The sequence below is a fragment of the Shouchella oshimensis genome (genome assembly GCF_002019765.1).
GTDB classification, from domain to species: Bacteria; Bacillota; Bacilli; order Bacillales; family Bacillaceae_D; genus Shouchella; species Shouchella oshimensis.
This window is the reverse complement of sequence record NZ_KV917380.1, coordinates 3,818,850-3,934,192: the sequence shown is the minus strand read 5'-3', so window position 1 is coordinate 3,934,192 and position 115,343 is coordinate 3,818,850. Positions and strand designations below refer to the sequence as shown.

Sequence of the window (115,343 nt, the reverse complement as noted above, 5' to 3'; positions counted from 1 at the left end):
TCCCTAAGAATAATATTGGCCAAAATTATTTGGAGCCGGGCTCCCAGATTACCGTAGTCGATACGCTACCAAATGGTCTATCCTATCAATCTACCATTACAGGTCCTGAGCCTGAACAAAATGGTAATACTTTAGTATGGACATTTGAAGCGCCAAGTGTTGAAGAGCAAGAAGCGGCAGAAGGTACACTATTTAACACGGAGTTAGAGGTTGTCTTAACGGTAGGTGGGAATACAGTTGATCAAACATTAACGAATAATGTTGATGTAAGCGCTACATTTATTGGAGAAGATAATGAAAACTCGGTAAATGCCAACCACAGTGTCACAATTGCTGATTCTGATAAGGCGACGGGTGAGATAAGAGGAAGTGTGTTTATTCCTGGACATATCGGCCCTATCGATGATAGAGGAAATATTGGTTCAAATACGAATAGAGATCCGAATCCTCTTGTTTATGACGATGCGCTCTTAGCTTTTTATCATAATATATCTCCTTTACATGAAAGTAATGAAGGGGATTTTAGAGCATATACAACGGTCATGAACATTGATGAACATTTAGTTTTCAAAGAAATGAGAACTGGGGGAACGGCGGCTAGATTTATATATAGACCTACAAACCAATTCCCAGATGGTGTTCCGTTTGTAGATCCTCCTCGCTTTAATATTGAGGCGGACGTGAATGGAGAACGACTAGTTTTAATTGAAAATGCTGATATTGGGAGAATTTACAGTAGAAGTGACTTAGGAATTGATACAGATGCAAGAGTCAGTGCAATATATTTGAATTTCACGCATGCTCCTAGTGGCATGGGTGGGGCTCATCCAACATACTATTTTGAGGTTGAACCAGGCTATGTTGGAAGTGTAACAAACGAATTTGATGTATTTGGTATCGGGGGAGAAGGCACTCGTTTTGGCAAAGGTACTGGTGGTAGGCATTACGGTTCAAATACAATTGCCACTCCACGTTCTGCTCAAATCGCTCCACGACCAACAGATCAACCGCCAATTGCTACAGTGGATGTAGAATTAACAAATCATCAAGGATCCTATGTAGATTTTGGTGATAACCGTATGCGTGTAAATTTAAATACGGAAAATAGTTCGACATTAGCGATGAGTGAGCCATTAGAGGCAATGGTGCTGTTACCACCTGGTATCACCATATCTGATGATCCAGACGCTGAATTTATTGATGCGGATGGAAGAGCTTCAGGTGGATCTCATGACATTGTAACTGATAATTACAATGATACAGGGCGACAACTTGTTAAGTTTAATTGGACAGATCGTCTACTTAGACCAGGTAATAATGTAACCTCTGAGATTAATGTTCAGATCAATGAAGGGGCAGCGAATGTCCTTACCTTTGATGTTTATGGTTTCTCAGGAGATGAGACATTAACGGTCCCATCTGTTGATAATCCAGGACATACAGATACCGTTTTACAGACGGATTCAGAGGATTTAAATGAGAATGGAAACACAGACCAACCCCGATTGAAATCAGGCAACGAATATTATATAAGTGGTCAGTATAATATCCAGACAGAGAAGCTTGTCAGAGGAGAATTAGATGACGAATTTACGACGTTTGGAAGAACGGTTCCTGGTGGGGTCATTGATTATCAATTAACCCTAACGAACACAACGGGAAGTACAATTTCTACGATGACATTGATGGATGTATTACCATCCATTGGTGATTTAGGAATAACGGATAATATTGACCGTGGTAGTCAATTCACACCGCAGCTGACAGAAGCGATTCAGCTTCCGTCACAATGGACAGATCGAGTGGATGTGTATTATAGTACAGCACTTACTCCAGAACGAGATGACTTAATTAGACATACCAACTACCCTGACACAACAGAGCAACTATCTAATCCTGAAGGGGCACAGGCACCGAATTGGGTCTTAGGATCTGAGGTCGATGATTGGTCTTCCATTCATTCCTTTAAGATTGAGCTTAGTGAGGGAGTAGAATGGATTGATGGAGAAGATATCGCTATTGCTTTCTCGATGATGGCTCCAGAAGCAGCAGACGTTGACTCGAGTGTATTGGATAAAACGGTTAACCCTACGCAAAGAGCCGCATGGAACTCTTTTGCCATCGCGACAGATCAAGGACAACCTGTTGAACCAGCAAGGGTTGGCGTGTACATGGATCTAGATAACTCTGTTCAACTAACTAAACAGAGTGAGGATGGAGAGCTCCTTGAGGGAGCCGTGTTTACGCTATTTAATGAGGCTGGTGAAGAGGTAGCTACCGGCTTAACAACCGATGAAAATGGTATTCTTTTCATTGAGGATCTTTTGCCTGGAAACTACGAATTAGTTGAAACACAGGCGCCAGTGGGTTATGTGTTAGATGCTACACCGATTCCTTTTACCATTGATTTGGCGGTTCAAGAATTAATTGAACTGACAAAGGAGAATCGTCCAGTGCCAGGTTCTGTAGAACTTAGTAAAGTCGGAGAGGATGGCGAAACGCTTGAAGGAGCGGTTTTCAGCCTATTCAATTCCGATGACAATGAACTCCAGACAGGTCTAACCACAAATGAAGAAGGTTTACTAGTCGTGGAAGACTTAGTGCCAGGCAGCTACTATTTTGTAGAGACGGAAGCACCATTTGGTTATGTGTTAGACGATACACCATTACCATTTGATATCGTCTTTAATCAAGAAGCACAGGTAGAAGTAACGAAAGAAAACACGTTAATACCAGGTGCGGTTGAACTGACGAAGGAAGATGAGGATGGAACGATTCTTGAAGGCGTAGAGTTTGAACTTCAGGATCGTGATGGCAATACAATACGAGAAGGTTTGCTTACGGATGAAGAAGGTAAACTTTTCATTGACGATTTAACACCGGGAAGCTATCAATTGGTGGAAACAGCAACACTTCCAGGCTATGAGTTGGATCCAACACCAATTCAATTTGAGATTGGCTTAGGTCAAACAACCGTAACGGAAGTAAGCTTTGTGAATGAGTTTACACCAGGGTCTGTCGGTTTAACGAAAGTCGGAGAAAGTGGAGATACACTTGAAGGAGCTGTTTTCAGCCTTTTCGACTCCGAAGATAACGAATTGCAAACAGGTCTAACGACTAATGAAGAAGGTCGATTGGTTGTAGAAGAGCTAGCACCAGGTAGCTACTACTTTGTAGAGACGGAAGCACCATTTGGTTATGTGCTAGACGATACGCCATTAGCATTTGAAATTGACTTTAATCAAGAGGCGCAACTGGAATTAACAAGAGAAAATCTCTTGATTCCTGGAGCAGTTGAATTAACGAAGGTCGATGAAGAAGGAGTCCTTCTTGAAGGTGTAGAGTTTGAGCTTCAAGATAGTGATGGAACTGTGCTACGCGAAGGCTTACTTACAGATGAAGAAGGTATACTCTTTATTGATGATCTAACACCAGGCAGCTATCAGCTGGTCGAAACAGCAACGCTCCCAGGATATGAACTGAATCCAACACCGATTCCTTTCGAAATTGGTTTAGGAGAGACGACAGTAGGAGAACTTAGCTTCATTAATGAGTTTACGCCAGGGTCTGTTAGCTTAACAAAAGTTGGGCAAGACGAGGTATTGCTTGAAGGAGCGGTCTTCAGCTTGTTTGATGCAGAAGACAATGAATTACAAACAGGTTTAACAACAAACGAAGACGGACAATTAGTTGTAGAAGATTTGGTGCCGGGTACCTACTATTTTGTAGAAACAGAAGCGCCATTCGGATATGAGTTAGATGACACTCCGTTAGAGTTTGAGATCATCTTTAATCAAGAATCGCAGCTGGAACTAACCAAAGAAAACACGGTGATTCCAGGCGCTGTTGAATTGACGAAAGAAGATGAGGATGGAACCGTCCTAGAAGGTGTAGAGTTTGCCCTCCAGGATAGTGAAGGAAATGTATTACAAGAAGGCTTGCTAACGGATGAAGAAGGTACGTTGTTTATTGATGGTCTAGTACCAGGCAACTATCAGCTAGTCGAAACAGCAACAATACCGGGATATGTATTGGATCCAACACCAATCCCATTTGAGATTACACTTGGTCAAACAGAAACCGTAGAACTAAGCTTTGTAAATGAGTTTAGCCCAGGATCTGTTGGACTAACCAAGGTTGGGGAGAGTGGAGAAACACTTGAAGGAGCTGTTTTCAGCCTATTTGATGCAGAAGACAACGAACTTCAAACGGGACTCACTACGGATGAAGATGGAAGAATTGTGGTTGAAAACCTTGAGCCAGGTAGTTACTACTTTGTAGAGACGGAAGCACCGTTTGGCTATGAGTTGGATGACACGCCGTTAGAGTTCGAAATCGTCTTTAATCAAGAAGCGCAATTGGAACTAACGAAGGAAAACACCCTGATTCCAGGAGCTATTGAACTGACGAAAGAGGACGAAGATGGCACCGTTCTTGAAGGGGTAGAATTTGAACTTCAAGACAGCGAAGGAAACACATTGCGTGAAGGATTGCTTACAAACGAAGAAGGAAAGCTGTTGATTGATGATTTAGCACCAGGAAATTATCAACTCATTGAAACAGCAACGCTTCCTGGATATGAGCTAGATCCAACACCGATAGTGTTTGAAATTGGCTTAGGAGAAACAACGGTAGGAGAACTTCGTTTTGTTAATGAATTCACGCCAGGTTCTGTAGGACTGACTAAGGTCGATCAAGAAGGAGAAACGCTTCAAGGAGCGGTCTTCAGCTTATTCGATGCAGAAGACAATGAACTGGAAACAGGACTAACAGTAGATGAAGAAGGTCGCTTAGTCGTAGAGGGCTTAGCACTAGGAAGCTACTACTTTGTAGAAACGGAAGCACCGTTTGGATACGAGCTGGACTCTACGCCGTTACAGTTTGAGATTGTATTCAATCAAGAAGCACAGCTAGAAGTAACAAAAGAAAATGTATTGATCTTAGGTTCCGTAGCGTTAACAAAAGTGAACGAAAATGGAACAGGTCTTGAAGGGGTAGAATTTGAACTTCAGGACACTGAAGGAAATACACTGCGTGAAGGGCTGCTCACAGACGAGAATGGTATGCTGTTGTTAGATGATTTAGCACCAGGCGGCTATCAATTCGTTGAGACAGCAACGATTCCGGGATATGTGTTAGATCCAACACCGATCTCCTTTGAGGTTGAATTAGGTCCAACGGATATCATTGAATTGAACTTTGCCAATGAATTTACACTAGGCTCTGTCGGACTGACTAAGGTCGATGAAGAGGGAGAAACGCTTGAAGGAGCGGTCTTCAGTTTATTCGATGCAGAAGACAATGAACTGCAAACGGGTCTGACAACAGATGAAGAAGGTCGATTAATAGTAGAAGATTTAGCACCAGGAATTTACTACTTTGTCGAAACAGAAGCACCGTTTGGGTACGAGCTAGACTCTACACCACTCGAGTTTGAGATTGTCTTTAATCAAGAAGCGCAACTGGAACTAACGAAGGAAAATACCTTGATTCCAGGAGCGATTGAACTGACGAAAGAGGACGAAGATGGGACCGTTCTTGAAGGGGTAGAATTTGAACTTCAAGACAGCGAAGGAAACACACTGCGTGAAGGATTGCTTACAAACGAAGAAGGAAAGCTGTTGATTGATGATTTAGAACCAGGCAGCTATCAACTAGTGGAAACAGCGACGCTCCCTGGCTATCAGCTAGATCCAACACCGATTTCATTTGAAATTGGTTTAGGTCAGACATCGATTACTGAAGTAAGCTTTATCAATGAGTTTACGTTCGGGTCTGTCGCACTAACAAAAGTGGACGAAGAAGGAGATACCCTTGAAGGAGCGGTCTTCACGTTATATGATGCAGAAGACAATGAACTTCAAACGAGTCTAACGACAGATGGAGAGGGTCGATTAGTAGTTGAAGAATTAGCATTAGGTAGCTATTACTTTGTCGAAACAGAAGCACCGGAAGGGTATGAACTTGATAACACGCCGCTCGAATTCGAGATTGTCTTTAATCAGGAAGCTCAGCTGGAGGTTATGAAGGAAAACTCTGCAAGCCCGGGCGCCGTTGAACTGACAAAAGTGGATGAAGAGGGAGAGACGCTTGAAGGAGCGGTCTTCACTCTATACGACTCTGAAGATAACGAACTCCAAACCGGTCTAACGACAAACGAAGAAGGCAAACTGGTGGTCAATGATTTATCCCCAGGTAGCTACTACTTTGTCGAAACGGAAGCACCGTTTGGATACCAGATTGATGAGACTCCACGATTATTTAAAATAGAGTTTAATCAGCAGGAAGTTGTCAAGATTGAGGTAGTCAATAAATTGATTCTAGGTCATGTCACCATCATTAAAGTGGATTCGGAAACCGATGTTACCTTACAGGGTGCGGAATTTGAGATTCGAGATGGAAATGATCAAGTAGTTGAGACGGTGACGACAAATGATCTTGGCTTAGTAAATGTACAGGATTTGGCGCCAGGTGACTATCAATTAATTGAAACGAAAGCGCCTGAAGGGTATCAACAGTTAGTTGAAGCAATTGAGTTTACGGTACAGGTAGGAATGGAAGAAATTCTAGAGCTAATCGTTCAAAACACGAAGCTGCCACCTGAAGAATCGACTCCTCCACCACCAACTGAAACACCAGATCCACCGACAACACCAGCGCCACCAGAACTATCCGATGCACCTCCAACGAGTGGATCATCAGAGGATGTTCCTAAAACATTGCCTCAGACAGGGGAAGAATGGTTTAGATATCTACTGATTGCAGGCTCATTTTTGATCATCGTTGGAAGCTTACTCATCGTATTTAATCGAAGAAAAGTGACCATGGCTTAAACAAGAGGAGGTGAGTTCAATGAGAAAGGCAAAAATAATAGCAGGAATGGTCTCCATACTCATTGGACTCATTCTTGTCTCTATTCCGTTTTATCATGAGTGGCAGACAGGAAAAGAGATTGACCAATTAACGCAGGCTGTAAATCTTATCTCGAATGAAGCAAGTGCTGCGGAGGTAGATGAGGAATTTGAGTATGCGAAGGATGTAATCTGGTTAGAAATTCCTGATATCGACCTTAACCAAATGATCTTGCCAGAAACCACGGAAGATACCTTGAATCTAGGGTTGACCCAGATTAAACCTAATCAAGTCCCCGGAGAAGGAAATTTTACCGTTGCAGGTCATAGAGGTTACAGGGGAGATCGTTTTTTTCGCAATCTACCAGACGTACCGATTGGGGCTACAGTGAATCTAATCGTAGAAAACAAAACATATACCTATGAAATTACCTCATCAGAGATTATTGAGCCTACGCAAACAGATATTTTGCTAGATGAAGAAGGAAAAAATGAAATTACGTTAATTACATGCACCGTTGATGGGAAACAACGTATTGCTCTTAAAGGGCTCCTGTTAACTTGACAGGAGAAAACTGTTAAGTTAACAGCATTAATAAAAAAAGCAGAACTTGATCCAATAAAAAGAGGCCATAAAGGCCTTTTTTTATTTGGCGCAAGGAATCATTATATGCGTATATGCTTGATGATGTGCCATCTAACCATTTCCAGTAATCAGACCAACTGCTTTTTTTCAGAAATGACGAAAATGTCACATGAATCTTTAGTTTGTCATCTGAATCGCACGACCTAGAATCAAAAAAGGCTTACAGTATAAATACCAACATGCTTAGAATGTACGAAATTATACTTCTGAAATCAAATGAACTATAGCTAGAGAAGGGGGTTCAACAGTCACAGAAAGAAGACCATCGTAGAACTTGGCGCCATGCGTTACATCGTTATCGAGGTCATGTTACCGGGGTTTATCAGTAGTACAAAAGCACTCGTGGAGGTGCTTTAATAGAGAGGATGAAAAATGATGAAAAAAATAATTAGTGTGTTTCTCGTATTACTTATTGCCATTGGAAGTCTATACTTCTTTTCCCGTGAGACCTTTGATCGCTTTAATCCACTTCTAACGGATGAGTATGTTTTTGTAGAGGTTCAAGGGGAGCCTAGTGATGATAACGGACGGTACAAATATGATTTGGAAGGAATAAATGAAAGTAAAGAGACGAAACGAGTTGTGTTCAGCGCTAGTATGAGGCTCGAACCAGGCACATTTGTCAGAGTGCTCGCTAAAGGGACGTATTCAAAGCAATATGAGATGATCAATGAAAGTGAAATGCCTTAGGAGCACGGTCGGTGGATTTGTGATGCTAGAAGAAGCGTGTATTATACATTACGCTTCTTTTTTAATTTGATAAAATAGAACTGTACAGTTCCAAGAACAAGAGAATGTCGAACAGATTAGGGTGGGAATCTAAATGAGTGATCAAGCAAAGAAACAGATTAAATTCAATGAAAAAGATGCACATCGCTTTAGTCATCATCATAGAGAAGCGTTGGAAAGAGATAAAGTGTGTGGGTGCTTCTTTTGCATCAAGGTATTTAATCCAAAAGAGATTCGTGAGTGGACGGATGACAATCAAACAGCGATTTGCCCTTATTGTGGTGTGGATTCTCTTATAGGTGAGAGTTCTGGATTTCCTATGACAGTATCATTTCTAAAAAAAATGAAAGAAGACTGGTTTTAATAGTGGGTATTTTGAAGCTAAGAGTATGATGGGCTTCTCATGAAACGAATAAAAGATAAATGTAAATGGTCACAAAAGACAAATACATGATTGGAACAGAAACGACAATACGTTTGGTCACGAGACCGATAAGTAGCCCAAGGAACCATGTAACAAGAATAATAAAAGTTTGAGGGAAGACAAACGCATGGTCTGTATCATTTTCAGCAATGGTACCCGATGCCAGAAACATAGAGACAGCAAAAGCAATAATGAAACTAGGAATAGCATTGATCAGAATGATTTTATGCTCTCGTGATTTCATAGATAGATTCCCCCATTTATTTTCAATCAACTACAATATCGCCAAACGTTTTTTAATAGATGAATCTTGAATGGTTTCGTATCGTTAAAAGGACTTCATTTAAGTCAGATGGGTGAATGGTAGTTGTATCGTACACAAAGCGTTGGTCGATTTTTTTCCTTGTAAACATTTTAGCTAATTCTAAACACCTTGCACCCATTTGATGATCTTTTTCTCTTGAAGCGTCTCTTCTAATTAGCTCCTCAGGCTTGACCCGTAAGACTACATATTTTATCTCAACATGTTTAACTTGGGAATACATTTTTTGGGAAAACGTTTCTACTTCTTCTGGAAAGGCGACGTAATCAATAATGACATGTTTACGTGCTTGAACGAAATTAATACTTAAATCAGCGATATTTTCCCATGTTAGTGTTAATGATGCCTCGCTTTCCCACGGTGGGAGATAGCCGCCAACAACCATATGATGAAGGAGATCTCCTTCAATATAAGCACTTTGTTTAAACTGTTTTGCGAGTTGGATGGAAATGGTTGATTTGCCTACGCCTGCTGGCCCAGAAATAATATAGATGTTAGTCATTCGTTGTCACCTTCTCCTTAGTTTGTCATTAAATGTGAGACTAAGTCCGTGTCCATTTTTAGTATCCATTTCTCCTTTAATATGTATTTCTTTTATTTTCCATGTGTGATGATTGTAAGTGTGATGTGTAATGGTAAAAACCACTTAATAAAGAGGTGCGAAGGATGAAACATTTTTATGAAACTCTTTCTTTTATGAATGAAACAATCTATAAGCCCATTGGCTTATTAATTGGAAATATACAGGCGGAAGAGCAGAATGCTAAATATGGAGCGGGTACATTTCAATTATCGCATAAAACGATCCGATTTAGAGTTGCGAATAACACGCCAAACAAAATTGGTCAGTTCGTTGCTGTTTGGAAAAAAGATGATGAAAATAAAAATAGACCGTATACGTACGATGAAGCACTCGATTTATTGATTGTTACAGTGTTTAAAAATCGTAATGAATATGGTCAGTTTATTTTTCCAAAAGACATTCTTGTGAAGAACAATCTTTTAAAAACAGATTCAACAGAAGGAAAGATGGGATTTCGAGTATATCCTGAATGGGACAGACCTGAAAGTAGCCAAGGGTTGAAAACACAAAAATGGCAGCTGCCCTATTTTATAGATATGAAGGAAAAGAAAAGAACCGAATTACTAAAATGGTTTGGCCAATAAGCAATGTGTGGCATCCTCATTGTTTAAGGTGACTCCTATCAAAGCTTGGTAAGAGGAAATAAAGCTACTCTCCAAGCATTCATGTTTAAAATGGTTCGTAATGGTTGCTATTACAGAACGTGCTTGGTACAGTTATCATTATCTAGTACCGACACTATAAAGAAAAGGAGTGATCATACCATGAAAAAGAAAATACTATGCTTTTTATCGATGGGTTATGGTTACTCGACTGCTGTTTTTTATTAAGTTGATGGATTTTGGTGAAGTCTGTCTAATGGACATAAAAAATACGCAGAAAATTTATAGTGAATGAGGTCATGTTATGAAGAAAATTAGTCGAAATAATCCTGAATCTATGCCTAAACCGGTAGGGAATTATAGTCATATTACGAGGGTACCAAAAGGTGCTGGATTGATTGTAACATCGGGGCAAGTGGGCACGGATATGAATGGAGAAGTACCTGAACAGTTAAACGACCAAGTAGCAAATACATTTGCCAATATGAAAAAGCTTCTCGAATCTGAGGGGTTGTCACACGATAGCGTTATAAAAGTCAATATTTGGGCGACAGAAGAGATTGATTGGGACTACTTTTACACGAAATGGGATGAATGGTTTCAAGGTGAATATCCTTCTATGACCATTGCCTATATCTCCGCATTAGGGTTGCCTGAATTAAAGATCGAAATCGAGTTATGGTGTGCAGAGATTGAATAGTATGTAAAGAAAAGGAGCAGCCTCTGGCTGTTCCTTTTATGGCTTACGCTTTTTTTCCTTTTCGATTTTGTAAGAGGGATTGAATAATCCAAATAGTGGTAGGTACGATAATAGCACCAGCGACCATAGAGAACAAAATGCCCATTGGATTGTTTAAGTTAGTAGAATAAAAGATAAAGAGGAGGCATCCTACTAAAAACAAAGGGACGATAGCACTTGTCATAGTGACAAGTCGGTATTTCTCTTCAACCACCCATTTATTCTTGAATATGGTTAAGACCGTCCAAAGTATTGGAATGGTTATCGCACTTAAAGAAATTGCCGCAATGGCAAATGAAATCATTGGTACTCCTGAGCTTAAAGAGAATCCAGTCCAAGTAATCGCTGTTAAAACAAGTAGTGATAGAGCTATCCATTTAAGTGGGTTTCCTAAGTGTTGATGTTTTTCAACAACGGTTTCACGATCGCTATAGATCGGTTTAGTCCCAGGAAGTGCTCTAAACAGGTGAATATCGCTATTAGAAGAAACAAGCGTCCAACCTGAAGATGCAAGTAAATCAACATATTCCTCACGCTCTTCTTCTTTAAGGGTGCGGTAGTCCACGCTATAAATATAGTCATTGCTTTGACCTTTTTCTATCAAGTAGCCCATGAATGCAAACGACTTAACATGCCACCCTTTTAATGAATAGCGTCGTAATTTTTCCATGTCCCGCTCCTCAGCAAATGCTAAACCACCTGATGTAATGTACTTAGTATGACTCATTCTTTGACCTCCTTTAATCCCGTTTCGGCTAATTGAACCATCAATTTTCTGAGCTTGATTTCTTCCTTTAAAACTTCTTTTCCATTCTCAGTAAGCAAGTAGGTTTTGCGCCTCGAATCTGTACCATCATGTAAATAAATCCACTCTAGTTTTAATAGCTTTTTAATGATGGTGTACATTGAAGCAGGACCTATTGTAATCATCCCCTTAGTGGTTTCTTCTATTAAATTCATAATGGCATACCCATGACGTGGTCTCGTTAATGAGGCCATAATGTAGAACATCGAATCGGTTAGTTGCTCGTTTGTTTTCATTTATTCACCTACTTATTTTATATCGTAATGTGATATATCTATATACAATATATCGCAATGTGATATATGCGTCAATTAAAATATAAGAAGAGGTGCTACAGCTGTAACTGCAGTACCTCTTCTACGTCTGCTACCAGAAGAATGAAGGAGTCGATGTCTTCTAAAAGCACGCCATATTCGTCTAATCGTTTTTTAACATTGCTTAGCGAAATCCCAAATGAGTGTGGTATTGAGGTGAGAAGTAAATCGTTCATGGTAATGGTGACGTTCATAGCATTGGGATCAAATGCTTCTCGTTCTTGTTTGTTAAAGGGAGCATGAATTGAAATGGTGACAGTATCTTGTTCGTAGTCAAGTAAGTTCAGGCTTTTTACAGGAATGACAAACCAAATTGGTACTTCTTTGCCATCATAATAATCATAGTAGACAGTATAGGTCATCACTCAGCATCCTTTATCACTTTATTTACATCTTATTTTACTCTTTTTCCGATTGACAGTCCTGTGTTTCATTAGCGTTTTAAACGGGAAAGGAAAATCGAGGTGACGAGATGGGTGAATTGGTAATCATCAAATACTGTGGTTTTTGCGATGCACCGCTACGAAAAAATGGGCGTTGCAAAAGTTGTGGGCGAGATCGTGGTCAGTTTTTACATAGAAAAACGTAGAGCGTCGTATTAGCGGCAGCTCTTTTTTTATGGACAGAACATAAAAAAGAATGAAGTGGCAAAAACTAAAGCATCTTTCTAAAAAGGAGTCTTTCTTATGATGAAGAAGCGAATGGCTGCCGTCGTGTTCCTATTAACATTGTTCGGCATTGGTTTAACGAATAGTGAACAGGCTTATGCTCAAATTGTTCCAATTCCCACCTTGCAAGATGAGTTTCCTGGCTCTGTATTCGCGCATGGAGATCGCGAAAGTAAGAGAATTGCGTTAACGTTCGATGATGGTCCTGACCCTCGTTTTTCTGGACAGGTATTAGACAAGCTTGAGCAGTATGATGTTCCTGCAACATTCTTTGTGTTGGGCATGCGAGCGAATGAAGACCCTGATTTACTTAGTCGAATTCAAGCTGGAGGGCATGAAATTGCCAACCATACTTACTCGCACCCAAATTTAACAGATAAAAGTGTGGATGAGCTTGAGCAGGAACTCAATCAAACAAACGATGCGATTGAGAGTATAACAGGGAGTACACCGAAATTATTTCGCCCTCCCTATGGATTTATTACAAGGGAACAAGCGGAGCGTTTGGTCACTTTAGGCTATTCTATTATTGGGTGGGATGTAGATACACTTGATTGGTCCGGGATTCCTGCAAGCGAAGTGACGGATACGGTGCTACAGGATACGCAAGCTGGTAGTATTATTTTAATGCATGATGGTGGAGATGTTGATACAGCGAATCCGGAAATTTACTCAGCTGATGCTCTTGATGCCATCATCCCAGCATTGCAAGAGCAAGGATATACATTTGTAACCGTTTCTGAATTAATAGGGCAGTAAGAAAAACCACGTTGTACGAGCGCAACGTGGTTAGTTTATTGGTAAGAAGATGAAAGATAACAAAGATAGGGGAATCAAAAACAACCGGCTCTTTGAAGAACCGGTTGTTTTGGCAAACGTATCAACGCTTGCGTGGGGTGCACGAGTTATTTTACGTAAGCCGCTCCAATGATAATTAAAAGAATGAATAAAACAACGATTAGCGCGAATCCGCCACCGTAACTGCCGCCACCGCCACAAGCACCGCCTACTGGTCCGTAGCCGTAACCTTCGTAGCCGCCGTAACCTCCGCCGTAGTAACCCATGTGTGTACACCACCTTTGTGTTAGGATACTATACCCTATGCGAAAATTGTTTTTTGGCGACAAAACTGGGCGGCGATTTTACGATTGTATAAGGATAAAGAAAGTAGCCTATACTAGCAAAGGAATTGATTAAAAAAAATATAAAAAAACAGTTGCACAGAGAGAATCCATTTGTTATTATATAACTTGTCAGTAAGCGGCCCGTTGGTCAAGCGGTTAAGACACCGCCCTTTCACGGCGGTAACACGGGTTCGAATCCCGTACGGGTCATTGTGAATTTTTTAGTTTACAAACGACTTACTGAGGGTATAATCTATAGGTCTGGTGGCAATAGCAAAGAGGTCACACCCGTTCCCATGCCGAACACGGTCGTTAAGCTCTTTTGCGCCGATGGTAGTTGGGGGCTTCCCCCTGTGAGAGTAGGACGTTGCCAGGCTTACATAGTTTTATAAATTGGCGAATAGAAGCAGATAGGTTGCTTACTTGCAGTCAAATTCGGAGGATTAGCTCAGCTGGGAGAGCACCTGCCTTACAAGCAGGGGGTCGGCGGTTCGATCCCGTCATCCTCCACCATACTTTCCATATGTGGAGGGGTAGCGAAGTGGCTAAACGCGGCGGACTGTAAATCCGCTCCCTCCGGGTTCGGCGGTTCGAATCCGTCCCCCTCCACCATTTTCTATGATTGGGCTATAGCCAAGCGGTAAGGCAACGGATTTTGATTCCGTCATTCCCTGGTTCGATCCCAGGTAGCCCAGCCATCGAGCCATTAGCTCAGTTGGTAGAGCATCTGACTTTTAATCAGAGGGTCGAAGGTTCGAATCCTTCATGGCTCATCCTAAAACGACTTGTATAAGTCGTTTTTTGTTAAGGGGCCTTAGCTCAGCTGGGAGAGCGCCTGCTTTGCACGCAGGAGGTCAGCGGTTCGATCCCGCTAGGCTCCATTTTCATAAAGAAAAGCGACCAGCATACTGGTCGCTTTTTTGTTTATAATAGGTTCAATCATTTAATCACAAGGCGTATTGGAAAGGTTTTCGTATTGATTGAGTAGGCTATCAAGTTTCCGACTCAATTGTAGCATATGTGGTGAATTTAGTGAGTACGTTGATGCGGAATCATTTAGTTCCATTCGTACGTCTTCTATTGAACGCGATAATGGATCAACAAGGTGCACATTTGACATAGCCATACCTCCCTTTCTTATATTAAGAAACAATTCGGTACTAAAATAGAAAAATCCTTCCAAATTTAAGAAAAAAGTTAATTTTTCTGTTATTATAAAAAACGAAACTTTATTCTAGAGTGTTCCGTAAGTTAAATGTAGGTAGGGGATGTCATGGATTCGTTAACAAAGCGCTTAATTTCGGAAATAAAACAGGGTGATGACCAAGCATTCGCAGAATTAGTTGACCTTTACAAGGACAAAGTCTATCAAGTGGCCTATCGAATGGTCGGTCATCCTCAAGAAGCGCAGGACGTTGCACAAGAAGCATTTTTAAGAGTATATACAAATTTAGAGAAGTATGATGTGAATCGAAAGTTTTCTACTTGGCTTTTCAGGATTGCTACGAATGTAGCGATCGATCGATTAAGAAAGCGAAAACCAGACTTTTATTTACAGGACAAGGTTAAAGGAACAGAAGACATTACGTATGAATCTCAGCTGGCAGCAACCGATGATTTACCAGAGGATCAAGTTGTCCAATTCGAATTACAAGATTGGATTCAAGCAGAAATTAATCATTTACCACCTAAATATCGTACAGCTATTATATTAAAGTACTTAGAAGATTTATCTTTAAAGGAAATTAGCGACATTATGGATTTACCAGTCGCAACTGTAAAAACAAGAATTCATCGAGGGCGTGAAGCGTTACGTAAACGCATGCGCCATGTTTAAATAAGGAGGAGTGGCACATATTATGGATTGTCATTCTTACAATGAACTGATACACATTTATCTAGACGGCGATGCAACACCTGAACAAAAAGCGGAGTTGTATGCCCATATGGATGTGTGTCCAGAATGTAAAGCACATGTAAACGAGCTGAAAAAAGCCATTGCCTTTATTCAAAGCTCGTCTCACATAGAAGCGCCTGCTGATTTCACGACAAGTGTCATGAATCAATTACCTAAAAAGAAAAAGCGCGTTCCTAAAGTGAAACGGTTATTTAAAAAGCACCCGATTCTTGTTGCTGCTGCCGTGTTTTTCTTAATGATGTCAACGGCTGTGTTCTCGACTTGGACTCAAAACGACAGTATTGTTGTTTCTGGAAATGGGCCGTTTGTTATTGATAAAGTAAATGGTGTCGTCACTGTTCCAGAAGGTGCTGTAATTGATGGGGATCTGATGGTCAGAAACGGTACGCTACAGTTAGATGGTGAAGTGCGTGGAGACATACTGTTATTAAACAGTTCTTTTGATAAAGATTCGCTTTATGCATCGCCTAACCAAGTGACAGGGGATATTGAAGAAGTTGATCAGTTCCTACACTGGATTTGGTTCAATACAAAGGATTTCTTTACCGATGTTTTTTCTTTCTTCAACGATAATGGTTCAAAAGAGTCATTGTAGGGAAAAATAAAAGAACATGGAGTTTCTGTGTAAAACGGGAACTCCATTAGTTTTTTATAAAACTAATGGTATAATGATAACGTTTGACACTATGCCGTTTAGTTTCGTAAAGATTTGTCAAAGGTGTAAAGAAGAGTTTGTTTATGTGGAGGGGCGGATATGTTTTCTGCTAATCTTGAAAATTTTCCCTGGCTCGTATATATCGGACAAATTGTCGATATTTTACTTGTTACATACGTTGTCTATAAATTAATTATGATTATACGTGGCACCCGCGCCGTTCAATTGGTTAAAGGGATTGTTGCCATTTTTATTGTGTGGTTCATTAGTAATTTTTTAGGTTTGAGTACATTAGAGTTTATTACGAGGCAGACAGCAACGTTTGGTTTGTTAGCGATTATTATTATTTTTCAACCAGAACTTCGTAGAGGTCTTGAGCAACTTGGTCGGAGTCGACTGTTTAATAGTCGGTCGGCCCAAAAGGATGATGCGCTTAAACCCACTATTGAAGCGCTTGTGAAAGCAACGGTCTATATGGGGAAGCGTAGAATTGGTGCACTCATTTCCATTGAGCGTGAGACTGGGTTAAATGATTATGCTGAAACCGGTATACCGCTAAACGCCCATGTATCATCGGAGCTATTAATTAACTTGTTTATTCCCAATACGCCTCTGCATGATGGAGCCATTGTATTAAAAAATGACAAGATTCTTGCTGCAGGTTGTTATTTGCCGTTATCTGAGGATAGCTCGATTTCGAAAGAATTAGGTACGAGGCACAGAGCAGCGCTTGGTGTGAGCGAAGTAACCGATGCTTTAACGATTATCGTATCAGAGGAGACAGGTGCCATTTCAATATCGAAGCGAGGTACGCTTTATCGAGATTTAACAAAGGAACAATTGCAAGATTTGTTAGAGCAAAATTTATTAAAGCCTTCAACAGCTACCGACAATCGTTGGCAGTGGGGAGGTAAAAAAGATGGATAAAATGCTAAATAGTATTTGGTTTGTGAGAATATTAGCGTTTTTTATTGCCTTGATGCTGTTTTTTATGGTGAATCAAAATACAATTGGGTCGCCATCCTTATTACCGGATGCCCCAAATGCCCCTTATGTATTAGAAGATGAACCGCTAGTAGTCATATACGATGAAGAGCGTTTTGAGCTCGTTGAGGAACCTGGAACTGTGGATGTAGAACTTCGGGGTTCTCAAGTTTCATTATCGCTTTTCCAAATTACAAGTAATCGATCAACTGAAGTTTTTGTGGATGCATCTGAAATAGAAGAAGAGGGACGGCATCAACTTGCCGTAAGTCATCGAAATTTCCCAAGTGATTTGTCTGTTACGGTTGAACCGCAAGTCGTTTCCATTTCATTAAGGGAGCGGCAAACGGCTTCGTTTCCAGTCGAAGTCCAGTTAGAAAATGAAGATGATATTGGTGAAGACCGCTCTCTAGGAACGCCAATTGTTAGTCCTCTGAATGTGAATGTCACCGCCAATCGAGAAACCATTCAGGCAATAGAAGATGTGCTCGTATATGTGGATTTAACCGATGCAACTGAATCGATAGAAGACGAATACCCTGTTCATTTTTATAATGAAAATGGTCACCAGCTAGATGTCCAATCAGAACCGCAGTTCGTTACGGTAACCGTTCCTTTAACGAGCCCTAATAAGCTCGTCCCCATCAAAATTATTCGAGAAGGAGAGCTGCCTGATGGGTTGAGTTTTGAGGATGTGACCGTATATCCAAATGAAGTAACAGTCTATGGCTCATCTGATGACATTGAGGCAGTTGATTTTGTTGAGAGTGAGCCAATTGATTTAAATGAACTGAATGAAAGCGGCGAATTAACGATTGGTTTAGAGGTACCTGACGATGTAGAGAGAATTGACCCTGAAGAAGTGACGGTAGCGTTTACGTTAGCGGAAGAAGAAGAGATGGCATTTGAGTCTCTTCCAATCGTTATCACAGGAAATGATTCGAATGTTACCTTCGACACAGAAGCAGAGACGACTGTTAATGTGACAGCCTTTGGTTCTCAATCTAGACTTGAGGAGTTAATGGAGAATGATATCCGAGTAAGTGTGGATGCGTCAGGTTCTTATGAAGGGGAACAAACCCTTCCTTTAAGTGTTACAGGTCCATCCTATATCCGCTTTGAGCTAGATAACGATGAAACCGTGTTGCGCTTTAATGAATAGTGTGTAACAGTGTGTAGAAGAAGGAGCGATACAATGGGTAAATATTTTGGAACAGACGGCGTACGAGGTGTAGCGAATACAGAATTAACACCTGAGCTAGCATTTAAGCTTGGCCGCGCTGGAGGATATGTCTTAACAAAAAAAGCAACGCAACCAAAAGTATTAATTGGTAGAGATACACGGATTTCTGGAGAAATGCTGGAAGCTGCCTTAGTATCGGGTTTAGTTTCCATCGGTGTGGAAGTGATGCGTATTGGTGTGATATCAACACCAGGAGTAGCGTTTCTAACAAAGCAACTGAGTGCAACAGCGGGTGTGATGATTTCTGCTTCTCACAATCCAGTTGAAGACAATGGAATTAAATTCTTTGGATCAGATGGATTCAAGCTTTTAGATGCACAGGAAGAAGAAATTGAGGCACTTATCGATAGTGAAGATACAATGCCAAGACCAATTGGAGCGGCATTGGGACAGATTAATGATTACTTTGAAGGTGCCCAGAAATATATGCAATTTTTAAAACAAACCGTCCAGGGGGATTTTGAAGGCATTCATGTAGCGATTGACTGTGCAAATGGATCGGCTTCATCTTTGGCGACGCACGTCCTAGCTGATTTAGAAGCTGATATTTCTTCAATGGGGGCATCTCCTGATGGAACAAATATTAACAACTGCTGTGGCTCAACCCATCCAGAAGAATTGGCAAAGCTCGTTGTGGAAAAGCAAGCGGATATTGGGCTCGCTTTTGATGGTGACGCGGATCGATTAATTGCAGTTGATGAAAAGGGAACGATCGTTGATGGCGATCAAATTATGTTCATCGTTGCGAAGCACTTTAGTGAGCAAGGAAAATTAAACAACAATACGGTTGTTGCAACTGTTATGAGTAATCTCGGTTTTCATAAAGGGTTAGAAGCGAGAGGCATTCAAACCAAGCAAACCGCTGTAGGCGATCGTTACGTTATGGAAGAGATGCGTAAAGGGAACTATAACTTAGGCGGCGAACAGTCCGGCCACATTATCTTTCTTGAGCACAACACAACAGGAGATGGCTTGTTATCAGGTGTCCAGCTCATTCAAATTATGAAGCAAACAGGCAAACCGTTATCCGAGCTTGCTGGAGAGATGGAAACGTTTCCTCAATGTCTCATTAACGTGCGCGTAACAGATCGTGATGCGGTAAAAGAAAATGAGCGGGTAAAAGAAATCATAGCTGAAGTAGAAGCTGAAATGGACGGAGAAGGGCGTGTACTCGTTCGTCCGTCTGGTACAGAGCCTCTTGTACGGGTTATGGTGGAAGCGAAAACCGATGAATTGTGCGAGAACTATGTGAATCGCATTGTCGATGTAGTAAAAGAAGAACTTGGTGAGTAAAGAAAAGATAAAGAGCATTCTCTGAAATACAGAGGATGCTCTTTTTTAAATAAAAACGGCTTAATCGTATATCAGGCTAGTCACAGTGGTTTCTGTACCTGCCATTAGCTCCGGTAATAGGTGTTCTTATGCGACACAGTCGTTAGGCATCGTCCCATCGTGAAGCAGAAAGCGTGAAAGGGCATCAATTCATGTCATCAGCGCTTTTACCGTTATGATTATAGCAATCCTAAAGCACCTTTTGAAGACACACGCATAAAGTAAAATTGTGAAGAACCATTGAACATAATTGACGACGGTTCTTTCATCCTTTATGATGAATCTTGTATGGTTGGATAAGACTCATACAAAAAGCGCCAGGACTGACATGAGGTCAGTTGACGAGGAGAGGGCTAATCGATAATCGGCGGGTTCCCTCCGGCTGCGTGTGACAGCCGTAAGCTTTTGTAAAAAACAGTAAGGTGACTTAGTGTACAAAAACAAAAGCCGCACACACATACAAAAACAAAGAGTGGGGGTAAGTCTGCCCCTGCGGTGATTTACTCCCACGTCGGGAGGATATTTACTATGTGTGGAATTGTTGGTTACATCGGAAATGAAGATGCAAAAGAGATCTTGTTGAACGGACTCGAAAAGCTGGAGTATCGTGGTTATGACTCGGCTGGTATTGCAGTTCGTACAGAAGACGGCATGCATGTCTTTAAAGAAAAAGGACGGATTGCGACATTGCGTGACGCTGTTGATATGGATGTTGAGACGACTGTTGGGATTGGTCACACACGTTGGGCGACCCATGGTGTACCAAGTCAGTTAAATGCCCATCCTCATCAAAGCTCTACTGAACGCTTTACCCTGGTTCACAATGGTGTCATTGAGAACTATCAACAAATGAAGCGTGAGTATCTTCAAGATGTACAGTTACAAAGTGACACGGACACGGAAGTAATTGTTCAGTTCATTGAACAGCTTTCTAAAGATGGCTTAACAACAGAAGCTGCAGTAAGTAAAGCACTCTCTATGATGAAGGGTTCTTATGCGATTGCGCTTCTTGATAAAGAAGAGCCAGAGACTATTTTTGTAGGCAAAAATAAAAGCCCTCTGCTTATTGGTGTTGGAGACGGTGTAAACGTTATTGCATCTGATGCTATGGCGATGCTAAATGTGACCGATCAGTTTGTTGAAATTATGGATGAAGAGCTTGTGCTTGTTAAGCGTGATAGCATTGAAATTAAGACTCTTTCTGGAGAAGTTCAAAGCCGTAAACCTTATACAGCAGAGCTAGATGCAAGCGACATCGAAAAAGGCACGTACGATCATTTTATGTTAAAAGAAATTGACGAGCAGCCTATTGTGATTCGTAACATTATCCAAAAATATCAACATGAAGATGGTTCTACACGTTTAGATGCAGATATCCGGGCGGCGATGCAACAGGCAGATCGTATCTACGTCATTGCGGCAGGAACAAGCTACCACGCTGGTCTAGTCGGAAAGCAATTGCTTGAGCAAGTGGCGAATAAGCCTACAGAAGTGCATATTGCAAGTGAATTTTTGTACAATATGCCGTTATTATCTCAAAATCCACTCTTTGTGTTTATTTCTCAAAGTGGTGAAACAGCAGACTCTCGCGGTGTGCTTGTAGATGTGAAGAAAAAAGGGCACCGTACGTTAACGATTACGAACGTGCCAGGCTCAACGCTATCGCGAGAAGCCGACTTCACGCTTCACACATTTGCAGGACCAGAAATTGCTGTCGCATCAACAAAAGCTTATACAGCGCAAATGGCTGTTCTGACACTTCTTGCTGTAGACACTGCGTATGCAGCAGGTCGTACGCTTGATTTTGATCCTATTCAAGAACTTGGAATAGCGGCAAATGCGATGGAAGCTCTTTGTAACCAAAAAGACGAGTTCGAAAAAATTGCCCGTGATTATTTATCTGTGACGCGTAATGCTTTCTTTATCGGACGTGCGTCTGATTATTACGTAGCACTAGAAGGTGCTTTAAAACTTAAGGAAATCTCCTATATCCAAGCAGAAGGCTTTGCTGGTGGAGAGCTAAAGCATGGTACGATTGCGTTAATTGAAGAAGGAACACCGGTTATTGCACTTGCCACAAATGAGCATGTGAATTTAAGCATCCGTGGAAATGTACAGGAAGTTGTCAGTCGAGGCGCTGCTGCTGTGATCATTTCAATGGAAGGACTTGACCAAGAAGGTGATGCAGTCGTGTTACCACGTGTGCACGAAAGTATTGCACCTCTTGTATCCGTTATACCAACACAATTAATTGCGTATTATGCAGCGTTACACAGAGGGTGTGACGTTGATAAGCCAAGAAACTTAGCAAAAAGTGTAACAGTAGAATAGGATTGCATGTGCGAACCCCTTTAGATACGATGGTCTAAAGGGGTTTTTCTTTATCATGGATTAAGTGAACATTCAAATATACGTAAAGTGGGGTTTAAACAATAATGAATGAAAGCGGTTATTTAAGCGTTGAAGAATTGGTTTCAATGCCCACGCTATTCTCAGGAAGCATTAGTGAAGATGGGAAAAAGGTAGCTTTTGTAAAAAGAACAGCTAACTGGAAAGCCGATCGATATGATCATACCATTTGGATTTATGAAAAGGAGAAAAATCGAACAGGTCCATTCATGACAGGTAGGGCTGATTGCACACAACCACTGTGGTCTCCAAATGGAGAGCAGATTGCGTATCTTAGTTTTGTTGAAAAAGAAAATCAAAAAAAACAACAGATCATTGTTCAAACACTTGATTCCAACTGTTCCGTATTTGTAATAAATGTAAAGGAAGCAATCCATTCTTTTAAATGGGCGCCGGATGGGAACGGTATTTTCTATCGCGCATCTGTAAACAGCCATGAATGGAGGAAAGAGCGCTACAAGTCAGAGACAGATATGCAGTATGTGGGAAAGGATTATCAAAATGATGGTCTTTACTACGTGAAACTAGGGGGAGACTGTTCGACTCTTCTAACCAATCCAGACAAGTCTCATGTTCTTCAATTTGATGTTTCACATGATGGAAATAAAATTGCTTATATGGCTACACCTACTTCAGATAATGAGGAATCCATAAATGGAGAGCTCTTTATCGTTGACGTTAAAACAAGAGAGACGAGAAGGCTGGAAACGAATAAACTGCTAGGAGGAATGGTGTGTTTTTCTCCTGGTGATAAAAAGATTTGTTATACAGCTAGTGTAAAGAACAAAGATTCTTACCACAATCAAATACAAGATCAAACTATTGAAATCTATGAGCTAGATAGTGGTAAAAGAATACAACCTTTAATCAATGTGGATAGTACGATAACGCCAATACGATGGACCGAAAAAGGTCTTTTTATTCAATGGCAGCGTAAAACCCATTATCTAATAGGGATGATATCTAAGGATGATGGTTCGGTAGAGATAATAAGTAAAGATAGTGATAGAGTGGTGATGGAGGCAGCTATAACGAAAAGTGGAGAGCACATCTCTTATATAAGTGCAAACCATCACGAAACGTTTGATGTTTATTTAAATGGTTTGAAAGTAACAAATGAGAATGACGTTTTTCATAATAGAGATAAGAGTAGTAGAGAAATCATCTTTTGGCAGAATCATGATGGTGACGAATTAGAAGGGGTATTATCGACTCCAGTAAATTTTGACAAGAATAAACAGTACCCTTTACTAATGGTTGCTCATGGTGGGCCTGCTTGGGCGTCTTTCCCGATTTTTTCTGGTTGTTTTAACGAAAAATACCCAATTGAATGGTTTGTTGAGAAAGGATTTATTGTTTTAGAGCCTAATTACAGAGGGAGTTCAGGATACGGAAATGAGTTCTTAAAGGCGAATTACAGGAAGTTAGGTTTTGCTTATTACGAGGATGTTGTTTCAGGTATTGATTTTCTTGTGGAAAAAGGAATGGTCGATGAGGATCGAGTTGGGATAATGGGATGGAGTAACGGTGGCTACGTATCGGCTTTTTGTGCTACATTCAGCCATCGATTTAAAGCAGCTTCAGTTGGTGGCGGGATTACAAATTGGTATACCCATTATGTGCATACTGATATCCCGTCTATTATTCGGTCTTACTTTGGTGCTGATCCGTGGAAAGAACCAGAAATCTATCGTAAGACTTCGCCAACTACATACATTTCGACAGCTTCCACTCCTATACTTATCCAGCACGGTGAAAAAGATCTTAGAGTGCCGTTAGCAAATAGCTATGAGCTCTACAAAGGTTTGAAAAATCAAGGGGTTGCTACGGATTTTATTGTGTATCATGGCATGGCCTATCAGTCTGAGAAGCCAAGTATGAGCGTTGCAATTATGAATCAGAACCTTGCCTGGTTTTCGCACTATCTTTTAGATGAAGAAATGGATGGTTTCTGAGGCGGAAGATGATGATCCACTATTAAATCCTTACACAGTAGCTGCCTCATTAAAGTGTGGACTCTTTCATTATAAGGTTAAACGTGGGATGAGGTTAAATTTTCGTAATTCGATTAAGACTATAGTAAACTTTATGTAAGCTAGAATAGAGGAAGGGGGACGTTGCGTTGCAGGAAGTGAATACTCATTACCAATCCCACGATTCGCTCATTGATGTATCGAATAAGTTGTTTAAATGTTTGACAGAGCAGCTAAATGTCAATACGGCGTATATTGCCAAGAAAGAGCCGGGCTACATGGATGTTGTGAACGCCTATAATAAAGATAGGGAAATCGTTACAAATGATATGTCGGTTGAATACAAAGAGTCGAATTGTAAGTATGTGTTAGAAAATGAAGCGGGAATTCAATACTTTACTAATCTAATGTCGAATGTAAAAACAGCGGAAAGACCGATAACAGAAAAATTACAGGTAAAAGCGTTTTTAGGTGTTTCGATATACGGATCGTCAGGTAAACCGTTTGGTACGCTATGCGTAATGGATGAAGAAGAACGTCATTTTTCGAGCGAAGACATTACGTATATACGCACCATTGCTGATGTCCTGTCATTTATTATTGAACTTGATGAAACGCACGAAGATATTGATTTATTAAGCGTTCCAATTATTCCCATCTCAGCAGACATTGCCATCCTTGCGTTGCAAGGGAAAGTTAGTCCCTCTAGAGCTGTGAAAATTATGGAAGATACGATGGGCTATGCAGTCGCTGAGCAAATAAAAACTATTATTATCGATATTTCGGAAATTGTTGTGAAAGGCGATGAATTTATTGAGCACTTAAATCGTCTTGTAGCAGCTTTAAATCTGATGGGGGTATCTGTCATGCTATCAGGTGTACCCATTCATTTAGCAGCGAACGAAGCGATTTCCAACGCATTGTCTACGCTAGATCTTCAATATGTGAAGAGCATTGAAGATGCACTAGGGTTGCTAGGTTATGCGCTATCAGAACAGTAAGATTGAAGAAAAGCAAGTTTTTAGGAAAGGCTTGCTTTTCTACTTTTACTAGAGAGTGAATGAATTCTTAATACCATTTATAGAATAGTTACTGAATGTAACCTATGCTCTTAACACTAAATAATAAAATGCCGTAATACTCATTAGAGGGTTTGTTAAGGAAGATAAAGAAGTTGACGACTACTCCTTTCGATTTTGGAAACAGTTCCCTTTTTGTTAATTATGAGAAAAAAGAAAGTGATCGTTCAATCTTGCATAAAATGTTGTAAGAACTGCGAAACGTATTTAGTGTCCCAAATGTCGTGTGATAAGATTATGAATCTAGATTGAAAATTACTGTCTAGCGTTAGGGGACTTGAAAATTAATGGATTCTCGTCAAAAGAAAAGAAAAGTAAATCGTAAAAGAAGAGTACTAAAAATAACATTACTCATATCTACAGTATTGCTACTAGCATTAGGTGCTGGTTTTTGGTTTATCTATAGTCAAGTAAGCAACACGGCTTCTAACTCTTATGAACAATTAGAACGAGGCGATAAGTCGAATTTAAGAGTCGAGCCTGTTGATGTAGGAAAAGACAATTTTTCAATGTTGTTGCTCGGTAGTGACTATCGCGAAGGGGACGACTTTGAGCGGACAGACACATTAATGGTGGCAACGTTTAATAAATCAGATCGTTCGATTATTCTAACGAGTATCCCGCGTGATACGTATACAGAAATTATTGGTTATCATGGTGGTGGGATTTACGATAAGATTAACCATGCCCACGCCTTTGGTGGAATGAGCATGGCGGTTGATACAGTTGAGAACTTATTAGATATTCCAATCGATCATTATGCGTTAATTCGTTTTGATGGGTTTGTTGACGTGATAGATGCCCTTGGTGGTGTGGAAGTAGACGTTACCTATGAGTTTGATTTTAAAGAAGCGTCGACAAACGCAGATTATTCCTTTACAAAAGGGCCAACACAAATGGATGGTTCAAAGGCATTAGCTTATGCGAGAGAGCGTAAATCCGTTGAAGGTGGCGGTGACAAAGGAAGAGGAATTCGTCAACAACAAATCATTGAATCTGTTATTAATGAATCAACATCTCTATCCAATATAACGAATTTCGATGATGTGCTTGAAGCAGTAGGTCATAACCTTAGAATGGATTTAACGATGGGAAACATTGTCTCGTTAAGCGGTTATGCAGGATCAATTAATGATATTGAAAGCATGCAGCTGCAAACGGAAGGATTTCGTCAAGCCAATGCGCAAGGACAAAGCATTTGGTATGAACGAATTGATCCGACGAGTTTACAAGAAATTCAAACAACATTAAAGGATCATCTTGAAATTGACGACACGCTTCAAGCTGATTCAACGACGCAATAAAGAAGCAGGTGTAATCTGCTTCTTTTTTCATGATTATCGAAAATGGAGGGCTAGGATGAGGAAGTTAGAGTTCAAACCATATTGTAAGGATTGGAAACAACAATATGAAAGTGAAAAGAAAAAAATCGAGAATGTATTAGGCGATCGTATCTTGGCCATCCATCATATTGGCAGTACGTCTATACCTGAGATGTTCGCTAAACCGACGATTGATTTACTAGTAGAGGTAAAGTCTATTCAATCGATCGGTGAAGAGTTGTGTATTCTCGGCTATAAATCACTGGGGGAAAACGGTATAAAGGGAAGGAGATTCTTTCTTAAAAGCGAAGAAGGTAAAAGGACTCATCATGTACATATCTTTGAAAACGCTTCAGATGAAGTCCAAGGACACTTATCATTTAGAGATTATCTTATTGCTCATAAGGAAGAGGCGGTTCGCTATGCGGCGGTAAAGAAAGAGTCAGTGGCATTGGGGTTAAGTGTTGAGGAATATCAAAGAAAGAAAGCACCTCTTGTAGAAGAATGGACAAAACAAGCATTGAGATGGGTAGAATCTCGTGAAAATTGAAACAAAAGTAGACGATTGCACGTAAATAGCGTAATGACAGTCACAACGTGTTGGAGGCATACATAATGAAGAAAAAGTGGACGATGGTAACAGTAGCTGCTTTAAGTTTTCTGGCGGCTTGTAATGGAGTCGATGATGAGAATGAGGCAACCCAAACAGATGAAAATGACGAGACGGTTGAAACAGCAGGCGTAACAGACGGAAACGGCGGCTTTTTATGGAAAATCGAACATGAAGATACAGATGTTTATTTACAAGGAACGATACATGTAGGTCGTGAAAATTTTTATCCCCTTAATGAGCAAACAGAAGCGGCTTATGAAGAAGCGGATGTGGTCTTACCAGAAGTGGACTTAGTTGATGTGGACCAGAATGAAGTTGAGACAATGATGACGGGTCTATCCTTATTGGAAGAAGGTCAAACCTTGGATGAACTGATCTCAGATGAAGCATTTGAGAAGCTTGAGGCCATTTTTGCTGAATATGGTATGCCAGTTGAGCTCGTTCAGGGGTTTGAGCCATGGTTCGTTGAGAATATGTTGCTGACCTTTTCGATTGCTGATAGTGATGTGGATGAAGGGGCTGGTGTAGACGACTATTTTCTAAGACGAGCTGTTGATGATGGAAAAGAAATTAGAGAACTTGAGAGCATCGAATCGCAATTTAATGTCCTGTCAGGGTTTTCGATGGAGACCCAAGTGCAATTATTAGAACATAGACTTCAGAACATGGATGAAGCAGGTGAAGAGCTTGAAACTATGGCTGATAATTGGGTTGAAGGAGACATTGAAGGATTAATAGAGACTTGGGAAGATCTAGAGGATTCTAACATAGATGACGAGTATGCTTATGAGTTAAATGAAGTCCGCAATTACGATATGGCCAACACGATTTCTGATATTCTCCAAGAAAACAGTGGCCAAACGTATTTTGTCATTGTAGGTTCTTTGCATTTAGTAGCCGAGCCGAGTATCGTATCCATTCTGGAAGATGAAGGGTACAAAGTTGAGTTTGTTTATTAGCTAAAACCCTTTCAAAAGGAATGTCAGGTGCTGGCACCTCATATGAATAAGCAAAACCAACATTATGCTTCCCTTGAGTAGAGATTCTCTAGCCGTTTTGCCGATAAAAGAAGGGGATTGAGTAAGCGAAAGCGAATGGTTAAACAAATCTTGTAGGGGAGTGAAAGCAGTATGTCGGATCGAAATCCAGGCCCTGAAGAGAGACGAGAGTGGTTACGGCAGGAAGAGCGTAAGAGAAACCCTCTTGGAAATATGAATGATGCACATAACGGTGGCGGGCTAACAGATTTAATAGGAATGCTAGGGTGGAAAACGACAGGGGTTGTTTTTAGCATTGTGATTGTTATCCTTCTTGGACTTCTATTCATTTAATGGTCTTTACGTAAAGGAGGCTGTCTTATGTCAACGGCTACAACGAAAACAAACACGAATGCTGTTATAAGCTTATGCCTTGGCATTGTGTCACTAATCTTACCATTTGTCGGTTTACTAGTTGGCGTTATTGGTATTTTTTAGCAAAATCGGCCCTTACGCAAATCGAACAGTCAAGTGAAGCAGGGAAAGGGATCGCTAGTGCTGGACTTGTCTGCAGTGTTATAGGGATTGTTTTACAGTTGTTGTTAATTATTGGTGGACTGTCTCTTGTCTTTTTTTCAATTGAATAGTGAAGAAAGATTTGTCTGATATACAATTAAAGAATGGTATCGTTCAAAACGAAGACATTTTAGAAGCTATAAAAGAACGATAAAAAAGAAATTAACTCAAAAAGAATGAGACCTACTTAAAGCTTAGTAGGTCTTTTTGTAATTGTTATTAACCAAATAAAAGTCGACTTTTAAGGGCGTTGCGGACTTTACGGTTTAAGTTACTGATAATGACGTTCTAAAGCATTCCATAGCTTAAGTCTACTTGATTTAAATATTTAATTAAATTAGATTATTTAAAAATTTGTTTGTTTACAATTGTATACATAAGTGCTAATCTTAAGTTATGAGGAGGATTTTAATATGACGGATTATAGAAAGCGAATGTTTAGAGGTGCAAAGATCGAAGATTGTATACGCGATTTTATCGATATGGAAAGCTGCGCATTAGAACAGATAAGGAACGATGAAACTGAATTTGTCTTATTTTCAAAAGGAATGCATACGGCTTATCAATTTGTTGTTAATCGCATGGTCCGTGATTTTGAATATAATAAGGAGGAATTAAAATTGAAGCAAAAGTTGTCAGAATTGGAGAAAATGTATAGAAGGTTAGCTGAGACTAATCTAGAGCAAAGCAAACAGGACTTATTTCAAACAGTGGAACAATCGTATTATGATGTTGATGTTCCAGAAGATGCATTAGAAGAGCTAAAGGAGCTCTCTCCTGATTATCAAAAGGGGATGTTTGAAGGAATGAGTTTTGCTTATGAGGATGTAGCGAACTATATCTCCATTATCATTTCGAATGTAGAGAATATTAACGACAAAAGTGTAAATCAGCTGATTTCACTCATTTCCAGCAATAATTTTGTTAATAAAGAAATTGATTTAGATGAAGAATCTAAAACGTATAAAAGTGGTTTTGCTAGTGGAGCAAAAGCAGGTTTTAAATTAACGGTGGTTGAACTAAAGGAAAGATTTTCAGTACATGTATAAATAAGGGATAGGGAGGGGGACAGTATTGTTGATTTTTTAAATCAAAATTTCCTAGTCGTTCTTTATTGTCTTACTATTTTGTATTTAAATGTCACTTATTTAAAGGATTACAGATATATTCAAAAAAATCTTAATGATATTTCTGACGATGAAGTTGAAATCAACACTGGAAGCTTCCAACTAGTACTTCTTAGGTTAGTCTTTAATTTTATAAAAAGTTGGTTAATGTACTTTATTGCTTATGAACTTACAGGAAGTGCGTTTATTATAATACTCTTATCTATTTTTATTATTTTGGATAGTTACAGTGCGTTGTTTATTTATAAATTAGAGAATATAAAAAAAGACAAGATTACTACATTGAGATCTGTCTTTGACACACTCTTTGTTTTTGTTTTTATAGTCTATTATAGTAAGAATTTTATTTTATAAACTCATCTATTGATTTTTCTAAAGATAGTTAGTTTCTCGTCTTAGTTTAGCTATTTTTCATTTAAGGATTACATAATTTTGAATTAAATATGGTAATTGTGATAGTTATTGCTCAGATTAATTAAACTGATTTTTTAGTTTATTTAGTATTAAGATATGAATTTGATCTAAGTTCTATTATTAAGTCACATGCAACATCATCCATCTTTTAATTAGAAGGGAGCAATCTAGATGAGCGTAATTGAATTGACTACGAACCGGCTCAAACTACGGTTATTTCAAGAGGAGGAGGCTGAACATATTGCGGCACTTTGTAACAACTATGCCATCTATCGATCGACGTTGACGATGCCATATCCGTATACAGTAGATGATGCGCGGCTTTGGATGAAGAATCATCAGGAAAATATTGAGCAGGAAAAACGGTATGAGCTGGCGGTTACGTGTCGAAAAAGTGGCATGCTTTATGGTGCGATTATGTTAAATCCGAACTATCAGCACAAGCATGGGGAGATGGCATATTGGATTGGTGAACCGTATTGGGGAAAAGGATACGGAACAGAAGCATTGCGAGCGATGATCGATTTTGCTTTCACTGAGAAGGCATTACACCGAGTGTATGCTCGTTATTTTAAATCAAATCCGGCATCAGGGAGGGTTATGGAAAAGGCTGGAATGACAAAAGAAGGTATCTTAAAAGATCATGTGTATAAGGAAGGCGCGTTTGAAGATCTTGTTTATTATGGAATGGTTAATCCAACGTGTACCGTGTGAAAAAATGATTAGATCAAACCTATGGACGACAAAGAAAGGTATGACAGATAAGGGTGTACTCTCTACTGTCCTACCTTTCTTTACGTTTAGTTTTTATAGGATAGTGAAATGCGATATTCTAATTACATAGAATATTATATTCTAAAATTATTGAATTTAGTGGACCTCTCTATTATGATAAAAGAAATAGAGTCATTTAGGAGGCGCTTATGGACGTTATACATTCAACGGTTCGCAAAAGAAAGACCTATGAAGTGGTGATACACCGGTCCATTTTGTGGGAATGTGCGTTAGGGATTGCTGCAGTGACAAACGATCGGTTGCTCCACACGTTGGACAAGCCAACATCGTATTGGACGAAATTAAGGTCTAGCTTATCACAGGAGTTACGGGACAACCTCGATTTTGTTCAAAAAAATAACTCTTGGAAAGCATTGCTACAACTTCTTCATCGGAAGAACTATACCGATATGAAGGAATTTGTGGGCGATCTCCAGACATTATCAGAAGTAGAACTGAAATATACATGTCTGCCGTTTATTGGGGAAGAGTACCAAGCGGTTCGAAAGCTGGCATCCTATGGTGACAAAAAGGCATGTAGTCAACTACGAGAGGCGTCGGCTGGAAATCCATTTTTTCCCGACTATATTACATTTATAGTCAATGGTGATGCTTTGCAACTGAAGCAACATCTCATTGTCGTGCTTTCGCAATGGTATGAACAGGTGATGAAAGAGGATGAAGAGGAAGTTGAACAAATACTAAAAACCGATTATGAGGCAAAGGTGAAAATGAAAGAGCAACTATCTTCAGAGACATTTGTTCAATGGGCAACAGGAGGAATTCAATATAAGCCGGAGCCTCATGTTTTTACAGTCTTGTTAATCCCCCAAACCTGTTACCGTCCTTGGAATATTGAAGCAGATCTAGAAGGCATTAAGGTGTTTTACTACCCGGTTGCCAATGCAAGTATGTTGCCGGCAGATCCATATATGCTTCCTGATTTTCTCGTACAGAAATATAAAGCGTTAGGCGACGATGCACGTATGAAAATGGTCAAAATACTTTATGATAAAGATCGCAGCTTGCAGGAGATAACGGAATTACTTGAGTTGGGAAAATCAACTGTCCATCATCATTTAAAAATGCTACGTTCTGCAAAATTAGTGACGGTAAAGGAATCAAAGTATACGTTAGAAAAAGAAGCATTTCCATTAATGGAAAAAGACTTAGAAGCTTTTTTACAACGACCTGTATAGGTGAAACAAATGAGCAAACAGCAGTCTGTTTTTACACATAAATCATTTGTTGCGTCTTGGAGTGGGAATGCTGTTTCAGAACTTGGAGGTGCATTTGGAACCTTTTGTAACGCCATTATTATTTTTCAACTAACAGGTTCCACACTTGCACTAGGAAGTATGTGGCTACTCTATTTTATCCCTTCATTAATATTGCAACTGTTTATAGGGCCATTTATCGATCGGTGGAGTAAAAAATGGGTCATGGTTAGCTGTCAGTGGGTAAGAGCTAGTGTCTTTTGTGTGCCGCTTCTAGCGATGGCATCAGGAGAGGTGGCCATTTGGCACATCTATGTAGTCCAATTAATCGTAGGTTTAGTGACCCCGCTTTATGTTCCGGCAAATCAAGCACTTTTACCAACACTCGTAAACCATGAATTATTAAAACAAGCAAATGCTTATTTAGATGGTACGGCGAGAATGATGATGTTTCTCTCTCCATTAGTTGCTGGGCTTGTAATTGAAGTAGTTGGTGTACCGGTAACGTTACTGGTTGTTTGTAGTCTTCTGATTTTAAGTGGAGTCGCATTGCTCTTTATTGAAGAAAAACCTTCCATACAAAGAGAGAGAAGACAGCCGTGGCTAGCTGAACTTAAAGAAGGCTATCATTTTTTCTTCAAACAAAAAACGATGCTATGGCTAGGTGTTTTTCTTACTGTTGTCCAATTCGGAGTAGGTGTCACAATGGTTACGACGCTTCCATACGTCATCGACAATCTTTCAGGTACCTATGCACACTATGGGTATTTTATGGCAGGGTTTCCAATTGGTTATATGCTAGGGTCTATCATTGTTGCAAAAGTAAATCGAATCCGTGTTAGGCGCGTGCTGTTTGGTGCCCTTGTCGTAGGTGGGATGACGTTTACTGTCTTGGCGTTAAACCAAAGTATTGCACTTGCCATCCTAACGGAAGTTATTGGCGGCATGGCAATGGCGGTTTTTAGTATCCACCACTTAACGATTTGTCAGAAAATCACGCCTACACACCTTATGGGGAATGTTTTTTCTATACGGCTGTTGTTAATAAGGGCAAGCATGCCATTTGGTATCTTATTAGGTGGTACATTAGGTGATCTAATGGGTGTTCGCCCATTATATTTATTCATTGGTTTTGTGATAAGTGGAACAGCTAGTATTGGTATGTTGCTTCCTTATTTTAAATTTATTGATGATTCTGCTTAAATTGACGATGAACAATCCTTTGTGGATCGTACGTTTATGTGTAAGAGAGAAGCGCCCGTCCCGAAATGGATGGTTTATTTCTTCTTTAAATGGACAGAAAATACTTGCAATGGCACGTTGAATGCGTATATGATGGCGTAATATCTTTTTTTAAGGAATAGTAAGGGAGACTAGAGACATGATACGTTATCCTATTTTTGAAAAAGGGGCTAAAATTGGTATTACAGCGCCCTCTTCTGGAGTGCCAGAATCGTTACATCACCTCTTGCACGCTGCGATTGGGCGTATGCAGCAAAGAGGGTATAACGTGAAAACGTGCCCCTCTGCGTGGAGACAAAGCCTTGTTAGGTCAGCTAGTGATGGCACACGTGGACAAGAATTTAATGACTTAATGAGTGATCCAGACGTGACATTAATTTTTCCGCCATGGGGTGGAGAACTGTTAATTGAAATGCTGGAGTACGTTGATTTTGAAAAGGTTCAAGAAAAGTGGGTTCTTGGCTATTCTGATGTAAGCTCACTCCTTCTTGCCATTACACTTAGAACAGGGGTAGCGACCGCTCATGGTACTAACTTTATTGATTTAAGAGGCAGTCAAACAGATCCAACTACGGCGATGTGGGAGACTGTACTGCAAACGAACGTGCATGAAACAATCGTGCAACATTCATCTACTTCATTCCAGCAACATTGGGAGCATGTTAACCCAACCGAATGGGTGTTTCATTTAACTGAAAAAACAGAGTGGAAATCAATAAATAAGAACGATCAGGAAATAAATGGGCGTCTTGTCGGTGGGTGTATAGATACGATTCGTCATTTAATAGGGACGCCTTATGGGGATGTCTCTACTTTTCAGAAAGATACGGTTGGAGGTGATCCGCTTCTATGGTATTTTGAAAATGTTTCGCTCTCACCAACAGACATGAAACGGACGCTAATGCAAATGAAGTATGCTGGCTGGTTTGACCATTGTAGCGGAATTGTTTTTGGAAGAAGTTCGGCTGAGGACAGTGGGAATGGCTACAAGTATACGGATGTCTATCAAGAATTAAGCGATGCACTACAAGTACCTCTATTGTACGACCTTGATTGTGGGCATTTACCTCCCCAAGTGACACTTGTGAATGGTGCATATGGAACCATTGTGCTGAAAGAGGGAAACGGTAAGGTTGTCCAACGCTTTATGCCGTAAAACAAGAATTTATTGACTTATTACTTGGTAATGCTTAAAATTGCTTATATATACTTATTGGAGTGATAGCATGTATCAAGAGGAGCGCCTCGTTAAAATTGTGTCAGAGCTTAAGAAAAGAGGCAAGCTGTCTAATCAAGACGTTTGTCAGCTGTTGGATGTATCCCGTGATACAGCACGACGGGATATTATACGACTTGTGGAGGAAGGGAATGCTGTCCGAACCCATGGTGGGATTGCTTCGACATTCTTAATGAGCGAGCTAGAGAAGTACAAAGAATCTGGCTTTAATGAACGAAAAGAACGTGCATCGAGAGAAAAAAGAATGATAGCGAAAAAAGCCGCATCTCTTTTGAAAGATAAGGATTTATGTTTTTTTGATGTGTCGACAACAATTGCCAGTTTAAGTACATTGGTTACAAAAAAAATAGCTGTCTACACCCATTCCCTTGATAATGCTGAAATATTAGCAAAAAAAGAGTTTGTAGATTTTCATTTGTTAGGCGGTCGCTTTAACCAAGAAAACCGCTTTTTTTATGACTTGTTTACGATTAAAAGCCAGCTTGAGGATGTGTATTTTGATTATGCGTTTATTGGGGCCGCGGGTTTAACGGAAGATGGTGTCTATTTTGTTGATAAAGAGGATGCGCGGATTAAGAAAGAAGCAATTAAGCGAGCAAAGCGGGTGTATGTGCTGACTGATTATGAAAAGTTTAATAAAACAAGCTACTATAAATCAGCTGGATTAGCAGATATTGATGTCGTGATTACGAACGAATTTCCCCCAGAAAATTTACGAGAGTGTTTTTTAAGCAACCATATTCAAGTGGAATTAACAGAATCCTAGGAGTGTCAGCCATTGATAACAGAAAAACAAAAGATGCTACAGGGAGTGTTATATAATCCCGCAGACGAAGAACTCAGTGAAGAGCGTAAGAAGGCCCGAGCACGAATGCATGTGTATAATCAGACGAATGATCAAAGAAAAAGAGAAGAAACAATCATTGAACTTATTGGTAAGGCCGATGGTCAACCTGTATTTGAGGGCACGTTTAAATGTGATTATGGTTACAATATTCAAGTAGGTAAAAATTTCTTTGCAAACTATGACGCTGTATTTTTAGATGTATGTGCCATTACGTTTGGCGATCATTGCATGCTAGGGCCGGGGGTGCATGTTTATACTGCAACGCATCCAATTGATCCGTATGAACGAGCGAGTGGTCTTGAATATGGAAAGCCGGTCCAATTTGGTAACCATGTTTGGATAGGAGGGCGAGCTGTCATCAATCCAGGTGTTACCGTTGGGAACAATGTCGTCATTGCTTCTGGTGCTGTTGTAACTAAGGATGTTCCAGATAACGTTGTAGTCGGCGGGAATCCAGCGAAAGTAATTAAGACGATTAAGTAAAGAAAAAAAGACCTCGCTTTGGTAGTGACCCCAAAAAGTTAAAGTTTTATTATGAAGCTGACTGGCTGGCTTGAGTGCGGTATTGTACCGGGCTTAAACCAGCCAGTTTTAGTTTTATTCGATCGTTATTGTAGTAAGCTATGTATGCCTCAATTCTTTGCTTCAACTCTCCGTAAGGTAAAAGATCTTCTCCATAATACATCTCTTGCTTCATAATCCCGAAGAAGTTCTCCATTGAAGCGTTATCTGCGCAAGTCGCTTTCCTAGACATACTCTGAAACATTCTGTGTTTCTTTAATGTTTTTACCCATCGATTGTGCTGATAGTGCCACCCTTGATCAGAATGGAGTGTAGTCCGATAGGGAGCATCTTTCTTAATGATAGGGATCGCTTTTTCAAGGGATGCAAGCACAAATTCGAGTGTTGGTCGTTTGGACATGCTACTTGAGATAACCTCGCCATTACTTAAATCCATGATCGGACTAAAATAGAGTTTCTCTCCATCTGTGCACTTAAATTCGGTGACATCCGTTGTTAGTTTTTGTAGATGTACAGGCGTGTTAAATCGTCGATTTAACCGATTCTCTGCCACTTTACCCGTTGTTCCTTTGTACGATTTGTAGCGTGATTTTCGCATGAATTTTTCTGACTTTAAACCAAGTTCGTTCATTAGTCGTTGAACCTTTTTGTGATTGATGATGTACCCATTTGACCGTAATTGTAGATGAATCCGACGATACCCATAGTTTCCATCGTGTTGCTCAAATATCAGTTGAATGTCTTTCTTTAGAGCCTTGTCTGGATCTTCATTCTCAAGTCGTTTCAAGTGATAGTAATACGTTGCTTCTGGAAGATCGACTCGAATCAATACATCCTTTAATCGGAATTCTTCATTGAGCTCGAATGCCAGCGCTGTTTGTGCTTTTCGAGAGATCCTTCCGGATCCTCTCGAAAAGCTTTCAACTTTTTTAAATAGGCAATCTCCAAACGGAGAAGCTCATTTTCACGCTCTAATTTTTGTTCTCTCGTTTGGCTGTTCTCTTTATTTAATTGTTTCTTATGGGAGTTTTTAGACATGGATGGTCGTCCTTTCGGTTTGTGTTCCAGTCCTTCCAACCCAAGTCTCTCAAAAGAGAGTCTCCAACTGACAATCAGGGATGGATTATTGATCCCAAACTGATTCGCTGCTTCTTGGAGAGAAGCTCCTGTATGCTTCATAAAGTTTAATACATCTTTTTTGAAATGAACAGGATAAACGGTTTGTGTTTGTTTTCGAGTAAGTCCGTTTGGACCCAAAGTACGATAAGCGCTGACCCAACGAAGGATAACAGATTTCGAGGGGATCCCATGCTTCTTTGCCAGCAGTTTATACCCTAAAGATCCTTGATGGTATTCTTCAACGATTCTTCGTTTAAATTCGTCACTATATTTTGCCATAGAAAAAACACCCCAGTCGTTAGATTTCTCTCTAACATTTGGGGTGCAGCACCTTTGAGGTCTTTTTTAGGTTAAATTGATTTACGTTTTTCTGGATGTTCGTACGTTTCCCAAAAAGTTGCGTTTTTAATTCCTAGATTGTGAGGGTTAAAAACAGGATCTTTTCCTTGAGCCTTTTGCTGTTCATAATCTTTTAAACATTGAAGTGCTGGTTTAGCGAGTAAAAGAATAGCAATGACGTTAATCCAGACCATTAATCCTAAACCGATATCTCCCAATAACCAAGCATTTTCAGCGGTTCGAACAGTTCCAAAATAAGTGGCACCAAGTAGAACAAATTTTATTAGGAGCATAGGAATCGCTGCTTTTCTACCTCGCATCAGGTAGGCAACGTTTGTTTCAGCTATATAGTAATACGCCATAATGGTTGTAAACGCAAAGAATAGAAGTGCAATTGCGACAAATCCAGTACCAAAAGCAGGGAATATGCTGTTAATGGCAGCTTGCGTATATTCAGGACCAACTTCTGCATTTGGGAGTGCATTAACTAAATTTGCATCTCCTTCACCCACACCTTGGGTATTATACATTCCTGTAAAAAGAATCATAAAAGCAGTTGCTGAACAAATGAGTAATGTGTCAATATACACGGAACCAGCCTGCACAAGACCTTGTTTAGTAGGGTGGGATACCTCTGCTGCCGCAGCAGGGTGTGGCCCTGTCCCTTGACCAGCTTCATTAGAATAAACTCCACGCATGACTCCCCATGCAATGGCACTTCCAATTAGACCACCGAATAATGAGTCCATCCCAAAAGCGCTACTGACGATAAGTTGAATTGTATTTGGTATTTCTGTAATATTCATTCCGATAATAACCGCAGCCATAATCATATAGGCAATTGCCATAAATGGAACAATAAAAGCTGCTGTATTAGCAATCCATTTAATTCCTCCAAGTATAATTAAACCAAGAACCGCTACTAGAAATACACCTGTCACCCAATTGGGTATTTCAAAAGCATTTGTCATTGCTGCTGCAATGGCATTCGATTGGACACCAGGCATAAGTAAAGCCATTGCCATTAATGCTGCAATTGCAAAGACGATACCAAACCATTTTTGACCTAAACCTTTTTCAATATAATAAGCTGGCCCACCTCTGTATTGACCGTTAATTTTTGTTTTATAGACTTGAGCCAGTGTTGATTCTATGAAAGCACTAGATGCACCTAAAAATGCAATTGCCCACATCCAAAATACAGCTCCTGGACCACCGTAAAAAATCGCTGAGGCGACGCCTGCTATATTACCTGTACCAACTCTTCCAGCTAAAGCAACAGACAAAGCTTGAAAAGACGAAACACCAGCATCAGAAGATTTTCCTTTAAACATGAGGACGAACATGTCTTTAATGTGCCTTACTTGTAAGAAGCGAGTCAAAATTGAAAATATTAAACCGATACCAAGTAATGTGTAGACGACTGGTGAACTCCACAAGACGTTATTCACAGCACTTATAAATGCCTCCATAAATAATCCTCCTAAGTATATATAGAAATAAAGATTTAGATAATCTTTATCATATAGTTCAATGATAAAAGAAAAAAGAGGAATTTGGTATAGTATTTGTAAAATAATCTGACAAATAAAACAGGTAATTAGTCGCATTTATAACTTTATAAGGAATATAAGGGAGTTCAACCAGCATTGTTAAAGATAAATAAAACAACCGCCTATCCACTATTATGTAGAGATAGGCGACAACAGCTTTTTACGCTTCTTTCATTTGTTCAATGAGGTTGGAAATGCTTCGAACCTTTACATCGCCGAAAGTCATTGCTCCTTCTTCTAAATCGATATAGATTGATTTCATTCCGAGTGTTTGAGCAGGAATGATTTCATTTAAATAGTTGTCACCAATAGAGAGGGTACTCTCAGGTGATGTGTTGTAACGGGCGATAATCTCTTCGAATCGCTGCTTCGTATATTGTGGTTTTCGAGCTGAAGTAATGACTTCGTGGAACACGCCTTCTAACTGTAACAGGTGGAGGAGTCGTTCAACATCGTCCTCGGTACTATTTGTCAAAAGAACAACCGATTTTTTCTTTTTTAAGGAAAGAAGCCCTTCGCGTAAACCTTCTATAACCGTGAGAGAAAAGTGTTCAGTTGCCATGTATTCTTTTGTTGCATCATAGGCAGGCTGTGGATCGGAAATACCATAATGACGAGCAGCGACATTAGGGAGCCACCAACCGTCACCAATTGCAATAAGCTGATCAAAATCGTAGCTGACAGGTGATGGATAAATGTTTTCCCATTCGGTAGCTGGAACTTCTTCTCCATCCCATTGATGTACTTTTTCCACATGTCCTTTAAATGGATCTACTTCAATGACATAGTCGTTCTTAACATCGTAAGCCTTCCCAATTGAGACAATGTGATTGCCTTTTTTCATTTCTTTATAGTCAGTAAAGAAACGCTCCTGTGTCTCTTCTGAAAGTTCTTTTGCAAGTGTGTCAGCGTAGTAATCAAAATGATCCGTATCTTCATAGAGTGTACCATCCAAATCAAAAATGACTAAATCTACGTCCTTAAATAGGTTATTCATCTTTTCTATCCCCCTGAATGTAATCCATTACGTATGCTTACTCTTTATTTTACCTTATTCGTCAAATCTCGTTTTGAAAAAATATATGAAGGAATTAATCGGTTGCTTAACGAATCCTTCTTATTCCGAAAAAATGGGGGGATTAATGTGAAACAAGGTTTACTCATTATTGATACGCAAAAAGACTTAGTAGATGGAAACGATGTAGAGGAAGGAGTTGTTGATAAACAACGATTGCTTGGGAATATAAATCACCTTATTAAAAAAGCGCGTGAACTGGGAGTTCCTGTTCTGTTCATTCGAGATAAAGATGTTGCAAATGGAATGGGAGACGGGTTTGATGTTCACCCTTCTTTATGGAGAGAGCAGAGCGATATTGTGTTTGATAAAGAAGCAACAAATGCGTTTTATCAGACAGGGTTACTTCAGTATATTAAGGAAAAAGGCATGCAGCATCTTGTTATTGCCGGTTGTAAAACAGAACATTGCATTGATACGGCAGTACGTACCGCTACAGTGAATGGCCTTGACGTAACATTGGTTGGCGATGCTCATTCTACCTCAAATACGAAATACTTAGCAGCACAACAAATCATTGATCATCATAACCATGCACTCCATGGACATTATAATGTTGACCATTTTTCTATTGTGCGCGAAACGCGGGAAGAGGTATTTACACCAACTCACCATATGTATCGATAGAAGGGAGGAGAGAAAATGATCATCAACGAGCCGTTGTATCCCGACATATGCATGCTTCCTTGGGAAAAAGCGCTTTTTCAAACGAGATCCGTTAAACGACTAAAATATTTAGCGCACTATGGGGCAGGTTCATTGGTTTCTCCTGTTACTCACTCTAGGTTCGAGCACACTGTAGGAGTTTGGAAGCTGACAGTATGGTTTTTTCATGAGGATCGTGCATTACGTGCCGCAGCCATTTTACATGATATTGGACATCTCCCTTTTTCACATGCTGTTGAGCGAACACTTGGATACAACCATCATGAATTAACAGAAAAGCTCATTCAATCAGAAGAGATCTGTACCATCTTGAGGGACAATAAGATTAGGGTTGAAGATGTAGTAGCTTGCTTAAATCAAGAGAATGGTTTAACGGGTACGAGGGACATTATCGGTCTTGATCATGTGGACAGCTTTTTTCGTGATATGTATATGATGGGTGGTTTGAATCGATTGCCTAAGGAAGTTCTTCCGTTTATGAAGTGCACAAAAGCAGGGGTAGAGGCAGATGAAACGACGAGCTCGTTTATAATGGACTGCATGGTGAACGATCATCGATTGTTTCTCTCGCCTTTGTTACTGGCAGCAGATCAACTGTTAGCAAAAGCTGTTCATCGTTATTGCGAAACCTATAATGATGCAAGCATTCATCTGTTAACAGATGATGAATTGCTAAGCGTTCTAAAGCAATCTCAAATTAAGGAAGTGGAAGAGCTACTCGATGTGCTTCTTTATCGAACAGAAACACTTTCATTTAGTGAAACGCTCACAGGTGAGGGATTGCTATTGAACGTTAAAAAAATCTACAATAAAGCACCACTCTATAACGGGAAATCATACGTTGAGACGAATGACGGCACAATGAAAATTAGACAGTTACAGAAACTCGAAAAGACCTATACTGTTAAATGGAAGCGATGACTTTGATCAAAGAATGTATGCCATTGTAGGCTATATTGGCTTTATAAAGAGAGTGCATGGGCCAGACGGTACAATCATTAATCACTATTTTCTTTGGTATCACGTGCTTGAAGATGAAATCAATCACCGTGGTCGAATCCGCTTAATAAAGGCTCAGCTTAGCTGAACCTTTGGTGTATGTTAAGATGTTCTTGTGACGTTTCGAGGCTTAAGCGTACCGTTTTGTAATTGTTCCAACATGTCTTTATCGGAATGAACGTCATAGTGGAAAGGTTGTTTATATCGTTCGTGGCCTTTTCCTGTAATTAAGACCCAATCTCCTTTTTTAGCATGTTGCCATGCTTTTAGGATAGCGACTGTTCGATCAGGTATCACTTTTCCGTGAGCTAAAGGAATAGCATGCAAAGTGCGGCGCATTTCTTCCGGTGTCATCTGGTTTAGATCATCAAATGTTAATATGATCGATTGACTCCATTTCTCAGTTGCTTGAATCATCGCTTTGCGTTTTCCTGTGTCGCGTCCACCTCTAAAGCCGAATATGTGGGTAATATGTGTAGCGCCTAACTGATTAATGGCTTGCAAACAATAGGAAAAAGCGTCTTCAGTGTGGGCATAGTCTATCACAAACACGGCTCCACTTGGATGCTGAAATGTTTCAAATCGTCCTGGTGCTCCTTTGAAGGTATGGAAGGCACTACATATGGCTTCTTGTTTTATATTCATTAGTCTTGCTGTTAAATAAGCCATAGCCGCGTTATACATATTATGCTCACCACTTAATGGGACATTTAATGATACAGGTTCCCCATTGTGGATCAGAGTTGTTTTCATCGGCAAGTCATGAGTAATGGATGCTATTTCCAACTCTTGCCCGCTGCCGATTGTGTGTAAAGAAAGAGGTTCATTTTCTAATTCTGCAACCAATTTTTTCCCCCAGTTGTCGTACGTATTAATAATCGCTTTTCCATCGACATGGAGGAGTGAAAAAAGGGTTTTTTTTGCGTGAAAATAATTTGTCATCGTCTGATGGTAATCAAGGTGATCGTGACTTAGATTGGTAAAAAGGGCAAAATCAAAGGATAAACCAGCAACCCGATGTTGTGCTAATGCATGAGAAGAGACTTCCATAATGACAATATCGTCTGTGCTTTTAGCTAGGTGTTTATGAAGTTCAATTGGACCTAATGTTGTATTTTTGTCGGAAGTCCTTTCTGACCCATTAATAATCGTAACGACTGTCCCGAACAAGGCACATGAATATCCAGCCGTTTCGACTAAATGTTTAAGCATAAACGAGGTAGTTGTTTTTCCGTTTGTACCAGTAATACCGATCATAATAGGCTTCTTTTTGGTATTTTCATAAAAACGGCTCGCTAATTTAGCCAGTATAAGTCGGCTATTCGTAACTTGTACGTAAGGAACAGGCAAGTCTGTTAACGTTTCTTCTCCAACAATAATGGTAGCTCCTTTTCGAATGGCGTCATGGATGTAAGCATGACCATCGGAGGCGTATCCTTTCACCGCTATAAAAGTGTATCCAGGTCGAACGTCTAATGAACGGTCTGTCACACCTTGAATAAGTTGAGCGGGATTAACAGTCGCAGGTAATGGAGAGATGGATTGAAATAATAGATGAATGGGTTTCATGTGTTTACCCCCTTTCCAACAATTACGTATAATTAAGTTTAGAATTTGCTAAAAAGCAAATCCGAACCAAAGCAATTTTTAACAAATCATACCGATAGAGTGAATGTGTAGGGAGTGGTTAAGAGAATGGACAGTATAATTTTTGATTTGGATGGTACGCTTTGGGATTCAAGGGAACAAGTTGTTGAAGCCTGGAACAAAGCCATTGGAAAAAGCGAGTTTCCAATTGAAAAGGTGGAAAAAGCAGATTTAACCCGTACAATGGGATTGGTAATTCCAGAAATTGCAAGGGTGTTATTCCCCCAGTTGACAGAAAGGGAACAAAAGCAGTTGATGGATGCTTGTGGTGTTGAAGAATTAGCGCTTTTAAAGGAAAAGGGGGCTGTTCTTTACGATGGGTTAGAAGAGGTGTTACGTGCCTTATCGAATACATACAAGCTTTTTATTGTAAGTAATTGTCGGGACGGTTACATTGAGGCATTTTTTCATTCTCACGGTCTTAGTCATTATTTTACTGACTATGAAAACCCTGGCCGCACTGGTTTACCTAAGGGGGAGAATATTAAGCTTATTCTTGAGCGGAATGGTCTGCAAGCACCACTCTATGTAGGAGACACAATAGGGGATCAAAAGGCTGCTCATCATGCAGGTGTCCGGTTTGCTTATGCTTCTTATGGGTTTGGCCAATCGGATCACCATGATTATAAGCTAACCACCTTTAAAGACTTGCTTCAATTTGCGTAAAAAAGAAGGGGGGCTTACGCCACCCTTCTTAATTTTCGTCTTTAAAGGCAAGATACATCACATGGGTTGATAAAAAGTCATTTAACCCATGCTTTCCATCTGTACCACCAATTCCAGACTGGCGCATACCGGCATGATAACCTTGAATGGCTTCACCTGTCTCCCGGTTAACAAACGTTTCTCCGTAATGTAAATCTCGTGCTGCTTGCATCATTTCATTGTAATCATTTGTGTAGAGTGCTGATGCCAAGCCATAAATGGAGTCATTGGCATAGTCAATGGCTTCTGAAAATGTCTTGTACGTGGTAATCGGTAGAACGGGACCGAAAACCTCCGTTGTCATAATCTCATCGTCATGATTTACATTGGTTAATACAGTTGGGGCGTAGAAAAAGCCTCTGTCTTTATCCATTCGTTCTCCGCCAAGTTCAACATGAGCGCCAGCTTTTTTCGCATGATTCACGAGCTGTTCGACTTTCTCTAAATGATGGGAACTTGCTAATGGTCCCATATCAATCTGATCTTCACTCAGAGAATAGCCAACCTTCGTATCTGCCATAGCTGCCACCATTTTCTTTGTGAAGGTTTCGGCAACCTCTTCTTGGACGTAAACACGTTCTGCTGAAATGCAAGCTTGTCCAGCATTTTCAATTCGAGACGCTTTAATATGTTTGACGGCTAAATCGAGGTCAGCGTGCTTCGATACAATGATAGGTGCTTTTCCGCCGAGCTCCAGATTTACTTTTGTAATATTTTGAGCGGCCGCTTCCATTACCTTCGTTCCTGCAGGCACACTACCTGTCATGCTAATAAGTGCTACTTTCGGATGGCTGGCAAGTCGGTTTCCTACTGTATCCCCTTTACCAGTAACTAAATTAAATACGCCTTTAGGTAAGCCTGCTTTATCGATGACTTTTGCAAAAGCAATCGCAGTATTCGGTGTTTCTTCAGACGGTTTAATGACGACTGAACAACCAGTAATAAGAGCTGTAGCGACTTTTCGAGCAAAAATAAAAACAGGGTAGTTCCATGGAATAATACCTGCTACAACGCCTATAGGTTTCTTTTGAATGAGAATTTGTTCATTTGGATCATCACTTGGAACAATGTCACCGCCAATTTTTCGATTCCATTCTGACATATAGTGGAAGAAGTCGACAGCCGTATCCACTTCACCACGGGCCTCTTCAAGAGGTTTACCTTGTTCTTCGCTTAACAGTCTAGCGTACGTTTCTTTATCAGCCGCAATCGCGTCGCCAATTTGACGAACGATGCGACCTCGCTCTACTTGTGGAACCTTTTCCCACTCTTTCTGACCAGTCCAAGCCGATTCAATTGCATGATTGGTTTCTTCTTCAGTAGTATCTGCAACTTGAGATAGCACTTCCTCTGTAGCAGGATTAAGTACATCAATGAGATCATGTGATTGTGAAGTCACAAATTCGCCGTTCATATATAAAGGTTGTACGCTCATTTTTCCACTCCTTGATCATTTGATTTCTCACTGTATTCCCATATGAATGGGAATTAAACATGGGCAATATGATCGTACATGGCGTAAGCGTTTTCTGTTATAGGGGAGAAAAGGACGTTTCCATGACAAAAATGTCTCTAGATCTTCTTGCCTTAAAGTGAACTCCAAGTGTTACGATTAGTGAAAAGGAGGGCATCCGATGTTAATTTCAGAAGTCAGTGAAAAAATAGGTTTATCGCAAGATACACTTCGCTATTATGAACGAATTGGTCTAATTCCTCCGGTAAAACGTAGTAAAAGTGGAATTCGTGAATACACTGAATTAGACTTTCGTAGAATTGAGTTTGCAAAATGTATGCGCAGAGCAGGACTACCAATAGAAGTGCTAATTGAATATGTAGCACTTTATCAACAAGGCGAGGAAACTGCCAATCCAAGAAAAAAACTATTAATTGAGCAGCGAGGGCAACTAAAAGAACGATTAAAAGAAATGACAGACACACTTGATCGATTGGATCAAAAAATTGCTCAATATGAATCCATCAGTAAGGATAAACAAGTTGAAACAACTGCAGGTCAAATGGCGTAAGACTTATTTGTTGGCAAAGTCGTTCAATGTCTATATGATACAACATGAAGATGTGTCATATAGAAACAAATAGGAAAGCACCGGAAACGATGGAGAGGAACGATACGCATGTGTTGTGTGGGAGATACGGTTACGTCACAGTGCGAGGATAATATCGACGTACAATGTGTGGATGTAAGAGATTACCATCTTGCCTATAAGGACGATTTAGTAAACACGATAAACATTCCTTTGCCTTATTTAAAGCGTTATTATAAAGAGATAAACAGAAAGACCGTTCACTTAATTGGAAGAGATGAGCAAGAAATTAGTCGATCTGCACATTTCCTAAAGCGGAAAGGCTATCGCATTAGTGGATCAACCATACAATAAAATGAATTATAGAGAGTGGGGAGCTGTTGTCCATTCTTTTTTTTATAAAAAAAGAGCACATCATGTGCTCTTTCTTTTCTTATTGACCTGCTTTTACCCAGCTCGTAACAGATACTGTACGTCTAGCTTGGTGTTTAACAGCTTCTTCAACGTCTTCAACCATATTGCCTTCTTGGTCAACGGTTACGCTTGTTCCATAAGGGTTTCCGCCAGAAGCAAACGCGACTGGATCAGTGTAACCAGGACCTGCAATGATTGCACCCCAGTGGAACATTGTTGTGTAAAGGGAAAGAACGGTTTGTTCTTGACCGCCATGGGCGTTCGCTGCAGAAGACATACCGCTAACTACTTTGTTAGCAAGCTTACCGCCTGCCCATAAACCGCCTAAAGTATCGAAAAATTGTTTTGCTTGACCAGGAACGTTACCAAAACGAGACGGTACAGAGAAAATAAAGCCGTCTGCCCATTCCATATCTTCAGGTGTTACTTCTGGAACGTCTTTTGTTTCTTCAACATGGGCACGCCATGCTGGATTAGAATCAATTGCTGCATCTGGAGCTAATTCTGGGAATTTTAGTACTTTAACATCAGCACCAGCTGCTGTAGCCGCTTCTTCTGCCCATTTTGCAAGCTGATAGTTTGTACCAGTAGAACTGTAATAGACAATCGCAATCTTTTCGTTACTCATAATCGTCTCCTTTTGGATCTCTTTGATCCGCAATATTTGTATACTCCTAGTGTAGTTTGATTCAAACCTATACACAAGTATGCACATAATTGTAACTTGGTATCATTTTTGAAACTGTCACTCTAGAAGCTGCATCCATGCATGTATTTCAGACAAATAATTGGGATGGCGCCATGCTAGGATAGCTGTTTTATCGCCTTTTATTTTTCGTTCATGTTGAAAAAAAAGGTCACCTAAGAAGTAAGCGAGCCGTGGATAACCAAACCGCTCTCCACCATTAATGGAATACCACTCACGATATAACTGTTTCTCTGAAAGCTCGTTAAAATCCTTTAAAAAAGCGCGTTTTATGTCTATCTGATTTTCTTGAGCGAATAAAATCCACTCTTTCCCACCTAACGACCCGTAGGTATAGTAAAGTTCTTCTGCTACATTCGGGACAATTCGTCTCGAGAAATGCGTTGCTACTCCTTCTCGATACATGCCGAGCAATAGACTTTCCCAGCGAATCTGTTCCCAGTCGATCCCTTCTAAATCGGTCCACTGATTGTGAATGGCGTGCCCTATTTCATGAGCAATTAACACTCGTAAACCATCGCTGTTTTTAGGCAGTTGTTCTAAAGAAAACGTAATATCAGGCAGAATCTGCCGGTGTGTATAGGCATTTGAACCATAAGCGCCAACAATGTGGTGAATCGTTTGCTTATAGGATATATAGAAGCGTTCTTCATAAAGGTGCACGATGTCATGTAGGAGTGAGGGAGCTGTTCACGGAGATTGTTTATATGGAGTAAATCAGTGGGGTAGCGTGCGAGGGCACTCTGTAGGCGAGAATCCGTCTGTGTACAATGGTAGGAGAAGTATTCTTCAAAGACAGAAGGAAAGGTTGCATAATACTGGCGAAGTGTAGAAAGGCTATGAGCACTTGTTGTTAGAAAAGCTGGCGTTGTATCGACAATTTTCAAAAGAGACTCCTCCTTTTACATGATCATCTTATTTTATCATTTTCACTTACACACGTTGATTTTTATAGGGAAATCATATAAAGTTTAGTTTGATAAGCGTAGATGGAGAGTAAGTACATTGGTGGCGTTACTGAAGAGAGCTAGTGGTTGGTGTGAACTAGTGTAGCGTGCGAATGGAATGGGCTTCGGAGCTTCCTTGCTGAACCTATAGTAGGCGAGGCGGACGTCTTACCGTTAAAAAAGACAACGTATGAGAGCTAGACTCGCGTACGTATTCGAGTGCGTTTCAATGATGAAGCGAACAAAGGTGGCACCACGGGTTATCCGTCCTTTTTGGATGGGTAACCCTTTTTATATTGTCAAAAAAGGAGGAGACAAGATGAAGCGAAGTTTAACAGGTATAAAGCCAACGGGAGATATTCACCTTGGAAATTATATTGGCGCTATTAAGCCAGCTTTAAAGTTAGCAGCAAACCATGAATCTTATTATTTTGTTGCCAATGGTCATGGTCTAACGAAGCCTCACCAAAAAGAAGAGTTGCATGCTTTAACGAAAGGGGTTGTAGCGAGTTGGCTTGCTTTAGGGCTTGATCCGAATCAAACAACCTTGTATCGGCAATCTGATATCCCTGAGGTATTTGAGTTAAGTTGGATTCTTGCTACTCTTTCTCCAAAAGGATTAATGAACAGAGCCCATGCGTATAAAGCAATGGTTGATGAAAACGAAGCGAACAGCAGAGAATTAGATGCAGGTATCAATATGGGACTCTTTACTTATCCTATTCTAATGGCTGCTGATATTCTTTTAGTAGAACCTGATGTCGTCCCAGTTGGAAAAGATCAAATGCAGCATATTGAAATAGCGCGCGATCTAGGTCTGGCACTACGTAATCAGCATAAGGTAACAGTGAAGCTTCCAGAGCCTTACATTATGGAGGATGTTGCAGTGCTTCCTGGTTTAGATGGGAGGAAAATGAGCAAGAGTTACGGAAATACGATCCCATTATTTGTGGAGAAAAACGAGCTTAAGAAGCGTATTTATAAAATTAAAACGGACTCGTTGCCTCCGTCTGCTCCAAAAGATCCTGCAACATCGACGATTTACATGCTATATAAACAGTTCGCAACCACTGAAGAGGTGAAAGGGTTGGAAGGCGCCTTTCAGGAAGGAATCGGCTGGGGCGATGCAAAAGGGGAACTATTCCGTGTCGCAAACCGGGAGCTTGAGGAGCCAAGAGAGCTCTATAAAGAATGGCTAGCAAACTCTGAGAAGATGGAACGAGTCTTAGAAGATGGGGCAGATAGAGTTCGACAGGTGAGTGTACCTTTTTTACAAACGATAAAAAAAGAGCTAGGATTGACTTAAAAGGATAGTAGGTGTTCGTCATGATGCAAACCATTCACTTGCAATCAGCTTGGAAAAAGACGATTGCTGAAGGTGACTTAAACGAATTAAAAGCGCTATTAGCAGTCGGTAAGACAGAGCGATTTATTCCGTACCGTCAAGCCTTTAATCATCAAGGTGATTTACTTGTTACCGTCCTAATTCAAAACCTGTCATCTATGGGGGATGTATGGGATACCAAGCTTGTTGCCTATGTTGAAGAAGGAAAAACGATTGCAGAGCGTTCGTTTTCCATCGATACAGTGCCTCCTAACACAAGTATGCCGTGGACCTTTATTTTTCCAAAAGATCGTTTTATCCAAACATCTATGAAGACGGGGAAATTGGAAGAACGTTAAATGAAAATGGGTGTAGCCGTTGCGATCGAGTGCAACGGCTTTTTGTAGACAATTAAAAATGTGACGAAATGGCAAACTCGATACGTGCAGTTTTTGTCGGTTGTGGTACACTATAGGAGCAGTATCGATGATGGAATGGAAGCGATTCTCGTAGAAAAAGAAGAAACTTGTCGATTGGTTCGACAAGTTGACTTATTCGCGCTCTTTTTTTATGGATGAAGTTGGGTCTTCCTCTTTTGCGAATTCCGTATCAAAAGCGAAGCGTGCTTTATGCTGACGATGGCTTTCTTTCGTATACACATGCTTCACAAGGTAGCTATGAACAAAGACTTCGCAAAAGGTAATGATGCCTGTTGCTAAAATACTACCCCATGCAATAAGCATGTAGTTCGCAAATAAAACCGAACCAAATACCCATACAATAAAGTAAGTGAGGATAAAGTCACTCACTAGTGCAACACGGTTACCAAACTGAGGCAGGATGATTAAATCGACAGCAATATAGGATACCGTGGTTGTTAACAAAGCAAAGGTTAGTACATCAACATAGGTTGCTTCTGTAAAAAAAAGAAAGCCGATACTAAAAGCAAATAAGGCAATGAGTAACTTGGTTAGAAAGATACTAATATGTTTCAAATATATACCTCCTTTTTATTCAGTTTTTCTGTTTTAGGGAAGCAATATACCTGTCATTTTGTATGAAGAGAAATTCTAAACAATAAAAAAAGAGAAGATGTAAATTCGATTGGGGGAGAGATCGTATGCGCTTTGTGGCTATGACTGAAGATCAAGCAAAGTGGATTGCGTATCAATGGCAGTATAAGGGAGCTTATTCTTTTTTTCATGATGAAAAAAATTCTCGGACAACGTCTTTTTTAGAGTTTGGAAAGAAAAACACTTGGCAATACGCGGTTTACCGTGAGAATGAAATCATCGGGTTTATTGGCGTGAAGCGAATAAATGGCATGATTGAGATCGCTCCTGGATTAAATCCTGAGGAAACTGGTAAGGGCAAGGGGAGAGCGTTTGTTCAGAAATGTGTAGATTTCTTAAAGGCAGAAACAAATCCAGAGAAAATATGTGTGTTAATGGGCGCCGATAATACAAAGGCAAAACATGTTTTTGAAGAAGTTGGATTTGAGGAAAAAAGTGAGGAAGACAGTAGCACGATTCGCATGATTTATTCGTTGAGTACAAATGTAAAAACGTCCGAAAGCATTTAAATGCTTTCGGACGTTTTTTATTATGAAGATTCTAAAGGTGGTTGTGTTTTGCGTTTCATGGTAATTAATTGTAGTGCAATTAAACCTACAAACAGTACAAATCCAATAATGTCTGAGTAACTTTCAGGATAAATCAATAATAGCCCTGTTGCTAAAGATACTATTCGCTCAAACCAATTCAATTGGCGATACCAATATCCTATCATACATGCACCAATTGCAATCATACCTACAAAAGCGGTTACAAAGGCTACACCTATTTCAAGCGGAGCAGAATCAATCATTAATAACTGTGGCTGCAAAACAAACATATACGGAATTATAAATGCGGCTATTGCAAGCTTTGTTGCATTGATACCTGTACGAATTGGCTCTCCACCGGATATGCCTGTGGCAGCAAATGCGGCTAAAGCAACTGGTGGTGTAATATCTGCAACAATTCCAAAATAGAAAACAAACATATGAGCAGCGAGTACCGGTATAGCGACCTCGAGCTGACCATTTAATGCGAGAATAGCAGGTAATGCGATAGTCGATGTAATAATATAATTAGCTGTCGTAGGAGAACCCATCCCGATAATAATACAAGTTATCATTGTGAGTATAAGCGTGAAAATAAGCTGTAATTCTGGGCTTGTTGTGAAGGTTCCAGCGAGACCAACAATCATATTACCCATTTTTAAGCCTAATCCTGTAGTGGTTACTACCCCAACGATAATACCAGCACATGCGGTTGCAGCTGCAATACCTAGAGCCGTTCTTGCTCCGCTTGTTAAGGCTAAAATAAATTTGCTCGGGGTAATGCGTGTTTCTTTTAAAAATAGGCTGACGATAACGGTTGATAATATACCGAGTAAAGCAGCTCTTTCAATACTGAATCCTTGGAAGAGTAAATATATAATAAGTAAAATAGGTAATAAAAGGTGTATCTTTTTTATAATAATTTTCTTTGATGGGATCTGATCTTCTGGCAAACCGAGTAAGTTAAGTCGTTTCGCTTCAAAATGGGTCATAATCCAAATACCTGAAAAATAAAGGATAGCTGGAATGATAGCAGCACGAGCGATTTCCCAATAGCTAACACCTGCAAATTCAATCATTAAAAAGGCTGCTGCACCCATAATAGGGGGCATAATTTGTCCGCCTGTAGAGGCTGCAGCTTCTACTGCTCCAGCAAAATTTGGTTTATAGCCTAGTTTTTTCATCATTGGAATGGTGTAAGCTCCTGTTGTAACGGTGTTTGCAACTGAACTACCTGATATAGTTCCATTTAAGGCGCTTGAGAAGATGGCTACTTTTGCAGGTCCCCCAATACGTCGTCCTGCAATCGTAATTGCAAGGTCGTTAAAATATCCACCAACGCCAGTTTGAATGAGAAACGCACCGAATAACAAGAATAAAAAGATAAAAGTAGATGATACTTGTAGCGGTGTACCTAAAATACCTTGGGTTGTAAAAAACATAGAATGAATAAATTGATCTACATTTAATCCTCGATGAGCGAGAAAGCCAGGCATATAGGGGCCGAATAAGGCATAGATCACAAACAGCCCTGCAATGATAACGATTGGAAGCCCAACGGCACGTCTTGTTGCTTCAAAGACGAGGATAACGGCTAGAGCCCCAATCACGAATTGGGCGGTTGTTTTAATACCTCCAACTTGCTGAACCAAATCACTATAAAAAATGGGCCAGTATGCACAGACAACGACTGCTGCTATGGCAAGAAGGTAATCGTACCAAGGCACGCTGTCTCTGGTAGTTTTCCTTCTAGCTGGGAATAGTAGGAATATCAGAGATAAAGCAAAACCAAGGTGAATGGTTCTTTGAATTTGAGCGGTAAATGCTCCTTGAACACCTGTATAAATATGGAATAACGAAAACGAAAGCAAACCAATAAAAACGATGGCTGCGGTAATTCCTTTCACATTGCGTGTACGTGACTCTGGATCGTATTTTTGCATTAATTTATCTTGTTCATCTTGGGACAAAGTTTCATTCATTGTGCTCACGTAATTTTACTCCCTTCCGTAGCTGCCATAGAGATAATTTTTTCATCTCCACGGTTATGTATGATTGTGGTTCAAAATACTCTTTGAACCAGATAAGGTGATTTCCATCGTTCCACAAGAATCGTTGTTGAGGCACGACATCCGCGACACGTATAGGGAGGTAAGAATGGCGGTTTGTCATATTTGTTAAATAATAACGGCCATCTTTAATGATAAGCTGTTGTGCTCCCGTTGCCCTTGAGGGCATACCAATACCAAATTCCTCAAAGCTCATCTCATATTGCTCAATTTGTCGATCTTCTGTTATAAGATAGGATTCAATGACATCAGTTAAATGAATGGAATGAGTATAAATGATTTGAAAGCGATCTCCTTCATTCATTGGAGTATAGGCAATCAGTTCATTTGTATGTTGCTTTGAAAATACGAGTACAGATTGGTAAGGAAAAAGTGTCAACACAATACCGATTAAAAAAAAGCCGGCAATCAAAAGAAAAGACCGTCGTTTAAACGAATTCATGGGTGCATCTCCCATTAAAAAAACCGACTGCTCGTTGTAATGGCTAGGCAGCCGGTTTAGTGTGTTATATAGCGTTTACTTATTGTTCGTCAAAGAAGCGTTGTGCGCCAGGATGAATATCAAAACCAATACCTTCTTGAGCAGTTTCTAATAAGATTTCGTTTGATTTTTCATGAGACATTTCATCAGTACGTTCGTACAGGGCTTTTGTCATTTCGTAAACCAGATCTTCTGAAAGATTATTTGTGACAGCGAGCATGGCGTACACAGCTACTGTGTTTACTTCGCTATCTAGCCCTGCATACGTTCCGCTTTCAATTGTAAAAGGTGCATAGAAAGGAAATTCATCGACTAACGAATTTACTTGCTCATCGGTCATAGAAACAATCGCAATGTCATTGGTGGCAGATAAACCTTCTACGGCACCAGTTGGTGTCCCAGCTGTAATAAAGGCGGCATCAATATTACCATCTTGCAAGCCGCTAGTAGATTCGTCGAAAGATAAGTGTTGTGCATTTATGTCGTCCATTGTTAAACCAGCGACATCAAGAATTTGTTCTGCATTTAAGTAAGTCCCAGAACCAGGTGCACCTACAGAAATAGCTTTTCCTTCTAAATCTTCGATGGTTTCAATCCCACTCCCAGCCGTTGTAACAATCTGAATAGTTTCTGGATAAAGTGAACCAATGGCAGAAATGTTATCAATAGCCTCTCCTTCAAATGCATTAATACCGTCGATAGCATTAGACATAACATCTGTCTGTGTAAATGCAATTTCCGCATTATCATCGCTTAAACTCATCAAATTATCGGCAGATGCATTAGACGATTGAGCATCGATCGTTGTATCTGTAGCATCACCTAAGATATTGGCGATTTCCCCACCAAGTGGATAGTATGTACCACCGGTTCCACCAGTTAACAAGTTCATGAATTGAGGTTCGTCACCGCCAGCATCATCGCCACCATTGTCATTGCTGTCATCGTTCCCGCAAGCTCCCAACGCTAAAATAGCACTGAAAGCAACTAGATAAGGTAAAGATTTTTTCATTTAAATAGACCCCCTAATAAATAATCATCTTAGTCTATAATATTACTTAAAAATAAAGAAAAATGTCAAATTTTATTTTATTTATTAGATGATCTTAAACGTTGTTACACGTATTTTCATGGACAAATAAATACCTGAAAGGTGATCATCATTCTGATTAACTAGTAGTTACCCTAAGTAGATGAACTTTTTGTTAGAGGGTACGATAACATTTTCTTCATTTTTTACCTTAAGATATATGAAGAAAAGGACAATTCAATTGTGAAAAAATTTTTATCAATTTTAGAAAAGCCCTCAAATGTAAAATCAATTGAGGGCTTTAATTAAATATTAAATGGTCTTGCGCAAAATGTCTTGAACGGCTTCTTTTTGTTCTATTTCTACAAGGATATAGAGGTAGTCTCCAGCTTGAATCATTGTACTCCCTGTTGGGGAAAGCATGGAATCACCACGTTCAATCGCGCTGACATTTACATGAGCCGGAAATTTAATTTCTGCGAGTGTCTTTCCAGTAATCCAAGAGTCTTCAGTTGTTTGAAAATGAACCATTTCTGCTGTTGCTCGACCGTTGGCTAATAGCTCTCGTTTTAATTCCTCGCGCCACTCAGACGTTAACTCTTTCTTTAAATCCTCGTATGCTTCTTCTTTCATTGCTTTTTTAAGCTCGTCATCATGGGCATTTTGCTTCCGACGCTGGTCGGTCTTCCAATCTCGTGTTAGCATCGTACCCATTGCAATCAGCATAAAAACAAGAATAAAAGCGAATGGAAGCGCGGCTGTGAGTGCTGCCGTTTGCAGGGCATCGAGTCCACCATCCCCACTTACAAGAAGAACGGAAGCGGTACCGGCGATGAGTACTCCCCATAGAATTTTTATCTTAAAGCTCGGGTTTAACGAACCGTTTGACGTCATTGAACCAAGAACAAAAGCAGCAGAGTCAGCTGATGTAACAAAGAAAATCCCAACAACTAAAACGGCTAGTATGCTCGAAATCATCGTTAAAGGGAGTTGATCAAGCATATAAAATAATGTTAACTCCACTTCATTTGTTGCGACAGACGCCATATCAAAAACGCCGCTAAGCTGTATGTCGAGGGCTGTGCCGCCAAAGACAGAAAACCAAATAACAGCCATAAGGGTTGGAACGAGAAGAACACCAGCAATAAACTCCCGTATCGTACGACCTTTTGAAATACGAGCAATAAATAAACCAACAAATGGTGACCAAGACATATGCCAAGCCCAAAAGAAAATCGTATTTGCTCCTAACCAACCGTCATCACTATAAGGGTCCATTGAAAAAGACATGGACACAACATTTGCGGCATAACTTCCTAGAGTCGTTACCATACTTTCTAAAAGTGTAATAGTCTGACCAGCAAATAAAACAAAAAACATCAATATTCCTGCTAGGACAAGGTTCAAGTTGGTTAGCCGTTTAATCCCTTTATTTATTCCTCGAACTGCTGAGAATAAAAATAATATGGTAATAATAGCAATAATACTTAATTGTAAAGGAATTCCATTTTCAAGTGGTGATAAAAAGGAAATCCCTCCTGATATTTGTAACGCGCTTATGCCAAATGTTGTTGCTACACCAGCACAAGTTGAAATGACAGCTAATAAATCAATTCCTTTGCCCATCCAACCATCTGTTTTATTTCCAAGCAACGGGTAAAAAGCCGAACTAATGAGAGCGGGTCGGTTTTTTCGAAACTGTACATACGCAAGGGTTAAACCGACTATGGAAAATGCCCCCCAAGCATGCAGTCCCCAATGAAAGACTCCGTAACGAAGACCGACTTCTGCTGCATCTCCACCTTGTTCTGGTAAGCTAAAAGAATAACCAGGTGGCTGTTCTGAGTAATAGAGAATGGGTTCTGCTACGCCAAAGAATACAAAGCCAACGCCTAGTCCGGCAGCAAATAACATCCCTACCCAGGATATAAATGAATGTTCTGGTCGATCATGGTCTTTCCCTAACCTTAGTTTTCCAAAAGGTGATATCGCCACAACGAGCCCAAATAAAATAAACAAGCTAGCAATGGTCATATAGAACCAACCAAAGTTTTCAATTATCCAATCGAGCGCAGTCTCTGCCGTTGATCCTAAATGACTTGGACTTATAATTCCCCATAGTACAAACAGAACGATAAGAATCGTCGAGGAAATAAATACAAACGGTGATGCTTGTTCTTTTATGCTTTCTTTATTAGACGTACTAGCCATAAGCAACAACTCCTTATAAGGTTTTTATTATGTAATAGGTTTGTATATTCGATATCCATACCCTTACAGAAGGAAATTACAACATCAATTTTAAAAATACATACTATTCCGTTTTATTTTTTTTTTGTTGCTGGAATAAGGGAAGTGTTTCGGATCTTGTTTCCTCTGTCACACGGTTTACTCTTGCTACGTAATCTATGTAGAAATTGGTATGAATTTGTAGATAAAAAATAGTCAAATGCCCGTTGACTTTCCTTCTGAAGGGGAGTAATATTCATCTTAGATTTTTTTACAAACTACTATAGAAAAAGGAGATAGTCATCATGGAGAGAGGCGTTGCTTCTTTTACGTATGAGGATTTGACTTTAGAGTATTCGATTACGGGAGAAGGAGAACCGATATTATATTTACATGGTGGTCATTCCAATTGTTTAGAACAACTTGGTTTAGAAGAGCTTGTTGAACAAGGATATTCGGTTATTATTCCTTCTAGAGCAGGTTACGGTCATACATCAAAGAGAATCGGAAAATCATTGGAAACAGCATGCAGCTTTTATATTGAGCTTTTAAATGAATTGCACATTGAACGCGTGCACGTAATTGCCGCTTCCACAGGCGGTCCTTCAGGTATTTATCTAGCAAGTCATTATCCCGAACGTGTCAAAACGTTTACACTACAAGGGGCTGTAACAAAGCCATGGAAAGAATCGAGAAAGCGTGATGCACTCATTAGTCGTTTCTTATTCTATCCGTATGTGGAGAAGTTTGTATGGAAAGGTGTGTCGAGTTTAGCGCGATTTTCACCAGACATTGCCTTCAAAACGATCGCGCCGATTTATAGCAAATTGCCTTACGAGGAAATTAAAGCTCGGACCTTATCAAGAGATTGGTACTTGTTTGATCGAATGACGGAATTTCAGCGCTCTAGACATGGATTCTTAATTGATATGAATCAAATAAGACGGTCATTAGAAGAAGAACTTGATTCCATTCAAGCACCAACGCTTATTGTGCATAGCGTTAATGATGCCATTGTTCCTTTAGAGCATGCTGAGTATGCAAAAGGTCATATTCAAACAGCAAGACTATGTTGTTTAAATACGTGGGGGCATCTACTCTCGTTAGGAAAAGGTTCTGAAGAGCATAATAATGAAGTGATTGGCTTTTTAAATCAACACTCTGCGTAAGCTGTGCCAAAAGGAATAAAGAGATACATGATAAAAGCGCGTCGACTGCACACGCCAGCTAGTTCTATAGAATTCTAGCTAGGGGAGCAATCGATGTGCTTATTCTTTTTGTTCATAGAGAAGCTTGAATACGTTACAGCATGTAAGTGGTTGTTTCTATACATTTCTTCCTATATTTATGTATTGTAGAAATGATTCTTAGTATTGTAACTTTTTATGAACGCATTGACTTCCTTACTCGCATTTCATAAGCTGAATCTTGTTAGTGATAATTTTTTAAAAGAAACGTGCAAGAATCTCATATTTAAGGGAATAGTAAGGCGCAATAAAGGAAAATTGCGTCGGGGAGGCTAATATGAACGTATTATGGGGTATTATGGGCATTGTCATTTTGCTTGCCTTTGCTTTTTTGCTTTCTACAAATAAGAAAGCGATTAACTGGCGAACGATTTTGACCGCGCTAGCTTTACAAATTATTTTTGCATTTATTGTATTATGGACGGATATAGGAAGCTATGTGCTTGAGCAAGTAACAAGGGGTGTACAAGCTGCCATTGATACTTCAGGTGCAGGGATTGATATGCTCTTTGGAGGGATCTTTGCAGTTGAAGGGGTCGGAATGATTTTTGCATTCCAAGTGTTACCAGTTATTATCTTTTTCTCCGCTGTTATAAGTGTATTATACCATTATGGCATCATGCAATTTATTGTGCGTTATCTTGGTGGGGGAATTTCTCGTTTACTACAAACGAGCCGTGCTGAATCTGTCTCTGCAACAGGGAATATTTTCGTTGGACAAACAGAAGCACCATTAATGATTAAACCCTATTTAAATAAAATGACTGCATCGGAGCTATTTGCCGTTATGACAGGTGGTATGGCAACTGTTGCAGGGTCTGTTATGGCAGGGATCTCGTTAATGGGGATTCCATTAGAATATTTAATTGCCGCTACATTTATGTCTGCGCCAGGTGGCCTATTAATGGCAAAAATGCTTGTACCAGAAACAGAAGTAAGTGAGACAAAAGATACAATTAATTTAAAAGTCAAAAGTGAGTCTCGTAACTTTATTGATGCAGCATCAAACGGAGCATTGGATGGTTTAAAATTAGCATTAAACGTAGGTGCAATGCTGATTGCCTTTGTCTCATTGATTGCACTAATTAACTTATTGTTATCGTTTGTAGGGAACGATATTTTTGGACTAGGTGTTATTACGTTAGAGGAAATCCTTGGGTTTGTTTTTGCACCAGTTGCGTGGATTATTGGTGTACCTTGGTCTGAAGCTTTACAAGCTGGCTCCTTTATTGGTCAGAAGACGATTGTAAATGAATTTATCGGTTTTGAAGCGCTTATGTCAGGAGCAGGGGAATTATCCGAGCGTACCTTTACTATTACTGCTTTTGCTCTTTGTGGATTTGCAAATATCTCTTCTATTGCGATTTTACTTGGGGGACTAGGCGGAATGATTCCAGAACGTCGTTCGCTTATTGCAAAATATGGTGTGAAGGCCCTTATTGCTGCGACACTTGTTAACTTAATGAACGCAACGATTGCAGGAATGTTAATTGGTGGGTAGTATAATAAAGACAGTCTTAGGACTGTCTTTTTTTATTATTTAAGGAGTGTGAGATGATATGCAGATAGTAAAAGCGACTTTAGAGGATGCAGAAACCATTTTAGCCTTACAAAAAGTAGCTTACCAAAGTGAAGCAGCTCTTTATAATGACTATACCATTTTACCTTTGCACGAGAAAATTGAGCATACACAAGAAGCTTTCTCAAATCATCTAGTCTTAAAAGCATTAGATGACGAAGGCAAGATTCTTGGATCTGTAAGAGGGAAAATAGAAACAGGGGTCACAAAGATTGGAAAGCTTATGGTTCACCCATCAGCACAAAATCAAGGTGTCGGTAGAGCCCTTATGGAGGCTATTGAAAAAGAGCTTCCCTCTCAAACATATGCATTATTTACAGGGTCCAAAAGCGAAAAAAACCTATTTCTTTATCAAACATTAGGGTATACCATTGTGTCTTACAGTACATTACCTGGCGAAGCGACTGTGTTTGCTTTTCTAGAAAAGCATAGCAAGCTCTAGGCTTATTTTCTTGCTCACTTGCATACAATGAACAAGGTCATAGTGTAAGTGAGGTTTTCCATACATGCCTGAACATTGTACAGAGACTTGTTTAGAAAGACAAACGTTACTTCGTGATATCTTTACACGTGTTGCAGCTCATTTAAATGCTTGTAACTTTGAACCTTGCCACATTATTGTAGGGACGGACTCTCAAGTTCACGGTCAAACCACTCGTTTCGTTATTGGTGTCGTTGTTATTTCAAACATGAAGGAAATGTGGACAGGTACACAACGATTAACGAAGCCTTATAAAATACACTCCATTTACGAGCGATTGCTTTATGAAACCTTGTTAACAGAAGACGTGTTAACGTCATTACGAGAGAGCCTCAAGAACAAAGAAAACATAACCTTCGAAGCGCATTTAGATATCAGTGAAGCAAGCCAGTTTTATTCAGCTCGCTATGCAAAAGAGTTAAGTGATCGCTAACTGCGACTTGGGTTTCCAGCGAGACTTAAGCCATTTGCTTATGTAGCTAGTCATTATGCCAATCGGTATACAAAATAAACCGCCACGATTTAGCGAGGCGGTTGTCTCCAGGGCTGCTGTATGTTGATAGGTGGTGGTGGTAATTCTCTGTTCACAAACGACTCTGTATGAGGGTATTGATGAACATGTCGGTACACTTTGTTTGTGACATAGTGTGTAACGACTGGTTGAATTTCACGGACAACGTATTCTTCTACATGTGGTCGTTGTAGGTGCTTAGGTCGATGAAACATCTACACATACCTCCTTTGCTCTATTAGTCTATGTAGGAAAAGGAAAAGCGGTATAGGCGTAAACGCATCTAAACAGCACGGTTACTAAACGAAGAGGCTGGGACAAAAGTAGATAGACAGACCAAAGTGACGAACATTCCTGAAAATAGGAACGTTCGTCGTTTATTTTATATGAAAATGAGCGGACGGAGAATCCGAAGACTCCTGGGGGATCAGCACGTGTCTGAAGACTCTGAAGTGGCGGTTTTCCACGGAGGAGGCTGAGGCCGTGTCCCCGGAAAGCGAAGGATTCTCCTGTAGCGGTGCTACTCAGCATAGTTTAGACTATTCGTCTTTTCAAATACGACTTTTCGTTATGTCCCAGCCTCTTATTTCCTTAAACTTTCTTTGGGGTAGATCGCATTCGAATCCGTATTAATCGATACGTATGCTGCACAATGACCTTACCAACGGCATAAGTCGGAACAGCAAGTAGAATGCCAATAAAACCTGCTAGTTGGCTCGCGACAAGTAAGACGAAAATAATGGTCAGGGGGTGAACCGCAAGTTGGCGTCCCATAATTTGTGGAGAGAATACATTGCTTTCAATTTGTTGAATAATCACGACACCGCCAATAACGAGCAGTGCTGTGAAAGGTGAATCAAATAATGCAACAACAACCGCTGGAGCAGTCCCAATCCATGGACCAATAAAGGGAATAACATTTGTAAATAAGGCAACCAGTGCTAAGATTAACGCGTAATCTAAGCCTAGAATTAAATACCAAATCAAACAAAGGACACCAACACAAGCACTAACAAGGAGCTGTCCTTGAATATAACTACTTAACGCATTATCTAAGTCGCTCAATACGCGCTTACCTTCTTCTTGCTCTCTTGCTGGAAATTGATTAATCACCATCATTGGTGCTTTATTTCCTTCTTTAAGCATGTAGAACAGAACAAACGGTATAATCACAACCACAATAACAAAGTTTGCTACTGCACCAATAAATGATCCGATGCTATCAACAGCAGATTCTAAATACCCTTGCAAGTTCTCGGATAAGGTATTGGATATATTCTCAAGAGAAAAATCCATGGAGTCGAGCACGTTTTGAAAGGCTGGCTGCTCTTGTAAGCCTTCAAAAAATTCTTGTACCATGTTTGCGTACCTTGGAATGTTGTTAACAAACGACATAATTTGGTTTTGAATAATTGGTCCTATATACAATACGGCGCTAGTTAAGAGACCGATTAATACAAGGAACACAATTAAAATAGACACGCCACGATGTATTTTTTTACTGAGCATATTCACAAATGGTCTCAGTAAGTAATAAATAATGAGCGCAATAACGATTGGAGCAAACAATGTCTGGAATAAAACCGCTATCGGTCTGAAAATAAAATTTACAAGTGATCCTAAATAAATAATTAGAAAAATAATGATAATCCAACAAGCGAATCGAAACGCTTTACTCTCCATCAAGGTATGTATGCCCTCCTTCCATTTCCTTTTCATTTGTAGTCAAAAGAGATTCGTAAAAACACTATATCATAAAATACTTAAAATCCAATGAAATTTCCATTGCTGCAGTTTGAAGTCGCTAGAATAGGGAATACCTCAAGTACTACGATCCACTAAAGGGTGAGCGCAATGCGAATAGTAACCGGAGAAGAAATGGCAAGCGTTGAAGCGATTACCATGAACAAAATTGGTTTACCTGGTGTTGTGTTAATGGAAAATGCAGGTAGAGAAATTGCCCGTAAGTTGATAGAGCAGTACGGTGATAAACGCTATTTGATAGTAATAGGTGCAGGGAATAATGGCGGAGATGGTTTTGCTGTTGCGCGAATGCTAATGGAACAAGGAATCACGGTCATGACATGTATTATTCCTGATGAGAGTCGATTCGTTGGAGATGCAAAGCAACACAAGCGAATTTATGAGCAGAGTGGCTACAGATGGAAGTACTGGCATGATATTGAGCACGAATGGTTGGAAATGCTTTGTGATCTAGATGTTATTGTTGATGCGATGATTGGAACGGGAATAAAAGGTGCGCTAAAAGATCCTTATCCGGCTATTATAAAAAAACTAAATCGGTCACAGAAGGAGATTGTCTCCATTGATTTACCGTCTGGCGTACCTGCAGATGAAACAGCGATTGCTCATGAAGCAGTGTATGCAGCTAAGACCTATTCCTTACAGCTCATGAAGCTAAGTTATTTTCTAGAAGCGACAAAACCATTTTATGGGGAAATGGAAGTGTTGCCAATTGGTGTGCCACCAGCCACGTTTAAGCACCTTGAAAAGCAACGCTGTGTATGGGGAGAAGAAGAAGTTTTTCATAGCTGGTTCACCTCGAGTTCGTTTGCACATAAAGGGAATAATGGTCGGGTTGGTATTATTGCTGGAAATGACAATATGCCGGGAGCAGCGAGTCTTGTTACAACTGCAGCAGTTCAAAGTGGTGCGGGCTTGCTAACTGTTGGAACAACACGTCCTGTTATTCAAGCCATTGCCACTCATGTGAAAGAAGCCATGTTTACAACGTTATCTTCAAATGAAGACGGCTTGTTGGCACCTACAGAAAAGGAACTGTTTGCATTTTATGAGAATAAGACAGTAGTTACCATTGGACCGGGTGTTGGAAGGGGAGAGCATGTAAAAGACATGGTCTTACATGCCATTACGCATTTTAACGGACCCTTAATATTAGATGCAGACGCTTTGCGAGTCGTTGCAGACTGCCTTGATTCCATACGTAAGCGCAAAGAACCTTTAATTATAACCCCTCATCCTGGTGAGATGGGGGTGCTAACAGGCTATGAAGTCGAGCAAATAAAGCAACGGCGATTCGAAATAGCAGAAGCGTTTGCACGAGAAAATGGTATTTATGTGGTCTTAAAAGGTCCTCATACCATTGTAGCGATGCCAGATGGATTTCTAACGGTTAACATGTCTGGGAATGAAGGGCTAGCTAAAGGAGGATCCGGTGACGTATTAACTGGAATGATAACAGCACTGGTTACGAGGCAAAAGACGCAAGTCGCTTTATCCACTTCCGTTTATCTACACGGTTATGCAGCTGATTTGTATAAAAAGGAAGGATGGAGTACAGAGAGCATCACACCAAGTCATTTAATTGCAAAATTACCTGATGCATTTAAAGTTGTAACATCTACATCATATTAGTGGATAAAAATGGGCATACTGATACGATCATAGGAAAAGGAGTATAGACACAATGAAAAAAACACCATTTATGTATCTAACGGTATTCACCGCTCTATCACTACTAGCAGCTTGTAATCAAGATGAAGGCCCTGGGGAAATGAACCCTAACCCAGCACCTGGAACTGTAGAAGAAGACAACGTCGAACAAGAGAATGAAACAATGAATTCCTATATTCGTTTAGAAGGTGCACTCCAACATTTCAACAATGCGTTTCCAGATGCATCACTTACATCGGTTACGTACGATGCGCAAAACTTACATTATGAACTAGATGGTATAGATGACGATTCTGAGTACGAACTAGTCATACATGCAGAAACGGAAGAAGAAATAAATCAACAAACTGAGCCTCTCGATGCTGAAGATGCCGGAGGTGCTGAGCGTGAAAGAGAAGCTATTGAGATAGATGAATTAATTGAACCAACCGATGCTGTTGGAACAGCTCAAGGCGAGGTTCCAGGAGCATTGAGAAGCTGGGAACTCGAACGAGAAGGAAACCGAATCTACTATGAGGTAAAGATTGAAGTAGACCAAGAAGAACATGAAGTAACGGTTGACGCAGAAACCGGAGAGATTATTGAAATTGACCGAGACTAAAAAAAGAGTAAGGTGCTTATATAAGATATAGGCGCCTTATTTTTTATGGTTCTTACGATAAATGCTATGATTGGAAAAAGACAATAGGAGGGATGGTCAATGAGCACCCATCTTTTTTTATTTGGAAGCGGGCCACCGTTCACTGAAACGTTAGGAAAGCGTTTCGTCGAGGTTATGAGAAAGAAAACATGTATCATTCTTGTTATCGATCGACCAGAAATTGAGGATTACCGGAAAACGTATGAGGGGTCGTTGAAATCGTTGGGAGTACGTTGTTTGTTTCGTCCACTTCCAGCAGTATCAGAACAGGAGATTTGCAATGAATTGAACGATTGTGGTGGGATTGTAATCGGTGGTGGTCATACGGAAAGATACATAGATGAAGTAGTTGAAAAAACGATTGGTCTAACGATTAGAGAACAATTTTATAAAGGTATCCCTGTTGCAGGTTTTTCTGCAGGCGCCATCATTAGCATGGAAACGAGTATGATATCTGCTAAAGACCATTCAAGTAAACGGTTACGTGTACGAAAAGGATTAGGTTTGCAAAAACATACACAAGTGGCCGTTCATTTTAGTGAATGGGAGGAAGAGGAGCATTTGCGTAGAATAACGAAAGACTATGCGATTGAAGGTTTTGGTATCAATGAAAAATCAGGTATATATTTCGAAGATGGCATAAGAGACATGACTGAGGGATCAGGTGTTTACAGCATTGAAGCAGGGGTTTTACGTAAGTTGGAGGGGAATTAACAGATGAATATCGTTTATCGTGAAGCTAGAAAAGAAGACGCACAAAGAATGATTGATCATATGAAGTTTGTTTTCACAGAAAACCCTACTTTTTACGGGACGCGAGCAGATGAATTTCAACTGACCGTTGAACAGGAAAAACAATGGATCGAAAAACATCAAAAGCGTGGCTTTCTTTATTTGGCAGAACAAGATGGTGTACTAGCAGGAATGATTCATTTCCTTCCTTCTGAAAGCAAACGTTTTTCTCACCAAGGTATGGTAGGTATTAGTATGAAGGAGCATTATGCAGGAAAAGGAATAGGAACTGAATTACTAACACGTCTTCTGAGCTGGGCAAAAGCGCAACCGAATATTGAAAAAGTCTCACTAGAAGTATTCTCAAATAATGAGCGTGGTCTTTATTTGTATAAAAAGTTAGGTTTCGAAGAGGAAGGGCGATTAAAAAGAAATGCACGTCTCGATGATGGAACATACGTCGATGATGTTCGTATGGCGCAGTTTGTTTAAGTGACATACGTTCTTAGAATGAACGTGTAAAGAGTGTTCTTCTAAGCTTCTTCATAAGATTTAGATTGACTGTTACGTTACGTCATAGGGTACGATGGTTTGAAGGGGGGGATTTGATGGAGCTAACAATTGGATCATTTGCAAAACAAGTAGGTACAACCGTTCGAACTTTACGGTATTACGATCAGATTGGCTTGCTTGTTCCACTTCGTTTAAATGAAAAAGGTCAAAAGCTTTATACAAGTACAGAATGGAAAACGTATCAACAGATTGCTGTATGCAAATATTTAGGGATGACACTTGAAGAGATTAAAGCTCAGCTGAAAGATCGTGTTATGAGTGGTGAAGAATTACTTTCCTTTCAAAAAGAAGTGATTGAAAAAAAACAGACTGAATTAAATGAAACAATGAAACTTATTACTAGGGTGCAACGTTTATATGAAGAAGAATCTACAAAGGGTCAAGTGACGGATGAGTTAACATTTAGTTTGTTAGATGCGTTTAGACGTGAAAAAGATCAAATTCAAGCGTTCAAACAGTATTTTTCAAGTGACAAATCGGTTGTTTCACAACTAAATAAATATGATGAACCAGAGGTACAGCAACTAATGGATAAAGAAGGGTTGCAGTTCTGTCTTAATATTCACTTGGCTATGCAAAAAGGAGAGACACCAGATAGCCTCTACACAAAAGAATTGGTACAATGCTTAGTTAAGCGAAACCCTGAGTTGAAAAAGATGCTAGGGATTGTAAAAGATGATGCATTTATTCAGAGACACAGCAATTTATTTAATACGTATTTTCCGGAGGAGTTAGGCGACTTTATGTATACTGCCCTTACAAATTATTTACATGGGGAAGAGGAGTAATAAAAATGGAAGAGAAACAGCATCAATCCATTAATATAAAAGCTTTTATAGCCATGATCCGTCCATTCTTACCAAGAAAGCTATTGCTTTTGCTTGCAGTCGTACTTGTTGTTTTTGAGACGGCGCTTGCTCTTATCGTACCGTTATTAACGATGAATTTTATTGATGAGATGACGGTGATCGGGTTTGAATGGTCAACCATTGCCTTATTAGGAGTAGTGTTTCTAGCGCAGTTAATCATGTCAGGAATCGCCATCTATACCATGGTCTACATCGGGCAAAAAGTCGTTTATTCATTAAGAGAAACGGCTTGGAAGCGGATCTTACACTTACCTGTTTCATTTTTCGACCGTCATTCATCAGGAGAAATGATGAGTCGTATGACGAATGATACCCTTGTTATTAAAGACTTTATGACGATGCAATTGATACCCTTTATTTCGGGTTTAATCTCCATTATTGGTTCGATTATTATTCTATTTGTTTTAGATTGGAAAATTACTCTAATGATGCTGGCAGTTGTTCCTGCATCATTACTGGTCATGATGCCACTTGGTAGAAAGATGTATCGAGTCTCCCGCTCCTTGCAAGATGAAACGGCATCATTCCAAGGTGATTTAGGGCGCGTACTTGCTGATATTCGTCTTGTTAAGGCGTCTCTAGCTGAAGATCAAGAGAAACAAGTAGGGATTAAGCGAATGGCAAATCTATTTGGTTTTGGTTTACGTGAAGGAAAGATTATGGCTGTGATCCAGCCGATTATGATGAGTTTAATGCTTATTATGCTCGTTGTTATTTTTGGATATGGCGGAATGCGTGTTGCAGCTAATACGTTAACAGCAGGGGCGCTAGTTGCCATTATCTTTTATTTATTTCAAATATCGGTTCCATTTACTCAGATGGCGAACTTCTTTACGCAATTGCAGAAAGCACTCGGAGCAAGCGAGCGAATGGAAACGATTTTGCATGCTGAAGTGGAACAAGATTCGTTAGAGGCTATGAACACAGTGAACAAACTTGATGCGTTAGCCTTTCAAGATGTGTCGTTCCAGTATGCAGAGGATAAGAAGATTCTTCAACATGTTGACTTTACAGCGAGGGTTGGTGAAATGACAGCTTTTGTAGGTCCGAGTGGAGCTGGAAAAACAACGTTGTTCTCACTGATTGAACGATTTTACTTACCGACAAGCGGAACCATACAGTACCGTGGTGTACCAACGGCATCTATACCGCTTAATGAATGGAGAGAGAAGATTGCCTACGTCTCCCAAGACTCTCCCATCATGTCAGGAACCATACGAAGCAATTTAACGTATGGGTTAGAAAATGTCCCCAATGAGACGGTGGAAGAGGCTGTGCATGCTGCTAATTTAAAGCAGTTTTTAGATGGTTTGTCTGATGGACTTGAAACAGAGGTAGGAGAGAGAGGCGTTCGCTTATCGGGTGGACAAAAACAGCGTCTCGCTATTGCAAGGGCAATGATACGAAATCCAGAAATTTTGCTTCTCGATGAAGCAACTGCACACTTGGATAGCGCGTCAGAAAAGCTTGTTCAAGAAGCGCTTGAGCGATTAATGTCTGGACGTACAACGTTAGTCATTGCCCACCGACTTGCGACTGTCCGTAACGCTGATCAATTAATTGTACTAGAAGGCGGAAGAGTGACAGGTTCAGGAACTCATCAAGAATTGTTAGAGAATCATGGTTTGTATCAAGAACTGGTTAAACAGCAGCTCCATGTAGATTGAAGAAGCGATCGCGGCCTATGATGAAAGAGGCGCGATCGTTCTTTTTAAGTAGTTGGAAAAGAAGGAGTTGATTTTAACTCATGGATTTGATCAATATGACGTTGTTCGTGATACGTTCGTAAGTCAATCCATTGTTGTAGAGATAAACGACCGAAAACAGGATGCTTTGCTGATAGTTTAGTAAGGCGATCTTGTTCAATAGAAGCAATTTCTTCGTCAAGTAGATGTTTCTCTTGTTGTAACCGTTCAAGCAAAATCGATTTTGAAAACGGACCGGGGTTAGGGGCAACGATATCTGGGGCTTCGAGCTTTATTGACCGGTCCAATGCTCGCTCAATCGGTTTTAGCGGTGCTTCCTCTTCTTTATTTTTCGTTAGTGTATATTGCAACATTAACAAGACTTGATGGTCCATTTTAATTAGGTGATCACACACTTCACCAATGGTCCAGTTCGATTGAATGCGGAAGTTAAGCTGTTCATTGGTCAAAGCTTCTAGCTCTTGTACGAGTTGATTCCGAACCTCGATTGTATTTAGGTTAGGCATAGAGCATGTCTCCTTTTTTAATAGGTATAGCTTGTTTTCGCTATGAAACATGAAAGTCCTTTCCCCTTCTAGTTGAAAAATAATCATTTTGGTGTAAAATACGAGACAATATAGGATAAACAGTTGTTCAAAGAGAGTCGTGTAAAGGAATGATGAAAAGATGGTTAAAACAGATAAGCTAGCCTCCTAAACTAGAAACGATTACATTTAGGAGGCATAATCATGACATTTACAGTTATTAATCGAAGAACATGGAAGCGCGAAGAGGTGTTTTCGCATTATATAAAGCAAAAGACTTCATTTAGTCTTACCACTGAGCTTGAAGTAGACGTGCTGTATAAAAGAGTGAAGCAAAAAGGGTATACATTTTACCCTGCCTTTCTCTATCTGGTAACATCCGTTGTTAATAAACATGTCGCCTTTCGGATGAGCTTTAACCAAGAAGGAGAGCTTGGCTATTGGTCTCAACTTGAACCGGTCTATACGATTTTTCATGAGAAGACAAAGCTTTTTTCAGGTATTTGGACGTCAATGAACAGAGACTTTAATCACTTCCATACATCTTACTTACAGGATGTTATGACTTATCAAGGGAGTAAGGCGCTTTTTCCAAAAAAACACATGCCTGAAAATACAGTTTCTGTCTCAATGATACCTTGGACTTCTTTCACAGGGTTTAACTTAATGATTCAACAAGACACCAATTACCTTCTTCCTATTGTTACGGCTGGTAAACTGATAGAAAAAAATCAAACACTTTATTTACCAGTATCATTGCAAGTCCATCATGCTGTTTGCGACGGGTATCATGCAAGTATGTTTATGAATGACTGCCAACAATTGGCGAATCAAGCACATGAGTGGATAAAATAATGTTGTAGAGGCTGGGACAAAAGTAGATAGACAGACCAAAATGACGAACATTCCTGAAAATAGGAACGTTCGTCATTTATTTTATATGAAAATGAACGGAAGGAGAATCTGAAGACTCCTGGGGGATCAGCACGTGTCTGAAGACTCTGGAGTGGCGGTTTTCAACGGAGGAGGCTGAGGCCGTGTCCCCGGAAAGCGAAGGATTCCCTGTAGCGGTGCTACTCAGCATATTTTAGACTATTCGTCTTTTCAAATACTACTTTTAATTATGTCCCAGCCTCTTTTCGTTCGATTGAAATCTTATTTTAAGGGAATGAATAAACGAGGAAAGGAGTGTTTCGATGCGTGCAGTAGCAATTAAACAGTATGGTGGTATCGAACAATTGAAAGAAATAGAATTGGAAAGACCGACGATAGAATCGGGACAGGTGCTCGTGCGTTTAGAGGCGACATCAGTGAATCCAATTGATTGGAAGCTTCGTGAAGGGTACTTACGGCAAATGCTCGATTGGTCATTCCCTATCGTATTAGGTTGGGATGCGGCTGGTGTGATTGAAGAAGTAGGAGCAAATGTAACGGAGTGGAAGGTAGGAGATCGGGTCTTTGCCCGTCCGGAAACAACTCGCCATGGTACGTATGCGGAGTTTGTCGCTGTAGATGCTCATTTATTGTCTTTCATACCTGATAATATGACCTCTGTGGAGGCGGCTGCGGTTCCTCTTGCAGGGCTAACGGCTTGGCAGGCACTCTTTACCCATGGCAATGTAGCAGAAGGAGAACGTGTGTTGATCCATGCTGGTGCAGGTGGTGTCGGTCACCTTGCGATTCAACTAGCTAAACATGCAGGGGCATACGTATATACAACAGCTAGTAAGAAAAACCATGAGCTCGTTAAACAATTAGGTGCTGATGAAGTGATTGATTACAAAACGGAATCGTTTGAAAATCGCTTATCTGAACTAGATCTTGTTTTCGATACGGTTGGAGGAGATGTCCAGTCGAATAGCTACAAAGTATTGAAAAAGGAAACTGGTCGACTGGTTACAATTGTAGGTATACAAGACGAAAAAGAAGCTGCTGCATACGACGTTAAAGCTTACGGTGTATGGTTAGAACCTGACGGTGAACAATTAAAACGACTCGCGGCTCTTGTTGAAGAAAGTCAGCTAAAGGTTGTCATTCATGCGTCTTATCCTTTCAGCGAGAAAGGAATAAAGGACGCCCATTCTCTAAGCGAAACTGGTCATGTGTCAGGAAAAATCGTCATTACGTTTTAATGGAAGTGCTTCTTTCTCGCAAAGAAGCACTTCTTTTTGATTTGTGGTATCAATGACCTATTTTCTTTTTGAAATAAAATTTTATTTATATTGATTTAATAATTGACATATAATTTCAATGGAATGATAATAAGATTAGGTAACAAGCTTTTAATGAATCTCTTTCATCTGTTCTTATAGATAGGGAGTGTTCCAGCTTATTTAACTAGAGTAAAGGACGTGAGAAGTGTTGTTAGACAAATTGCAAACAGAACGACGAAACAATCGTTCCATGCAACTCGACGAAATGAATCGCTACGATATTCTTAAATTAATGAATGAAGAAGATGCGACAGTACCAAAAGCCATTGAACATGTACTTGATGAAATTGAAGCAGCGACAACCTGTGTTATCGATTCCCTTTCTTCTGGTGGCAGGCTCATTTATGCGGGGGCAGGAACATCAGGGCGTCTAGGCGTGCTAGATGCTGTTGAGTGCACACCAACATTTGATATGCCGGCAGAGCGGGTTTTAGGCCTTATAGCAGGAGGAGAGGGGGCTTTTTTAAAAGCTGTTGAAGGAGCAGAAGACCAGCGTATTCTTGGCGTGAATGAATGTAAGCGCATTAATGTGTCCGAGAAAGATACGGTTATTGCGTTAGCCGCAAGTGGACGCACTCCTTATGCGATTGGGGTATTAGAGGAAGCCAACGAAAGGGGGGCTCATACGGTAGCGATTAGTTGTAATCGTCAGGCTGAAATGAGTTCCTATGCGGATGTGGCGATTGAGTTGGAAACGGGTCCAGAAATATTGACTGGCTCAACGCGATTAAAAGCAGGAACGGCACAGAAGCTTGTATTAAATATGATTTCGACGGTTTCCATGATTGGGATTGGCAAAGTGTATCAGAATTTAATGGTAGACGTGCAGCCGACAAATGCAAAGCTTGTCGAACGCTCAAAACGAATTGTTATGGAAGCAACCGATAGGAAAGGAGCAGATGTTGAACGTGCTTTGCAAGAAGCTGATGGTCATGTCAAAACGGCGATCGTCATGCTATTGTTAGACTGCCCAGCACATGAAGCAAAAGCGAAATTGGAAATGGCAAATGGATTTATTCGAAAAGCAGTGAATTCATAAGAGGAAGGTGAAGCGCATGAACAAAGACCAACAAATGGCTGCGGCTATTTTAAAGCATGTTGGTGGAAAAGAGAATGTTGATAACCTCACGAACTGCATGACAAGAGTACGTATTAGAGCAAAAGACGACACAGCAGTGGATAAGGAAGCGTTAAAAAACATTGATGGGGTTATGGGCGTAGTAGAAGACGATACATGGCAAATTGTTGTCGGTCCAGGAACGGTGAATGTCGTCACAGCAGAAATTCAAAAGCTTATAGGTGAAAACAACGAGCTGTCGTTTGAAGAAAAAAATGCTAGAGATGCTGCAGCTCGTAAAGAACGAAATAAAACACCGTTTAAGCAGTTTTTAAGGCGACTCGGAAATATTTTTATTCCGCTTATTCCTGGTTTAGTTGCGTCAGGTATTATAAATGGAGTGGCGCAATTCTTAATTAACTACGGGTTGAAAACGGAAGATCACACTTGGCTCCTGTTAATGACAATTCTTGGCGGCGGCTTGTTTATGTATCTCGCTATTTTAGTAGGTTGGAATACAGCAAAAGAATTTGGCGGAACACCGGTTTTAGGGGCAATCGCCGGTATGTTTATTTTTAATCCGGCTCTTGAACAAGTAACGATATTTGGAGAGCAGCTGCAGCCTGGACGTGGTGGACTGTTTGGCGTTATCTTTGCAGCTTGGCTAATGGTTTTCTTTGAGCGGAACATTCGTAAGGTGATGCCACGATCCATTGATATTATTTTCACATCACTATTCACTGTATTAATCGTTGGAGCACTTTCTATTTACGCTGTCATGCCAGTAGCAGGCGTATTAGCAGAAGGCATTACATCTGGAATTAATTCGGTCTTATCAATTGGCGGACCACTTGCAGGAGCAGTAATGGCAGGTTTCTTCTTACCACTTGTCATGGTTGGTCTTCATCATGGCTTAACGCCTATTCATTTAGAACTCATTAACACGTTTAATTTTACAACATTACTACCTATATTAGCGATGGCAGGAGCAGGTCAAGTTGGTGCTGCTATTGCAATCTTTATGAAAACGAAAAATCAACGTTTACGTACAATTATTAAAGGCGGCTTGCCTGTAGGGTTTTTAGGAATAGGTGAACCGTTATTATATGGCGTAACCCTTCCTTTAGGGCGACCGTTTATAACAGCAAGTATGGGAGCTGCGGTTGGAGGAGCTATACAAGCATCGTTTGGAACAGGGGCGCTAGGGATTGGTGTTTCTGGTCTATCCCTGACTCCACTCATTGCGGAAGGGAATTATGTGCAATACTTAATTGGAATTGCTGTAGCGTATTCGTTAGGCTTTCTATTTACGTACTTGTTTGGCTTCAAAGAAGAGATGGCAAAGGGAATCTAGGAGTGTGAGCAATCATGAAACTCGGTGCATCGGTTTATCTTCATGTACCAATTGAAGAACAGTTATCCTATTTAGAAAAAATCAATCTGTATGGTTTTCAAACACTCTTTACATCCCTTCACATTCCAGAAGACGATGTCAGTCTATACGCAGACCGCTTGCAACGGCTAGGTCGTTTTGCTGAAAAGAAAGGGATGGCGCTTGTTTGTGATGTATCCCCTCAATCAATGGCTCATCTGCAACTAACGTGGGAAAAGGCTAGTCTTTTACGTGATTGGGGTGTTACAGGATTGCGAATTGATTATGGAATTGATGCCGAGACAGTTGCTCGTATTTCCAGATCTTTAGCGATTGTTGTGAACGCCAGCACAGTAAGGGCGGAAGACATTGCAGCATTAAAGCATGCAGGCGTGGCGTTTGACCACATTGAAGGATGGCATAATTTTTACCCTCGTCCGGAAACCGGCTTAGGTCGAGAAAATTTCAACAAGATTAATGAGCGCTTACGAGAGGCAGGATTTAAGCGAATGTCGTTTATACCTGGTGATGTTAAGCGAGGACCACTCTATGAGGGGTTGCCGACGTTAGAAGCCCATCGCCATTGGAGTCCATTTGCGGCTTGGCTAGATTTATATAGCCAAAAAGCAGTAGATACGGTAATCGTTGGTGACCCTCAATTAAGTGAAGAAAGTTTACAGCAGTTAGCGCTTTTTCAACAACAAGGAGTCATTTTATTACGAGCGAAAGCATGTGTGGAAAATCCTCCTATTATAGATAAACAGTGTAATCGACCGGACGAAGCAAGAGATGTTATTCGTTCCGTCCAGTCACGAGAAATAGCTCAACAAATGAAACAAAAGGTTAAACCAAATCAAACCACTGAGCGTTTGCTAGGGACCATAACCATGGACAACGAACGGTACGGACGCTATCAAGGAGAAATACAATTAACGAAGCGAGATTTACAAGCTGACGATAAAGTGAATGTTATTGGTAGAGTGATTGAAGAAGATCGTCCTTTGTTGGAACACCTCAAGGCCAATCAACTATTTTCTATTAAATGGAGCTAGCATGTGTTTAAACCGGGCATAGAAAGAAGTATGCTCGGTTTATTTTTTATGATCAATTGCAACTTTTCAACTCATTGCACCGTATAATAGAATAGAAGAAAAGGGGGAGCGAATAATGAATGGAAGGAAACAACGTACTATCGTAATCTTTGTTGTACTCTGTCTCGTATGGATGGTTCCGATGCAGGCGTTTGCGAGTGTTACAATTGAGGATGAAGCAAATTTCTTTTCTGCTGAGGAAGTTGCTGCTATTGAAGCAGCCGCAAACGATACATACTTTAATTATTATGTCAGCACAGTAGAGGGTGTTGATGGGCAATCGTCTTCAAACGCGGCACTAGAGGTCATTGACCGTGTTGGTAGTGAAGGCTATCATTATTCTATTTTCATTGATGCAGAGGCCAGTGAAGTGTATTTAAACTACATACCTAATGGAGAAGCGGAGTCTGTTATTGGCAACGAGCGAAATGCCGTACGAATAATTGATAATGAGTTCTTGCCAGCTGCTGCTACAGGAGAATACGGTCAAGGTGTAGTCAATATAATGGAACACCTTGAAAGAGAGCGAACGAGTGGGACGGTTGCCACGTTTTTATTTGTTGGAGCTTTAATGATTGCTCTTGTCATTGCGTTGTTTTATTTACGAGCACAAAAGAAAAAGCGTCTAGCGCATGTTCAATCTCTTCTTGACCGTCAAAAACGAATTTTGGCAGATGTATTAAAGCCTTATCACGAAGCGAAAGAGCGCGTGGAACTTTCTCGTGGAAATACGCAGCAATTGTTTAGTGAAAAACAAGAAGAGCTTTTTGCGATTTTAACAAACGCTCAAGAACAAGAACAGCAAATAAAAACATGGCTTGACGGAGCAGGTAAGAAAAAGAAAAACGACGTGTTACAAGCAACTGTTGATTTCACGAACAACATTACTGCTCAAGAAGAACAACTCGAAACGAAAAAAGAGCAATTAAAAGAGATGTTCGATCAAGAGTTGAAAATTTCGGGGTTAATTAAAGCCATTGAAGAGAAAGTAAAAGGTGTGAGAGACGCGCTTGAAGAGATGAAGCGTAAGACAAATCTTCCGTACACATACTTGGAAAGGGATATCCAAGTAGCAGAAGAAAAAATGACAGAAATGTCGTCAGCTGATGATTCCCTCGACTATCTATATGCTGCCCAACTAGCAGAGGCAGCAGAAGAGGCGTGTGCGACAGCAGAAACACATGCTGATCAGATTAAGACACTTTTAGCGAAAGAAGCTGAACTGATCGATCGAATTGACAAGCAAGCGAGAGAGATTGATCACATTGTAGAGCGAGAGCAATTACAATTAAAAGAGGAAGATCCTCATGCTCTGTTAGAAGCAGCTCGACAATCCTATTCTCAGCTACATCATGCAATCGAGGTTGGAAACGCAAAAGAAGCCATGTACATCTACGATTCAATGGATGCAGCCATTAACGATGCGCTTCAGCGAGTAAAGCAGTTACTTGTGTACCGAGATGAAACAAAAAAAGAACTAGGCGAATTACAAGAGCAGATGCGGTCTATCCGACTTGATCCAGAATCATTTCGCATTCAAATGGACAAAGTGCGTCACACGTATCATTCTTCCCATTGGCATTCAATTGAATCTGATTATCATGAGGCGACGACTTTGTATGACAATATGCTTCATACAATGAGTAACGTGGACACGATGCTTCAGCTCGATCGTCAAGAATACAAAAAGGCCAATCAAACTATGCAGGATTTAGTAGCGCAGTATAAAACATTGTCTGATCTTCATGGGCAAAGCTTCTATTTATTTGATCGGTTAGAACAGCAGAAACAATCTCTTTATAGAGAAGCGAGAGCTTTGAATGATACTATTCAATCATTGGAACATCAACTTCACCATCATCGACTTCGATTAAACAGTCATCGCATGGAAGAATTGTATCGTTCTGTGAATAATGCCATTCGGTTATTGGACGTTACACCTATCGAGTTATTTGCAGTAGAAGATGAACTAGAGCATGTTAAGCAAGAATTGCCTTATGTTCAAAAAGAAGTGCAGTCCTTTATTCAGGATAAAGAGCGATTAGAACGAGAGTGGCGAGATGTCTCTTCTTCCTATCAGCATATGTCTCGAAAACTAGGTTTGAATTTTAGCCAGTCGACGTTCAAAAGACGTTACGATGAATCTGCTCGACAAGTGGATTACTTGATTTCTGAGGGACAGTTTGCAAGTGCAAAACGAGAGGTTGAACTAACGCGCAGACTAGTAGATGAAATGCGTGATGAAGAAAGAAGAATGGCAAGAAAAGCTGCGCAAACGGCTGCCGTACTTCATACAGTAAATCGAAACAATAACCGTAACTCACGTGGAGGTGGCTCAGGGGGCTCACGAGGGGGCGGCTTTGGTGGCTCAGGGGGTTCACGCGGAGGTGGATTTGGTGGTTCAAGCGGTTCGCGCGGAGGCGGTCGAAGTATGGGTGGCCGCGGAGGTGGCTCCAGCTTTCGAGGAAAAGGCGGCGGACGGAAGTTTTAGGAGAGGCTTACTCATAAGCCTCTTTTTTTAGTATGCACCAATAAGTCTGGTATGCTATGGATAAGTATGAGTTTAAGAAAGAAGGCGAGCAGTTAATGAAGATTGTCATAAGTGATCCAGCGGCGAAATGGTTTAAAGAGGACTTTTCAATGGGGAAGAACGATAAAATTAAATTCTTTTCGAAAGTGTATGGTTCTAGTCCTGTACAAGAAAACTTTGCCCTAGGTTTTACAGCAGAGGATGCACCGAATAAAATGGCTGTAAGAACTGAAAGAAATGGCGTTGAATTCTTTGTTGAGGAGGAAGATGTGTGGTTCTTCGATGGCCACGATTTGTATGTTGACTATGATGAAAAAGAAGATGAGTTACGTTTTGATTATAAGAAATAAAGCAGAAATTCATATTTACCCGAAACAGACTCGTCCCTGTCATCATGACATTCCGTATTCCGACACGTCTATATCTTAGAGGAGGACAAAATGGCAGATTATATTAAAGAAATACGAGCATTAATTGGACAACGACCATTTATTCTCGTTGGTGCAACCATTCTTGTCTATAACCGAGCAGGAGAAATCTTACTGCAGCATCGGAAAGATACGGGTGAGTGGGGATTGCCTGGTGGGGTGATGGAACTCGGGGAGTGTTTTGAAGAAACAGCAGAAAGGGAGTTATTGGAAGAGACCGGCTTGCAGGCGAAAGCTTTCACATTAGTCGACGTGGTTTCAGGTAAAGACTACTACTTTCAATATCCAAATGGGGATGAAACGTATAATGTCAGTGCGGTTTATCGAGCTGAGGAAGTGTACGGAGTATTAGGTGGTAGTGATGGTGAGAGCCTAGCACTTGCTTATTTCTCTAAAGAAGCGTTACCAGCAAAAATGGATTCACGTGCAGCTCTTATCTTAAAAAAACTACTGAATTAAATTAGCTTAAGTAGGAGTCAGTCGATCTGTAAAAAGCAAAAACAAATGATTGAGTCGAGCAGTTTAACGTTTCCGTACGAGCGTAAACTGCTTTTTTTCTTATGTTTGTTACATTTTAGGGATTGCTATTCTTTAATGGAGTAGTATAATCGTAAATGAGTATCATTATCATTTGGTTTATGGGGGAGAATAGATTGAAGACAGCGAGTAAATTCTTATCTGTATTATCGATTGGCTTGTTAGCAGCATGTGGAGGTGGAGAAACGAATTCTGACCAGTCCACTAACGAAGGCAATAGTGAAGAAAGTATAACAGTTTCAGATATTCACGGTGAACATACATTTGAGTCAGTACCTGAGAAAGCCGTTGTGCTTGATTGGATTTTTGCTGAGAACCTTTTATCTCTAGGAGTAGAGCCAACAGGGATGGCTGAAATTGATTCCTATCAAGAATGGGTAGATATTGGTTCAGAAGGATTAGAAAATACAGTAGATGTTGGTTCACGATCAGAACCGAATCTAGAAGCCATTGCTCAACTAGAACCAGACGTAATCTATGCAATTAATTTCAGAGCAGACGCGATGATGGAAGAGTTGAATAAAATTGCGCCTGTGCTCGTCTATAATCCTTATCCAGAAGAAGAGCTTGGTCAAACCCAGTACGAAGAGATGGAAGAGACTTATTTAGAAATGGCTAAATTGTTTGATAAGACCGATGAGGCAAACGATGTGCTAGCTGATTTAGAAACGACATATGAAGAAGCACAGCAGGCGCTAGCTGATATAGAGTTAGACACAAACGAATTTGCATTGACGATGGCATACAGTGATAATCAAGCACCTGCATTTCGTATTTCTACACCAAATGCTCTTGCTGTTGAGGTTTTAGAACGTATGGGATTAGAAAATGTCTACGAATCTGGGAGCTTTGAGCCTTATGGATTTTCGACGGTAGGCGTAGAAGAGTTTACTAAAGTAGAAGATGCAAACCTCCTACATATTGTACAAGGCGATGACAATGTGTTTGAGAATCAACTAAAGGATAACTCTGTCTGGAATGACCTTACGTTTACAAAAGAAAATCGAGTCTATGCTCTTGGTGGTGACACATGGCCATACGGTGGCCCGTTGTCAGCAGAAAAACTCGTACACCGCACGTTAGAAGTGTTAGACCAGTAGAAAATGAGCGCAATGAAATACAAAAAAAACAAGTCCGCTCTGTCTTTTTTATTAGGAAGCTTGATTTTAATCGGGTTATCGGTTGTGCATCTTATACAGGGGCAAGCGGATTTATCAATTGGTGATTTGTTTTCAAGTTGGGATCAACGAACCGAGGCAATTATGGGTGTGCGCTTCCCTCGGTTAATGGTGGGTATCCTAGCTGGAGGCTGTTTAGCAATGGCGGGTTTGGTTTTACAGACCATGACGAAAAATCCATTAGCCTCCGCCGGAACATTGGGTATTAATGCAGGGGCCTATTTATTCGTTGTCATCGGTACTCTTTTCTTTCCAGGAGTGAACGCTTCATTTCTTTTTTCATTTCTAGGAGCGTGTTTTGCAGCTTTTCTCGTCTTTATGTTAGCAGGAAAAACGATGTCACCAGTACGGATTGTCTTAACAGGTATGATTATTACATTACTGTTCGGTGCCTTAACAAGTAGCCTACAGCTCATGTATGAGCAAGAATCAAACGGTTTGTTTTTATGGGGTGCAGGCACATTAATGCAAAATGATTGGTCAGGTGTCGCTTTTATTTGGCCATTTGCGCTCTTTTTAGGGTTACTAGCCATTCTAAGCGGAAAGAAATTTGATCTTATCCACTTAGGTGATGAAGCGGCTAAAGGATTAGGCTTACCTTTAGGGTTCGTAAAGACTTGGGGGTGGGCACTAGGAATTTTGCTAGCGTCTGCAACCGTCAGTGTCGTTGGACCGATTGGATTTATTGGCTTAATGGCACCACATCTCGTTCGGTTAATGGGTATTCGTGGACACCGTCTACAATTTGTTCATACGTTTATGTGGGGAGCAGTTATTCTAATTGCAGCAGATGTGCTTTCGCGCTTGATTTCACCAAATAGTGAACTTCCTGTTGGGGCGATGACTGCTTTTATTGGAAGTCCATGGTTAATGTATTTAGCTTACAAAGCTGCTCGGAAAATGAGAAGCGATAAGCAAAAGCTAACTAGTTCCAAAAAAACGTTGAATCCGATTGTCGTAACAATTTCTCTTATAGGTGTATCACTTGTCGTTGCCTATGTATCTATTTCTTTTGGTGGTGGACAATTCACGAGTATACAAGAAATGTTCGCAGGCAAACTAGTAGATCAAGTGACGATACAGTTTCGTTGGCCTAGAGTCTTGGTTTCCTTTTTGGTCGGGGCATTGCTCGCTTTGTGTGGAGCACTATTGCAAAACGTTTTAAAAAATCCATTAGGCGACCCCTCTATTATTGGTATCACTTCGGGCGGTGGAGCTGGTGCACTTCTTATTCTTGTGGTATTTCCATCGTTACCGTATATCTTTTTACCGATAGGTGCTGTAATAGGATCAATTATGGCCGTTTTAATTGTGATCTTGGCAACAAAACGATCAGGCTTTGAGCCAATTTCCTTGGCGCTAATGGGCGTGGCGGTTTCGGCAATGGCATCGGGTGTGATTCAAATCTTGACGGTCAAAGCAAGTTTAAGTGTTTCACCAGCGCTTGTATGGTTAGCAGGAAGTACATACCGATCCACCTGGGACAATGTCGTTTGGTTATTGGTGATGCTAGTCATTCTTGTTCCGTTTACCCTTTCTTTGAGCAAGCATTTGAATGTACTTGCTTTTTCAAATGAAGTATCGATTTCATTAGGTTCAAAGGTAAAGCTGCTGCGGATTACGTCCATTGTCATAGCCGTTTTAATTGGAGCAGTCTGTGTATCGATCGTGGGAGCAATTGGTTTTATCGGCTTATTAGCACCACATGCAGCACGTGCATTGGTAGGATCAGCGTTTCAACGAGTCATTCCTGTTTCCATGATGATTGGAGGCACTTTACTTATTATCGCTGACTTTTTAAGTCGCTATATCCTATACCCAACCGAAATTCCGTCTGGGTTGCTTGTTGCATTAGTCGGTGCACCGTATATTCTTTATGTGATGAGGAAGCTTTAATTTCGCTTAAGACCACGCTTTTTTGTGGTCTTTTTCGTGTGTCAGTATAAAATAAGGGATTTACCAGTTATTAGTCTTTTGTTGTCAGAATGTTTGTGTAATAATAGTGTAAATTGAGGAGGGATCAAAATGTTTGTTCTATATCGCAATGTTAACGGTAATCAATGGTTTTTAACGAGTGGTAATAAGCGTAAATTCTTTTCCAGCTATGAAGAAGCACATTTATTAGCGGTTAAGCTTAATAGCATGCTTTTAAAAGAAATAGATCCATCAGACTATTGGACAGTCGCGTATATAGAGAAGCATTCCTCACTCATTATCCCTTGTGAATAAGGATTTTTGAACGTTTTTTTATCTAGAGACTATAAGAGAAGAGGCTGTGAGAACATGCGTTATTTATCACTAACAACTTGGAGCTTAAACCGATTATTAGGCCCTCTTTATTGGAATGAATGGGACGAAGAGAATCAAGAAATTACGACAAAAATAGAAGAAATGCCAGCGATCTACACTTTAGAAGAGCTGCCAAAGTTGTTGAAACAAGAAGGGTTCGACGCTTTGGAAGTAATACACCCTCACTTCTCTTCAACAGATTTGAGTTACTTACAACGTGTACGAGCTGCTTTTGAAACAGCATCGATACAGCTATTTTCAATTCTGGTCGATTATGGCGATTTAAGCCATAAAGATCCTGTTAGACGATCTGCTGATAAAGGGTTTATTAAAAAGTGGATTGATATTGCTGCTGAAGTTGGAGCAACATGCACTCGCGTAATTGGCGGAGAGGCGCACCCTGACGATAAAGAAAGCGTAAAAAGGGTGTCTAGTGAGTTAACGGAACTAGCAGCATATGGAGAACGAAAAGGGATTGGTGTCCTTACTGAAAACTTCAAAAGCCTCACTTCCACGTCTGAGAACTGTTTGTTCCTACAACATCATTCTGAAATTAAAGGGTTAATAACCGATTTTGGTAATTTTTCTGGTGTAGGGAAAAAGAACGACATTCGCCTGACAGTACCATATAGCAAGTCTATTCATGTAAAAGCGTTACGAAATCGGGATGGTACAATAAATAAACCTGAACTCATGGAAAACTTAGAATTAGTAAGACAAGCAAGATACGCTGGTCCTTTAACCATTGTGTATGATGGACCAGACGATATGTGGGCAGGTATTAATGAAGTGAAACGAGTAGTAAAGGAATTTTTATAAGGAAAGCAAAGCCGCCGTTGTAACTAATAGCGGCTTTTTCCTAGTAAACTAGTAAAGTTATGCCATAGTGCTCAGTGGTTTAGTGTGGTAGAATGGTACATTATTAAAGAAAGATTGAACGATATTATTTTCTGACTATTTTAATTACATAGGAATTTTAAAGGTGGTTTTGGAATGGAAGAGACACCCTATTTTTATTCACTTAGCGAAACATCCGTTACGGTGAACCTTGGTAATTCCGTAAGTCCTACTGTACAAGCACGTGTTCAACAGCTACTCACAAATCTTAATCACGAACCGTTTCCCGGTTATCAAGAATCGGTTCCAAGTTATATAGGCTTAACGGTTTTTTATGATCCAATGAAGGTAGAAACAGCAGCTGGCAGTGTTGCGACTGAAGTGAAGGCCATTTTAAAAGAACGAGTCAATCAATTAGGCAATCAGGCGATTGAGCAAAGTGGAAATCGCGTAACCATTCCAGTTTGTTATGACATTGAATATGGACCTGATTTAAACGATGTTGCGACAAAAAATGGCTTATCAAAAGAAGAAGTGATTCAGATTCATACATCTGGTGACTACCTTGTATATATGATTGGCTTTGCCCCTGGATTTCCTTTTCTTGGAGGAATGGATGAGCGCATTGCCACGCCGAGGCACGCTCAACCTCGAACAGAAATTCCGGCAGGTTCCGTTGGCATTGCAGGTAGCCAAACAGGTGTATACCCAATTTCAACACCTGGAGGGTGGCAGCTGATTGGACAAACCCCTTTAACTCTTTTTTCAGCAAGTCGAGAAGTTCCAAGCTTGCTACGTGCGGGGGATCACGTCACATTTAAGCAGATTACAAAAGAAGAATTTTTACAGATGAAAGAAGGGGAACAATGAGTATTTTAGTTGAAGAGGGAGGGTTGTTTACGACCATTCAAGATTTAGGTCGAAGAGGCTTTCTTCACCAAGGCGTGTTAGAGAGTGGTGCAATGGATCGTCGGGCTGCCCGTAATGCGAATATAGCCGTTGCAAATGACGAAAAGGAAGCAGTTCTTGAGATGACCCTGATTGGCCCAGTGCTTACCTTCCAAACAACCGCACTCATTTGCATGACAGGAGATGGGATGACCCCTTTTCTGAATGGTGATCCATACCCAATTGGTTATCCTCTCGTTGTTCCAAAGGGGACGACTTTATCGTTTAAAGCAAAGAAAGAAGGCATGCGTACGTACTTAGCGGTTGCAGGTGGATTTAATGTTCCAGACGTAATGGACAGTAAAAGTACATATATTCGAGCCGGTATAGGTGGTTATCAAGGGAGAAGCCTAAAACAAGGAGATTGTCTTGAGCTAGGTAGTCCAACTAAACTGGTTCAACCAGTTATCGAAAAGACAAATCAAAATAATCAAGTGTGGAGATCAAGCTGGCATGTTAATGGTCCAATCAATGAAGCACATGAATTAAATCGAAACGTTATACGTGCTATTCCTGGTACACATTTTGAACGGTTAAATGAAGAGAGTAAGCGTCAGTTGTTTCAGACTACCTTTACGGTTAAAAATCAATCAGACCGAATGGGGTATCGTTTGCAGTCTCAAGTACGTATCGAGTTTAACGATTCATTTAGTCTTTTATCAGAAGCAGTTGCACTTGGTACGGTTCAAGCGCCGCCAGATGGTCAGCTTATTATTTTAATGGCAGACCGACAAACGACAGGCGGGTACCCCCGTGCGCTACAAGTTACTTCTGTTGATATTTGGAAAATCGCTCAATTACGACCGGGACAGTCATTTACATTTACAAAAGTCTCACTTGAAGAAGCAGAGCGCTTGTATGTGGAGTATGAAAGAGCCACAGCGATCAGGAAGCAGGGGATTCTATTAAAGTGGAAACAGTGTGGAAGTGAAAATGAATAAAGGAGACGATGAGATGACGGATCAAAACGAACGTGAACAGCTTATGATGGACATTCGAAATGGACGCTATACAGGTCCTACATCTGGGTTAGCTAGAGGATATGCTCAAGCCAATTTAGTTGTGTTACGCAAAAAAGATGCATATGACTTCCTGCTTTTCTGCCAGCGAAATCCTCAATCATGTCCATTATTAGATGTGACGGATGTTGGCTCTGCTATTCCAAAAATGATGGGCACTCATGCTGACTTACGAACAGATCTTCCGCGGTATCGTGTTTATCGAGACGGTGTTTTAACAGAGGAGCGAACGGAGATAGGAGAATTTTGGGAAGAGGATATGGTTTGTTTTCTAATTGGCTGTAGCTTCACATTTGAAGAAGCGCTACTTGCCAACGGCATACCGATAAGACATCAAGAAGAGAATGTGAATGTGCCAATGTACCTTACCTCCATCCCTTGTGAACAAGCTGGATCTTTCCATGGCAATATGGTCGTCAGCATGAGGCCAATGTCACAAGAATACGCCATCCGAGCATCCCTTGTGACTGCGCGTTTTCCTTCTGTACATGGAGCGCCTGTTCATATTGGTGATCCAGCTTCCATTGGCATTGAAACGATTCAGAAGCCTGACTTTGGGGATTCAGTCACGATAAAAGTAGGGGAGGTTCCTGTATTTTGGGCATGTGGCGTAACGCCTCAAGCTGCTGCGATGGCGAGCAAACCAGATTTAATGATTACACATGCCCCTGGGCATATGTATATTACAACCAAAAAAAATGAACAATTAGGAGTCTTGTAGATGAACCATCCCATTAGCGACAAAGATCGCAGAAAGTTTTTAACTGGTGCTATTTTCTTAATGGCGACGTCTGCCATTGGACCTGCTTTTTTAACACAGACCGCTCGATTCACAGAGCAATTTCTAGCGAGCTTTGCCTTTGCCATCTTAATTTCACTTATTATTGATATTGGTGTGCAAATGAACATTTGGCGGGTTATTTCAGTATCTGGTAAACGGGGTCAAGAGATAGCCAATGCGCTTCTCCCTGGACTAGGGTATGTCATTGCTGGCCTTATTTTATTTGGTGGATTTGCCTTTAATATTGCAAACATTGGTGGGGCCGCACTTGGTCTTAATGTATTATTTGATTTACCTTTAACGGCTGGGGGTGTCATTACAGCTGTTTTAACTATTGGCTTGTTTATGTTTAAACGATTTGGGCCGGTGATGGACCGAGTCATGCAAGTGTGTGGAATCATTATGCTATTAATGGTTGGTTATGTCATGTTCAATAGTAATCCACCTGTTCAAGAAGCAGCATACCGAGCCATTGTACCAGAGGGTTACATGATGCTTCTGTTGCCGATTGTCACCATTGTTGGTGGCACAGTCGGCGGGTACATCTCTTTTGCTGGTGGTCACCGGCTTGTTGATGCAGGAATTACAGGGAAAGAGAACGTTAAGTTTGTTGGGCGTGCAGCGAACTTAGGTATACTTACAACAGGCGTCATGCGGGTGTTTTTATTTTTAGCTGTACTCGGTGTTGTAACAGCTGGTTACAGTTTGGATGAGAACAACCCAGCAGCAACCGTCTTTCAAGTCGGCTTAGGGGATGTTGGTTATTATTTATTTGGCCTTGTGTTGTTTGTAGCAGCGATTAGTTCAGTGATTGGTTGTGCGTACACAAGCGTATCGTTTTTACGATCCTTTCACCCCATTTTTGCAAAACAAAATAACTTTTTCATTGCGGGATTTATTATCATTTCAGTGCTTATCTTTTTAACGATAGGCCAGCCTGTGCAGCTACTGATTTTAGCAGGTGCGTTGAACGGTTTAATCTTGCCGGTAGTGTTAACGACAATCTTAATCGCTTCAAGGAAAAAATCGATTGTCGGTGATTATCATCATCCAACATGGTTAATCGTATTTGGTGCCTTGACGGTAGTGGTAACGTTGGGTGCAGGCTATATTGCACTTGAAGGCATCGTGAACTTATGGACTGGCAATTAACTTGGAGAGGAGAGAGTTTATGAGAAGCGTAGTAGATATGAACAGTGATATGGGTGAAAGTTTTGGTGCGTATACGATAGGGAATGACAGCGACATAATGGCTTATATTTCATCTGCAAACGTTGCGTGTGGCTTTCATGCAGGAGATCCGAAGACAATGCGTGAAACAGTGAAACATGCATTAGAATTGGGTGTTGGAATAGGTGCACATCCTGGATTACAAGACTTAATTGGGTTTGGAAGAAGACCAATGGAGATTACCCCTGAGGAAGGCTATGATCTCGTGCTCTATCAAATTGGCGCGCTTCTAGGAATTACAAAAGCAGAAGGTGGAACATTGCATCACGTAAAACCTCACGGCGCTCTTTATAACATGGCTGCAAAGAACAAAGAACTTGCCACCGCTATTGCTAAAGCCGTTTATCGACTTGATTCTACGCTTGTATTATATGGTCTTGCAGGAAGCGCTCTGATTGATGCCGGGAAGGAAGTCGGGCTACAAACAGCGAGTGAAGTGTTTGCTGACCGTACGTATCAAGCAGACGGGAGCTTAACATCCCGACGGTCACCTGATGCTCTTATCCATGATCCTGAACAAGCGAGTAAACAGGTACTACGTATGATCAACGAAGGAAAAGTCATGACTCAACAAGGCGAAGATATTGATATTGCAGCAGACACGATCTGTATTCATGGTGATGGTGCACATGCTCTTGCGTTTGCAAAAGATATTCATGAAAAGATTACAGCAAGTGGTATAATGGTGCAACGAATAAAGGCATAGTCCAATCGGATTTCTCGAAGTGAAAAGGCAAAAGCACTCTAAAAAGAGTGCTTTTGTTGTTTTTTTTGGCAAGTTAAACGGTATCTGTATTAACGTCAAATTGGCGTATCAACTCTTTTAATTCATCTGCTACTTCACTTAATTGTTCTACAGAAGCAGAAATTTCCTCCATAGAAGCAAGTTGTTCTTCTGTTGATGCTGAAATGTTTTGCATACTTGCTGAAGCCGTTTCACTTATAGAAGATAGATCTTGGAAGGTGGTGACAAAGGCCTCGCTATCCTTCCCAAGAGAAGCTACATTCTTAGCTGATTCATTCACTTCTGTTGCAACAACTTGAACAAATTGCTTCATCTCTTCAAATGATAGTCCAGCAGTCTGAACAACTTCAATCCCTTTGTTCACTTGGTCTGAGCTCGTATTCATTTGTTCAATGGTACGCTCGGTGTCTTGTTGCACGGATAAAACCAATTCAGAAATGGTTTCAGTTGAAGACGCCGTCATGTCGGAAAGTTTTCTTACTTCATCGGCTACAATTGAGAATCCACGTCCATGTTCTCCTGCTCGTGCCGCCTCAATTGCTGCATTTAATGCTAAGAGGTTGGTCTGTGTAGCAATACCTTTGATTGTTTCAGTTACTTCTTCAATTTCGCTAGAGCGCTTTCCTAATGTATCAATGTGTACGGATAAATGTTTAAAGGTGTCTTTAATTTGAGTCATTTGTTTAATGGCATCGGTAATGGCGTCATTTCCTTTTGAAACAGTTATCGCTGCGTTGTCAGTAGTGCTATGAATGTGATTGGTCTTCACCACGACATCATTTACATCGTTTGACATATCACTAGCCACTTTTTCACTTTCCCGCACGCTTGTGCTTTGCTTTTCGACGCCGCTTGCTACTTCTTGAACAGCCTCTGTAATTTGTTCGGTTGCACTCATATTCTCATGTGTAATGGATGCTAATGTATCAGCCGCTTGAGAAAGGTCAGATGATTTGTCTTGAATGTTTGTAATCATGAGCACAAGAGAGGCACGCATTTTTTCAAACGAACGACCAAGACGTCCCATTTCGTCTTTTTGTCTAGGGTTTACTTCATAAGCAACTGACAAGTCACCACCTGCCATACGTTCGGATACACTAATTAATGTCTGGATAGGTGAAGTGATGGATTTAACTAGGAAATAGATGACGGTACCTCCAATTAGAATAGCAATTGATAGTACGGTAATAGCGCTAATGAGAATCGGCATAACTGCTTCATTCATCTCTTCTTCATACATCGATGCCGCAATGGTCCAACCAGTAATTTCATTGGATTTAAAGGTTAAAAGTTGATCGTCTCCGTTAGATGTATAAGATAGGAAGCCTGCGTTATTTTCACTATAGGAGAGAAAAGACTCGTCCGCTTCAGTGCCGGGTTCTTCATAAGGATGAGAGACATACATATTGTTTTCATCTAATAAAAAAACGTAGCCTGTTTGGCCAATGGAAATACTGGATAATAGATCTGAGATAACGGTTAACTCTAAATTTAGAGCGGCAACACCTAATCCGTCATCTGTCGTACGGGCAATAGTCGTGACAGGTTGTTCGGAAGACTGAGAGATATAAGGAGATGTGATAATAACGTCTCCAGACTGTTCCATCGCACGTTGGTACCAAGGTCGTTCTCTTGGATCATAGTCAGGTGGATTTTGAAAAGACGAGGGTGAGTTAATGAAATCGCCAGTTTCCATACCAACATAAGTTTGTTCAACATGGTTTTTAGTTGCTTGGAAAGAATCAAGCAAGAATCGCTGAGCTCCTGGATCGTCCTCGGAGAAATCCGCTAAATCACTGGCTGAAGCAATATAGTCAATATTCTCTACTTGAGATTCTATAAAAAGACTAAGAGTTTCATCTACAATGGCAAGGCTCTCTTCAGTAGCAGCAGTCATCTCATCCATTACGGCTTCTTTTGCATTTTGATAAGAAATAACCCCAATGAGAGAACTTGGAATGACTAAAATAGCAGTAAAACCAATAAATAATTTCGTTCGTAACTGCATAAATTGAATATTTTGTAAAAAACGTTTTAACATGATCAATCTTCTCCTAACTGTTCTACATAGACCGCAACATCCTTAATATCGTCATGAATAGTAGCATGTTGAACCTTTTAAACGTTTTTGTTAAGAAAATAATCAAATCAGTTTGAATCACGAAGAGGGCAAGAAAAAAGGATGATCAGCTGATCATCCTTTTTGAGGCTATTTATTACTATTTAGCTTTGCTTTTAAAGCGGCAAGCTCATCGTCAACGCCGCTGGATTTATCAAGAGCCGCTAATTCATCATCAAGTGATTTATTAGCACTTCTTAGCTCACCTTTAGCGTCTGCCTCTGCTTCTTGACGCATGACCTTTTCTTCCATTCGGTTAAAACCGCCACGAGCACCACTATTACCAATAGAAGAAAGTGATTCATTTACTTTTGCACGAGCTTTAGCGCTTTCTGAACGTGCTTTTAGTGAATCTTTCTTCATATTCATATCACGGTATTCGTCTTTCATCTCACGAAGCTTATCTTTTAGTTCTTCTGATAATCTCGCTGATTCAGCATGAGACTCTTGTAGTGCATCGCGTTGACCTACATGTTTATTTTTGTCTTCCAATACACGACGAGCAAGGTCTTCGTCACCAGATTCAAGTGCGCGCATGGCTTGCTCTTCTCGTTTAGAAACGAGTTCAGCAGCCTCATCGGCTTGTTTTTTAAGCATTTTTTCGTTTGCGATTTGCTTGGCAACTGCTGCTTCAACCTCAGAAATGTCTTTTTCCATATCAAGCAAATATTGATCAAGCATCTTGCCTGGATCTTCTGCTTTGTTCAACATTGAATTTAATTCGGAAGAGACAATAGTACGAACACGATTAAAGAAACGAAACATCGGATCTTCCCCCTTTACTATAATAACGAACTATTCCTAACATAGCATATCTTGCTTGCTTATAGATGTAAATACGTAAAGGAAATCGAAATGGTTTCATTTTCAATTTCATGTTCTGATCAAAAAAAGGCGGGCTTAGCTTCTGCCGAACTACCTCACTGTGGTATGCTTAAGGAAAAGACAGAAGACAGGGAGTGGACGTATGAAGCGCATTGCCATTGATATGGATGAAGTGATGGCGGACTTCACAAAAAAACATCTTGCACTTTTTAATGCAGATTACAATGAAGCGATCACATTGGAAGATTTACAAGGTAAAAAACTAAGGGATTTGCGTCCGCACTTAGTGGATGAGATTAGAGAGTATTTAAAAGACCCTACTTATTTTCGCGATTTAGACGTGATGAAAGACGCACAAGAGGTGATTAAAGAATTAAGCGAGTCGTTTGAAATTTATATTGCGACAGCAGCGATGCATTTTCCAACCTCTTTTACAGCAAAGTATGAATGGCTTCAAGAGCATTTTCCTTTTTTAGATGACCAGCATTTTGTCTTTTGTGGCGATAAGAGTGTCATAAAAGCAGATTATTTAATAGATGACAATGTGTATCAGCTCGAGCGATTTACAGGAGAGGGTATTCTTTTTACAGCACCTCATAACATTCATGAGAATCGTTTTATTCGTGTGAACTCGTGGGCAAATGTAAGAGACTATTTTCTTAAATAAAGCCAATGTGAAGAGCACCAGCCATCACTATTTCTATGTTTTAAAGTAAAAAGAGGCTGGGACATAACGAAAAGTAGTAGTTGAAAAGACGAATAGTCTAAACTATGCTGAGTAGCACCGCTACAGGAGAATCCTTCGCTTTCCGGGGACACGGCCTCAGCCTCCTCCGTGAAAAACCGCCACTCCAGAGTCTTCAGACACGTGCTGATCCCCCAGGAGGCTTCGGATTCTCCTTCCGCTCATGTTCATATAAAACAAATGACGAACATTCCTATTTTCAGGAATGTTCGTCATTTTGGTCTGTCTATCTACTTTTGTCCCAGTCTCTTTTCGTTAAACTTTTCGACGACCAGAAATGAGTTGAAAAATCAATACAACGAGTGCAACGACTAATAAAATGTGAACAAGATTCCCACCAATATCGCCAATAAAGCCAAGTAACCATAATACTAAAATAACAATAAGTGCAGTCCAGAGCATAAGTCAGCCCTCCTTTTATGGATATGTTATCGATTCCCTCTTTATCGCAATGTAAACTGAGAGTTTCTTCCATATCTAGTGTTTTAACATTTCATTGAACAGGTGTATCTGTAGATTTTGATGATACAGGAAAGAAGGAAGAAGTTATATAAGTCAATATTAATATATACTTTGACTTATATATTTATTTGATTATATAATGGTTTTCAGAGAGGTGATTCATATATGGAACATACAACATTACCAATGTCTGAGCTAACTGCATGCTTAAAGGTTATTGGTGATCCAACTCGTTTTTTAATGCTTAAATTAGTTGAGAAGAAGACCTATTGTGTGTGCGAGTTCGTTGAAATGCTCGGGATCAGTCAACCAGCTGTGAGTCAGCATTTACGGAAATTAAAAGATTTAGGGATACTAACAGAAGAAAAAAGAGAGCAATGGCGCTACTTCACTCTCAATACGACCTCTACTTATTTTCCTGTAGTTCGTGATCTTCTTCAATATAGTGACGATCAAGATGAACGTTATCTTCAAGCTTTAGAAAGAGAAGGGCTTGCGAGCTGTTAAAGGGGACTAAACAATGGTAGATGTCATAATAGCTTCGTTGATCTTTGTCGTAACGTTAGTGTTTGTTATTTGGCAACCAAAAAACTTGAACATTGGATGGTCAGCTTGTGGGGGAGCTTTACTTGCTCTTTTACTTGGTGTGGTTCATTTTACTGATGTGATTGATGTAACAGGGATTGTCTGGAATGCAACGCTTACGTTCATTGCCGTCATTATTATCTCCCTCATTCTAGATGAGATTGGCTTTTTTGAATGGTCAGCTCTCCATATGGCGAGGGTGGCTAAAGGAAATGCCGTTCTTATGTTTGTTTATGTCTGTTTACTAGGTTCAATTGTTGCCGCTTTTTTTGCCAACGATGGTGCTGCATTAATTTTAACGCCTATTGTGTTAGCAATGGTTCGTTCGTTAAATTTTAACGAAAAAATGGTTTTCCCATTCATTATTGCAAGTGGATTTATTGCTGACACAACGTCACTTCCACTTATCGTGAGTAATTTAGTGAACATTGTTTCAGCAGATTATTTTGGTATTGGCTTTATTGAATATGCCACACATATGATCGTGCCAAACCTTTTTGCTCTAATCGCAAGTATTATTGTCTTGCTTCTTTATTTTAGAAAGAGCATCCCGAGACGGTATGATTACGCTCAACTCAAAGAGCCGATGTTGGCGATTAAAGATCGAAGAATGTTTCGCCTCTCTTGGGTCGTATTAGGATTACTTCTTGTTGGCTACATGGGCAGTGAATTCGTTGGAATGCCAGTATCGATTGTTGCTGGTGTCATAGCTATTTTATTCTTACTTATTTCTAGAACGAGCTCTGTCGTAAATACAACAGCTGTCCTAAAAGGAGCTCCATGGAATATCGTTTTCTTTTCTATTGGAATGTATGTCGTTGTTTATGGACTACGCAATGTCGGGTTAACCGATGTATTAGCAGATGCTATTTTTATCATAGCAGACCAAGGGCTTTTTGTTGCGACAATGGGAATGGGCTTTATAGCCGCTATTCTTTCATCCATTATGAACAACTTGCCAACGGTTTTAATTAACGCCATTGCCATAGGTGAATCAGGAACAACTGGGTTGACGAAGGAAGCCTTAATTTATGCCAATGTTATTGGCGCGGACTTAGGGCCGAAAATTACCCCAATTGGTTCACTTGCTACGTTGCTTTGGTTACACGTGCTTTCTAAAAAAGGTGTGAGAATTTCATGGGGAACATATTTCAAGACAGGGATTATTATTACGATTCCTGTTCTATTCCTTACCTTACTTGGCTTATATATATGGCTATTAATCATTTACTGAAGGAGAATGAAGCATGAAAAAAACAATCTACTTTTTATGTACAGGAAACGCATGCCGCTCGCAAATGGCTGAAGGCTGGGCAAAGTATTATTTGCAAGATGAATGGGATGTATATAGTGCAGGCATTGAAGCCCATGGTTTAAATCCAAATGCTGTTAAAGTGATGGAGGAAGTAGAAATGGACATTTCCAACCAGACGTCAGACATGGTTGACGATGTATTGCTTAACAACGCAGACTTCGTTGTAACGTTATGTGGAGATGCGGCTGATAAATGTCCAATGACGCCACCTCATGTAAAGCGTGCTCATTGGGGGTTTGATGATCCTGCCAAAGCAGAAGGTTCCGAAGAAGAAAAATGGGCATGTTTTCAACGTGTCCGTGATGAGATTGGTCTAAGAATAAAAGCATTTAAAGAAACAGGGGAATAAAGTGGAAAACACAGCTCCTTTGCAGGATTCTGTGTTTTTTCTACTAGCAGGAATTCCTAATAAGGCATGATGGCTTAAATTAAATGATGAGGGTAGAGTGAAAAAAGAATGAAGGAACCGTATTCAAATTTAAAAGATCTACTATCAAATTCGACAACAACACACTCAAATGAATTAATTAATAATATGTTGCATTCAATTGGAAGTACGGATCCAGTTTTAAGAGATAACCTGATATACGGGACTTTTCATAAATGGATACGTAATAAACAATTAGAACACAAACAAGTAAATTTTATACTAGAGGTTTGCAACAAAAATTTGTTAACAGGATTAGGTGAAAAAGAGACTGATTCTGTTTTTAAAAGGTCTTTCTCGGCTATTGTATGTGCTGCAATTTTAAACGCTCGATACACGGTGGATGACGACTTGTTAAAAGATCTGGCCAGTAATAGTCTAAAGGTGATGGTGGGTGAAAAAGATCTACGAGGCTATGTGGAAAATAAAGGATGGGCACACTCGATTGCGCATACAGCGGATCTACTGGATTCCATTGTTCAATACTCTTCAATCGGTAGAAAAATACTATCTAGTTCAATAACTAAAGTGGTGGAGCCTCTGTCAAAAGGGATCGTATTTATAGATGATGAGCAAGAAAGAATAGCATTTCCTTTAACAAGTATCATTTGTTTAAGTAAGACACAAACAGAGTTAAACGAATTATTAGCTTGGATGAAACAGAAATTAGAATTAGAGCGAAATGTAGCTGGGGTGTCTTTTTATAGAATACGAACAAATTATATGGCACTTTTAAACGCTATCTATTTAAATCTAATAGAAAAAAAGGCTAACACCGAACTATCGAATAACATTTTAACTGAGCTTTTATTTATTCGTAATCTTTAATAGATTAGGCATAGATTAACAAGTTTATTCATGCGATACAAAGTAAAGTTCATAGTGAATGTCAATTCGCCTCGTTAATGTAATCTTCCTTAATCTCGATTAAATTTAGAATGAAAAGGAGCGTTGGATGTAAATGAAGCAGCTACAATGATAAACGATAGTACTAGAGCAAAACCAGCTAAAAGAAAGGAAAACTGGAAATGTATGAACTTAATAAACAGACTGGCAACAGAAGGACCTATAATTTGCCCTAAAGCGTAAATTGCCGTTAATCCACTTACGAGATTCTTACTGTCTTTAAATTGCTTGCTTATATTCATTGTAAGGGTAATGATCCCTAGAAATGTTCCTCCAAAAAGAAATGCTGAAAGGACAATTAAAAGTAAATGTTGTGATAATACTGGTATAAAGACAGCGAGAATCTGAATAAAATATGCGTACTTTAAGGCTTTTGAAGCTGATATTTTCTTTCCAAGCCAAGACCACACTATACAAGATGGAATAGCTCCCAGACCCACAATTGCCCAAATATAAGAGGGTTCAAAAGAAACGTTATTGTTAGCAAGCAGCCCAGTAATGAAAGTGGCATAAATAATATACCCAAACCCTTCAAACAGATAAGATAAATAAAGGGCAATCTTTTTTTTCTTACTATGGTACTTAGATGGGACCCGGGCTGTAAAAGTGGTTTCCGTCTTATCCCGTGGCATTACATTCATCATAAAGGCGACGATGACTGTTAATAATAGACTAATGAGTCCGAAGAATAGCCAGGTAAATGACCAGTTAACAGAATTCGTGATGAAAGGTGTAAAACCTCCAGATAACAAGATGCCAAAGCCAACGCCACTATATAAATAGCCTGAGTATTGAGTTTGGTTTAGTTGAACGAAACGACCTAAAACCAGATTAGTGGCGAATACAAATATGAAACCGCTGCTAATACCAGAAAGAAGTCTAAACAAAACCCACATAAAATAATCATCCATTAATCCCATTAAGACAGTCATTAGCCCATTTGTAATTAACAGAAGAATCATTGATGTACCTGTAGGTTGGATCGTCCTCGCTGCAAATGCTCCTATAAAATACCCAATATAGTTCCAAGTGGCTAACATTCCTAGCGCTGAAAATGATTGACTTGTTCCTATTTCCATATAAGGAAGTATCGGGGTGAAGAGAAATCGTCCGATACCTATAACAATCGTAAGGCTAATAAAACCAATAACTAGTAAACGAAAGGTTTCTCTATTATTCATATGTGCTCCCACCTATCAAAACGCTTATTGATTTAGTTTACGCTAATTGTGATATCATTAATAATGTTTATAATTTATATCAGAGTTCAAAAAAATTGATAAGGTGGAGTTAATTTGAGAATGGATGATTTAAAAACATTTGTTGAAGTTGCCAAGCAGAATAGTATGTCCAAGGCTGCTGAAGTTTTTAGAGTCGGTCAATCAAATGTCACCATGAAAATGAAACGGTTGGAAGCCTATTATCAATGTAATCTTTTCTTGCGAACTCCTCACGGTGTCAGACTAACGAATGAAGGTAAAGTTCTATACGAACGAACAGTTACATTGTTACATTACTGGGAACAAACAAATGAAATGATGAGTAAGAAAGAGATTTTCAGAGAATTGTTTATTGGGTCAATGGAGACGACAGCAGCTATACGGCTTCCATCTCTTTTAGCGGAAGTCTATCGTACGTATCCTAACGTATTAATTAACTTGGAGACAGGAACGTCGGAACAAATAGTAAACAAATTAATAAATTATGAAATAGACGCAGGATTTATCGCAGGATTCATCAACAAGTCAGGAATTAAAGGCTTTCCAATTTTCAAAGAAGAAATGGTCTTAATCACATCAAAGAGTTTAGGGGGAAGGCTTGATTCTACATTTGTTCAATTAGAAGGCCAGAATATGCTTACTTTTAAAACAGGATGCTCCTATCGGCAGTTGTTAGAAACCTTCTTGTACGATCATGCTCTCACGACTACGCGAAAAATGGAATTCGGATCAATTGAAGCCATAATTGGTTGTGTGAAAAATGGAATGGGTATTTCCATCTTGCCTTATTCTGTAGTGAAAAATCATACGAACATTACATTCAATGCCTTACCCTCAAAATATAGTATGGTCGAAACCTATTTTGTCTATCGTGAAAATGAATGGTTGTCACTGTATAGCGTAATGGAACAGGTCGGAAAAAATAGTAAGGAAGGATGTTCTTAAAGGTTGGTGGCGAAAAAAAGAATAGGCAAAACGGTAGCGGCTTTCCTTCACGATTGATCTTTGATGGTTCAAGAATTAGAAAACAAGAGCTGATGCCTAGGCATCAGCTCTTGTTTCCGGTGTCATTCCTCTGGTCGAGTGCCAGGGTCCATTTGTTCGCTTGTTGCTGTTCGCAAAGGTTTCACTTTTAAGTCTTTCTCAATACGAATTTGGCAGGAGAGGCGCAAATTTTCAGCTGTAATCCCTTTTTTCTCTCGGGCAGCAGCTTCTATTTCACTAATAGGACCAGCATCTCCGTCGACAATTTCGCAAAGACACGTCGTACAGCGTGCTTTTCCGCCACAGCGATGAAGGATATCAACGCCGTTATCCTCTAGAGCAAGAACAAGTTTCTTCCCTTGTTCCGCACGGAAGCTGTGGTAGCCTTCAGCATGAATCATTGGCATATCATTCATTCCCTTCTACATACATCCTCTTAATAAGTGTAGCATGAAAGTAAACGAAGTAGAACGGTGATTCTACAGAGGGGAGAAGGCGTAGATATTTTTAAGAATTTACCTGTTCTCATAATCGTATAAGAAGCAGGTAATGGTTAAAAGAACAAAGAGGGGCACAAAGGCCTCCTTATAGAAAAGTATGTATAGGCCGTTTATTCAAGGCCATAATGGACGAGTAGCTGTGTCTCAAGATGTTCTGCTTGTTCAAAAGGAAGTACGTTGCGTTTTTTGCGAACATATTCTTCAATGGCGCGCAAGTAGGCAGATAATTCGCTCGTAGCGGTTGGCAAAAACTGTTGCGCACGTTCTTCAACTGCTCGTAAATCTTCTGCTGTATACATGATCTTCACTCCTAAGAGATTTCTTACCTCTAGTTTATGGCAGAATAGACCCCATAACTAGTTAAGAGCTGTTAAAGATTACGTAAAACTGTCTTAACAGATTGAAAAGTAGCGGAGAAACGCTTGCAATGTTTAAATTCCAGCTCTTTGTGGGATAGCGGATAAAATAGGTGAGATGATAAAGAGAAAGAGGAGTGGTTTGAATGCTGTGCCAATCAAATGATGAATTGCAGCTATTAGTGAATCAAGCGAGAGAGGTGATTCATGATGGGAATGTAGCAGATTATATACCTGCACTCGCCAAAGCAGAGCAAGAAAAATTATCTGTAGCGTTATTTTATCCCGATGGACGCCTCTATTCAGCAGGAGATACAAATGAAAATTTTACCTTACAAAGCATCTCAAAGGTCCTTGCCTTAGCCCTTGCGTTAATCGACCACGGAGAGGAGTATGTGTTTCAACGTGTGGGAAAAGAGCCAACGGGAGATCCGTTTAATTCAATCGCTAAATTAGAAACAAATAAGCCTTCGAAGCCGTTAAATCCAATGATTAATGCAGGTGCTCTTGCCGTTACTCATATGATAAAAGGAGAGTCTGTTGAGCATCGTTTTGAACGGTTGATTGAATTTATACGTTGTTTATCAAGCAATGAGACCATATCGTATAATGAAGAAATTGCGAAGTCCGAATATGACACAGCGGACTTAAATCGAGCGCTTGCGTTCTTTATGAAGCAACATGATGTTATCACAGAAGACATTGAAGGATTAATGGACCTTTATACGAAGCAATGTGCAATTGAAATGAATTGCAATGATTTAGCAAGAATTGGCTGTGTGTTGGCGATGGATGGACGTAACCCTGAAACCGATGAACAAATCATTCCTGTAGATGTCGCCCGCATTTGTAAAACGTTTATGGTAACTTGCGGCATGTATAATGCATCAGGAGAATTTGCGATTAATGTCGGTATTCCAGCAAAAAGTGGAGTTGCGGGTGGAATTATGGGTTCCATTCCTAAAAAATGTGGCATCGGTATATTCGGTCCCTCCTTGGATGATAAGGGGAATTCAATCGCAGGTATCCGGTTGCTAGAAATGATGTCGAGGCAGTATTCGTTATCGATGTTTTAAAAAAGAGGATGAAGAATAGCGACAACGATAAGCAATATCAGGCTTTTTAATTTTATATCGCTAAACAGAAAAAAATAAAAAAAGGCTGGGACATAACGAAAAGTAGTAGTTGAAAAGACGAATAGTCTAAACTATGCTGAGTAGTACCGCTACAGGAGAATCCTTCGCTTTCCGGGGACACGGCCTCAGCCTCCTCCGTGAAAAACCGCCACTCCAGAGTCTTCAGACACGTGCTGATCCCCAGGAATCTTCGAATTCTCTTATCATATAAAGCAAATGACGAACGTTCCTATTTTCGGGAATGTTCGTCATTTTGGTCTGTCTATCTACTTTTGTCCGAGCCTCTTTTTTCTTTATTTGTGAGTAATGACTTTGTAACAGTTTAATTAAGGCTGATATTAGCGCCCATGTTAATGTCGCGATTAATGTTAAACCACATATCTTACTTGAAAACTTAATACGATCTATTCTTATAATCGTCATTCAACAGGAAAAACAAAGACGGCATTCAATTTTAAAAATAATTATCTAAAAAATTTGAAAATGTATTTTATAATACATTCCTCAATAAGTATCCATTGTATTCTAATGAAGAAGAAAAGAAGAAACGAAGAAAGGAGGTCCTAAAATGGAAAACAAAAAAGTAATCAATTCAAATGATATCAATGTAAAACTAGAAGACTATAGCGTAAAGTCATCAACGGTTATGCAAGAGATGGAAGCATCTATTTATGCATCAGTAATTATTCGACCAGAACTAGCAAACTAATTGTATAAGCATGACCAGCCTATAAAATCAAAAAACCAAAAAAAGAGGAGCTGTCCTAACATGGAAAACAAAAGAGTAATCAATTCAAATGATATTAATGTAAAACTAGAAGACTATAGCGTAAAGTCATCAACAGTTATGCAAGAGATGGAAGCATCTATTTATGCATCAGTAATTATTCGACCAGAACTAGCAAACTAATTGTATAAGCATGACCAGCCTATAAAATCAAAAAACCAAAAAAAGAGGAGCTGTCCTAACATGGAAAACAAAAGAGTAATCAATTCAAATGATATTAATGTAAAACTAGAAGACTATAGCGTAAAGTCATCAACAGTTATGCAAGAGATGGAAGCATCTATTTATGCATCAGTAATTATTCGACCAGAACTAGCAAACTAATTGTATAAGCATGACCAGCCTATAAAATCAAAAAAACAAAAAAAGAGGAGCTGTCCTAAAATGGAAAACAAAAAAGTAATCAATTCAAATGATATTAATGTAAAACTAGAAGATTATAGCGTAAAGTCATCAACAGTTATGCAAGAAATGGAAGCATCCATTTATGCATCAGTGATTATTCGACCAGAACTAGCAAACTAAGTTTGAATCTATTCTCCGAAAAGGTTGTGTGGTGTGCTTAGATCCATGCCACACAATTATTTACTATTCGTATACGTTACTAATAATACGTTAAAAAATCGAACAATTTGATTTAACTCATAAGGAGGAGTACATATGATTAAAAGAAAAGCCGCATTAAAATTCTCTGCTGTGCGCAAATTGTTTACTGAAGAAGAAGATGAGTATTTGCATGAAGTAATAAGAGACTCGGCTTTCTTGGAAAGGATATTACTAAATAGTACTCCCCTATACAATAAGTTAAAAAAAATTGTTGATGAAGACAGAAAGATCGATAAAAAAACAAAAAAAACCGTAGTGAACTATTTATTAAGAATGGCGGCGAGACCGCAGCCTAACCGTATGAACTCAGGAATCTGTACGAATGACAGTGACCGTTTTCGTGGGCGGACCGAATTAAAACAGGTAAGTATATCTGTGGAGTGGGAACAAAATGTAATAAAAAAACTCGAAAATTCTATTCTTACGTTTTCCAACATAAAACTGACGTTAAATCCAAAACTATACGAGAAAGATCAACAGTTTTTGTTAGAGACGTTTTCAAAAGAAAATACGGCCTACATTTATTTAGAAAGTTCCAGGTTTTTGAAAGACTTGTTCGATTCCTTAAGATCACCTATTTATAGTCAGACACTATTAGATCAATATCAAGACTCTCAAAAAGCTCTAGTGTTAGGAGTTATACAAGAGCTACTAAAATCAGATATTATAAAAACTGAACTTTCTACTTATTCTATCAATAGAGATGCTGATGCTTTTTTAGAAAGCCTTTTAAGCTACAGTAAGTACGATGTTGAATTAGTTTCATCTATAAAAACAATTAAAGAATTAATACATAACTATAAGGAATTGGAAGTTGGCAAAGGGATTGACGTATACAAAGCGTTAGTTTCAAAAATGGCGGCATTGTGCAAAAGTTCCTCATATTTACTTGTTGATTTGTCTATATACGATTCTTTGGAGAATAAAGAACAAATTAAACAGGCCCTTGATAATGGAGAATCCCTAGAATTAATGGCTTTTTTTGACAAACACCAAGGGATCGATTGGAACAACTATTACAATCGGTTTATAGGGAAATATGGCTTTTACACAAGAGTCCCTTTACTTGAGATGATAAATAAAGATGCTGGGCTGGGTTTTATGCAGCACCTGTCTTTTGATGATAGAGATAATCGAATTGAAAAATACATTCTGAACAAAATGATGCAGTGGCATAGAGTGAGCGATAAACCAACGCTTACCCTTACTGAAGAAGATTTTTTATCGATTAAAGCGTTATACGGGAAAAAAGGGGACGGTAGGATTCCTATTTCATTTGATTGCAAGATTGTGGAGAGTAAGGCTGGATTTCTTTTACCTCCTAACGCGTTTTCTTTCCCTCGTTATTCTTTTACAGGTCGTTTTTCGTCTTGTAAGGGGAGTAAAGGAGTGGATTCCCATGGCTATTCAGAATTAAGCTATATGAGCAATTATTTTAAAGATGTCGGTTTAACTTATCGATCAGAGAGCAATACGTTTATCGATTGCATCGGCCACACTGATCGATTAAAAGGGAGAATTCCCCTAAATGAAATCGATATGGTTGCCCATAAGAATCGCCTTCATATGATCCACAAAGATCAAATCATCTATCCTGTATCAACTCATTTGTTCAGTTATCGAAACTTTAATGAACATCCTGCTTTAGTCTTTCTAAGTGAATTTTCTAGGTACTGTTTCGAGTACCCGAATAACTTCCCTATCGAAAATTTCTCTTATTTGGAATATATCCCTAGGATTGAATACAAAAATCTCATTGTGTCACCTGCTAGAGTCAATATCAAATTTGAGCATGAAAGTACGAAAACGGAAAGAGTAAAGAAGATTAGCGACCTCTTAAATAAGTACAGCTTGAATCAAAATAAATATATTTATTTTTTGGAGGGAGATAAAACGCTACCTGTACCTCTCAATAATGAGGAGGCTATGTTATTTTTGGAAAGTTGTATAAGCAAGAAGGATCAGCTTGTACTAATGGAAGCGCCGGAATTAGATGAATCGACTGAAGAAGTCAGCGATTGGATCTATTCATCAAAACAGTATAACCAAAATCAAGGGACCTTTGACCTCGATACTAAGCAAATCGTACATGCACAAAAATTAAAAGAAAAAATAGACCCTTGTATAAATTCTTATCATTTGTACTACAGAAGTGGTAAAAGAGAAAAAGTAGAAAACATGATTTTGGCGTTAAATGAAAAAGATCACTTGTTAGAAGATGTATTTATTGTGAATTATATTGATGAGAATAAGAAAGAACATATGCGCGTACGATACAAAAAGAATCTCGAAACAGAGAGTAAATGGGAAGAAATCTTATCCTCAATGCTTTCATCAGGGTGTTTATACGATTTCCAAAAAACGTTGTTTCGGCCTGAAGTGAACAGATATGGTGGAAATGGGCTATACAATCTCGTGTATACATTGTTTTCGGCTGAAACAAAGTTACTAAATGTATTGAAACAAGCTTACGCACCTTACAATGAGAGTGAAAGTGCATTGTATCTCTCTAGCTATGTATTATATGGATTGCTTGGGAAAGATACAAATCTGTTGTTCCAGTACATTGAAAGCAGTATAGAGAAAGAGAGCAAATATGTTAAACCATTTGCAAAAAAACGCACGAATTACCGTGGAATCGTGTTACAAGCGTTAAAGGATTACAATGAAACATCACATCCATTGCTAATTGAATACAATCAGTTAGCAGCAGATCTGTTAATAGCAGCTAAGAGACTACGATTATCAGATGATTACTTGTTTTACATTGTACAAAGCATTGTTCATATGGCAATGAATCGTCATTTTCCTTTTAAGAGAGAACTAGAATTGGAAACCAATCAATATATGAGGTTCTCATTTTCAAACATTCGTTACTACCTTCAGGAGGGAGTATTAAAAAATGGAGCATTATAGTATTAAATGTTATGTGGTAGAACCATCTCAAGAATTAAAGGCTACCATAAAAAAACTTATAAAGAATTACAACTTTATGATTGATAAAGGGTGGGAAAATGGCTATCACTTGCACCTTAGAGGAACGATTCGTCGCAGTGATTTATCGTGGATGTTAAAAGAGCTTAAAGCAGGCGTGAATTGCTCTTTAACAAGTTTTGATGAGGCGGAATTTAGTAGAAACTATCAATCTACAGCAACTATATTAAGACATGCTAACCCATTTAACCCCATTTTGAAGAACGACGTTATCGTTAAAGAAGAGGATCTTATTTTTAATGAAAAATTAGAAGATGATTTGTTTAAAGAGTCGAATAAAATTTTTGATCATTATTTTAGCGAATATTATTTTGAAGAAAATGCTTTACACCCAATTATTGCTGAAATAATGAAGTTTCATCATAAAATGACAGAATATGAACAACTAGAGACTTATGTTGTTGAACATCAAGCTTATAATTGTCATCTTTCTCACTATGTTGCGTTTATTAATCGTTTAAATGCTCAGGATAAAGAACTAGTAGAAAACGATTTTAAACGGAGGTTTGAAAGTGATTCGAAAGAAGGCTTGTTGAATTTCGATCTATCTTCAACAGCTTTAACGGAGAATTTACTTGGTTTCTTTTATAAATTACGCCCTTTAATAGAAAGGAAAGATCTTAACTTCTATATGCCTTTTGATCGTTCTCATATTGATGAAAAGATTGAATATGCTTCCAAAAGACATCAAGTTACTTTTGCAAAAGAGAATATGCATATCTATTTATACAATGAGGTTTTAATTGCTAACAGATGGGTCACAAATGCTTTATACAAAAAATTGTTACTTTTAGGTTTAACCAATATGGATCGCTTCTACATGAATTACGTGATCGCTCGGTTAAATTTTTCGGAAAAGGAATTGTCAGATTATCCAGTGCAAAGTCTGAATAAGGCCTCCGTGTCATAAAGGCGTATGAACAATAAAATAAATGATTGTAAGCAAGCCGTCATGGGATTGGAAGAAGATCACTCCAGTTCCAGACGGTATTTTTAATGCATAGTAGTCCGTCCGTTTTCTCTTCCCATTGGAGATTTAGATTGTGGTTACGTTACGTGATGATCACTATAAAACAAGCTCTTCTTATCATTTTTTAATGGAAACAATTTAAAATGCTGTGGGAAGTAGGAATCTGTAAGTTTTAACTAGCTGTTAATCTACTTGAGTGAGTAGTTAAGTAAGGCCTTCATAAAAGCACTTTATGTATGTTTAATTTACAATAATTTAACCTCTTCTTATTAATCAGAATGTAACGATACAATTCATGTAACAACTAATAAAGGAGAGCGATTAGATGAAAAAAATACTGTTTAGTGTAATGGTAAGCTTGTTGTTAGTAGCTGGAGGATCAACCCTTGACGTAGCTTCTGATGAATATCAACCAGGTCCATTCGGCGATCCTGAGGGTCCATTAGTTTAATTATGAACCATCAACAGTTTTTGGTAGCAACAAGTGAACTAACTCAAAAAGTATGCAATAAGCACCCTATTTCTACTCCGTGCGTGATTTTTAAAGAAGATCAACAAAACCAAGTGAGGTTAATTGACTACACGATTGATAAGGATGTATTAAGTCAAATCATATTTGATGTTTTACGGTCTCTTAGAAAAGAAGAATGCGGTTTACCTATAATTGTTGCTACAGAAAATAATGTGATTAACCGCATGGAATCTGCTGGGGTATATTATGTAAATATCCGAAAGAATGAATTTGTTTACTTGTTTGGGAAAGAGGATTATAGGCGTTTTTTTGAAAGTCTTACAGTCGTTCAAGAAAGATTAAACCTCAAGGGCTCTTTACTCATTAGCTTTTTAACTGACAGTCCTAATCAATGTTCAGTGAATGAAAAACTGTCTGATCAATTGAATGATTTAATCCATCTACATGGAGATCTCAATTGCGAAAGCACTTCGATTGAACATCCAGAAGTCATTACCTTTCCATTACTTAATACTAATTTCAACCTTAGACTACTTCATTGGATTAAAAAAAAAGGTGGAGTTGAACATGTTAAATGAATGTAAAGAAATTCTTTTAAGTGACGATCAAATTGTCAGTATGGAGTCAGGGTATGTCTATTATCTACAAGAAGGAACGTTGCAATTATGGGAATTACACAATGATGGGGTAGAAATACTCATTAATGTTTTAAAGCCAGACGATGCTGTGAGACTGCCAGATCCTAGCATCAATAGTGTATATGAGTTTAGAACGAATAAAGAAAAGGCACAGTTAATTTTATACAAATGGGATTCTCTTCACAAAATAGAGGAGAAATACTACTTACTTAATAAAGTAGCTACCACAACAATGAGAACAGAATTGATTAATCACATTAAAAGAAAGAAATTTGTGAAAAATAGGTTGGTTTATTTATTGCAATTCTTGTCCCAAGAGTTTGGTGAAATTGAAAACCAGTATTACATTCTAAACATTCCGTTGACACACGAACATTTATCCAGTCTCATTCTCTCTAGTAGAGTAACGGTTACGAAACTCTTGAATGAATTAAAAAAACAAAAGGTCATTACGAATGTTCAAGGGTTTCTTTATATAAGAAAAGACCTTATTGATCGTGTAGGCAGCTACGATTGCTCGTTAGAAGTTGTTTAATCATACGGTACGTTTATCACTATTCATCCGCACTTTCAAGTCAGGAATATGAAGCTTGGACAAAATCTTACCATTTACTTACACACTTGAAGAATGGTTAAGTGCCATTAAGTAATACTCGGAAGATTTTTTGTAAAATTTCAACTCAAAGTAATAATGAGCTAATTCTTCTGCCATTTTCTTTATTAGTATGGAATGGCTATCTTTTTCAGCACGTTCAATTGTACGTTTTAATAATTTTTCGTAGTTAAGAAAATCACCTCTTTGTTTAAAAACAATGGCTTTAATGACATGTAATTCAATGTCTAAATAGCTCATTTGGTGTTGATCGACCAAATGTAAGCATGTATCTAAAAGGTCTTTAACCTCTGTCCATTCTTTTTTTAAGAGTTTTATTTCTAATAAGCCTTTCAAAACGTATACTTTACTAACGTCACTTTCGAGGTTAGCTAAACTTTTATTGTAATAAACAATGGCTTCGTCATACTTCTCGAGCTTTTGAAACACTTTACCAATATTATATGTGATCATGGTAAACAAACGATTCTTATTTTTTACATTTAAGTCAGCTAAATATCGTTCAGTCTCTTGTAAAGTACGTAAGGATTTATCATATTGTGAAAGCAAGTGATATTGAACGCCAAGGGTAACTAATACATTTACTATGTTTTCGGTATCACCTAATTTTAGGAATAGATCATATGATTTCTTACAATAGTAAAGGGCAATTGATTTGTCTTCCATAATGCGTTGTTTGACTAAGCTAATATTATAATAGAGTTTGGCACTTTCAATAGTTGTGTTATCGACGTTTAAATTTTCTGATATTGAATAATGGTAATGGGCTTGGGAGAAATTCTGTTTGGAGTAAAAATACTTCCCTAATATATTATGAAGCCTAAAATAAATCTGTTGTTCGTTAAGGTCTTTAAACTCGGTGTTATCTTTTACATCAATTAAGTTTATGTTAGAACGATAAATAGTGTCTGCATCATTCATTTCACCTTTTGTCATTGAATGATTTAATAAGACTGAAAACACTCTAATGAGGAGAGAAGGTTGAATAAATTCTAATAGAGACATTCTAAGGAGAGCTTCCCCTTCGTTCGATAACGATTTAGATTCTCCCTCTACTGTATTGAGTACATTTACAATCTTGTCTTGTAGACTAGTTGAACTGTTATGATCCATTATGTCGATAGTAACGTCTAACCTTTTCGAAATCTTATCTAGAAATTGTTTTGATGGCTTCGTCTTGCCGTTTTCAATTCGACTTAAATAGGCAACTGAACAAATGCCTTCTACCAATTCTGATTGAGAAAGTTTTCTGTATATCCTTAAATGTCTAATTTTTTCACCTATGTATATACTCATTTGTTCCCTCATTTCAATAAATTATTTATTCGATCTATTTATTAAAAATAGGGGGCGTTATTAGGAAGTAGATAATATACGTTAACAATGTCAATAAAAAACGTATCCCCATCCAGTTACAGTCGCTTATAAACGCATTTTTGATAGCTATGTAAATGGAATTATATCAAATAAATTTGGCAAATAGTAAAGTTTTTGGTTTGTATTTAAATAAAAAGACCTATTTTAACGAAATAATTAGTGAATTCGATGAATGGAGGGTATAAATGAAGGTGAAATTTGAGTCGTTTATGGTAGAAAGGAATTTTATCCTTTTAATGATGGGTGTTTTCATCAATGCGTTAGGAAGTGGTGTATACGCAATAGCCGGAATGTTACTAGTATTGAGCTTGAGTGGTAGCGTTCTCTATTCTGGTTTTGCTTTATTTGCGATCACCTCAGCAGGTGTATTATCTTTTTTAATTGCACCATTGGCTAACTATTTTAAGTACAAGAACGGTTTGGTTTATAGTAATCTACTAAAAGCGCTTATCCTTTTTACCATCCCTATATTGCACTACACAGTTGGTCTACATGTATGGTACGTAATTGGTTTATTGTTTATAACAGCCCTATTTACGCAATTTACGTATCCAATTGAATCGACAATCCTGCCAATCATTGTGGGGAAAGATAATGTGATAGCCGCTAACTCCTTTTTGCAAACCATTCGAGAAGCAATGGATATTGCGTTTCTCGCAGGCGCTGGGATTCTTATTACATTTACAGGGACCATTCCAGCTATCATCATCACAGCAACATGTCTCATACTCGTCACAATAGCCTATTCTTTTTTTACCTTCTTACAACCAGACGTAAAGAGAGATCCTTCTACATCCGTAGGTTCTGCAGTTCGTACGTACTTTATTGATTTAAAAGCTGGCTTCACTTACATTGGAAACTCTCTTATTCCTAAAATGATTTTTTCAATCGTTTTTATAAACCTGGCTATGGTGATTATGACGACAAATTTACCCGCGTTTTCTCTTATGAAAGGTAGTGGGATAGAAGCTTCTTATGGGTTTTACTTAGCGGCTATGTCGATTGGAATTATGATTGGAACGATTCTCGCTTCTAAATTAAAACAAATTGATTTCGGGAAATTAATTATCTTTTCTTTTTTCGGCACAGGTGTGATGTGGATCGGAACAGCGCTTCTCCCACTTGTGTTCTCCATGATTTTGTTTAGCATTGGAGCTATTTCCATCGGCATAATAAACATTCTTGTCTTTTCATCCATACAAAGACAAGTTGAAGTCACCTTCATTGGTAGAGTGATTACCCTGATAACGAGCGCAGCTGCTTTAGGAATGCCCATCGGGGCTTTAATAGGTGGAATGCTAGGGGAGATGTTTGCAACAGAAATACCCATTCTTATTTGTGGTGTTTCCATGATGCTATTTAGCCTTTCTTGGTTAAGTAGTTCTGCATTGCGTAAACTTCCAAGTATAGACCATGTTAAACTTTTCCAAGAATCAAACGTTCAAGCATAGCTTTATTGCAATGGCAAATCTTGAAAAAACAGTGAGCACTACTCTTTACGTTAGCATAAATAAAAGTGAGGACATTTCTTATTAGAAATGTCCTCTTACCCGTATTCTTTTTATTCCTCTGGCTGTGGAATCGCTTTTTCAGCAGAACGACTTACCGTTTCCCAATCTTTCCATGTCTTTATTTTGCTCAATTCATGTTCAATGGCTGCATCAAAGACGTGGCTCCCTAAAATGAGTCTTAAAGGTGGCTTCTCGTCATTAATCAGTTTTAGTAATGCAGTGGCAGCTTCCTTAGGGTGGCTATCTTTGCTTTCATAGCCTTGAGTTTCTAAAAACTCTCGGACAGGACTATATTCTTCATGTATAGTAGTGAACTGCATGTTTGTATATAAATTTGTCCAATATCCGCCTGGCTCTACAATAGATACATGAACCCCAAAATGAGAGACCTCTTGTGCTAATGCTTCACTAAAACCTTCTAATGCGAACTTACTTGCACTGTAGATTCCAGTCATTGGGCCAGCAAGAATGCCTCCAATACTGGATATTTGTATAATGTGACCAGACTTTTGTTTTCTGAGGTGAGGTAAAACTGCTTGGCTGACCCAAACGGCACCATAAAAATTAGTGTCGATTTGTTGTTTAATGTCGTCCTCGGTAAATTCTTCAATCATTCCCAATATCATGTTTCCGGCATTGTTTACTACTAGATCAAGTTTACCAAAATGAGTAATCGCTTTTTCAACAGTCTCAAAAACTGAAGCCCGTTCTGTGATGTCCAACTTAAATGACTTAAAGGTAGTTTTGTATCTTTTTTCTAATTCCATTAAGGGCTCTATATTTCGAGCAACCCCGACTACTTTATCTCCTAAGTTAAGTGCTGTTTTCGTAAATTCAAGTCCTAATCCACTGCTTGCACCGGTGATAAACCAGACTTTTGAAGTTGAATTGTTTGGTTTCATTATTCTTCACTCCTCCTGTATTCTTTCATCTTCATCATAAAAAGAAATAGAACAGTGTCTCTAAGACGTTCATTTTAGAGGGGAAGAAAGCCAATGTATACAAAAAAAGCGTGGGGGACAGACCGCCACACTCTTCAATACGATTGAGAGATATAAAAGGACAGACAATTTCCGCTAAACTCTGAAATGCATTCCAGAGCCACTGAACTATAAATTTAGCTGTTCAATTTGCGGATAATTACGATCACTATAATCCCTCCTTCATTTAGTTGTTTTATCATAGCTTATAAAAACATAATAGTCAAATTGTTCATTCACTGAACTCCTCGGTGCAAATGAGGTCGCTAATAGGATATAATGAGCAAAAAACGATCGTACACATGTATAGTCAAGGAAAGGGATGGATAGAAGTGAACGGTATAAAGCGAATAGTTCAATTGGATCGTAACAGTGAGACTAGATTGCTACAAATATGGGAATCCGGTGTTAATGAAACACATAGCTTTTTAACGTCTTCAGATATAGAACGAATTAGGCCAGATGTTTTGTTAGGGATAAGAAGCGTAGAACATCTTTTTTGTTTTTATAAGAATAGCGAAATTGTCGGTTTTATTGGCGTTGACACTAAAAAAATAGAGATGTTGTTTATTGATGCTGCAGTAATGGGAGAAGGAATAGGTAAGACATTATTGTCTTATGCAGTTGAAACCTTACATGCTACATTAGTAGATGTTAATGAACAAAATACTCATGCGGTTCAGTTTTATAAACATATGGGGTTTATACAAATTCATCGTTCTGAACACGATGATAGAGGAAGACCTTTCCCCATACTAACGATGCAAATGGAAAGCTCAATCACTCACTAGACTCGTTTAGAATAGGTTTTTACAGCTCGCTTCAAAAGTGAAGCGAGCTGTCATCATTCCTCATCATGCCATTATACAAAAATTGAAAGAGCATCACATACCCTCGCTAAAAACGTGACTACCCCCTCTCATTTTCTTCTTTATACCATTTTCTTAATCAGCCATTTTTTAAAGAAATGTGCGTTTGAAAATCAATGATTTGTGTTAAAGAAATAAAAACAAACGTATAAGAGGTTGATGCATCTTGTTTAGTCATATGGACTGGGTTCGATTATTTATGGCGGCTCTTTTCATTCTTCCACTAGTTACGATAATCCGCGAATCTGGCTATTATGTGGTAGCGACATTGCTTAGAGGGAAGAACAAAAAACTTGTTATTGGTAGCGGACCTACATTGGTTAAATTCCCTACTGTAGAAATCAGACGTTACTTCTTTATGTTTAGCTGGATGGAGTATGATGAATTAAAACCACGTAATCGATTTTGGCATGGGTTGATTTATGCTGCACCCATCCTTTCAACTGGAACAGTTGCTTTTCTAGCGAACGCTTTCGTTTTAGAGGGTATTTTGCCAGCTAATATTTTTTGGTCAACGTTTATTTTCTATTGCTTTTACTACATGCTTTTTGATGTTATTCCTGTTTATTTACCAGATGGACAACCAACGAATGGCCGGGCTATTTTCGATTTAATGTGGCACGGAGAACGGTCTGATTATAAGAAGCAGAGAGAAGAAGAAAAAGAGAAAAAGCAAATAGAAGGGAAGGCTGACGGGGACCGCAGCAATACGGATGCCCAAGAAGAAACAATGGAAAATCGAGATCGGGATGAAGAGGAGAGAGGCGATCATACAAATCCAGACGAAAGGCAAGAAGAGGCTAAGAGGAATCGAAAGCAACGTAGCTATACAGAGTCCCAAGAAGAGACAAAAGAAAATCGTGACCGAGATGAAGTGGAAAGGAGTGACCACACAAACCCCAAGTCATAGATTACTTATCATGTTGTCCAGACACGCAAGTTTTTCTGTCAATCTAAAGATATACATAAATTAGTGCCGTGTTACGCAGAAGGAAAGATCAGGAAATACGAAAAAATATGCAATAAAGAAAAATAAAGGTAAAGAAAAGAGGCCAATAGTGATTGGCTTCTTCTTTTTTAGGTGGACATTAAGATTAGGAAGTGAAAAGGACAGAGAATGCATGCCTAATCCTCGTACTGGATGATTAGATTACCAATAAAGTTTTTAAAGTAATGCAAAGGCATCATATTTAATTCAATTAGTTAGCTGAACCTTTGCGGGTAAATAGAGGGTTTTGAATGAGTAATAAAAAAGGGTGGTATAGAACATTCAAAAGAGAAAGTGTAAGAAATGTAGAGAGTAGATGGGGAATAAAAAAGACAGTATTGTAACGATAAAGCTACTTGGAAAAGAGGTGTTGAAAAATGATAGTTTGTAAGTAGATGATTTCTTTTTGGGATAACTTTCGATTTAGCTTTAATTCCATTTCGTTTATTAAACTTTGTAAAAGTTCCTCGTAATCATCCATTCATCTCTCCTTCCCGCCTTTGTGAGCAATACTAAAGAACCTTTATTAAAAAATCAATCAAATTTTCGCTGATTTCAAAAGTAGAACTTGAGTGTTGTTCCTTCATTCTCATAAGTTTGACAGTTCCCCACTTAAAATAGGAGTTCTTTGTTTTTCAATCATGCTCTTCAAAAGAGGTTCCATTTCCTCGGTATAATTTAATTACAATCATGCTTTTTACTAATCTGTACGATAGTAAGGGCAAAAACGAATACGTTTTTGCCTTAATCAGATAGTTTCTATTTACGGAATTAACTAGTTTTATCCTGACACACAATCACTAATAGTTGCCCCGATTCAACCGTATTATTCAATTCTTTCGCTTGGTTATTACTAAAACCGCATCCTTCAAGCAACTGTTCTAAGCTGTACATATCGCCATCATACTTTACATTTTCCTTTGGTAAGCCGTAGTCATTATGCGTTTTTGTTTGGTTATTGTGCGGAAAAGGAGCAACGACCTTGATCCGGGATGAATCATATTTTTGCTTCATTTTTTTAACAGCATCATACGCTTCCTCTTCACTATTGAAGTCCTTAAACATGGGTCTTTGCATACTCTTCACCTCTATCTATAATAATTGTATAGTCCCATTCCCACATTTATTTTTCTTTAAAACCAAATAGTATAAATTTAGGTTCTCTTTTTTATAGACAATCCATAGCGACAATGCAATAATAGGAGAAAAAATAAGGAGCTTGTAAGGCAATGTTATTCTATGATTACCTCCATGAAAAACTCCCTTCTTTGACTGAAGAATGGTACCATGGCCTCGATAAAACCAAAGGAGGCGTTTATGGTACATGTAACCCTTCAGAAATCGAAACGTTAAAAAAGCAGAACTACGACTTTCATTCTATCTTCATTACGTTGTTTGATGAAGACGAAGACTCATGTAGCGATGAAGCTTTTCAACGATGGATTGATTCCATTACTTCTGATGAAGCTCATTTAAATACAGCTTTGCCTGATATTATAGAAGAATTCCATCGTAATCAGCAGCTATATTTACAACATGTTGAAAAGTATTTCTATCATCATGGTGATCAGTTAGCATTTGAAGATTATGCTTCATGTGTGCAGAAAATAACAGATACCTTTAAAGACATCGTTGTAGCTTTTAGTATTAAAAACCAAGCTAAGTCTAAACAGTTAATTCATGCACAAAGTGAGTTAATTACAGAATTAAGCTCCCCGATTATTGATTTAAATGAAAAAATTTCATTGCTTCCGCTAGTGGGTGAAATTGATACGCACCGAGCGAAAATCATTTTTACAAATACGATAGAGTCTTGTGCAAAAAGACAAATTCAGTGTTTACTAGTAGATCTATCAGGTGTCCCAATTATTGACACAATGGTAGCGAATGAGTTGTTTCAATTAATAAAAGGGTTAACATTAGTTGGGACAAGAACCTCACTGTCAGGTGTTCGATCGGAAATTGCCCAAACAGCTGTTCAAATTGGTATTGATTTTAGCGGTTTGAAAATTTATTCATCTATTGCTCATGCGTTGGCGAAACTTGATTTCTCAACGATTGATATGTAAACTAAGAGGCTGGGACAGAAGTAGATAGACAGACCAAAATGACGAACATTCCTGAAAATAGGAACGTTCGTCGTTTGTTTTATATAAAAATGAGCGGAAGGATTCTCCTGTAGCGGTGCTACTCAGCATATTTTAGGCTATTCGTCTTTTCAAATACTACTTTTAGTTATCTCCCAGCCTCTTTATAGTGTAACGAATGTTGAGGCAGGTCGTCTAATGATGTTGATTCTAGATTAACGAAGATAGGAGTGAACACACAATGGTAGGAGTAGAAATTGACTTGGTTGTTACGGATAGTTTAAAAGCATTAGAATTATACGAGAATATATTTGAAATCGAACGTATTGAGGTATCAGATTTACCTAAAGGCACAAACGAAGCCATCTTTACTCTCTACGGCGTACGCTTTCACATGTTGGATGAAAATCCTGAATTTCAATTGGTAGCACCAACCAAAGAAGACCCTAAAACAATTTGGTTTAACGTATCTGTTCCTGATATTAAGGAGACCTATAAAAAAGCAATGAGCTTAGGGTGTAAGGAGATACAACCGGTTACGGATTTACCTGATTATGGACTTTCGAATGCAATGTTTATGGATTCTTTTGGATATGTTTGGATGTTACATCAAATTCACGAAGTAGTGAGTCATGAAGAGCGTATACGCATTTGGGAAGAAAAAAGAAAACAATAATAGAAGGATCTGTAAATCTCTCAGATATCAATTTTATGCTGGTTTAATGTGTAGAATGGTTCTATAGTTCCATCTCCTTCGCTAGCTCTACGCACCAATAGCCATTTATACGCAAGAAGTACATGGAAAAACGTATCTAGTTAGTAAAAGGGAAAATCATGTTCGTACCTCCACTTTCCTTAGAATATAGTCTGGTAAGGAAGCGCATTCTTTCTTAAAGTGTATGATTATGCAAATAGTTAGAAAACGTTTAAACTAGTAAATAATAAATGAACAAGGAGCTGAGGGAATTGCAGTATAAACAATTGGGAGACACTGATGTAAAGATTAGTCAGCTAAGCTTTGGAACTTGGGCTATTGGTGGCTCGTGGGGCAGGACGAATGACAAAGAATCATTAAAAGCACTTGAAACCGCAATGGATCATGG

At 39.4% G+C, this 115,343-nt stretch carries 115 protein-coding genes, 6 tRNA genes, 1 rRNA gene, 1 pseudogene and 1 other annotated feature (2 of these 124 cut by a window edge); of the genes and pseudogenes, 91 read left to right on the top strand and 32 right to left on the bottom strand.

What is annotated here, in order from left to right; genetic code table 11:
* From BK583_RS19635 to BK583_RS19620, 4 genes are all read left to right on the top strand, one after another.
* Positions 1 to 6,833, top strand: the 3' portion of a protein-coding gene (locus BK583_RS19635) for a SpaA isopeptide-forming pilin-related protein (RefSeq protein ID WP_055736601.1). Its footprint begins 1,222 nt before the window's first position; 6,833 of the gene's 8,055 nt are visible here — the last part of the coding sequence; the start codon falls outside the window, past its left edge; the stop codon is at positions 6,831 to 6,833.
* A gap of 19 nt (positions 6,834 to 6,852) precedes the next feature.
* Complete coding sequence (locus BK583_RS19630) at positions 6,853 to 7,416, top strand: class D sortase (protein WP_055736602.1); 564 nt, start codon at positions 6,853 to 6,855, stop codon at positions 7,414 to 7,416.
* Between the two features lie 456 nt (positions 7,417 to 7,872).
* Positions 7,873 to 8,187 (top strand): YxeA family protein, encoded by a 315-nt coding sequence (locus BK583_RS19625; RefSeq protein ID WP_055736603.1) that lies wholly within the window; start codon positions 7,873 to 7,875, stop codon positions 8,185 to 8,187.
* Positions 8,188 to 8,320: 133 nt separating this feature from the next.
* Positions 8,321 to 8,590, top strand: a complete 270-nt coding sequence (locus tag BK583_RS19620; RefSeq protein ID WP_055736604.1) for a hypothetical protein — start codon at positions 8,321 to 8,323, stop codon at positions 8,588 to 8,590.
* A 37-nt stretch (positions 8,591 to 8,627) separates the two neighbouring features.
* On the opposite strand, the gene BK583_RS19615 is transcribed toward BK583_RS19620, so the two are convergent.
* Together BK583_RS19615 and BK583_RS19610 are read right to left on the bottom strand one after the other, a co-directional pair.
* The gene (locus BK583_RS19615) at positions 8,628 to 8,894 is read right to left on the bottom strand and encodes a hypothetical protein (RefSeq protein ID WP_055736605.1); all 267 of its coding nucleotides are present in this window, start codon (positions 8,892 to 8,894) and stop codon (positions 8,628 to 8,630) included.
* A gap of 52 nt (positions 8,895 to 8,946) precedes the next feature.
* Positions 8,947 to 9,474 (bottom strand): AAA family ATPase, encoded by a 528-nt coding sequence (locus BK583_RS19610; RefSeq protein ID WP_055736606.1) that lies wholly within the window; start codon positions 9,472 to 9,474, stop codon positions 8,947 to 8,949.
* Positions 9,475 to 9,638: 164 nt separating this feature from the next.
* Here BK583_RS19610 and BK583_RS19605 point away from each other — a divergent pair, with 164 nt between their 5' ends.
* Both BK583_RS19605 and BK583_RS19600 read left to right on the top strand, forming a co-directional pair.
* On the top strand, positions 9,639 to 10,139 hold the full coding sequence (locus BK583_RS19605) for a MepB family protein (protein WP_055736607.1): 501 nt from the start codon (positions 9,639 to 9,641) through the stop codon (positions 10,137 to 10,139).
* A 322-nt stretch (positions 10,140 to 10,461) separates the two neighbouring features.
* The gene (locus BK583_RS19600) at positions 10,462 to 10,857 is read left to right on the top strand and encodes a RidA family protein (protein ID WP_038475955.1); all 396 of its coding nucleotides are present in this window, start codon (positions 10,462 to 10,464) and stop codon (positions 10,855 to 10,857) included.
* Between the two features lie 43 nt (positions 10,858 to 10,900).
* Here the strand turns inward: BK583_RS19600 and BK583_RS19595 are convergent, their stop codons facing one another.
* The 3 genes from BK583_RS19595 to BK583_RS19585 form a co-directional block, all read right to left on the bottom strand.
* Positions 10,901 to 11,623 (bottom strand): DUF2812 domain-containing protein, encoded by a 723-nt coding sequence (locus tag BK583_RS19595; protein ID WP_055736608.1) that lies wholly within the window; start codon positions 11,621 to 11,623, stop codon positions 10,901 to 10,903.
* Positions 11,620 to 11,937, bottom strand: coding sequence for a PadR family transcriptional regulator (locus tag BK583_RS19590; protein WP_038475961.1), 318 nt, complete (start codon positions 11,935 to 11,937; stop codon positions 11,620 to 11,622). Before BK583_RS19590 ends, BK583_RS19595 begins: the two co-directional genes overlap by 4 nt.
* Before the next feature lie 95 nt (positions 11,938 to 12,032).
* Positions 12,033 to 12,377 (bottom strand): hypothetical protein, encoded by a 345-nt coding sequence (locus tag BK583_RS19585; protein WP_055736609.1) that lies wholly within the window; start codon positions 12,375 to 12,377, stop codon positions 12,033 to 12,035.
* 324 nt (positions 12,378 to 12,701) lie between these two features.
* Here BK583_RS19585 and BK583_RS19580 point away from each other — a divergent pair, with 324 nt between their 5' ends.
* The gene (locus BK583_RS19580; protein WP_055736610.1) at positions 12,702 to 13,442 is read left to right on the top strand and encodes a polysaccharide deacetylase family protein; all 741 of its coding nucleotides are present in this window, start codon (positions 12,702 to 12,704) and stop codon (positions 13,440 to 13,442) included.
* A 146-nt stretch (positions 13,443 to 13,588) separates the two neighbouring features.
* On the opposite strand, the gene BK583_RS19575 is transcribed toward BK583_RS19580, so the two are convergent.
* Entirely contained in the window at positions 13,589 to 13,747 is a 159-nt protein-coding gene (locus BK583_RS19575) for a YjcZ family sporulation protein (RefSeq protein WP_078440272.1), read from the bottom strand.
* 198 nt (positions 13,748 to 13,945) lie between these two features.
* Here BK583_RS19575 and BK583_RS19570 point away from each other — a divergent pair.
* The 7 genes from BK583_RS19570 (at position 13,946) to BK583_RS19540 (ending at position 14,688) form a co-directional block, all read left to right on the top strand.
* A tRNA-Glu gene (locus tag BK583_RS19570) sits at positions 13,946 to 14,017 on the top strand.
* Between the two features lie 50 nt (positions 14,018 to 14,067).
* Positions 14,068 to 14,183 (top strand): 5S ribosomal RNA (rrf, locus tag BK583_RS19565).
* 61 nt (positions 14,184 to 14,244) lie between these two features.
* Positions 14,245 to 14,320, top strand: a tRNA-Val gene (locus tag BK583_RS19560).
* Positions 14,321 to 14,334: 14 nt separating this feature from the next.
* Positions 14,335 to 14,419 (top strand) — tRNA-Tyr (locus BK583_RS19555).
* A gap of 11 nt (positions 14,420 to 14,430) precedes the next feature.
* Positions 14,431 to 14,505: transfer RNA gene (locus BK583_RS19550), tRNA-Gln, on the top strand.
* 2 nt (positions 14,506 to 14,507) lie between these two features.
* Positions 14,508 to 14,580 (top strand) — tRNA-Lys (locus tag BK583_RS19545).
* A 35-nt stretch (positions 14,581 to 14,615) separates the two neighbouring features.
* Positions 14,616 to 14,688: transfer RNA gene (locus tag BK583_RS19540), tRNA-Ala, on the top strand.
* Positions 14,689 to 14,750: 62 nt separating this feature from the next.
* Here the strand turns inward: BK583_RS19540 and BK583_RS19535 are convergent.
* Positions 14,751 to 14,927, bottom strand: a complete 177-nt coding sequence (locus BK583_RS19535) for an aspartyl-phosphate phosphatase Spo0E family protein (RefSeq protein WP_124741118.1) — start codon at positions 14,925 to 14,927, stop codon at positions 14,751 to 14,753.
* 153 nt (positions 14,928 to 15,080) lie between these two features.
* Here BK583_RS19535 and sigW point away from each other — a divergent pair, with 153 nt between their 5' ends.
* The 19 genes from sigW (at position 15,081) to BK583_RS19440 (ending at position 36,229) form a co-directional block, all read left to right on the top strand.
* Positions 15,081 to 15,644 carry an RNA polymerase sigma factor SigW gene (gene sigW, locus BK583_RS19530; protein WP_055736611.1) on the top strand — a complete coding sequence of 188 codons (564 nt, stop codon included), beginning with the start codon at positions 15,081 to 15,083 and terminating at the stop codon, positions 15,642 to 15,644.
* Positions 15,645 to 15,654: 10 nt separating this feature from the next.
* On the top strand, positions 15,655 to 16,320 hold the full coding sequence (locus tag BK583_RS19525) for a zf-HC2 domain-containing protein (RefSeq protein WP_236702414.1): 666 nt from the start codon (positions 15,655 to 15,657) through the stop codon (positions 16,318 to 16,320).
* A gap of 159 nt (positions 16,321 to 16,479) precedes the next feature.
* Complete coding sequence (gene cdaA / locus BK583_RS19520; protein ID WP_035394450.1) at positions 16,480 to 17,307, top strand: diadenylate cyclase CdaA; 828 nt, start codon at positions 16,480 to 16,482, stop codon at positions 17,305 to 17,307.
* A complete protein-coding gene (locus tag BK583_RS19515) occupies positions 17,300 to 18,526 on the top strand; it encodes a CdaR family protein (RefSeq protein WP_055736612.1) in 1,227 nt (408 codons plus the stop codon). The genes cdaA and BK583_RS19515 overlap by 8 nt, the downstream gene beginning before the upstream one ends.
* A gap of 33 nt (positions 18,527 to 18,559) precedes the next feature.
* Entirely contained in the window at positions 18,560 to 19,900 is a 1,341-nt protein-coding gene (gene glmM, locus BK583_RS19510) for a phosphoglucosamine mutase (protein ID WP_055736613.1), read from the top strand.
* 567 nt (positions 19,901 to 20,467) lie between these two features.
* Positions 20,468 to 22,270: a glutamine--fructose-6-phosphate transaminase (isomerizing) gene (gene glmS / locus BK583_RS19505; RefSeq protein ID WP_055736614.1), complete on the top strand. Its 1,803-nt coding sequence runs from the start codon at positions 20,468 to 20,470 to the stop codon at positions 22,268 to 22,270.
* A 104-nt stretch (positions 22,271 to 22,374) separates the two neighbouring features.
* Positions 22,375 to 24,303, top strand: coding sequence for a S9 family peptidase (locus BK583_RS19500; protein ID WP_055736615.1), 1,929 nt, complete (start codon positions 22,375 to 22,377; stop codon positions 24,301 to 24,303).
* A gap of 176 nt (positions 24,304 to 24,479) precedes the next feature.
* Positions 24,480 to 25,322 (top strand): GAF domain-containing protein, encoded by an 843-nt coding sequence (locus BK583_RS19495; RefSeq protein ID WP_367576387.1) that lies wholly within the window; start codon positions 24,480 to 24,482, stop codon positions 25,320 to 25,322.
* A 365-nt stretch (positions 25,323 to 25,687) separates the two neighbouring features.
* Positions 25,688 to 26,704, top strand: coding sequence for an LCP family glycopolymer transferase (locus tag BK583_RS19490; RefSeq protein WP_038475991.1), 1,017 nt, complete (start codon positions 25,688 to 25,690; stop codon positions 26,702 to 26,704).
* A gap of 55 nt (positions 26,705 to 26,759) precedes the next feature.
* Positions 26,760 to 27,272: a GrpB family protein gene (locus BK583_RS19485; protein ID WP_055736617.1), complete on the top strand. Its 513-nt coding sequence runs from the start codon at positions 26,760 to 26,762 to the stop codon at positions 27,270 to 27,272.
* Positions 27,273 to 27,337: 65 nt separating this feature from the next.
* A complete protein-coding gene (locus tag BK583_RS19480) occupies positions 27,338 to 28,294 on the top strand; it encodes a TraB/GumN family protein (RefSeq protein ID WP_055736618.1) in 957 nt (318 codons plus the stop codon).
* 171 nt (positions 28,295 to 28,465) lie between these two features.
* Positions 28,466 to 28,666, top strand: coding sequence for a DUF6366 family protein (locus tag BK583_RS19475; protein WP_055736619.1), 201 nt, complete (start codon positions 28,466 to 28,468; stop codon positions 28,664 to 28,666).
* 635 nt (positions 28,667 to 29,301) lie between these two features.
* Positions 29,302 to 29,937, top strand: a complete 636-nt coding sequence (locus BK583_RS19470) for a hypothetical protein (protein WP_055736620.1) — start codon at positions 29,302 to 29,304, stop codon at positions 29,935 to 29,937.
* 663 nt (positions 29,938 to 30,600) lie between these two features.
* The gene (locus BK583_RS19465) at positions 30,601 to 31,143 is read left to right on the top strand and encodes a GNAT family N-acetyltransferase (RefSeq protein WP_055736621.1); all 543 of its coding nucleotides are present in this window, start codon (positions 30,601 to 30,603) and stop codon (positions 31,141 to 31,143) included.
* Between the two features lie 209 nt (positions 31,144 to 31,352).
* Entirely contained in the window at positions 31,353 to 32,402 is a 1,050-nt protein-coding gene (locus BK583_RS19460; RefSeq protein WP_055736622.1) for an ArsR/SmtB family transcription factor, read from the top strand.
* A gap of 9 nt (positions 32,403 to 32,411) precedes the next feature.
* Positions 32,412 to 33,623 carry an MFS transporter gene (locus BK583_RS19455; RefSeq protein ID WP_055736623.1) on the top strand — a complete coding sequence of 404 codons (1,212 nt, stop codon included), beginning with the start codon at positions 32,412 to 32,414 and terminating at the stop codon, positions 33,621 to 33,623.
* A 178-nt stretch (positions 33,624 to 33,801) separates the two neighbouring features.
* Entirely contained in the window at positions 33,802 to 34,818 is a 1,017-nt protein-coding gene (locus tag BK583_RS19450) for a S66 family peptidase (RefSeq protein ID WP_055736624.1), read from the top strand.
* A 70-nt stretch (positions 34,819 to 34,888) separates the two neighbouring features.
* A complete protein-coding gene (locus tag BK583_RS19445; protein ID WP_038476009.1) occupies positions 34,889 to 35,665 on the top strand; it encodes a DeoR/GlpR family DNA-binding transcription regulator in 777 nt (258 codons plus the stop codon).
* A gap of 12 nt (positions 35,666 to 35,677) precedes the next feature.
* Positions 35,678 to 36,229: a maltose acetyltransferase domain-containing protein gene (locus tag BK583_RS19440; protein WP_055736625.1), complete on the top strand. Its 552-nt coding sequence runs from the start codon at positions 35,678 to 35,680 to the stop codon at positions 36,227 to 36,229.
* A 49-nt stretch (positions 36,230 to 36,278) separates the two neighbouring features.
* On the opposite strand, the gene BK583_RS19435 is transcribed toward BK583_RS19440, so the two are convergent.
* The 4 genes from BK583_RS19435 to BK583_RS19420 form a co-directional block, all read right to left on the bottom strand.
* Positions 36,279 to 37,163, bottom strand: a complete 885-nt coding sequence (locus BK583_RS19435) for an IS3 family transposase (protein ID WP_139366183.1) — start codon at positions 37,161 to 37,163, stop codon at positions 36,279 to 36,281.
* Positions 37,106 to 37,666: a helix-turn-helix domain-containing protein gene (locus BK583_RS19430; RefSeq protein ID WP_055736938.1), complete on the bottom strand. Its 561-nt coding sequence runs from the start codon at positions 37,664 to 37,666 to the stop codon at positions 37,106 to 37,108. Before BK583_RS19430 ends, BK583_RS19435 begins: the two co-directional genes overlap by 58 nt.
* Before the next feature lie 71 nt (positions 37,667 to 37,737).
* A complete protein-coding gene (locus tag BK583_RS19425; RefSeq protein ID WP_055737021.1) occupies positions 37,738 to 39,198 on the bottom strand; it encodes an alanine/glycine:cation symporter family protein in 1,461 nt (486 codons plus the stop codon).
* 241 nt (positions 39,199 to 39,439) lie between these two features.
* The gene (locus BK583_RS19420; RefSeq protein ID WP_055737022.1) at positions 39,440 to 40,276 is read right to left on the bottom strand and encodes an HAD family hydrolase; all 837 of its coding nucleotides are present in this window, start codon (positions 40,274 to 40,276) and stop codon (positions 39,440 to 39,442) included.
* Between the two features lie 147 nt (positions 40,277 to 40,423).
* Between BK583_RS19420 and BK583_RS19415 the strand changes: the two genes are divergently transcribed.
* Genes BK583_RS19415 through BK583_RS20980 form a run of 3 tightly spaced genes read left to right on the top strand, consistent with a single transcriptional unit; the run spans position 40,424 to position 42,107 of the window.
* Positions 40,424 to 40,981, top strand: coding sequence for a cysteine hydrolase family protein (locus BK583_RS19415; protein WP_055737023.1), 558 nt, complete (start codon positions 40,424 to 40,426; stop codon positions 40,979 to 40,981).
* Positions 40,982 to 40,996: 15 nt separating this feature from the next.
* Positions 40,997 to 41,941 carry an HD domain-containing protein gene (locus BK583_RS19410; protein WP_055737024.1) on the top strand — a complete coding sequence of 315 codons (945 nt, stop codon included), beginning with the start codon at positions 40,997 to 40,999 and terminating at the stop codon, positions 41,939 to 41,941.
* A 13-nt stretch (positions 41,942 to 41,954) separates the two neighbouring features.
* Positions 41,955 to 42,107: a hypothetical protein gene (locus BK583_RS20980; protein ID WP_160319306.1), complete on the top strand. Its 153-nt coding sequence runs from the start codon at positions 41,955 to 41,957 to the stop codon at positions 42,105 to 42,107.
* Positions 42,108 to 42,121: 14 nt separating this feature from the next.
* Here BK583_RS20980 and BK583_RS19405 read toward each other — a convergent pair whose 3' ends face one another.
* Positions 42,122 to 43,588 carry a UDP-N-acetylmuramoyl-L-alanyl-D-glutamate--2,6-diaminopimelate ligase gene (locus BK583_RS19405; RefSeq protein ID WP_055737025.1) on the bottom strand — a complete coding sequence of 489 codons (1,467 nt, stop codon included), beginning with the start codon at positions 43,586 to 43,588 and terminating at the stop codon, positions 42,122 to 42,124.
* Between the two features lie 126 nt (positions 43,589 to 43,714).
* Between BK583_RS19405 and BK583_RS19400 the strand changes: the two genes are divergently transcribed.
* Positions 43,715 to 44,332, top strand: coding sequence for an HAD family hydrolase (locus tag BK583_RS19400; protein WP_055737026.1), 618 nt, complete (start codon positions 43,715 to 43,717; stop codon positions 44,330 to 44,332).
* 28 nt (positions 44,333 to 44,360) lie between these two features.
* Here BK583_RS19400 and aldA read toward each other — a convergent pair whose 3' ends face one another.
* Positions 44,361 to 45,806, bottom strand: coding sequence for an aldehyde dehydrogenase (gene aldA / locus BK583_RS19395; protein ID WP_055737027.1), 1,446 nt, complete (start codon positions 45,804 to 45,806; stop codon positions 44,361 to 44,363).
* A gap of 199 nt (positions 45,807 to 46,005) precedes the next feature.
* On the opposite strand from aldA, the gene BK583_RS19390 reads away from it, so the two are divergent.
* Positions 46,006 to 46,395: a MerR family transcriptional regulator gene (locus tag BK583_RS19390; protein ID WP_055737028.1), complete on the top strand. Its 390-nt coding sequence runs from the start codon at positions 46,006 to 46,008 to the stop codon at positions 46,393 to 46,395.
* A 168-nt stretch (positions 46,396 to 46,563) separates the two neighbouring features.
* The gene (locus BK583_RS19385) at positions 46,564 to 46,767 is read left to right on the top strand and encodes a hypothetical protein (RefSeq protein ID WP_139366217.1); all 204 of its coding nucleotides are present in this window, start codon (positions 46,564 to 46,566) and stop codon (positions 46,765 to 46,767) included.
* Between the two features lie 79 nt (positions 46,768 to 46,846).
* Here BK583_RS19385 and BK583_RS19380 read toward each other — a convergent pair whose 3' ends face one another.
* Together BK583_RS19380 and BK583_RS19375 are read right to left on the bottom strand one after the other, a co-directional pair.
* Positions 46,847 to 47,455 carry an NAD(P)H-dependent oxidoreductase gene (locus BK583_RS19380; RefSeq protein ID WP_055737029.1) on the bottom strand — a complete coding sequence of 203 codons (609 nt, stop codon included), beginning with the start codon at positions 47,453 to 47,455 and terminating at the stop codon, positions 46,847 to 46,849.
* Positions 47,456 to 47,572: 117 nt separating this feature from the next.
* On the bottom strand, positions 47,573 to 48,196 hold the full coding sequence (locus tag BK583_RS19375) for a hypothetical protein (RefSeq protein WP_055737030.1): 624 nt from the start codon (positions 48,194 to 48,196) through the stop codon (positions 47,573 to 47,575).
* 314 nt (positions 48,197 to 48,510) lie between these two features.
* Positions 48,511 to 48,755 (top strand) — a binding site (T-box leader).
* Positions 48,756 to 48,799: 44 nt separating this feature from the next.
* Here BK583_RS19375 and trpS point away from each other — a divergent pair.
* Together trpS and BK583_RS19365 are read left to right on the top strand one after the other, a co-directional pair.
* Positions 48,800 to 49,786, top strand: a complete 987-nt coding sequence (gene trpS / locus BK583_RS19370; RefSeq protein ID WP_055737031.1) for a tryptophan--tRNA ligase — start codon at positions 48,800 to 48,802, stop codon at positions 49,784 to 49,786.
* A 20-nt stretch (positions 49,787 to 49,806) separates the two neighbouring features.
* Positions 49,807 to 50,163, top strand: coding sequence for an SLAP domain-containing protein (locus BK583_RS19365; RefSeq protein ID WP_078440269.1), 357 nt, complete (start codon positions 49,807 to 49,809; stop codon positions 50,161 to 50,163).
* A 192-nt stretch (positions 50,164 to 50,355) separates the two neighbouring features.
* On the opposite strand, the gene BK583_RS19360 is transcribed toward BK583_RS19365, so the two are convergent.
* Complete coding sequence (locus BK583_RS19360; protein WP_055737033.1) at positions 50,356 to 50,799, bottom strand: YndM family protein; 444 nt, start codon at positions 50,797 to 50,799, stop codon at positions 50,356 to 50,358.
* Between the two features lie 125 nt (positions 50,800 to 50,924).
* On the opposite strand from BK583_RS19360, the gene BK583_RS19355 reads away from it, so the two are divergent.
* A complete protein-coding gene (locus BK583_RS19355) occupies positions 50,925 to 51,386 on the top strand; it encodes a GNAT family N-acetyltransferase (RefSeq protein WP_055737034.1) in 462 nt (153 codons plus the stop codon).
* 20 nt (positions 51,387 to 51,406) lie between these two features.
* Here BK583_RS19355 and BK583_RS19350 read toward each other — a convergent pair whose 3' ends face one another.
* The 4 genes from BK583_RS19350 to BK583_RS19335 all read right to left on the bottom strand — a co-directional run bounded on the left by BK583_RS19350 (position 51,407) and on the right by BK583_RS19335 (position 57,198).
* Positions 51,407 to 53,389: a TRAP transporter permease gene (locus BK583_RS19350; RefSeq protein ID WP_055737186.1), complete on the bottom strand. Its 1,983-nt coding sequence runs from the start codon at positions 53,387 to 53,389 to the stop codon at positions 51,407 to 51,409.
* Complete coding sequence (locus BK583_RS19345) at positions 53,382 to 53,918, bottom strand: DUF1850 domain-containing protein (RefSeq protein ID WP_055737035.1); 537 nt, start codon at positions 53,916 to 53,918, stop codon at positions 53,382 to 53,384. The genes BK583_RS19350 and BK583_RS19345 overlap by 8 nt, the downstream gene beginning before the upstream one ends.
* A 79-nt stretch (positions 53,919 to 53,997) precedes the next feature.
* Positions 53,998 to 54,969: a TAXI family TRAP transporter solute-binding subunit gene (locus BK583_RS19340; RefSeq protein ID WP_055737036.1), complete on the bottom strand. Its 972-nt coding sequence runs from the start codon at positions 54,967 to 54,969 to the stop codon at positions 53,998 to 54,000.
* Positions 54,970 to 55,299: 330 nt separating this feature from the next.
* Positions 55,300 to 57,198, bottom strand: a complete 1,899-nt coding sequence (locus BK583_RS19335; RefSeq protein ID WP_055737037.1) for a BCCT family transporter — start codon at positions 57,196 to 57,198, stop codon at positions 55,300 to 55,302.
* A gap of 323 nt (positions 57,199 to 57,521) precedes the next feature.
* Between BK583_RS19335 and BK583_RS19330 the strand changes: the two genes are divergently transcribed.
* The 4 genes and pseudogenes from BK583_RS19330 (at position 57,522) to BK583_RS19315 (ending at position 61,034) form a co-directional block, all read left to right on the top strand.
* Complete coding sequence (locus tag BK583_RS19330) at positions 57,522 to 58,385, top strand: alpha/beta fold hydrolase (protein ID WP_038476047.1); 864 nt, start codon at positions 57,522 to 57,524, stop codon at positions 58,383 to 58,385.
* A gap of 355 nt (positions 58,386 to 58,740) precedes the next feature.
* Positions 58,741 to 59,964, top strand: coding sequence for a NupC/NupG family nucleoside CNT transporter (locus BK583_RS19325; RefSeq protein WP_055737038.1), 1,224 nt, complete (start codon positions 58,741 to 58,743; stop codon positions 59,962 to 59,964).
* Between the two features lie 58 nt (positions 59,965 to 60,022).
* Positions 60,023 to 60,484 (top strand): GNAT family N-acetyltransferase, encoded by a 462-nt coding sequence (locus BK583_RS19320; RefSeq protein WP_055737039.1) that lies wholly within the window; start codon positions 60,023 to 60,025, stop codon positions 60,482 to 60,484.
* 64 nt (positions 60,485 to 60,548) lie between these two features.
* Positions 60,549 to 61,034, top strand: a pseudogene (locus tag BK583_RS19315) (ribonuclease H-like YkuK family protein).
* An 11-nt stretch (positions 61,035 to 61,045) separates the two neighbouring features.
* On the opposite strand, the gene BK583_RS19310 reads toward BK583_RS19315, so the two are convergent.
* Both BK583_RS19310 and BK583_RS19305 read right to left on the bottom strand, forming a co-directional pair.
* Positions 61,046 to 61,249, bottom strand: coding sequence for a CotD family spore coat protein (locus tag BK583_RS19310; RefSeq protein ID WP_035394394.1), 204 nt, complete (start codon positions 61,247 to 61,249; stop codon positions 61,046 to 61,048).
* A gap of 376 nt (positions 61,250 to 61,625) precedes the next feature.
* Positions 61,626 to 62,717, bottom strand: a complete 1,092-nt coding sequence (locus BK583_RS19305; protein ID WP_307188687.1) for an AI-2E family transporter — start codon at positions 62,715 to 62,717, stop codon at positions 61,626 to 61,628.
* A 171-nt stretch (positions 62,718 to 62,888) separates the two neighbouring features.
* On the opposite strand from BK583_RS19305, the gene BK583_RS19300 reads away from it, so the two are divergent.
* From BK583_RS19300 to BK583_RS19275, 6 genes are all read left to right on the top strand, one after another.
* A complete protein-coding gene (locus BK583_RS19300) occupies positions 62,889 to 64,430 on the top strand; it encodes an NAD(P)H-hydrate dehydratase (RefSeq protein ID WP_055737042.1) in 1,542 nt (513 codons plus the stop codon).
* A gap of 52 nt (positions 64,431 to 64,482) precedes the next feature.
* Positions 64,483 to 65,070: a PepSY domain-containing protein gene (locus BK583_RS19295; RefSeq protein ID WP_055737043.1), complete on the top strand. Its 588-nt coding sequence runs from the start codon at positions 64,483 to 64,485 to the stop codon at positions 65,068 to 65,070.
* A 99-nt stretch (positions 65,071 to 65,169) separates the two neighbouring features.
* Positions 65,170 to 65,823, top strand: coding sequence for a Type 1 glutamine amidotransferase-like domain-containing protein (locus BK583_RS19290; protein ID WP_055737044.1), 654 nt, complete (start codon positions 65,170 to 65,172; stop codon positions 65,821 to 65,823).
* Positions 65,824 to 65,826: 3 nt separating this feature from the next.
* On the top strand, positions 65,827 to 66,333 hold the full coding sequence (locus tag BK583_RS19285) for a GNAT family N-acetyltransferase (protein ID WP_055737045.1): 507 nt from the start codon (positions 65,827 to 65,829) through the stop codon (positions 66,331 to 66,333).
* Positions 66,334 to 66,449: 116 nt separating this feature from the next.
* Positions 66,450 to 67,202, top strand: coding sequence for a MerR family transcriptional regulator (locus tag BK583_RS19280; protein ID WP_055737046.1), 753 nt, complete (start codon positions 66,450 to 66,452; stop codon positions 67,200 to 67,202).
* Between the two features lie 5 nt (positions 67,203 to 67,207).
* Positions 67,208 to 68,950, top strand: a complete 1,743-nt coding sequence (locus BK583_RS19275) for an ABC transporter ATP-binding protein (protein WP_055737047.1) — start codon at positions 67,208 to 67,210, stop codon at positions 68,948 to 68,950.
* Positions 68,951 to 68,994: 44 nt separating this feature from the next.
* On the opposite strand, the gene BK583_RS19270 is transcribed toward BK583_RS19275, so the two are convergent.
* On the bottom strand, positions 68,995 to 69,495 hold the full coding sequence (locus BK583_RS19270) for a DinB family protein (protein ID WP_051667226.1): 501 nt from the start codon (positions 69,493 to 69,495) through the stop codon (positions 68,995 to 68,997).
* A 222-nt stretch (positions 69,496 to 69,717) separates the two neighbouring features.
* On the opposite strand from BK583_RS19270, the gene catA reads away from it, so the two are divergent.
* From catA to BK583_RS19185, 17 genes are all read left to right on the top strand, one after another.
* On the top strand, positions 69,718 to 70,368 hold the full coding sequence (gene catA, locus BK583_RS19265; RefSeq protein ID WP_038476077.1) for a type A chloramphenicol O-acetyltransferase: 651 nt from the start codon (positions 69,718 to 69,720) through the stop codon (positions 70,366 to 70,368).
* Positions 70,369 to 70,709: 341 nt separating this feature from the next.
* A complete protein-coding gene (locus tag BK583_RS19260; protein ID WP_038476080.1) occupies positions 70,710 to 71,645 on the top strand; it encodes an NADP-dependent oxidoreductase in 936 nt (311 codons plus the stop codon).
* 229 nt (positions 71,646 to 71,874) lie between these two features.
* Positions 71,875 to 72,765, top strand: a complete 891-nt coding sequence (gene murQ / locus BK583_RS19255) for an N-acetylmuramic acid 6-phosphate etherase (protein WP_055737187.1) — start codon at positions 71,875 to 71,877, stop codon at positions 72,763 to 72,765.
* A gap of 16 nt (positions 72,766 to 72,781) precedes the next feature.
* Entirely contained in the window at positions 72,782 to 74,137 is a 1,356-nt protein-coding gene (locus tag BK583_RS19250) for a PTS transporter subunit EIIC (RefSeq protein ID WP_055737048.1), read from the top strand.
* 14 nt (positions 74,138 to 74,151) lie between these two features.
* Positions 74,152 to 75,207 (top strand): DUF871 domain-containing protein, encoded by a 1,056-nt coding sequence (locus BK583_RS19245; protein WP_055737049.1) that lies wholly within the window; start codon positions 74,152 to 74,154, stop codon positions 75,205 to 75,207.
* A 115-nt stretch (positions 75,208 to 75,322) separates the two neighbouring features.
* Entirely contained in the window at positions 75,323 to 77,737 is a 2,415-nt protein-coding gene (locus BK583_RS19240; protein WP_055737050.1) for a coiled-coil domain-containing protein, read from the top strand.
* Between the two features lie 95 nt (positions 77,738 to 77,832).
* Positions 77,833 to 78,126, top strand: a complete 294-nt coding sequence (locus BK583_RS19235; protein ID WP_038476091.1) for a HesB/YadR/YfhF family protein — start codon at positions 77,833 to 77,835, stop codon at positions 78,124 to 78,126.
* 90 nt (positions 78,127 to 78,216) lie between these two features.
* A complete protein-coding gene (locus tag BK583_RS19230) occupies positions 78,217 to 78,663 on the top strand; it encodes an NUDIX hydrolase (protein ID WP_038476094.1) in 447 nt (148 codons plus the stop codon).
* Positions 78,664 to 78,857: 194 nt separating this feature from the next.
* Entirely contained in the window at positions 78,858 to 79,841 is a 984-nt protein-coding gene (locus BK583_RS19225) for an ABC transporter substrate-binding protein (RefSeq protein WP_236702443.1), read from the top strand.
* Between the two features lie 60 nt (positions 79,842 to 79,901).
* Positions 79,902 to 81,815: an iron ABC transporter permease gene (locus BK583_RS19220; protein WP_236702444.1), complete on the top strand. Its 1,914-nt coding sequence runs from the start codon at positions 79,902 to 79,904 to the stop codon at positions 81,813 to 81,815.
* 129 nt (positions 81,816 to 81,944) lie between these two features.
* Positions 81,945 to 82,148, top strand: coding sequence for a hypothetical protein (locus BK583_RS19215; RefSeq protein ID WP_055737052.1), 204 nt, complete (start codon positions 81,945 to 81,947; stop codon positions 82,146 to 82,148).
* 54 nt (positions 82,149 to 82,202) lie between these two features.
* Positions 82,203 to 83,027 (top strand): sugar phosphate isomerase/epimerase family protein, encoded by an 825-nt coding sequence (locus BK583_RS19210; protein ID WP_055737053.1) that lies wholly within the window; start codon positions 82,203 to 82,205, stop codon positions 83,025 to 83,027.
* A 174-nt stretch (positions 83,028 to 83,201) separates the two neighbouring features.
* Positions 83,202 to 83,915 carry a 5-oxoprolinase subunit PxpB gene (gene pxpB / locus BK583_RS19205; RefSeq protein WP_055737054.1) on the top strand — a complete coding sequence of 238 codons (714 nt, stop codon included), beginning with the start codon at positions 83,202 to 83,204 and terminating at the stop codon, positions 83,913 to 83,915.
* Entirely contained in the window at positions 83,912 to 84,934 is a 1,023-nt protein-coding gene (locus BK583_RS19200) for a 5-oxoprolinase subunit C family protein (protein ID WP_055737055.1), read from the top strand. The genes pxpB and BK583_RS19200 overlap by 4 nt, the downstream gene beginning before the upstream one ends.
* Before the next feature lie 13 nt (positions 84,935 to 84,947).
* Positions 84,948 to 85,733 carry a putative hydro-lyase gene (locus BK583_RS19195; RefSeq protein WP_055737188.1) on the top strand — a complete coding sequence of 262 codons (786 nt, stop codon included), beginning with the start codon at positions 84,948 to 84,950 and terminating at the stop codon, positions 85,731 to 85,733.
* Entirely contained in the window at positions 85,734 to 86,945 is a 1,212-nt protein-coding gene (locus tag BK583_RS19190) for an NRAMP family divalent metal transporter (RefSeq protein ID WP_055737056.1), read from the top strand.
* 19 nt (positions 86,946 to 86,964) lie between these two features.
* The gene (locus BK583_RS19185) at positions 86,965 to 87,729 is read left to right on the top strand and encodes a LamB/YcsF family protein (protein WP_055737057.1); all 765 of its coding nucleotides are present in this window, start codon (positions 86,965 to 86,967) and stop codon (positions 87,727 to 87,729) included.
* Positions 87,730 to 87,802: 73 nt separating this feature from the next.
* Here BK583_RS19185 and BK583_RS19180 read toward each other — a convergent pair whose 3' ends face one another.
* On the bottom strand, positions 87,803 to 89,809 hold the full coding sequence (locus BK583_RS19180) for a methyl-accepting chemotaxis protein (RefSeq protein ID WP_038476116.1): 2,007 nt from the start codon (positions 89,807 to 89,809) through the stop codon (positions 87,803 to 87,805).
* Positions 89,810 to 89,977: 168 nt separating this feature from the next.
* Positions 89,978 to 90,652 (bottom strand): PspA/IM30 family protein, encoded by a 675-nt coding sequence (locus tag BK583_RS19175; RefSeq protein WP_038476119.1) that lies wholly within the window; start codon positions 90,650 to 90,652, stop codon positions 89,978 to 89,980.
* Between the two features lie 202 nt (positions 90,653 to 90,854).
* On the opposite strand from BK583_RS19175, the gene BK583_RS19170 reads away from it, so the two are divergent.
* Positions 90,855 to 91,379: a 5' nucleotidase, NT5C type gene (locus tag BK583_RS19170; protein ID WP_055737058.1), complete on the top strand. Its 525-nt coding sequence runs from the start codon at positions 90,855 to 90,857 to the stop codon at positions 91,377 to 91,379.
* Positions 91,380 to 91,712: 333 nt separating this feature from the next.
* On the opposite strand, the gene BK583_RS20540 is transcribed toward BK583_RS19170, so the two are convergent.
* Positions 91,713 to 91,859 (bottom strand): lmo0937 family membrane protein, encoded by a 147-nt coding sequence (locus BK583_RS20540; protein ID WP_124741156.1) that lies wholly within the window; start codon positions 91,857 to 91,859, stop codon positions 91,713 to 91,715.
* Between the two features lie 225 nt (positions 91,860 to 92,084).
* Between BK583_RS20540 and BK583_RS19165 the strand changes: the two genes are divergently transcribed.
* The 4 genes from BK583_RS19165 (at position 92,085) to BK583_RS19150 (ending at position 95,074) form a co-directional block, all read left to right on the top strand.
* Positions 92,085 to 92,426: an ArsR/SmtB family transcription factor gene (locus tag BK583_RS19165; protein WP_038476125.1), complete on the top strand. Its 342-nt coding sequence runs from the start codon at positions 92,085 to 92,087 to the stop codon at positions 92,424 to 92,426.
* 13 nt (positions 92,427 to 92,439) lie between these two features.
* Complete coding sequence (locus BK583_RS19160) at positions 92,440 to 93,738, top strand: arsenic transporter (protein WP_055737059.1); 1,299 nt, start codon at positions 92,440 to 92,442, stop codon at positions 93,736 to 93,738.
* Positions 93,739 to 93,751: 13 nt separating this feature from the next.
* On the top strand, positions 93,752 to 94,168 hold the full coding sequence (gene arsC / locus BK583_RS19155; protein ID WP_055737060.1) for an arsenate reductase (thioredoxin): 417 nt from the start codon (positions 93,752 to 93,754) through the stop codon (positions 94,166 to 94,168).
* 108 nt (positions 94,169 to 94,276) lie between these two features.
* A complete protein-coding gene (locus BK583_RS19150) occupies positions 94,277 to 95,074 on the top strand; it encodes a DUF2785 domain-containing protein (RefSeq protein WP_055737061.1) in 798 nt (265 codons plus the stop codon).
* 89 nt (positions 95,075 to 95,163) lie between these two features.
* Here BK583_RS19150 and BK583_RS19145 read toward each other — a convergent pair whose 3' ends face one another.
* Positions 95,164 to 96,333 (bottom strand): YbfB/YjiJ family MFS transporter, encoded by a 1,170-nt coding sequence (locus BK583_RS19145; RefSeq protein WP_055737062.1) that lies wholly within the window; start codon positions 96,331 to 96,333, stop codon positions 95,164 to 95,166.
* A gap of 120 nt (positions 96,334 to 96,453) precedes the next feature.
* Between BK583_RS19145 and BK583_RS19140 the strand changes: the two genes are divergently transcribed.
* A complete protein-coding gene (locus BK583_RS19140; protein ID WP_055737063.1) occupies positions 96,454 to 97,317 on the top strand; it encodes a LysR family transcriptional regulator in 864 nt (287 codons plus the stop codon).
* A gap of 122 nt (positions 97,318 to 97,439) precedes the next feature.
* Here the strand turns inward: BK583_RS19140 and BK583_RS19135 are convergent, their stop codons facing one another.
* Both BK583_RS19135 and BK583_RS19130 read right to left on the bottom strand, forming a co-directional pair.
* Positions 97,440 to 97,763 carry a 2Fe-2S iron-sulfur cluster-binding protein gene (locus tag BK583_RS19135; protein WP_038476134.1) on the bottom strand — a complete coding sequence of 108 codons (324 nt, stop codon included), beginning with the start codon at positions 97,761 to 97,763 and terminating at the stop codon, positions 97,440 to 97,442.
* 203 nt (positions 97,764 to 97,966) lie between these two features.
* The gene (locus BK583_RS19130; RefSeq protein ID WP_038476141.1) at positions 97,967 to 98,155 is read right to left on the bottom strand and encodes a hypothetical protein; all 189 of its coding nucleotides are present in this window, start codon (positions 98,153 to 98,155) and stop codon (positions 97,967 to 97,969) included.
* 203 nt (positions 98,156 to 98,358) lie between these two features.
* Between BK583_RS19130 and glsA the strand changes: the two genes are divergently transcribed.
* The 10 genes from glsA (at position 98,359) to BK583_RS19110 (ending at position 106,350) form a co-directional block, all read left to right on the top strand.
* Complete coding sequence (gene glsA, locus BK583_RS19125; RefSeq protein ID WP_038476144.1) at positions 98,359 to 99,288, top strand: glutaminase A; 930 nt, start codon at positions 98,359 to 98,361, stop codon at positions 99,286 to 99,288.
* A gap of 628 nt (positions 99,289 to 99,916) precedes the next feature.
* A complete protein-coding gene (locus tag BK583_RS20975) occupies positions 99,917 to 100,057 on the top strand; it encodes a hypothetical protein (protein ID WP_158318474.1) in 141 nt (46 codons plus the stop codon).
* A 60-nt stretch (positions 100,058 to 100,117) separates the two neighbouring features.
* The gene (locus BK583_RS20970) at positions 100,118 to 100,258 is read left to right on the top strand and encodes a hypothetical protein (RefSeq protein WP_158318473.1); all 141 of its coding nucleotides are present in this window, start codon (positions 100,118 to 100,120) and stop codon (positions 100,256 to 100,258) included.
* A gap of 60 nt (positions 100,259 to 100,318) precedes the next feature.
* The gene (locus BK583_RS20965; RefSeq protein ID WP_158318473.1) at positions 100,319 to 100,459 is read left to right on the top strand and encodes a hypothetical protein; all 141 of its coding nucleotides are present in this window, start codon (positions 100,319 to 100,321) and stop codon (positions 100,457 to 100,459) included.
* Between the two features lie 60 nt (positions 100,460 to 100,519).
* A complete protein-coding gene (locus BK583_RS20960) occupies positions 100,520 to 100,660 on the top strand; it encodes a hypothetical protein (RefSeq protein ID WP_158318474.1) in 141 nt (46 codons plus the stop codon).
* A 135-nt stretch (positions 100,661 to 100,795) separates the two neighbouring features.
* Entirely contained in the window at positions 100,796 to 103,657 is a 2,862-nt protein-coding gene (locus BK583_RS19120) for a thiopeptide-type bacteriocin biosynthesis protein (protein ID WP_055737064.1), read from the top strand.
* Complete coding sequence (locus tag BK583_RS19115; protein WP_055737065.1) at positions 103,644 to 104,645, top strand: hypothetical protein; 1,002 nt, start codon at positions 103,644 to 103,646, stop codon at positions 104,643 to 104,645. The genes BK583_RS19120 and BK583_RS19115 overlap by 14 nt, the downstream gene beginning before the upstream one ends.
* Positions 104,646 to 105,030: 385 nt before the next feature.
* Entirely contained in the window at positions 105,031 to 105,156 is a 126-nt protein-coding gene (locus tag BK583_RS21340; RefSeq protein ID WP_269083177.1) for a hypothetical protein, read from the top strand.
* Between the two features lie 2 nt (positions 105,157 to 105,158).
* Positions 105,159 to 105,755 (top strand): hypothetical protein, encoded by a 597-nt coding sequence (locus BK583_RS20955; RefSeq protein WP_055737066.1) that lies wholly within the window; start codon positions 105,159 to 105,161, stop codon positions 105,753 to 105,755.
* Positions 105,745 to 106,350, top strand: coding sequence for a Crp/Fnr family transcriptional regulator (locus BK583_RS19110; protein ID WP_038476156.1), 606 nt, complete (start codon positions 105,745 to 105,747; stop codon positions 106,348 to 106,350). Before BK583_RS20955 ends, BK583_RS19110 begins: the two co-directional genes overlap by 11 nt.
* A gap of 78 nt (positions 106,351 to 106,428) precedes the next feature.
* Here the strand turns inward: BK583_RS19110 and BK583_RS19105 are convergent, their stop codons facing one another.
* Complete coding sequence (locus BK583_RS19105) at positions 106,429 to 107,658, bottom strand: helix-turn-helix domain-containing protein (RefSeq protein ID WP_236702445.1); 1,230 nt, start codon at positions 107,656 to 107,658, stop codon at positions 106,429 to 106,431.
* Positions 107,659 to 107,990: 332 nt separating this feature from the next.
* On the opposite strand from BK583_RS19105, the gene BK583_RS19100 reads away from it, so the two are divergent.
* Positions 107,991 to 109,256, top strand: coding sequence for an MFS transporter (locus tag BK583_RS19100; protein WP_055737068.1), 1,266 nt, complete (start codon positions 107,991 to 107,993; stop codon positions 109,254 to 109,256).
* 110 nt (positions 109,257 to 109,366) lie between these two features.
* On the opposite strand, the gene BK583_RS19095 is transcribed toward BK583_RS19100, so the two are convergent.
* Complete coding sequence (locus BK583_RS19095) at positions 109,367 to 110,218, bottom strand: SDR family NAD(P)-dependent oxidoreductase (RefSeq protein ID WP_038476165.1); 852 nt, start codon at positions 110,216 to 110,218, stop codon at positions 109,367 to 109,369.
* A 410-nt stretch (positions 110,219 to 110,628) separates the two neighbouring features.
* Here BK583_RS19095 and BK583_RS19090 point away from each other — a divergent pair, with 410 nt between their 5' ends.
* Positions 110,629 to 111,087 (top strand): GNAT family N-acetyltransferase, encoded by a 459-nt coding sequence (locus BK583_RS19090; protein ID WP_201785152.1) that lies wholly within the window; start codon positions 110,629 to 110,631, stop codon positions 111,085 to 111,087.
* 244 nt (positions 111,088 to 111,331) lie between these two features.
* Positions 111,332 to 112,075, top strand: coding sequence for a hypothetical protein (locus BK583_RS19085; protein WP_180316900.1), 744 nt, complete (start codon positions 111,332 to 111,334; stop codon positions 112,073 to 112,075).
* A gap of 849 nt (positions 112,076 to 112,924) precedes the next feature.
* Here the strand turns inward: BK583_RS19085 and BK583_RS19080 are convergent.
* Entirely contained in the window at positions 112,925 to 113,230 is a 306-nt protein-coding gene (locus BK583_RS19080) for a hypothetical protein (RefSeq protein WP_055737069.1), read from the bottom strand.
* Between the two features lie 152 nt (positions 113,231 to 113,382).
* Here BK583_RS19080 and BK583_RS19075 point away from each other — a divergent pair, with 152 nt between their 5' ends.
* From BK583_RS19075 to BK583_RS19065, 3 genes are all read left to right on the top strand, one after another.
* Complete coding sequence (locus BK583_RS19075; RefSeq protein ID WP_055737070.1) at positions 113,383 to 114,222, top strand: STAS domain-containing protein; 840 nt, start codon at positions 113,383 to 113,385, stop codon at positions 114,220 to 114,222.
* Positions 114,223 to 114,481: 259 nt separating this feature from the next.
* Positions 114,482 to 114,916, top strand: coding sequence for a VOC family protein (locus BK583_RS19070; RefSeq protein ID WP_055737071.1), 435 nt, complete (start codon positions 114,482 to 114,484; stop codon positions 114,914 to 114,916).
* Positions 114,917 to 115,206: 290 nt separating this feature from the next.
* Positions 115,207 to 115,343: the 5' end (the start) of an aldo/keto reductase gene (locus BK583_RS19065; RefSeq protein ID WP_055737072.1), read on the top strand. Its footprint extends 847 nt past the window's final position; only the first 137 of its 984 coding nucleotides appear in the window; it begins with the start codon at positions 115,207 to 115,209; its stop codon lies beyond the right edge, outside the window.

What these genes read in the sequence shown, in the direction of transcription:
- BK583_RS19630 (WP_055736602.1), top strand. Translation starts at nt 6,853, where the DNA reads ATGAGAAAGGCAAAAATAATAGCAGGAATGGTCTCCATACTCATTGGA.
- BK583_RS19625 (WP_055736603.1), top strand. Translation starts at nt 7,873, where the DNA reads ATGAAAAAAATAATTAGTGTGTTTCTCGTATTACTTATTGCCATTGGA.
- BK583_RS19620 (WP_055736604.1), top strand. Translation starts at nt 8,321, where the DNA reads ATGAGTGATCAAGCAAAGAAACAGATTAAATTCAATGAAAAAGATGCA.
- BK583_RS19615 (WP_055736605.1), bottom strand. Translation starts at nt 8,894, where the DNA reads ATGAAATCACGAGAGCATAAAATCATTCTGATCAATGCTATTCCTAGT.
- BK583_RS19610 (WP_055736606.1), bottom strand. Translation starts at nt 9,474, where the DNA reads ATGACTAACATCTATATTATTTCTGGGCCAGCAGGCGTAGGCAAATCA.
- BK583_RS19605 (WP_055736607.1), top strand. Translation starts at nt 9,639, where the DNA reads ATGAAACATTTTTATGAAACTCTTTCTTTTATGAATGAAACAATCTAT.
- BK583_RS19600 (WP_038475955.1), top strand. Translation starts at nt 10,462, where the DNA reads ATGAAGAAAATTAGTCGAAATAATCCTGAATCTATGCCTAAACCGGTA.
- BK583_RS19595 (WP_055736608.1), bottom strand. Translation starts at nt 11,623, where the DNA reads ATGAGTCATACTAAGTACATTACATCAGGTGGTTTAGCATTTGCTGAG.
- BK583_RS19590 (WP_038475961.1), bottom strand. Translation starts at nt 11,937, where the DNA reads ATGAAAACAAACGAGCAACTAACCGATTCGATGTTCTACATTATGGCC.
- BK583_RS19585 (WP_055736609.1), bottom strand. Translation starts at nt 12,377, where the DNA reads ATGACCTATACTGTCTACTATGATTATTATGATGGCAAAGAAGTACCA.
- BK583_RS19580 (WP_055736610.1), top strand. Translation starts at nt 12,702, where the DNA reads ATGATGAAGAAGCGAATGGCTGCCGTCGTGTTCCTATTAACATTGTTC.
- BK583_RS19575 (WP_078440272.1), bottom strand. Translation starts at nt 13,747, where the DNA reads ATGGGTTACTACGGCGGAGGTTACGGCGGCTACGAAGGTTACGGCTAC.
- BK583_RS19535 (WP_124741118.1), bottom strand. Translation starts at nt 14,927, where the DNA reads ATGTCAAATGTGCACCTTGTTGATCCATTATCGCGTTCAATAGAAGAC.
- sigW (WP_055736611.1), top strand. Translation starts at nt 15,081, where the DNA reads ATGGATTCGTTAACAAAGCGCTTAATTTCGGAAATAAAACAGGGTGAT.
- cdaA (WP_035394450.1), top strand. Translation starts at nt 16,480, where the DNA reads ATGTTTTCTGCTAATCTTGAAAATTTTCCCTGGCTCGTATATATCGGA.
- BK583_RS19515 (WP_055736612.1), top strand. Translation starts at nt 17,300, where the DNA reads ATGGATAAAATGCTAAATAGTATTTGGTTTGTGAGAATATTAGCGTTT.
- glmM (WP_055736613.1), top strand. Translation starts at nt 18,560, where the DNA reads ATGGGTAAATATTTTGGAACAGACGGCGTACGAGGTGTAGCGAATACA.
- glmS (WP_055736614.1), top strand. Translation starts at nt 20,468, where the DNA reads ATGTGTGGAATTGTTGGTTACATCGGAAATGAAGATGCAAAAGAGATC.
- BK583_RS19500 (WP_055736615.1), top strand. Translation starts at nt 22,375, where the DNA reads ATGAATGAAAGCGGTTATTTAAGCGTTGAAGAATTGGTTTCAATGCCC.
- BK583_RS19490 (WP_038475991.1), top strand. Translation starts at nt 25,688, where the DNA reads ATGGATTCTCGTCAAAAGAAAAGAAAAGTAAATCGTAAAAGAAGAGTA.
- BK583_RS19485 (WP_055736617.1), top strand. Translation starts at nt 26,760, where the DNA reads ATGAGGAAGTTAGAGTTCAAACCATATTGTAAGGATTGGAAACAACAA.
- BK583_RS19480 (WP_055736618.1), top strand. Translation starts at nt 27,338, where the DNA reads ATGAAGAAAAAGTGGACGATGGTAACAGTAGCTGCTTTAAGTTTTCTG.
- BK583_RS19475 (WP_055736619.1), top strand. Translation starts at nt 28,466, where the DNA reads ATGTCGGATCGAAATCCAGGCCCTGAAGAGAGACGAGAGTGGTTACGG.
- BK583_RS19470 (WP_055736620.1), top strand. Translation starts at nt 29,302, where the DNA reads ATGACGGATTATAGAAAGCGAATGTTTAGAGGTGCAAAGATCGAAGAT.
- BK583_RS19465 (WP_055736621.1), top strand. Translation starts at nt 30,601, where the DNA reads ATGAGCGTAATTGAATTGACTACGAACCGGCTCAAACTACGGTTATTT.
- BK583_RS19460 (WP_055736622.1), top strand. Translation starts at nt 31,353, where the DNA reads ATGGACGTTATACATTCAACGGTTCGCAAAAGAAAGACCTATGAAGTG.
- BK583_RS19455 (WP_055736623.1), top strand. Translation starts at nt 32,412, where the DNA reads ATGAGCAAACAGCAGTCTGTTTTTACACATAAATCATTTGTTGCGTCT.
- BK583_RS19450 (WP_055736624.1), top strand. Translation starts at nt 33,802, where the DNA reads ATGATACGTTATCCTATTTTTGAAAAAGGGGCTAAAATTGGTATTACA.
- BK583_RS19445 (WP_038476009.1), top strand. Translation starts at nt 34,889, where the DNA reads ATGTATCAAGAGGAGCGCCTCGTTAAAATTGTGTCAGAGCTTAAGAAA.
- BK583_RS19430 (WP_055736938.1), bottom strand. Translation starts at nt 37,666, where the DNA reads ATGGCAAAATATAGTGACGAATTTAAACGAAGAATCGTTGAAGAATAC.
- BK583_RS19425 (WP_055737021.1), bottom strand. Translation starts at nt 39,198, where the DNA reads ATGGAGGCATTTATAAGTGCTGTGAATAACGTCTTGTGGAGTTCACCA.
- BK583_RS19420 (WP_055737022.1), bottom strand. Translation starts at nt 40,276, where the DNA reads ATGAATAACCTATTTAAGGACGTAGATTTAGTCATTTTTGATTTGGAT.
- BK583_RS19410 (WP_055737024.1), top strand. Translation starts at nt 40,997, where the DNA reads ATGATCATCAACGAGCCGTTGTATCCCGACATATGCATGCTTCCTTGG.
- BK583_RS20980 (WP_160319306.1), top strand. Translation starts at nt 41,955, where the DNA reads ATGTATGCCATTGTAGGCTATATTGGCTTTATAAAGAGAGTGCATGGG.
- BK583_RS19405 (WP_055737025.1), bottom strand. Translation starts at nt 43,588, where the DNA reads ATGAAACCCATTCATCTATTATTTCAATCCATCTCTCCATTACCTGCG.
- BK583_RS19400 (WP_055737026.1), top strand. Translation starts at nt 43,715, where the DNA reads ATGGACAGTATAATTTTTGATTTGGATGGTACGCTTTGGGATTCAAGG.
- aldA (WP_055737027.1), bottom strand. Translation starts at nt 45,806, where the DNA reads ATGAGCGTACAACCTTTATATATGAACGGCGAATTTGTGACTTCACAA.
- BK583_RS19390 (WP_055737028.1), top strand. Translation starts at nt 46,006, where the DNA reads ATGTTAATTTCAGAAGTCAGTGAAAAAATAGGTTTATCGCAAGATACA.
- BK583_RS19380 (WP_055737029.1), bottom strand. Translation starts at nt 47,455, where the DNA reads ATGAGTAACGAAAAGATTGCGATTGTCTATTACAGTTCTACTGGTACA.
- trpS (WP_055737031.1), top strand. Translation starts at nt 48,800, where the DNA reads ATGAAGCGAAGTTTAACAGGTATAAAGCCAACGGGAGATATTCACCTT.
- BK583_RS19365 (WP_078440269.1), top strand. Translation starts at nt 49,807, where the DNA reads ATGATGCAAACCATTCACTTGCAATCAGCTTGGAAAAAGACGATTGCT.
- BK583_RS19355 (WP_055737034.1), top strand. Translation starts at nt 50,925, where the DNA reads ATGCGCTTTGTGGCTATGACTGAAGATCAAGCAAAGTGGATTGCGTAT.
- BK583_RS19350 (WP_055737186.1), bottom strand. Translation starts at nt 53,389, where the DNA reads ATGAATGAAACTTTGTCCCAAGATGAACAAGATAAATTAATGCAAAAA.
- BK583_RS19345 (WP_055737035.1), bottom strand. Translation starts at nt 53,918, where the DNA reads ATGAATTCGTTTAAACGACGGTCTTTTCTTTTGATTGCCGGCTTTTTT.
- BK583_RS19340 (WP_055737036.1), bottom strand. Translation starts at nt 54,969, where the DNA reads ATGAAAAAATCTTTACCTTATCTAGTTGCTTTCAGTGCTATTTTAGCG.
- BK583_RS19335 (WP_055737037.1), bottom strand. Translation starts at nt 57,198, where the DNA reads ATGGCTAGTACGTCTAATAAAGAAAGCATAAAAGAACAAGCATCACCG.
- BK583_RS19330 (WP_038476047.1), top strand. Translation starts at nt 57,522, where the DNA reads ATGGAGAGAGGCGTTGCTTCTTTTACGTATGAGGATTTGACTTTAGAG.
- BK583_RS19325 (WP_055737038.1), top strand. Translation starts at nt 58,741, where the DNA reads ATGAACGTATTATGGGGTATTATGGGCATTGTCATTTTGCTTGCCTTT.
- BK583_RS19320 (WP_055737039.1), top strand. Translation starts at nt 60,023, where the DNA reads ATGCAGATAGTAAAAGCGACTTTAGAGGATGCAGAAACCATTTTAGCC.
- BK583_RS19310 (WP_035394394.1), bottom strand. Translation starts at nt 61,249, where the DNA reads ATGTTTCATCGACCTAAGCACCTACAACGACCACATGTAGAAGAATAC.
- BK583_RS19305 (WP_307188687.1), bottom strand. Translation starts at nt 62,717, where the DNA reads ATGGAGAGTAAAGCGTTTCGATTCGCTTGTTGGATTATCATTATTTTT.
- BK583_RS19300 (WP_055737042.1), top strand. Translation starts at nt 62,889, where the DNA reads ATGCGAATAGTAACCGGAGAAGAAATGGCAAGCGTTGAAGCGATTACC.
- BK583_RS19295 (WP_055737043.1), top strand. Translation starts at nt 64,483, where the DNA reads ATGAAAAAAACACCATTTATGTATCTAACGGTATTCACCGCTCTATCA.
- BK583_RS19290 (WP_055737044.1), top strand. Translation starts at nt 65,170, where the DNA reads ATGAGCACCCATCTTTTTTTATTTGGAAGCGGGCCACCGTTCACTGAA.
- BK583_RS19285 (WP_055737045.1), top strand. Translation starts at nt 65,827, where the DNA reads ATGAATATCGTTTATCGTGAAGCTAGAAAAGAAGACGCACAAAGAATG.
- BK583_RS19280 (WP_055737046.1), top strand. Translation starts at nt 66,450, where the DNA reads ATGGAGCTAACAATTGGATCATTTGCAAAACAAGTAGGTACAACCGTT.
- BK583_RS19275 (WP_055737047.1), top strand. Translation starts at nt 67,208, where the DNA reads ATGGAAGAGAAACAGCATCAATCCATTAATATAAAAGCTTTTATAGCC.
- BK583_RS19270 (WP_051667226.1), bottom strand. Translation starts at nt 69,495, where the DNA reads ATGCCTAACCTAAATACAATCGAGGTTCGGAATCAACTCGTACAAGAG.
- catA (WP_038476077.1), top strand. Translation starts at nt 69,718, where the DNA reads ATGACATTTACAGTTATTAATCGAAGAACATGGAAGCGCGAAGAGGTG.
- BK583_RS19260 (WP_038476080.1), top strand. Translation starts at nt 70,710, where the DNA reads ATGCGTGCAGTAGCAATTAAACAGTATGGTGGTATCGAACAATTGAAA.
- BK583_RS19250 (WP_055737048.1), top strand. Translation starts at nt 72,782, where the DNA reads ATGAACAAAGACCAACAAATGGCTGCGGCTATTTTAAAGCATGTTGGT.
- BK583_RS19245 (WP_055737049.1), top strand. Translation starts at nt 74,152, where the DNA reads ATGAAACTCGGTGCATCGGTTTATCTTCATGTACCAATTGAAGAACAG.
- BK583_RS19240 (WP_055737050.1), top strand. Translation starts at nt 75,323, where the DNA reads ATGAATGGAAGGAAACAACGTACTATCGTAATCTTTGTTGTACTCTGT.
- BK583_RS19235 (WP_038476091.1), top strand. Translation starts at nt 77,833, where the DNA reads ATGAAGATTGTCATAAGTGATCCAGCGGCGAAATGGTTTAAAGAGGAC.
- BK583_RS19230 (WP_038476094.1), top strand. Translation starts at nt 78,217, where the DNA reads ATGGCAGATTATATTAAAGAAATACGAGCATTAATTGGACAACGACCA.
- BK583_RS19215 (WP_055737052.1), top strand. Translation starts at nt 81,945, where the DNA reads ATGTTTGTTCTATATCGCAATGTTAACGGTAATCAATGGTTTTTAACG.
- BK583_RS19210 (WP_055737053.1), top strand. Translation starts at nt 82,203, where the DNA reads ATGCGTTATTTATCACTAACAACTTGGAGCTTAAACCGATTATTAGGC.
- pxpB (WP_055737054.1), top strand. Translation starts at nt 83,202, where the DNA reads ATGGAAGAGACACCCTATTTTTATTCACTTAGCGAAACATCCGTTACG.
- BK583_RS19200 (WP_055737055.1), top strand. Translation starts at nt 83,912, where the DNA reads ATGAGTATTTTAGTTGAAGAGGGAGGGTTGTTTACGACCATTCAAGAT.
- BK583_RS19195 (WP_055737188.1), top strand. Translation starts at nt 84,948, where the DNA reads ATGACGGATCAAAACGAACGTGAACAGCTTATGATGGACATTCGAAAT.
- BK583_RS19190 (WP_055737056.1), top strand. Translation starts at nt 85,734, where the DNA reads ATGAACCATCCCATTAGCGACAAAGATCGCAGAAAGTTTTTAACTGGT.
- BK583_RS19185 (WP_055737057.1), top strand. Translation starts at nt 86,965, where the DNA reads ATGAGAAGCGTAGTAGATATGAACAGTGATATGGGTGAAAGTTTTGGT.
- BK583_RS19180 (WP_038476116.1), bottom strand. Translation starts at nt 89,809, where the DNA reads ATGTTAAAACGTTTTTTACAAAATATTCAATTTATGCAGTTACGAACG.
- BK583_RS19175 (WP_038476119.1), bottom strand. Translation starts at nt 90,652, where the DNA reads ATGTTTCGTTTCTTTAATCGTGTTCGTACTATTGTCTCTTCCGAATTA.
- BK583_RS19170 (WP_055737058.1), top strand. Translation starts at nt 90,855, where the DNA reads ATGAAGCGCATTGCCATTGATATGGATGAAGTGATGGCGGACTTCACA.
- BK583_RS20540 (WP_124741156.1), bottom strand. Translation starts at nt 91,859, where the DNA reads ATGCTCTGGACTGCACTTATTGTTATTTTAGTATTATGGTTACTTGGC.
- BK583_RS19165 (WP_038476125.1), top strand. Translation starts at nt 92,085, where the DNA reads ATGGAACATACAACATTACCAATGTCTGAGCTAACTGCATGCTTAAAG.
- BK583_RS19160 (WP_055737059.1), top strand. Translation starts at nt 92,440, where the DNA reads ATGGTAGATGTCATAATAGCTTCGTTGATCTTTGTCGTAACGTTAGTG.
- arsC (WP_055737060.1), top strand. Translation starts at nt 93,752, where the DNA reads ATGAAAAAAACAATCTACTTTTTATGTACAGGAAACGCATGCCGCTCG.
- BK583_RS19150 (WP_055737061.1), top strand. Translation starts at nt 94,277, where the DNA reads ATGAAGGAACCGTATTCAAATTTAAAAGATCTACTATCAAATTCGACA.
- BK583_RS19145 (WP_055737062.1), bottom strand. Translation starts at nt 96,333, where the DNA reads ATGAATAATAGAGAAACCTTTCGTTTACTAGTTATTGGTTTTATTAGC.
- BK583_RS19140 (WP_055737063.1), top strand. Translation starts at nt 96,454, where the DNA reads ATGGATGATTTAAAAACATTTGTTGAAGTTGCCAAGCAGAATAGTATG.
- BK583_RS19135 (WP_038476134.1), bottom strand. Translation starts at nt 97,763, where the DNA reads ATGCCAATGATTCATGCTGAAGGCTACCACAGCTTCCGTGCGGAACAA.
- BK583_RS19130 (WP_038476141.1), bottom strand. Translation starts at nt 98,155, where the DNA reads ATGTATACAGCAGAAGATTTACGAGCAGTTGAAGAACGTGCGCAACAG.
- glsA (WP_038476144.1), top strand. Translation starts at nt 98,359, where the DNA reads ATGCTGTGCCAATCAAATGATGAATTGCAGCTATTAGTGAATCAAGCG.
- BK583_RS20975 (WP_158318474.1), top strand. Translation starts at nt 99,917, where the DNA reads ATGGAAAACAAAAAAGTAATCAATTCAAATGATATCAATGTAAAACTA.
- BK583_RS20970 (WP_158318473.1), top strand. Translation starts at nt 100,118, where the DNA reads ATGGAAAACAAAAGAGTAATCAATTCAAATGATATTAATGTAAAACTA.
- BK583_RS20965 (WP_158318473.1), top strand. Translation starts at nt 100,319, where the DNA reads ATGGAAAACAAAAGAGTAATCAATTCAAATGATATTAATGTAAAACTA.
- BK583_RS20960 (WP_158318474.1), top strand. Translation starts at nt 100,520, where the DNA reads ATGGAAAACAAAAAAGTAATCAATTCAAATGATATTAATGTAAAACTA.
- BK583_RS19120 (WP_055737064.1), top strand. Translation starts at nt 100,796, where the DNA reads ATGATTAAAAGAAAAGCCGCATTAAAATTCTCTGCTGTGCGCAAATTG.
- BK583_RS19115 (WP_055737065.1), top strand. Translation starts at nt 103,644, where the DNA reads ATGGAGCATTATAGTATTAAATGTTATGTGGTAGAACCATCTCAAGAA.
- BK583_RS21340 (WP_269083177.1), top strand. Translation starts at nt 105,031, where the DNA reads ATGAAAAAAATACTGTTTAGTGTAATGGTAAGCTTGTTGTTAGTAGCT.
- BK583_RS20955 (WP_055737066.1), top strand. Translation starts at nt 105,159, where the DNA reads ATGAACCATCAACAGTTTTTGGTAGCAACAAGTGAACTAACTCAAAAA.
- BK583_RS19110 (WP_038476156.1), top strand. Translation starts at nt 105,745, where the DNA reads ATGTTAAATGAATGTAAAGAAATTCTTTTAAGTGACGATCAAATTGTC.
- BK583_RS19100 (WP_055737068.1), top strand. Translation starts at nt 107,991, where the DNA reads ATGAAGGTGAAATTTGAGTCGTTTATGGTAGAAAGGAATTTTATCCTT.
- BK583_RS19095 (WP_038476165.1), bottom strand. Translation starts at nt 110,218, where the DNA reads ATGAAACCAAACAATTCAACTTCAAAAGTCTGGTTTATCACCGGTGCA.
- BK583_RS19080 (WP_055737069.1), bottom strand. Translation starts at nt 113,230, where the DNA reads ATGCAAAGACCCATGTTTAAGGACTTCAATAGTGAAGAGGAAGCGTAT.
- BK583_RS19075 (WP_055737070.1), top strand. Translation starts at nt 113,383, where the DNA reads ATGTTATTCTATGATTACCTCCATGAAAAACTCCCTTCTTTGACTGAA.
- BK583_RS19070 (WP_055737071.1), top strand. Translation starts at nt 114,482, where the DNA reads ATGGTAGGAGTAGAAATTGACTTGGTTGTTACGGATAGTTTAAAAGCA.